Source organism: Armatimonadota bacterium (assembly GCA_025059775.1).
In the GTDB taxonomy this organism is placed as follows: domain Bacteria; phylum Sysuimicrobiota; class Sysuimicrobiia; order Sysuimicrobiales; family Sysuimicrobiaceae; genus Sysuimicrobium.
Genome location: JANXCW010000003.1, coordinates 115344 through 229580, shown reverse-complemented (window position 1 = coordinate 229580; position 114237 = coordinate 115344). Strand labels below are relative to the sequence as shown.

General features: G+C 68.8%; 120 protein-coding genes and 6 pseudogenes (2 of these 126 running past the window's edge). 24 read left to right on the top strand and 102 right to left on the bottom strand.

Going from position 1 to position 114237, the window contains the following annotated elements:
* The 42 genes and pseudogenes from groES to N0A24_03635 all read right to left on the bottom strand — a co-directional run.
* Window positions 1–22, bottom strand: the 5' end (the start) of a protein-coding gene (gene groES, locus N0A24_03840; GenBank protein ID MCS7172529.1) for a co-chaperone GroES. It extends 290 nt beyond the left edge of the window; only the first 22 of its 312 coding nucleotides appear in the window; the start codon lies at window positions 20–22; its stop codon lies off the left edge, out of view.
* A 105-nt stretch (window positions 23–127) separates the two neighbouring features.
* Window positions 128–1138, bottom strand: coding sequence for a tRNA (adenosine(37)-N6)-threonylcarbamoyltransferase complex transferase subunit TsaD (gene tsaD, locus N0A24_03835; protein MCS7172528.1), 1011 nt, complete (start codon window positions 1136–1138; stop codon window positions 128–130).
* Window positions 1138–1665: a ribosomal protein S18-alanine N-acetyltransferase gene (rimI, locus tag N0A24_03830; GenBank protein ID MCS7172527.1), complete on the bottom strand. Its 528-nt coding sequence runs from the start codon at window positions 1663–1665 to the stop codon at window positions 1138–1140. Before rimI ends, tsaD begins: the two co-directional genes overlap by 1 nt.
* Window positions 1662–2375, bottom strand: a complete 714-nt coding sequence (gene tsaB, locus N0A24_03825) for a tRNA (adenosine(37)-N6)-threonylcarbamoyltransferase complex dimerization subunit type 1 TsaB (GenBank protein ID MCS7172526.1) — start codon at window positions 2373–2375, stop codon at window positions 1662–1664. The genes rimI and tsaB overlap by 4 nt, the downstream gene beginning before the upstream one ends.
* Window positions 2376–2377: 2 nt before the next feature.
* Window positions 2378–2848 (bottom strand): tRNA (adenosine(37)-N6)-threonylcarbamoyltransferase complex ATPase subunit type 1 TsaE, encoded by a 471-nt coding sequence (gene tsaE / locus N0A24_03820; protein ID MCS7172525.1) that lies wholly within the window; start codon window positions 2846–2848, stop codon window positions 2378–2380.
* Window positions 2849–2850: 2 nt separating this feature from the next.
* Entirely contained in the window at window positions 2851–3603 is a 753-nt protein-coding gene (locus tag N0A24_03815) for a slipin family protein (GenBank protein ID MCS7172524.1), read from the bottom strand.
* Complete coding sequence (locus N0A24_03810; GenBank protein ID MCS7172523.1) at window positions 3600–4913, bottom strand: nodulation protein NfeD; 1314 nt, start codon at window positions 4911–4913, stop codon at window positions 3600–3602. The genes N0A24_03815 and N0A24_03810 overlap by 4 nt, the downstream gene beginning before the upstream one ends.
* A gap of 94 nt (window positions 4914–5007) precedes the next feature.
* Window positions 5008–6138, bottom strand: a complete 1131-nt coding sequence (gene nagA, locus N0A24_03805; protein ID MCS7172522.1) for an N-acetylglucosamine-6-phosphate deacetylase — start codon at window positions 6136–6138, stop codon at window positions 5008–5010.
* Complete coding sequence (gene nagZ / locus N0A24_03800; GenBank protein ID MCS7172521.1) at window positions 6135–7643, bottom strand: beta-N-acetylhexosaminidase; 1509 nt, start codon at window positions 7641–7643, stop codon at window positions 6135–6137. Before nagZ ends, nagA begins: the two co-directional genes overlap by 4 nt.
* Window positions 7630–9225, bottom strand: coding sequence for a 5-oxoprolinase subunit PxpB (pxpB, locus tag N0A24_03795; protein MCS7172520.1), 1596 nt, complete (start codon window positions 9223–9225; stop codon window positions 7630–7632). The genes nagZ and pxpB overlap by 14 nt, the downstream gene beginning before the upstream one ends.
* The gene (gene alr, locus N0A24_03790) at window positions 9159–10241 is read right to left on the bottom strand and encodes an alanine racemase (GenBank protein ID MCS7172519.1); all 1083 of its coding nucleotides are present in this window, start codon (window positions 10239–10241) and stop codon (window positions 9159–9161) included. Before alr ends, pxpB begins: the two co-directional genes overlap by 67 nt.
* On the bottom strand, window positions 10222–11811 hold the full coding sequence (locus tag N0A24_03785) for an NAD(P)H-hydrate dehydratase (protein MCS7172518.1): 1590 nt from the start codon (window positions 11809–11811) through the stop codon (window positions 10222–10224). The genes alr and N0A24_03785 overlap by 20 nt, the downstream gene beginning before the upstream one ends.
* Complete coding sequence (locus tag N0A24_03780; protein ID MCS7172517.1) at window positions 11808–12209, bottom strand: holo-ACP synthase; 402 nt, start codon at window positions 12207–12209, stop codon at window positions 11808–11810. Before N0A24_03780 ends, N0A24_03785 begins: the two co-directional genes overlap by 4 nt.
* Window positions 12206–12373, bottom strand: a complete 168-nt coding sequence (locus tag N0A24_03775; protein MCS7172516.1) for a Trm112 family protein — start codon at window positions 12371–12373, stop codon at window positions 12206–12208. Before N0A24_03775 ends, N0A24_03780 begins: the two co-directional genes overlap by 4 nt.
* A gap of 46 nt (window positions 12374–12419) precedes the next feature.
* Window positions 12420–14246, bottom strand: a complete 1827-nt coding sequence (glmS, locus tag N0A24_03770) for a glutamine--fructose-6-phosphate transaminase (isomerizing) (GenBank protein ID MCS7172515.1) — start codon at window positions 14244–14246, stop codon at window positions 12420–12422.
* A 65-nt stretch (window positions 14247–14311) separates the two neighbouring features.
* Window positions 14312–15439 (bottom strand): fructose-1,6-bisphosphatase, encoded by a 1128-nt coding sequence (locus N0A24_03765; protein MCS7172514.1) that lies wholly within the window; start codon window positions 15437–15439, stop codon window positions 14312–14314.
* Window positions 15440–15914: 475 nt separating this feature from the next.
* Window positions 15915–17150, bottom strand: coding sequence for an NAD(P)/FAD-dependent oxidoreductase (locus N0A24_03760; protein ID MCS7172513.1), 1236 nt, complete (start codon window positions 17148–17150; stop codon window positions 15915–15917).
* Complete coding sequence (locus tag N0A24_03755) at window positions 17147–17437, bottom strand: VanZ family protein (GenBank protein ID MCS7172512.1); 291 nt, start codon at window positions 17435–17437, stop codon at window positions 17147–17149. The genes N0A24_03760 and N0A24_03755 overlap by 4 nt, the downstream gene beginning before the upstream one ends.
* 40 nt (window positions 17438–17477) lie before the next feature.
* Entirely contained in the window at window positions 17478–18806 is a 1329-nt protein-coding gene (glmM, locus tag N0A24_03750) for a phosphoglucosamine mutase (protein ID MCS7172511.1), read from the bottom strand.
* Window positions 18807–18821: 15 nt separating this feature from the next.
* Window positions 18822–20012, bottom strand: coding sequence for a CdaR family protein (locus N0A24_03745; protein ID MCS7172510.1), 1191 nt, complete (start codon window positions 20010–20012; stop codon window positions 18822–18824).
* Between the two features lie 48 nt (window positions 20013–20060).
* The gene (gene cdaA / locus N0A24_03740) at window positions 20061–20867 is read right to left on the bottom strand and encodes a diadenylate cyclase CdaA (protein MCS7172509.1); all 807 of its coding nucleotides are present in this window, start codon (window positions 20865–20867) and stop codon (window positions 20061–20063) included.
* Entirely contained in the window at window positions 20864–21799 is a 936-nt protein-coding gene (gene argF / locus N0A24_03735) for an ornithine carbamoyltransferase (protein ID MCS7172508.1), read from the bottom strand. Before argF ends, cdaA begins: the two co-directional genes overlap by 4 nt.
* A 2-nt stretch (window positions 21800–21801) precedes the next feature.
* Complete coding sequence (locus tag N0A24_03730) at window positions 21802–23151, bottom strand: cyclic 2,3-diphosphoglycerate synthase (protein ID MCS7172507.1); 1350 nt, start codon at window positions 23149–23151, stop codon at window positions 21802–21804.
* A 126-nt stretch (window positions 23152–23277) separates the two neighbouring features.
* Window positions 23278–23679, bottom strand: a complete 402-nt coding sequence (gene rpsI, locus N0A24_03725; GenBank protein MCS7172506.1) for a 30S ribosomal protein S9 — start codon at window positions 23677–23679, stop codon at window positions 23278–23280.
* Entirely contained in the window at window positions 23676–24110 is a 435-nt protein-coding gene (gene rplM, locus N0A24_03720; protein ID MCS7172505.1) for a 50S ribosomal protein L13, read from the bottom strand. The genes rpsI and rplM overlap by 4 nt, the downstream gene beginning before the upstream one ends.
* Window positions 24111–24226: 116 nt before the next feature.
* Window positions 24227–25063: an urease accessory protein UreD gene (locus tag N0A24_03715; protein ID MCS7172504.1), complete on the bottom strand. Its 837-nt coding sequence runs from the start codon at window positions 25061–25063 to the stop codon at window positions 24227–24229.
* Window positions 25060–25686 (bottom strand): urease accessory protein UreG, encoded by a 627-nt coding sequence (gene ureG, locus N0A24_03710; protein MCS7172503.1) that lies wholly within the window; start codon window positions 25684–25686, stop codon window positions 25060–25062. The genes N0A24_03715 and ureG overlap by 4 nt, the downstream gene beginning before the upstream one ends.
* A gap of 27 nt (window positions 25687–25713) precedes the next feature.
* Complete coding sequence (locus tag N0A24_03705) at window positions 25714–26364, bottom strand: hypothetical protein (protein ID MCS7172502.1); 651 nt, start codon at window positions 26362–26364, stop codon at window positions 25714–25716.
* Window positions 26364–26798 (bottom strand): urease accessory protein UreE, encoded by a 435-nt coding sequence (locus N0A24_03700; GenBank protein MCS7172501.1) that lies wholly within the window; start codon window positions 26796–26798, stop codon window positions 26364–26366. Before N0A24_03700 ends, N0A24_03705 begins: the two co-directional genes overlap by 1 nt.
* Window positions 26799–26882: 84 nt before the next feature.
* Entirely contained in the window at window positions 26883–28589 is a 1707-nt protein-coding gene (locus N0A24_03695; protein MCS7172500.1) for an urease subunit alpha, read from the bottom strand.
* A complete protein-coding gene (locus N0A24_03690) occupies window positions 28586–28921 on the bottom strand; it encodes an urease subunit beta (protein ID MCS7172499.1) in 336 nt (111 codons plus the stop codon). The genes N0A24_03695 and N0A24_03690 overlap by 4 nt, the downstream gene beginning before the upstream one ends.
* Before the next feature lie 17 nt (window positions 28922–28938).
* Window positions 28939–29529 (bottom strand): HupE/UreJ family protein, encoded by a 591-nt coding sequence (locus N0A24_03685; protein ID MCS7172498.1) that lies wholly within the window; start codon window positions 29527–29529, stop codon window positions 28939–28941.
* Between the two features lie 17 nt (window positions 29530–29546).
* Window positions 29547–29849 carry an urease subunit gamma gene (locus N0A24_03680; GenBank protein MCS7172497.1) on the bottom strand — a complete coding sequence of 101 codons (303 nt, stop codon included), beginning with the start codon at window positions 29847–29849 and terminating at the stop codon, window positions 29547–29549.
* A 14-nt stretch (window positions 29850–29863) separates the two neighbouring features.
* The gene (urtE, locus tag N0A24_03675) at window positions 29864–30562 is read right to left on the bottom strand and encodes an urea ABC transporter ATP-binding subunit UrtE (GenBank protein ID MCS7172496.1); all 699 of its coding nucleotides are present in this window, start codon (window positions 30560–30562) and stop codon (window positions 29864–29866) included.
* Window positions 30556–31305: an urea ABC transporter ATP-binding protein UrtD gene (gene urtD, locus N0A24_03670; GenBank protein ID MCS7172495.1), complete on the bottom strand. Its 750-nt coding sequence runs from the start codon at window positions 31303–31305 to the stop codon at window positions 30556–30558. The genes urtE and urtD overlap by 7 nt, the downstream gene beginning before the upstream one ends.
* Window positions 31295–32338 carry an urea ABC transporter permease subunit UrtC gene (gene urtC / locus N0A24_03665; GenBank protein ID MCS7172494.1) on the bottom strand — a complete coding sequence of 348 codons (1044 nt, stop codon included), beginning with the start codon at window positions 32336–32338 and terminating at the stop codon, window positions 31295–31297. Before urtC ends, urtD begins: the two co-directional genes overlap by 11 nt.
* Complete coding sequence (gene urtB, locus N0A24_03660) at window positions 32331–33251, bottom strand: urea ABC transporter permease subunit UrtB (GenBank protein MCS7172493.1); 921 nt, start codon at window positions 33249–33251, stop codon at window positions 32331–32333. Before urtB ends, urtC begins: the two co-directional genes overlap by 8 nt.
* A 12-nt stretch (window positions 33252–33263) precedes the next feature.
* Window positions 33264–34457 carry an urea ABC transporter substrate-binding protein gene (urtA, locus tag N0A24_03655; GenBank protein ID MCS7172492.1) on the bottom strand — a complete coding sequence of 398 codons (1194 nt, stop codon included), beginning with the start codon at window positions 34455–34457 and terminating at the stop codon, window positions 33264–33266.
* Between the two features lie 153 nt (window positions 34458–34610).
* Entirely contained in the window at window positions 34611–35594 is a 984-nt protein-coding gene (locus N0A24_03650) for a sugar phosphate nucleotidyltransferase (protein ID MCS7172491.1), read from the bottom strand.
* Window positions 35595–35634: 40 nt separating this feature from the next.
* Window positions 35635–36624 (bottom strand): electron transfer flavoprotein subunit alpha/FixB family protein, encoded by a 990-nt coding sequence (locus tag N0A24_03645; protein ID MCS7172490.1) that lies wholly within the window; start codon window positions 36622–36624, stop codon window positions 35635–35637.
* A gap of 15 nt (window positions 36625–36639) precedes the next feature.
* On the bottom strand, window positions 36640–37428 hold the full coding sequence (locus N0A24_03640; GenBank protein ID MCS7172489.1) for an electron transfer flavoprotein subunit beta/FixA family protein: 789 nt from the start codon (window positions 37426–37428) through the stop codon (window positions 36640–36642).
* Window positions 37425–38538, bottom strand: a pseudogene (locus tag N0A24_03635) (acyl-CoA dehydrogenase). Before N0A24_03635 ends, N0A24_03640 begins: the two are co-directional and overlap by 4 nt.
* Before the next feature lie 82 nt (window positions 38539–38620).
* Between N0A24_03635 and N0A24_03630 the strand changes: the two are divergent.
* From N0A24_03630 to N0A24_03585, 10 genes and pseudogenes are all read left to right on the top strand, one after another.
* Window positions 38621–40169, top strand: a pseudogene (locus N0A24_03630) (methylcrotonoyl-CoA carboxylase).
* Window positions 40170–40184: 15 nt separating this feature from the next.
* The gene (locus N0A24_03625; protein ID MCS7172488.1) at window positions 40185–40727 is read left to right on the top strand and encodes an enoyl-CoA hydratase-related protein; all 543 of its coding nucleotides are present in this window, start codon (window positions 40185–40187) and stop codon (window positions 40725–40727) included.
* Window positions 40706–40957: an enoyl-CoA hydratase-related protein gene (locus N0A24_03620; protein ID MCS7172487.1), complete on the top strand. Its 252-nt coding sequence runs from the start codon at window positions 40706–40708 to the stop codon at window positions 40955–40957. Before N0A24_03625 ends, N0A24_03620 begins: the two co-directional genes overlap by 22 nt.
* A complete protein-coding gene (locus tag N0A24_03615; GenBank protein ID MCS7172486.1) occupies window positions 40957–42030 on the top strand; it encodes an ATP-grasp domain-containing protein in 1074 nt (357 codons plus the stop codon). The genes N0A24_03620 and N0A24_03615 overlap by 1 nt, the downstream gene beginning before the upstream one ends.
* Window positions 42031–42181: 151 nt before the next feature.
* Window positions 42182–42433: a hypothetical protein gene (locus tag N0A24_03610; protein MCS7172485.1), complete on the top strand. Its 252-nt coding sequence runs from the start codon at window positions 42182–42184 to the stop codon at window positions 42431–42433.
* Entirely contained in the window at window positions 42430–42768 is a 339-nt protein-coding gene (locus N0A24_03605) for a hypothetical protein (protein ID MCS7172484.1), read from the top strand. Before N0A24_03610 ends, N0A24_03605 begins: the two co-directional genes overlap by 4 nt.
* Window positions 42769–42927 carry a hypothetical protein gene (locus N0A24_03600; GenBank protein ID MCS7172483.1) on the top strand — a complete coding sequence of 53 codons (159 nt, stop codon included), beginning with the start codon at window positions 42769–42771 and terminating at the stop codon, window positions 42925–42927.
* A pseudogene (locus N0A24_03595) lies at window positions 42924–43718 on the top strand (hypothetical protein). Before N0A24_03600 ends, N0A24_03595 begins: the two are co-directional and overlap by 4 nt.
* 565 nt (window positions 43719–44283) lie before the next feature.
* Window positions 44284–45129 (top strand): hypothetical protein, encoded by an 846-nt coding sequence (locus N0A24_03590; GenBank protein ID MCS7172482.1) that lies wholly within the window; start codon window positions 44284–44286, stop codon window positions 45127–45129.
* 22 nt (window positions 45130–45151) lie between these two features.
* Window positions 45152–45577 carry a hypothetical protein gene (locus N0A24_03585; GenBank protein ID MCS7172481.1) on the top strand — a complete coding sequence of 142 codons (426 nt, stop codon included), beginning with the start codon at window positions 45152–45154 and terminating at the stop codon, window positions 45575–45577.
* Window positions 45578–45579: 2 nt separating this feature from the next.
* On the opposite strand, the gene N0A24_03580 is transcribed toward N0A24_03585, so the two are convergent.
* The gene (locus N0A24_03580) at window positions 45580–46749 is read right to left on the bottom strand and encodes an FAD-binding oxidoreductase (protein ID MCS7172480.1); all 1170 of its coding nucleotides are present in this window, start codon (window positions 46747–46749) and stop codon (window positions 45580–45582) included.
* A 203-nt stretch (window positions 46750–46952) separates the two neighbouring features.
* On the opposite strand from N0A24_03580, the gene N0A24_03575 reads away from it, so the two are divergent.
* The 10 genes from N0A24_03575 (at window position 46953) to N0A24_03530 (ending at window position 58163) form a co-directional block, all read left to right on the top strand.
* Window positions 46953–47225 carry a sulfurtransferase TusA family protein gene (locus N0A24_03575; protein MCS7172479.1) on the top strand — a complete coding sequence of 91 codons (273 nt, stop codon included), beginning with the start codon at window positions 46953–46955 and terminating at the stop codon, window positions 47223–47225.
* Between the two features lie 18 nt (window positions 47226–47243).
* Window positions 47244–48029, top strand: a complete 786-nt coding sequence (locus tag N0A24_03570; protein MCS7172478.1) for a hypothetical protein — start codon at window positions 47244–47246, stop codon at window positions 48027–48029.
* Between the two features lie 11 nt (window positions 48030–48040).
* The gene (locus N0A24_03565; protein ID MCS7172477.1) at window positions 48041–49306 is read left to right on the top strand and encodes an NAD(P)/FAD-dependent oxidoreductase; all 1266 of its coding nucleotides are present in this window, start codon (window positions 48041–48043) and stop codon (window positions 49304–49306) included.
* Window positions 49270–49707: a plastocyanin/azurin family copper-binding protein gene (locus tag N0A24_03560; protein MCS7172476.1), complete on the top strand. Its 438-nt coding sequence runs from the start codon at window positions 49270–49272 to the stop codon at window positions 49705–49707. The genes N0A24_03565 and N0A24_03560 overlap by 37 nt, the downstream gene beginning before the upstream one ends.
* Before the next feature lie 4 nt (window positions 49708–49711).
* Window positions 49712–50815: a YeeE/YedE family protein gene (locus N0A24_03555; protein ID MCS7172475.1), complete on the top strand. Its 1104-nt coding sequence runs from the start codon at window positions 49712–49714 to the stop codon at window positions 50813–50815.
* A gap of 178 nt (window positions 50816–50993) precedes the next feature.
* Window positions 50994–54482, top strand: a complete 3489-nt coding sequence (locus N0A24_03550; GenBank protein ID MCS7172474.1) for a molybdopterin-dependent oxidoreductase — start codon at window positions 50994–50996, stop codon at window positions 54480–54482.
* Between the two features lie 2 nt (window positions 54483–54484).
* The gene (locus tag N0A24_03545) at window positions 54485–55624 is read left to right on the top strand and encodes a dehydrogenase (protein MCS7172473.1); all 1140 of its coding nucleotides are present in this window, start codon (window positions 54485–54487) and stop codon (window positions 55622–55624) included.
* A 9-nt stretch (window positions 55625–55633) separates the two neighbouring features.
* Window positions 55634–56536, top strand: a complete 903-nt coding sequence (locus tag N0A24_03540; GenBank protein ID MCS7172472.1) for an ethylbenzene dehydrogenase-related protein — start codon at window positions 55634–55636, stop codon at window positions 56534–56536.
* Entirely contained in the window at window positions 56533–57165 is a 633-nt protein-coding gene (locus N0A24_03535; GenBank protein MCS7172471.1) for a molecular chaperone TorD family protein, read from the top strand. The genes N0A24_03540 and N0A24_03535 overlap by 4 nt, the downstream gene beginning before the upstream one ends.
* Window positions 57166–57245: 80 nt before the next feature.
* A complete protein-coding gene (locus tag N0A24_03530) occupies window positions 57246–58163 on the top strand; it encodes an aldo/keto reductase (protein MCS7172470.1) in 918 nt (305 codons plus the stop codon).
* A gap of 53 nt (window positions 58164–58216) precedes the next feature.
* Here N0A24_03530 and N0A24_03525 read toward each other — a convergent pair whose 3' ends face one another.
* From N0A24_03525 to N0A24_03390, 28 genes and pseudogenes are all read right to left on the bottom strand, one after another.
* Entirely contained in the window at window positions 58217–59071 is an 855-nt protein-coding gene (locus tag N0A24_03525; GenBank protein ID MCS7172469.1) for a 3-hydroxyacyl-CoA dehydrogenase family protein, read from the bottom strand.
* 174 nt (window positions 59072–59245) lie between these two features.
* A pseudogene (locus tag N0A24_03520) lies at window positions 59246–59596 on the bottom strand (AAA family ATPase).
* Between the two features lie 29 nt (window positions 59597–59625).
* Window positions 59626–60930, bottom strand: a complete 1305-nt coding sequence (locus N0A24_03515; GenBank protein MCS7172468.1) for a pyrimidine-nucleoside phosphorylase — start codon at window positions 60928–60930, stop codon at window positions 59626–59628.
* A 112-nt stretch (window positions 60931–61042) separates the two neighbouring features.
* Window positions 61043–61870: a purine-nucleoside phosphorylase gene (locus tag N0A24_03510; GenBank protein MCS7172467.1), complete on the bottom strand. Its 828-nt coding sequence runs from the start codon at window positions 61868–61870 to the stop codon at window positions 61043–61045.
* Window positions 61867–62793, bottom strand: a complete 927-nt coding sequence (xerD, locus tag N0A24_03505) for a site-specific tyrosine recombinase XerD (protein ID MCS7172466.1) — start codon at window positions 62791–62793, stop codon at window positions 61867–61869. Before xerD ends, N0A24_03510 begins: the two co-directional genes overlap by 4 nt.
* A complete protein-coding gene (locus N0A24_03500; protein ID MCS7172465.1) occupies window positions 62783–63328 on the bottom strand; it encodes an NUDIX hydrolase in 546 nt (181 codons plus the stop codon). The genes xerD and N0A24_03500 overlap by 11 nt, the downstream gene beginning before the upstream one ends.
* A 9-nt stretch (window positions 63329–63337) precedes the next feature.
* Window positions 63338–64999: a CTP synthase gene (locus N0A24_03495; protein ID MCS7172464.1), complete on the bottom strand. Its 1662-nt coding sequence runs from the start codon at window positions 64997–64999 to the stop codon at window positions 63338–63340.
* Window positions 65000–65063: 64 nt separating this feature from the next.
* Window positions 65064–66791 carry a DNA repair protein RecN gene (gene recN / locus N0A24_03490; protein ID MCS7172463.1) on the bottom strand — a complete coding sequence of 576 codons (1728 nt, stop codon included), beginning with the start codon at window positions 66789–66791 and terminating at the stop codon, window positions 65064–65066.
* The gene (locus N0A24_03485) at window positions 66791–67660 is read right to left on the bottom strand and encodes an NAD(+)/NADH kinase (protein MCS7172462.1); all 870 of its coding nucleotides are present in this window, start codon (window positions 67658–67660) and stop codon (window positions 66791–66793) included. Before N0A24_03485 ends, recN begins: the two co-directional genes overlap by 1 nt.
* Window positions 67657–68463, bottom strand: a complete 807-nt coding sequence (locus N0A24_03480; protein ID MCS7172461.1) for a TlyA family RNA methyltransferase — start codon at window positions 68461–68463, stop codon at window positions 67657–67659. Before N0A24_03480 ends, N0A24_03485 begins: the two co-directional genes overlap by 4 nt.
* Complete coding sequence (locus tag N0A24_03475) at window positions 68460–69293, bottom strand: polyprenyl synthetase family protein (protein ID MCS7172460.1); 834 nt, start codon at window positions 69291–69293, stop codon at window positions 68460–68462. Before N0A24_03475 ends, N0A24_03480 begins: the two co-directional genes overlap by 4 nt.
* A gap of 19 nt (window positions 69294–69312) precedes the next feature.
* Window positions 69313–69591, bottom strand: coding sequence for an acylphosphatase (locus N0A24_03470; protein ID MCS7172459.1), 279 nt, complete (start codon window positions 69589–69591; stop codon window positions 69313–69315).
* On the bottom strand, window positions 69584–70039 hold the full coding sequence (gene nusB, locus N0A24_03465; GenBank protein MCS7172458.1) for a transcription antitermination factor NusB: 456 nt from the start codon (window positions 70037–70039) through the stop codon (window positions 69584–69586). Before nusB ends, N0A24_03470 begins: the two co-directional genes overlap by 8 nt.
* 6 nt (window positions 70040–70045) lie before the next feature.
* Complete coding sequence (efp, locus tag N0A24_03460) at window positions 70046–70606, bottom strand: elongation factor P (protein ID MCS7172457.1); 561 nt, start codon at window positions 70604–70606, stop codon at window positions 70046–70048.
* 163 nt (window positions 70607–70769) lie between these two features.
* Entirely contained in the window at window positions 70770–71636 is an 867-nt protein-coding gene (locus N0A24_03455) for a GGDEF domain-containing protein (protein ID MCS7172456.1), read from the bottom strand.
* Between the two features lie 10 nt (window positions 71637–71646).
* Window positions 71647–72396, bottom strand: a complete 750-nt coding sequence (locus tag N0A24_03450) for a prepilin peptidase (protein ID MCS7172455.1) — start codon at window positions 72394–72396, stop codon at window positions 71647–71649.
* Window positions 72397–72402: 6 nt separating this feature from the next.
* Window positions 72403–72870 (bottom strand): hypothetical protein, encoded by a 468-nt coding sequence (locus N0A24_03445; protein ID MCS7172454.1) that lies wholly within the window; start codon window positions 72868–72870, stop codon window positions 72403–72405.
* 14 nt (window positions 72871–72884) lie between these two features.
* On the bottom strand, window positions 72885–74132 hold the full coding sequence (locus N0A24_03440; protein ID MCS7172453.1) for a hypothetical protein: 1248 nt from the start codon (window positions 74130–74132) through the stop codon (window positions 72885–72887).
* Between the two features lie 48 nt (window positions 74133–74180).
* Entirely contained in the window at window positions 74181–76601 is a 2421-nt protein-coding gene (locus N0A24_03435; protein MCS7172452.1) for an AMIN domain-containing protein, read from the bottom strand.
* Window positions 76598–77224, bottom strand: a complete 627-nt coding sequence (locus N0A24_03430; protein MCS7172451.1) for a hypothetical protein — start codon at window positions 77222–77224, stop codon at window positions 76598–76600. The genes N0A24_03435 and N0A24_03430 overlap by 4 nt, the downstream gene beginning before the upstream one ends.
* Window positions 77221–77838, bottom strand: coding sequence for a type 4a pilus biogenesis protein PilO (gene pilO / locus N0A24_03425; GenBank protein MCS7172450.1), 618 nt, complete (start codon window positions 77836–77838; stop codon window positions 77221–77223). The genes N0A24_03430 and pilO overlap by 4 nt, the downstream gene beginning before the upstream one ends.
* A complete protein-coding gene (locus N0A24_03420; GenBank protein ID MCS7172449.1) occupies window positions 77835–78410 on the bottom strand; it encodes a PilN domain-containing protein in 576 nt (191 codons plus the stop codon). Before N0A24_03420 ends, pilO begins: the two co-directional genes overlap by 4 nt.
* Entirely contained in the window at window positions 78407–79450 is a 1044-nt protein-coding gene (pilM, locus tag N0A24_03415) for a type IV pilus assembly protein PilM (protein ID MCS7172448.1), read from the bottom strand. Before pilM ends, N0A24_03420 begins: the two co-directional genes overlap by 4 nt.
* A gap of 138 nt (window positions 79451–79588) precedes the next feature.
* A complete protein-coding gene (locus N0A24_03410; protein MCS7172447.1) occupies window positions 79589–80560 on the bottom strand; it encodes a hypothetical protein in 972 nt (323 codons plus the stop codon).
* The gene (locus tag N0A24_03405; protein MCS7172446.1) at window positions 80532–81446 is read right to left on the bottom strand and encodes a hypothetical protein; all 915 of its coding nucleotides are present in this window, start codon (window positions 81444–81446) and stop codon (window positions 80532–80534) included. The genes N0A24_03410 and N0A24_03405 overlap by 29 nt, the downstream gene beginning before the upstream one ends.
* Window positions 81443–82093, bottom strand: a complete 651-nt coding sequence (locus N0A24_03400; GenBank protein MCS7172445.1) for a prepilin-type N-terminal cleavage/methylation domain-containing protein — start codon at window positions 82091–82093, stop codon at window positions 81443–81445. Before N0A24_03400 ends, N0A24_03405 begins: the two co-directional genes overlap by 4 nt.
* Window positions 82090–82587 (bottom strand): hypothetical protein, encoded by a 498-nt coding sequence (locus N0A24_03395; protein ID MCS7172444.1) that lies wholly within the window; start codon window positions 82585–82587, stop codon window positions 82090–82092. Before N0A24_03395 ends, N0A24_03400 begins: the two co-directional genes overlap by 4 nt.
* 9 nt (window positions 82588–82596) lie before the next feature.
* A complete protein-coding gene (locus N0A24_03390) occupies window positions 82597–83145 on the bottom strand; it encodes a hypothetical protein (GenBank protein MCS7172443.1) in 549 nt (182 codons plus the stop codon).
* Between the two features lie 636 nt (window positions 83146–83781).
* Here N0A24_03390 and N0A24_03385 point away from each other — a divergent pair.
* Window positions 83782–83961 (top strand): annotated as a pseudogene (locus N0A24_03385) (GGDEF domain-containing protein).
* A gap of 110 nt (window positions 83962–84071) precedes the next feature.
* On the top strand, window positions 84072–84251 hold the full coding sequence (locus N0A24_03380) for a diguanylate cyclase (GenBank protein ID MCS7172442.1): 180 nt from the start codon (window positions 84072–84074) through the stop codon (window positions 84249–84251).
* On the opposite strand, the gene N0A24_03375 is transcribed toward N0A24_03380, so the two are convergent.
* From N0A24_03375 to N0A24_03365, 3 genes are all read right to left on the bottom strand, one after another.
* Window positions 84248–84880 carry an HD-GYP domain-containing protein gene (locus tag N0A24_03375; GenBank protein ID MCS7172441.1) on the bottom strand — a complete coding sequence of 211 codons (633 nt, stop codon included), beginning with the start codon at window positions 84878–84880 and terminating at the stop codon, window positions 84248–84250. The genes N0A24_03380 and N0A24_03375 overlap by 4 nt on opposite strands.
* Window positions 84881–84899: 19 nt before the next feature.
* The gene (locus N0A24_03370) at window positions 84900–85382 is read right to left on the bottom strand and encodes a hypothetical protein (GenBank protein MCS7172440.1); all 483 of its coding nucleotides are present in this window, start codon (window positions 85380–85382) and stop codon (window positions 84900–84902) included.
* 200 nt (window positions 85383–85582) lie between these two features.
* Window positions 85583–87091 (bottom strand): SagB family peptide dehydrogenase, encoded by a 1509-nt coding sequence (locus tag N0A24_03365; GenBank protein MCS7172439.1) that lies wholly within the window; start codon window positions 87089–87091, stop codon window positions 85583–85585.
* Between the two features lie 69 nt (window positions 87092–87160).
* Here N0A24_03365 and guaB point away from each other — a divergent pair, with 69 nt between their 5' ends.
* Together guaB and N0A24_03355 are read left to right on the top strand one after the other, a co-directional pair.
* Entirely contained in the window at window positions 87161–88603 is a 1443-nt protein-coding gene (gene guaB / locus N0A24_03360) for an IMP dehydrogenase (protein MCS7172438.1), read from the top strand.
* Between the two features lie 3 nt (window positions 88604–88606).
* Window positions 88607–89119 (top strand): thermonuclease family protein, encoded by a 513-nt coding sequence (locus N0A24_03355; GenBank protein MCS7172437.1) that lies wholly within the window; start codon window positions 88607–88609, stop codon window positions 89117–89119.
* A 1-nt stretch (window position 89120) separates the two neighbouring features.
* On the opposite strand, the gene N0A24_03350 is transcribed toward N0A24_03355, so the two are convergent.
* From N0A24_03350 to N0A24_03215, 28 genes and pseudogenes are all read right to left on the bottom strand, one after another.
* Window positions 89121–90098, bottom strand: coding sequence for a VWA domain-containing protein (locus tag N0A24_03350; protein ID MCS7172436.1), 978 nt, complete (start codon window positions 90096–90098; stop codon window positions 89121–89123).
* Complete coding sequence (locus N0A24_03345; protein MCS7172435.1) at window positions 90095–91108, bottom strand: VWA domain-containing protein; 1014 nt, start codon at window positions 91106–91108, stop codon at window positions 90095–90097. The genes N0A24_03350 and N0A24_03345 overlap by 4 nt, the downstream gene beginning before the upstream one ends.
* On the bottom strand, window positions 91087–91956 hold the full coding sequence (locus tag N0A24_03340) for a DUF58 domain-containing protein (GenBank protein ID MCS7172434.1): 870 nt from the start codon (window positions 91954–91956) through the stop codon (window positions 91087–91089). Before N0A24_03340 ends, N0A24_03345 begins: the two co-directional genes overlap by 22 nt.
* A complete protein-coding gene (locus N0A24_03335) occupies window positions 91937–92974 on the bottom strand; it encodes an AAA family ATPase (GenBank protein MCS7172433.1) in 1038 nt (345 codons plus the stop codon). Before N0A24_03335 ends, N0A24_03340 begins: the two co-directional genes overlap by 20 nt.
* A 90-nt stretch (window positions 92975–93064) precedes the next feature.
* Entirely contained in the window at window positions 93065–93886 is an 822-nt protein-coding gene (locus N0A24_03330) for a carbohydrate ABC transporter permease (GenBank protein ID MCS7172432.1), read from the bottom strand.
* Between the two features lie 38 nt (window positions 93887–93924).
* Window positions 93925–94869: a sugar ABC transporter permease gene (locus tag N0A24_03325; protein MCS7172431.1), complete on the bottom strand. Its 945-nt coding sequence runs from the start codon at window positions 94867–94869 to the stop codon at window positions 93925–93927.
* Window positions 94870–94877: 8 nt separating this feature from the next.
* A complete protein-coding gene (locus tag N0A24_03320) occupies window positions 94878–95936 on the bottom strand; it encodes an ATP-binding cassette domain-containing protein (protein MCS7172430.1) in 1059 nt (352 codons plus the stop codon).
* A 31-nt stretch (window positions 95937–95967) separates the two neighbouring features.
* Window positions 95968–97320: an extracellular solute-binding protein gene (locus tag N0A24_03315; protein ID MCS7172429.1), complete on the bottom strand. Its 1353-nt coding sequence runs from the start codon at window positions 97318–97320 to the stop codon at window positions 95968–95970.
* 168 nt (window positions 97321–97488) lie between these two features.
* Window positions 97489–98589 carry a zinc-binding dehydrogenase gene (locus N0A24_03310; GenBank protein ID MCS7172428.1) on the bottom strand — a complete coding sequence of 367 codons (1101 nt, stop codon included), beginning with the start codon at window positions 98587–98589 and terminating at the stop codon, window positions 97489–97491.
* A complete protein-coding gene (locus tag N0A24_03305; protein ID MCS7172427.1) occupies window positions 98586–99371 on the bottom strand; it encodes an alpha/beta fold hydrolase in 786 nt (261 codons plus the stop codon). Before N0A24_03305 ends, N0A24_03310 begins: the two co-directional genes overlap by 4 nt.
* A gap of 18 nt (window positions 99372–99389) precedes the next feature.
* The gene (locus N0A24_03300) at window positions 99390–100154 is read right to left on the bottom strand and encodes an SDR family oxidoreductase (GenBank protein MCS7172426.1); all 765 of its coding nucleotides are present in this window, start codon (window positions 100152–100154) and stop codon (window positions 99390–99392) included.
* Window positions 100151–100963: an SDR family oxidoreductase gene (locus N0A24_03295; GenBank protein MCS7172425.1), complete on the bottom strand. Its 813-nt coding sequence runs from the start codon at window positions 100961–100963 to the stop codon at window positions 100151–100153. Before N0A24_03295 ends, N0A24_03300 begins: the two co-directional genes overlap by 4 nt.
* Window positions 100964–100970: 7 nt before the next feature.
* On the bottom strand, window positions 100971–101921 hold the full coding sequence (locus N0A24_03290; protein ID MCS7172424.1) for an ABC transporter permease: 951 nt from the start codon (window positions 101919–101921) through the stop codon (window positions 100971–100973).
* Window positions 101922–101929: 8 nt separating this feature from the next.
* Window positions 101930–102535: an ABC transporter permease gene (locus N0A24_03285; protein ID MCS7172423.1), complete on the bottom strand. Its 606-nt coding sequence runs from the start codon at window positions 102533–102535 to the stop codon at window positions 101930–101932.
* A 168-nt stretch (window positions 102536–102703) separates the two neighbouring features.
* Window positions 102704–102862, bottom strand: a pseudogene (locus N0A24_03280) (glutathione ABC transporter permease GsiC).
* A 6-nt stretch (window positions 102863–102868) separates the two neighbouring features.
* Window positions 102869–104392, bottom strand: a complete 1524-nt coding sequence (locus N0A24_03275) for an ABC transporter substrate-binding protein (GenBank protein MCS7172422.1) — start codon at window positions 104390–104392, stop codon at window positions 102869–102871.
* 27 nt (window positions 104393–104419) lie between these two features.
* The gene (locus N0A24_03270) at window positions 104420–105643 is read right to left on the bottom strand and encodes an LLM class flavin-dependent oxidoreductase (GenBank protein ID MCS7172421.1); all 1224 of its coding nucleotides are present in this window, start codon (window positions 105641–105643) and stop codon (window positions 104420–104422) included.
* Window positions 105640–106134, bottom strand: coding sequence for a flavin reductase family protein (locus N0A24_03265; protein ID MCS7172420.1), 495 nt, complete (start codon window positions 106132–106134; stop codon window positions 105640–105642). The genes N0A24_03270 and N0A24_03265 overlap by 4 nt, the downstream gene beginning before the upstream one ends.
* A gap of 69 nt (window positions 106135–106203) precedes the next feature.
* Window positions 106204–107037: a VOC family protein gene (locus N0A24_03260; protein MCS7172419.1), complete on the bottom strand. Its 834-nt coding sequence runs from the start codon at window positions 107035–107037 to the stop codon at window positions 106204–106206.
* Window positions 107034–108263 (bottom strand): hypothetical protein, encoded by a 1230-nt coding sequence (locus tag N0A24_03255; GenBank protein MCS7172418.1) that lies wholly within the window; start codon window positions 108261–108263, stop codon window positions 107034–107036. The genes N0A24_03260 and N0A24_03255 overlap by 4 nt, the downstream gene beginning before the upstream one ends.
* A 5-nt stretch (window positions 108264–108268) precedes the next feature.
* The gene (locus N0A24_03250; protein ID MCS7172417.1) at window positions 108269–108709 is read right to left on the bottom strand and encodes a VOC family protein; all 441 of its coding nucleotides are present in this window, start codon (window positions 108707–108709) and stop codon (window positions 108269–108271) included.
* A gap of 27 nt (window positions 108710–108736) precedes the next feature.
* Entirely contained in the window at window positions 108737–110014 is a 1278-nt protein-coding gene (gene hisD / locus N0A24_03245) for a histidinol dehydrogenase (GenBank protein MCS7172416.1), read from the bottom strand.
* 10 nt (window positions 110015–110024) lie between these two features.
* On the bottom strand, window positions 110025–110798 hold the full coding sequence (locus N0A24_03240) for a glucose 1-dehydrogenase (GenBank protein MCS7172415.1): 774 nt from the start codon (window positions 110796–110798) through the stop codon (window positions 110025–110027).
* An 18-nt stretch (window positions 110799–110816) separates the two neighbouring features.
* Entirely contained in the window at window positions 110817–110999 is a 183-nt protein-coding gene (locus tag N0A24_03235) for a 4-oxalocrotonate tautomerase family protein (GenBank protein MCS7172414.1), read from the bottom strand.
* Between the two features lie 24 nt (window positions 111000–111023).
* On the bottom strand, window positions 111024–111779 hold the full coding sequence (locus N0A24_03230) for a cyclase family protein (protein ID MCS7172413.1): 756 nt from the start codon (window positions 111777–111779) through the stop codon (window positions 111024–111026).
* A gap of 16 nt (window positions 111780–111795) precedes the next feature.
* Window positions 111796–112524 (bottom strand): ABC transporter ATP-binding protein, encoded by a 729-nt coding sequence (locus N0A24_03225; protein ID MCS7172412.1) that lies wholly within the window; start codon window positions 112522–112524, stop codon window positions 111796–111798.
* Entirely contained in the window at window positions 112521–113270 is a 750-nt protein-coding gene (locus tag N0A24_03220; protein ID MCS7172411.1) for an ABC transporter ATP-binding protein, read from the bottom strand. The genes N0A24_03225 and N0A24_03220 overlap by 4 nt, the downstream gene beginning before the upstream one ends.
* On the bottom strand, window positions 113267–114237 hold the 3' portion of the coding sequence (locus tag N0A24_03215) for a branched-chain amino acid ABC transporter permease (GenBank protein ID MCS7172410.1). Its footprint extends 46 nt past the window's final position; 971 of the gene's 1017 nt are visible here — the last part of the coding sequence; the start codon falls outside the window, past its right edge; it ends in the stop codon at window positions 113267–113269. Before N0A24_03215 ends, N0A24_03220 begins: the two co-directional genes overlap by 4 nt.

Below are 114237 nucleotides of genomic sequence, written 5' to 3'. Positions count from 1 at the left end.
CTCCCAGGGGCTTCAGCCTCACGGCGCATCCCTCCTTTCCTGGTTTTGGGAATCCATCGGGGTGTTAGCACTCGAGAGCCTCGAGTGCTAAGTCCGGTACCCATACTACCCGCTTCGGGTCCCGGTTTCAAGGGTGTGGGAAAGCCTCCAACGGGAGGTCGGGGTGGGCGTCGAGGGTCCAGGGGGCGTGCTGGCCCCGCTGAAGGCGCCGCAGGCCCGCGTAGGCGATCATGGCGGCGTTGTCCGTGCACAGCTCGGGTGGCGGAACGAGGAGGGGGATCCCGAGCGCCTGTGTTTCCTCCCTCAGCCGCCTCCGGAGGAGGCGGTTGGCGGCCACTCCGCCCGTGAGGATCACGGAGGCGGGTGAGCGGTCCCGGACGGCCCGCAGGGTACGCGAGACAAGGTGCTCTGTGGCGGCCCGCTGGAAGGAAGCGGCCACGTCCGCGGGGTTCGGGGGCGGGACCTTCCGCAGGGCCAGCACCACCGCGGTCTTGAGCCCGCTGAAGCTGAAGTCATAGCCCGGTTCCGCCTCAAGGGGCACGGGTAGCGGCACGGCCTCCGCATCCCCCTCCTGGCTCAGGCGGTCGATCTCTGGCCCTCCGGGGTACCCCAGACCCAGGGCCCGGGCCACCTTGTCGAAGGCCTCGCCCGCGGCGTCGTCCCGGGTCCTTCCGAGGAGTTCGTACCGGCCCTCCTCCGGGATCCACACGAGGTCCGTATGGGCCCCTGAGACGATGAGGGCGAGGGCGGGCAGGAGAGCGGGTCCGTGGGCGAGGAAGGCGGCGTAGAGGTGTCCTTCCAGGTGGTTTATGCCCGCGAGGGGAAGCCCTGCCGCGAAGGCCAGGGCTTTGGCATAAGCCACCCCCACCGCGAGGGCGCCCACAAGTCCCGGGCCGCAGGTGACGGCTACTCCCGCGAGGTCCCGGATCTGGACCCCCGCCCGCTCGAGTGCCTCTGCCACCACGGGAATCAACCGCTCCAGGTGCCGGCGGGAAGCCAACTCGGGCACCACGCCCCCGTAGCGGGCGTGGAGGTCCGCTTGGGAGGCCACCACGCTGGAGAGGATGGTGCGGTCCCGGACCACCGCGGCCGCGGTCTCGTCGCACGAGGTCTCGATGCCGAGAACCGGTCCTTCGATCACGGTTCAGGGATCTGTTGCGCGAGCCGGGCTTTGAGGGCCTCTAGCCGGGAGCGGAAGGGCTCTTCTAGGATGTTGCCGGTCCACATGATGAGGGCGTCCTCGCCGTTGTCCGTGTAGTAGCCCTTCCGTACGTGGACCTCCCGGAACCCGTACTTCCGGTACAGGTTCTGGGCGATGCGGTTGGACTTCCGGACCTCCAGGGTGACCCACCTGGCCCCCCGGTTGCGGGCCTCCTCGATGAGGGCCACCAGCAGCCGCTCCCCGATCTTCCGGCCGCGCCAGGCGGGATCCACGGCGATGGTGGTGATGTGGGCCTCCTCCAGGATGATCCACATCCCCGCATAGCCCACCACCTCCTCCCCTACCCGGGCCACGATGTAGTACGCGGTGCGGTTCTCCCGGATCTCCCGGCGGTACGCATTCGGAGGCCACGGGGTAGGAAAGGAAGCCCGCTCGATCTGCAGGATCCTCGGGATGTCCTGCTCCCGCATGCGCTCGATCCGTACGGGCAGAAGGGTCTTCATTCCCCAGCTCCGCGCGGCGCCACCAGCCACACGGGAGGTCGGAAGGAGCCGGCCCGGCCATACCGGGGCTGGATGGCCTGCAGCGGTTCGCCCCCCGTCCGCAGCAGCCGCTCCCGACCCAGCTCGGCCACGGCGGCCGCCCGCGGGCCCCACAGGGCCCGGGGCGCCGTGTGCGCCCGGGGAAAGGCCTGCCGCAGAAGGTGCCCGTAACGGTGGAGTCCGTCTCCCACGAAGGTGAGCTCTTCCACGCCGAACTCCCGCAGCCGGCCGAGGACGATTTCCGGTGTCGCCGTGAGCTCCTCCATAAGGACGCGGTAGCTCTCCCCTTCCCGGACGAACAGCGCCGCGGAGATCTCCCCGCGCCTGGCATCCAGCACGGGGACCACGAAGGGAGCTGGTGAGCATCCCACGGCCAGGGCGTGCAGGGTGGAGACCCCGCAGGCGGGAACCCCCCGGGCGTGGGCCCATCCCACCGCGGTGGCGATCCCTACTCGCAGGCCCGTAAAGGACCCAGGGCCCGTGGAGACCGCCACGCCCCTTACGTCCTCCGGGGCGAGATCGGCATCACGCAGCATCCCCTGGATAGCGGGCACCAGCCATTCCAGGGCCCGCCGCCAGGCCCGTCGCGTGCGTTCTGCCCGCAGTCCGGTCTCGTCCACCAGGGCTACGCTGACGGTCTCGGTGGCGGTCTCGATCCCGAGCACCAGCACGGTCAGCCCTTCGTGGAGGAGGTGGCTTCCACCATGGCCTCCGCGAGTCGGCGGCTGCGCACGCCCCGGGGCTCGAGGTGGACGATCCGGGTGGACTCGTCCGCGATCTCCAGGCGGATCCACAGGGCATCCGGCGGGAGGAGGTGTTCTGCTCGCTCCGCCCACTCCACGAGCACCACTCCGCCCTCGTCGAACAGCTCCTCCAGTCCAAGGGGCTCCAGTTCCTCCGGGCGCAGCCGGAACAGGTCCACGTGGTAGATGGGGAGTCGGCCCCGGTACTCGTGCACGATGAGGAAGGAAGGGCTCGCCACCCGACCCCGGGCCTCCAGGGCCTGGGCCACACCCTGCACCAGGGTGGTCTTGCCGGAGCCCAGCTCGCCCACCAGGGCCACCACATCTCCCGGTCGCAGCGCCGCGCCCAGTCGGCGGCCCAGCTGCCGGGTTTCCTCCGCGCTGCGGGTCGTCCGCTGCATGGTTACCCTCCCCGGGCGTCGCGACCCAGGAACGGCCGCACGAGGTCAATGGGCAACGGGAAGATGGTGGTGCTGTTCTGCTCGCTGGCGATCTCCGCCAGGGTCTGGAGGTAGCGGAGCTGGAGTGCGATGGGCTGCTCCGCCATCTTCCGGGCAGCCTCCACCAGACGCTCCGCGGCCTGGTATTCGCCTTCCGCGTTGATGATCTTGGCCCGCCGTTCCCGCTCCGTCTCCGCCTGCCGGGCCATGGCCCGCTTCATGCCCTCCGGCAGCACCACGTCCCGCACCTCCACCGCGGTCACCTTGATTCCCCAGGGTTCTGTGGCCTCATCGATGATGCGCTGCAGCTGCGCGTTCACCTGATCCCTCCGGGAGAGGAGGTCATCGAGCTCGTGTTGGCCCACCACGCTGCGCAGGGTGGTCTGGGCATACAGGGCTGTGGCCCGCACGAAGTCCTCCACCTTCACGATGGCGTCCTCCGGATTCACCACCCGGAAGTACACCACCGCGTCCACGGTGACGGGGACGTTATCGCGGGTCATCATCTCCTGGCGCGGCACGTCCATGGTGACCACCCGGAGGTCCACCTTCACCATGCGGTCGATGAAGGGGATGAGGAGGATCAAGCCGGGGCCCCTTGCGCCCACCAGCCGGCCGAGACGGAAGACCACACCCCGCTCGTACTCCCGCACGATCCGCACCATGCTCGGCAGAACCAGGAGGAGGAAGATGGCCAGGGCGATGAGCGCCGTCATGCGGTTCCCTCCTTCCGGACTTTGAGTCGCAACCCCTCCACCTCCACCACGCGGACCCGGCTTCCCTCCGGGATCCGGCCGTCCACGGACTCCGCGGTCCACAGCTCCCCCTGTACGAACACCACGCCCTGCGGCGTCAGCTCCGATCGGGCCTCCCCTACGGCCCCCAACAGGGCCTCCCTCCCCGTGGTGGGCCGGCGGCGCTGGGCCCGCAGGCCCGCACCGACCGCGAACAGGAAGAAGGCGGCGCTCACCAGGGCGATGGCCACCGCGAGCTCGATGCTCATGCGCAGGTACGGCTCCTGGTTGCTGGTGAGGAGGATGGCCCCGAGGATGAAGGAGATCACCCCGCCCACGGAGAGGATGCCGTGGCCGGGGATGAACAGGTCCGCGAGGAACAGGAGCACCGCGAGCCCGATGAGGGCCAGTCCCGCGTAGTTCACCTGGAGGATGGCGAGGGAGGTCAACCCCAGCACGAGGGCGATGGCGCCCACGATACCGGGGAGGATGGCCCCAGGGTTGTTGAGCTCGAAGATGATCCCGTAGACCCCGATGGTGAGCAGGATGAGGCCGATGTTGGGATCCGCCAGGAGATCCAGCATCCGCTCCCGGAGATCCATCCCCAGAGCTACCAGCTCCGCGCCCCGGGTGGTGAGGGCGATCCGCTCCCCCCGCACCTCCACCCACCGACCGTCCACCCGATTCAGCAGATCCCGCACGTCCCGGGCCAGGAGATCCGCCACCCGCAACCGCACCGCCTCCTCCGCGGGGATGCTGGCCGCCTCCCGCACGGCCCGCTCTCCCCACTCCGCGTTCCGGCCCCGCCGGTGGGCCAGGGTGCGGATGCGGGCCACCGCATCCTCCGTGACCTTGCGTTGCAGGGCCCGCTGGTTTTCGGTCTCCTGTTGATCTCCGCCGCCCGCGAACACAGGGGTGGCGGCCCCCACGTTGGTGGTGGGCGCCATGGCGGCCACGTGAGCCGCATAGAGGATGAACACGCCCGCGCTGCCGGCCCGGGCACCCGGAGGGGAGACGTATACGATGACGGGAACCGGGGAGGCCAGGATAGCCTTCGTGATCTGATCCATGGAGGTCATGAGACCTCCGGGCGTATCCAGCTCCACCACCAAGGCCTCCGCGCCCGCCCGCTCTGCCTCCCGGATGCCCCGCTGGATGTAGATGGCGGTGGCCGGGGAGATGATGCCCTCCACCCGCAGCACGTACACCCGGGGCCGTGGCGCGGCTGCCCAAAGCAGCCCCCACGCCATCAGGACAACCAGGGGAAAAAGCCACCTGATCCGCTGCACCATGACCCCCTGCCCTAACGGTACCCTACTCCGGGGCCCCCGAAAAGCGGCCTTGTTGAACCCGGTAAGGGGGCGGAGGTGCCGCCACATGGCCCTCTCACGCCCCGGCAGGAAAGGCGATCTCCCCCGCTACCAGGGTAAAGACCGCCCGGAATTCCTCGTCTAGGACGCACAGGTCCGCCCGCATCCCCGGGAGGAGGATCCCCCGATCCGTAAGGCCCAGGAGTCGGGCAGGGGTGGTGGAGGCGCCGCGTACCGCGTCCGCGAGGGGAATCCCCCACCGCACGAGGTTGGCGATCCCCTGGTCCATCCGCAGGCTGCTTCCGGCCAGTCTTCCGTCCGGCAGGCGACAGGTGCCGTCAGGCCCCATGGAGATCTTCCGGCCGCCGAGGGTGTACGTACCCGGCGGCATGCCCGCGGCCGCACAGGCATCCGTGGTGAGGACGACGCGGTCCGGTCCCACCAGCCGGTACACCAACCGGACCACCGCGGGGTGGAGGTGCACGCCATCCGGGATGAGGCCCACCAGGCAGCGGAGATCCTCCACGACGGCTCCCACGACTCCCGGTTCCCGGTGGTGCAATCCCCGCATGGCGTTGAAGAGGTGCGTGGCCATTCGGGCATGCTGCAGGGCCCGCCGGGTCTCCTCATAGGTGGCATCCGTGTGGCCGATGGCCACCACAACCCCCTCCTCCCGGAGCCGCCGGATCAGGGCCTCCGCGCCCGCAAGCTCTGGGGCCAGGGTGCACATTCGCAGGTCCGGGAGCGCGTCCGCGATCAACCGCCACACCTCCGGATCGTCCGGGGCCCGCAGATGACGGGGGTCATGGGCTCCGGCGCGGGCGGGGTTGAGGACCGGGCCTTCCAGGTGGACACCCAGAAGCGCGGCCCCCAAAGGCCGCGCGCGGCGCAGCACCCGCAGGGCGTGGCGCAACCGATCCACCGGGGCGCTCACCAGGGTCGCGAGGAACCCCGTGGTTCCCGTGGTGGCCAGGCGGCGGGATAGCTCGTCCACCTGCGCTTCATCCGCGGTGAGAAGATCCACGCCGAAGCCGCCGGCCACCTGGAGATCCACAAACCCGGGGACGAGATGGCCTGTGGGGAAGACCCAGTCCGCGTCCCGGGGAATCCCCTCCCCCACCGCCGCGATGCGTCCGGACCGTACCACCACGTGGCCGGGAGCGAACTCCCGGGTGGCCCCGAGGACGCGACCCGCGGCCAGAATCACGGCAGAGCTCCGGGGATGGTGACCGGAAGCCGTCCGGTGGGCTTCAGGTGCCCCGCAAGCGCCCGCGCCGCAGCCCTCAGGCTCGCGGGATCCGGCCCGTAGGCCACGAGGTAGCTCCGGACTTCGGGGAAGGCCGCGAGCTCGTACGGGGCCCCGGCCCCCACCACCACGAGCCGCTCCCGGTAGCGTGCCCAGAGTTCCCGCACGAGGCCCGTGTGCGTCCCCTTGCGCCATCCCGAACTCAGTACCACCACGTTCTCCCACGCCCCCCGCGCCAAGTCCTCCAAGGAGGGCACGGCCTCCACCTGGGGAAAGACACTCCGGAGCTCCCGGATGAAGACGCTCCCTTCCTCGAGCCCCAAGCAGAGGACCGCGGTGCGGCCTGGAGGAAGGGGAATACGGGCCTGCCGAACCAGGGTGAGCCCGCGCCGGGCGAGCTCCTGGACCTTCTGCTCGAGCGCCGCGAGAGGCGGGGAAGCCTCCTCGGCGGGCAGTAGGGCATGGCCGCGCTTGAGGCGCTCGATGCGCCGCACACCTTCCCGGAGCTCTGACCACGAGAGGCAACCCTGCAGGACGGCTTCCCGAGCCGCCTGGATCCCGATCCACTGCTCCTCCGGGCTTCCCAGATTCAGGAGCACATCCGCACCAGCCCGGAGGCTCTGCACCACCGCCTCCGCCCGGCTCCACCGCCCGCGCACGGCCCCCATGCCCAAGGCGTCCGTGAACACAACGCCCTCAAACCCCATCTCCCCCCGCAGCAGATCCCGCAGGATGCGCCTGGAGAAGGTGGCGGGGAGATCCGGATCGAGGGCGGGGTAGAGGACGTGGGCGGTCATGAGGGCTTCTGCCCCGGCCTCCAGGGAAGCCCGGAAGGGCAGGAGATCCACCTGTTCAAGCTCCCCTCTCCTTTTGGGAACTACGGGGAGGTCGAGGTGGGAGTCCACCGCGGTGTCGCCGTGCCCTGGGAAATGCTTGGCGATCCCGAGGATGCCGCACGATTGAAGACCCCGTAGGTAGGCGCACCCCAGGCGTGCCACCGTGCGGGGGTCTTGCCCGAAGGACCGGGGACCGATGATGGGATTTTGCGGATTCGTGTTCACGTCCAGCACAGGGGCATGGTTGGCGTTGATCCCCAGCCACCGGAGCACGGCTCCCGTGACGCGCCCTGCTTCGTATGCATCGGCTTCCTCCCCGGAGGCGCCGAGCGCCATGGGGGAGGGACAAAGGGGAACGTCCCGGAGGGTGTTCACCCACCCCCCCTCCTGATCCACGGTGATCCACAGGGGCGGGAGGGAAGCCTCGCGGGCAAGCCGCTGTAGGTCCGCCACCAGGCTTCTCACCTGCTCGGGGGAGGCCACGTTCTTGGGGAAGAGGATCACCCCACCCACCCGCCCCTCCCGCACGAGGCGCTCGACCGTGGGGTCTAGTTCCGTCCCTGCGAAGTCCACCACGAACCGCTGGCCCACCAGGTCGTGGAGGTGGTCCATGGTTCTAGCCCGCCGCAAACCGCACCGCTTGCCCGGGCCCGTACTGCGCGAACCGTCCCAGCTCCTCCTCCGGGATTACCGCGAGCACGGGGTATCCGCCCGTGGTGGGGCCGTCCCGCATCAGGACGATGGGCTGCCCATCCGGAGGGATCTGCACGGCGCCCGGGATCATGCCCTGGGAGAGGATCTCGCCGGAGCCTGCGTGGGGAATGCGGGGGCCTTCGAGGCGGTATCCGGAACGGTCGCTCTGCGCGCTCACCATGTAGGCGGAGGCCACGAACCGCTCGAAGGCACCGGGCGCAAAGGCTCCGAGGTGCGGACCCGGAAGGACCCGGATGGGGCCTGCTTTTGGCTCGGGGGAGGGAGGCCTCCCTCCTCCCATCCCACGGCCCACGGAGAGCACGTCCCCGGTCCGGAGAGGCCTGCCTTCCAGCCCTCCCAGGCGGGCCCGGACATGGGTGCTGTGGCTTTCAAGGACCGGGGGGACCTGTATCCCACCGCCAACCGCGAGGTAGGCCCACATACCGTGCCGGCGGCCCCGAAACCGGACCACCTCTCCCCGCCGCCACCGCACGGGTTGGTAAAGGGGGACAGGTCTTCCGGACAACTCCGGGGCGAAGTCCGCACCCGCCAGTGCCATCACCAGGTCCACGAGCGCCTCCAGGGCGGGTGCGGGCCAGGTGAATTCCAGGCCCGCGGCCTCCGGCGGGTTCCCCACACATTCGTTGGCGAGCCTCAGGGACTCCGGATCCATGGCACCGGAAGGTGGTACCCCGTAGCGCCGGTACCCCGAGCGCCCCAGGTCCTGGACCGTGGTACACAGTCCTCCCCTGAGCACCGCGATGGCCGGCCTCCCCTCCCGCGGGGGCGCGGGGGGAGGAGGGGGCTCCTGGAACTCCTCCGGAGGAACCGGGAAAAATCGCACCCGGTCTCCCACCTCTAGGAGCGCGGGAGGGGACCGGGTGGGGTCGAAGACTAAAAGGGAGGTGCGCCCGAGGAGGTTCCACCCTCCCGCCGTGGGCGCGGGGTAGATGCCCGTGAGGCGGCCTGCGACCCCTACGGATCCAGGGGGGACCGCGGTCCGGGGTCGGGGGAGGCGGGGTGCCGCAATCCGATCGGGCACGGTGGCCATGTACGGGAACCCGGGAGCGAACCCCAGCATGTACACCAAGTACTCCGTGCCGGAGTGGAGCGCCACCACCTCTTCGGGGGACACGCCCGCCCATGCGGCAACCCGATCGAGATCCGGCCCGTGGACTCCCCCGTACGCGACGGGGATCTCGTGGGTTCTGCTGCGGGTGAGGGGTTCCGGTTCTCCCGACCGCTCTGCGAGGGCTTGCTCGACGGCCCGTACGTCCGCGGGGCCTTCCAGCAGGGCCAGGACCGAGCCGTAGGCGGGCACGGTCTCCCTCACCCCCGGGATCTGGCGGAGGGCTCGGTCCACGCTCAGCACCCGCGACAGCATCCGGGGCGAGATCTCCTCTCCCAGCTCCACCAGTACCGCGCACCGGCCGAAGGGAACCAGACGCACGGCTACCGATAGACCCTGGGCAGGCGCGGGGAGAGGCGGGAGACGATCTCGTGCGGGATGGTACCGCACGTCCTCGCCACCTCCTCCACGGGCACGTGAGGTCCCAGCAGCTCCACCTCGTCCCCCTCCTCCGCGGGGAGATCACCCACGTCCAGCATGAGGGCGTCCATGCACACCCGCCCCGCGTACGGCACCCGGGTTTCCCGGAAGAAGGCCATCCCGCCCTCGGACAGTGCCCGGGGAAGCCCGTCCGCATACCCTACGGGCACCGTAACGAGGGTGGTCTCCCGCGAGGTGCGGTAGATCCCCCCGTACCCGACCCGGGTACCCTGCGGAACCCGTCGCACCTGCGCCACCCGGGCAACCAGGCGCAGGGCGGGCTGCAGCGTGGGGGTCGGCACGCCGGGGGAGAGGCCGTACAGGGCGATTCCCACCCGCACCAGGTCGTAGTGGGCGTCCCGCAGGGTGAAGGTGGCGGCACTGTTCGCCGCGTGCCGGAAGGGCACCCGATGCCCTCTCGCTTCCAGGACAGCCAGGACCTCCTGGAACCGCTGCAGCTGGCTCCGGGCAAAGGCGAGGTCCTCATCCGCGGTGGCGAAGTGGGTATAGACTCCCTCCAGGTGCAGGCCGGGCGTGGAGGTGATGGCGTCCGCCACGGGCAGAACCTCCTCAGGGGGGAATCCGAACCGCCGCATCCCCGTGTCCACCTCGAGGTGGATCGCGAGGCCGAAGGCGGAGCGGACCGCGGCCCGCCGCGCAGCCTCCAGACTCCCGGGCGAGAAAACCGTGAACGAAACCTGATGGGGCGCGAGTTCCAGCATCTCCTCCGGCTCCGCGGGGCCCAGCACCAGTATGGGGGCGGAGACCCCGGCTTCCCGCAGGACCCTAGCCTCCGAGGGAAAGGCTACCCCCAGCCATGCCGCTCCGGCCTCCACCGCGGCTTTTGCGACGGGCACCATGCCGTGCCCGTAGGCGTCCGCCTTCACCACCGCCAGGAGCTGCGTGGATCGGCCCAGCACACGGCCTACCGTCCCCACGTTGTGGCGGATGGCGCCGAGATCCACCTCAACTTGGACGGGCCGCATGGAGGTAGGTCACGGGTTCAGGCATCGTCCCTTCCTGGATGCGGCGGATGACCAGGGGGATGGCGTCCGCCACCTCCCGGGCCAGCAGGCCCCGATCGCCGAGGGAGGCCGCCACGAGGTCGCCTGCAGCCCCGTGCAGGAAGGCACCCACCCAGGCGGCGTCGAAGGGACCCAGGCCTTGGCCGATGAGGGCTGCGATGGCACCCGTTAGCACGTCGCCCATGCCGCCCGTAGCCATCCCGGGGTTTCCGGTGGGGATCACGACCAGCCGGCCGTTTGGGTCCGCCACCACCGTCCGGGCACCTTTGAGCACCGTCACAGCACCGGTGATCCGGGAGGTGGATTGGGCCGCGTGGATCCGTCCCCGCTGGATCTCCGCGGTGGAGACTCCCAGGAGACGGCCGAGCTCCCCCGGATGCGGGGTGATGATCACGGGAGAACGGGCCTCCCGCAGGACCTCCGGATGCCCCGCCAGCACGTTGATCCCATCCGCATCCAGGACCACGGGACGGGGACTGGTCCGGATCACTTCCCGAACGAGGTGGGGGACATCTCCCCGGGTTGTCAGGCCCGGGCCGATTCCCACCACATCCGCCTCCTGCACCAGTTCCAGGATTGCCTCCAGGGAAGCGGCGCAGAGGACTCCTCCCTCGTCCGGAAGCCCAAGTGGCATCGCCTCCACCACGGAGCTGGCCACCGCCGGGTAGATGGATTCCGGTACCGCAAGTCGCACCAGACCCGCGCCCGTACGCAGGGCTCCCAGGGCCATGAGCCGCGGAGCTCCACTGAACCAGCTGCTCCCCCCTACCAGCAACACCCGGCCATAGGTCCCCTTGTGGGTGTCGGGGGCCCGGGGAGGGAGGAGGGTGCGGACCTGCGCCACGGTGCTGAGCTCCGTGCGAATCCCGAGATCCTCCACCAGGGTCCGGGGAATTCCGAGATCCGCCACCACCACCTGTCCGCAGAACTCCGCGCCCGGATAGACCACCATCCCCACCTTCGGGAATCCCATGGTGACCGTGATCGTGGCCCGCACGCAGGGTCCCTCCACCCGGCCGGTGTCCGCTTCCAGGCCGGAGGGTACGTCCACGGACAGGATGGGGATCCGGGCATCGTTGAGGATCTCGATGGCCCGGGCCGTCAGTCCCACCGCGGGCCCGCGGAACCCCGTGCCGAAGATGGCATCCACCACCAGCTGGTAGCCGCGCGCCGCGGCCCGAAGGGCGGTGTCCACGGGGCCCACCACGTTGTCCACCTCGATCCCGGCCGCCCGGGCTGCCCGGAGGTTTGCCGCCGCGTCTCCGGAGAGATCCTGGTCCCGGGCCAACAGCATCCCACGCACGGGTACGCCCGCGTTCTGCAGGTGCCGGGCCGCGCACAATCCGTCCCCCCCGTTGTTGCCTTTGCCGCACACCACCAGCACCCGACCCCCGCCCCGCTCCTCCAGGAACTTGCAGGCCACCTGGGCCACCGCACGGCCCGCGTGCTCCATGAGGATCGTGGTGGGGATTCCGATCTCCGCGGCGCGGCGCTCAATCGTGCGCATCTGCTCCGAGGTTACTAGCTTCATCGCTCCTCCTCCCCCGGTTCCTCCCCCTCCGCGACCGCGAAGGCCGCGGCGTACTCGTGCCCGTGCGTGAGGGAGACATGGACCTCTCGGATCCCCCTCCGCCGCGCCACCCGGGCGGCCCGCCCCCAAAGCCGCACCCGGGGTCGACCCGTGGGGTCGTTGGTAATCTCCACCTCCCGCCAGCCCACCCCCTTGCGGCCGGTCCCCAGGGCCTTCATCACCGCCTCCTTCGCTGCGAACCGGGCGGCGAGCCGCAAGACCCGGTTGGGGCCCCCGCCCGCCCGCAGCCGCTCGGACTCGGTGAAGATGCGCGCCACAAATCGCCCCCCCCACCGCGCCAGGGCCCGCTGGATGCGGGGGACCTCCACCAGGTCCACGCCGATGCCGAGAATCCTCACGCCTCCTCGGGTCCCTCCGCCTCCTCCACCAGCATCACGGGAATGCCTTCCCGCACCGGATAGCGCCGGCCGCAGCGGGTACACACCAGACAATCCCCTTCCGGGCGAACCGGGGTCCTGCACACAGGACAGACGAGCAACGCGAGGAGCTCCGGGTCCACCATCCCGGATTGGAGTTCGCGATGGGACCCGAAGGCTCCTCGGGAATTTTTACTCCACGGTGACGCTCTTGGCGAGGTTGCGGGGTTGATCGATGTCGTGCCCCCGCTCCCGGGCCACGTGATAGGCCAGCAGCTGCAGGGGCAGAATGGCCAGGATGGGGCTCAGGAGGTCGTGGGTGCGGGGAATGCGGAGGACCGCGTCTGCGTGCCTGCCTACCTCTACGTCGTCCGCGTAGGCCACGGCGATCACGTACCCGCCCCGGGCCTTTACTTCCTGGAGGCTGCTGATGGTCTTCTCGTACACCTCCCGCTGGGTGAGCACCACCACCACGGGGGTGCCATGGGTGACCAGGGCCAGGGTTCCGTGCTTCAGCTCTCCCGCGGGCATGGCCTCGGAGTGGAGGTAGCTGATCTCCTTGAGCTTGAGGGAACCCTCCAGGGCCACCGCGTAGTCCAGACCCCGGCCGATGAAGTACAGGTGCTCCGCCTCGCAGATCCGGCGTGCCAGGTGGAGGATGTCCTCCTGGTCGTTCAGGACTTCCTGTATCTTGCAGGGCAGGTGCTGCAGCTCCTGCAGCAGGGTCTGGTGGAGGCGCACATCCAGCCCCATCCGGCGCTCCCGGAGGAAGAGGGCCAGGAGCACCTGGGCCACCAGCATGGCCAGATAGGCTTTCGTGCTGGCCACCGCGATCTCCGGGCCCGCCCGGATGTAGAGGACGTCGTGGGCCTCCCGGCTCAGGGTGCTGCCCACCACGTTGGTGATAGCCAGGATCCGGGAACCCCGGGCCCGGCACAGGCGGGCGGCCGCCAAGGTGTCCGCGGTCTCCCCAGACTGGCTGATAGCCACGGTGAGGGTGTCCGGGCCCAACAGGGGATCTCGGTAGCGGAGCTCGTGCGCGTAATCCACCTCCACCGGAATTCGAAGCAGGCGCTCCAGCACCATCCGACCGTACAGCCCCGCGTGGAAGGCGGTGCCGCACGCGGTGATCCAGATCTCCCCGAGCCCCTCCACGAACCCCTCAGGGAAACGCACATCCTCCAGGTAGACCCTCCCCTCGGGGGTGATGCGGCCCATCAGGGTCTCCGCAAGAACCTGAGGTTGCTCGAAGATCTCCTTCAGCATGAAGTGCGGGTAGCCCGCGCGCTCCGCCTGCTCCGCGTTCCAGGTCACGTGTACCCTGTCCCGCCTCACGGGGGTACCGTCCAGACGGAACAGGCGCGCCCCGTCCTTTGTGACCACCACCATCTCCCCGTCCTCCACCACCAGCACGTCCCTGGTGTACGGAAGGAGGGCTGGGATGTCGGAGGCGAGGAGCATCTCGCCCTGACCGAAGCCCACCACGAGCGGGCTGATCATCCGCACGGCCACCAGGCGGTCAGGCTCCTGCGCGCACATGGCCACGAGGGCATATGCCCCCCGGGCCCGCCGCACCGCACGGCGGACGGCCTCTGCAAGATCCCCCTGGTATTCCTCCTCGATGAGGTGGGCGAGGATCTCCGTGTCCGTGTCCGACCGGAAGACGTGCCCGCGATGCAGAAGCTCCTCCCGCAGGGGGAGGAAGTTCTCGATGATGCCGTTGTGGATCACCGCGAACCGCCCGGACTCATCCGCATGCGGGTGGGCGTTGGTGTCCGTGGGCTGCCCGTGGGTGGCCCAACGGGTGTGTCCAATGCCCGGGCTGCCCTCCACGGGCTCCCGTTCCAGGAGCTCCACCAGGCGCCCCAGCTTCCCCGCGGTCTTCCGCACCGCGATGGTGCCGTCCCGGACCACCGCGATCCCCGCGGAGTCATACCCCCGGTACTCCAGGCGCCGCAGGCCGTCCAGGAGGACTTCCACCGCGTTGCGCTCCCCGATGTACCCCATGATGCCGCACATGGCCCACCTCCATACGGAGAGGGGGCGGACACCTGGGTCGGTGTCCGCCCCGCACCCTCCACGGCTCAGCTCGTAGCCGCGGGAGCCTCCTGCCGTACCACGTGGAACTCCTTCTCAAGCCGCTCCAGGCGTGCCACGATGCCGCCGTACTCCAGCTCAGAGTAAGGGAGCATGGCGGGCTCGAAGAAGCCCTGCTTGCGCATCTCCAGGGCCTTGTCCACAATGCGTTCCCGCACGGGCGCCCACACGGGGTCGCTGAAGAGGTCCACGGGCCCTGTGAGCCTGCCCTCGTGGAGGGCAAACCCCAGGGCGCACACCATGGGGATGCAGAAGAAGGTGCTCGCGGGGGTGTTTGCGGGCACGGGGAGGAGCGGCAGGTTGTGGCTGCCGCGGGTATCCCCCGCCACAAAGGCGCCCAGGGCAAACGGCGGACCGAACTCCTCCGTGGCCGGGAAGATCTTCTGCACCCGCACAATGGCCACGGGATCGTCCTTGCCCACGTACCGGCCCGCAATGTTCCGCAGGCGCGTGGTGGAGACGGCCGCCGCCTGCTCCGTGGGGTACTTCCGGGACCAGATGGACTCGATCACGTACCGGTGCGTGTCCCGAAGCAGGGCCGCGATGTCGTACAGGCGTTCCGGCGCATCCAGCTCGATGATCCGATCCCCCTCCGTGTACTCCACGTCCATGATGCGGAACCGGAACCCGTCATGGAGCTCCGTGCTCAAGAGCAGCCCCGGGGAGTACATGGGATCCGCGAAGGCCAGATAGAGGGGCAGGTTGAAGGCCCCGGGCTCGGTCTTGTCCGCCGCGAGGATCATGAGGGCCTCGTTGGGACGCTCCTCGAAGGTCATCTCCGCCACTTGAGGCCCCATGCCCCGCACGTTGCCGCTGAAGGCGTCCACCAGGAGGTCCTGCCCGGCTCCGTACAGGCCCTGCGCCTTTGCCACCGTGGTAGCCGCCCGGAAGGCCTCCCACGCCAGGGCGTGCACCCGCTCGTTGCTAGTCCCGTGGGTGTGGGTCATCACGATGGAGATGTCGTCCCCGCAGTGGAAAACGAAGGCATCCAGCAGGAGCTTGCCGCGCTCGGGAAACACCCGGTCCCGTACCGTCTGTAGGAGCTCCGCGCTGGGCAGGGTGTGCCCGCCGATGCTCCCGATGTCCGCCTTGATGATGCTCACGGTCACACGCATCCAAATCCCTCCTTTCGGAGATGTACCTGCTCCAGGAGCACGGAGACCCTCCCCGCGCATCCCGGGCTACCTCGGTTGTCCGCTCTGGGTACGGGCGCGAAGGGGGCAGCATCGCGCCCGGATATGCAGGCTGTTCCGGCCAGGAGCCCTTTGTCCCGGGGTTGCCCCCGCGGCTTTGTCAGCTCCCTTTTGCACCACCGGATGGGTTTCCGGAGGCCCGCCGGTATGGGCCTGGGGTCACCCGCCGATCCGGAGTTTCCGCTCCGGTCGAGATCCCCCACCTCGTCAACCCACGGGAAATTCCTCCCGTGGGTCCTGGCGCTTCTCCCAACCGCTCCCCTCTCCCCTCCTTTCCGAAACCTGTTCTTTAACCTGTTCTTTAACCTGTTCTTTTCTTCTCCGGCCGTCCCCTCGGTCCTCCCCTGCTCCTCCAGTATACCGTGGGAAATCCTTCGAACGGAGGAGCCCGCGCAACCTACAGGGCCGCGAGCAGGAACAGGAGCGTACGGGCCATCGCGCGGCCCAGAGCGTGGTGGCGCAGGCCCGTCCGCAGGGCGGTGGCCAGGAAGGGGTAGAACAGGCGGGACTGGTACTGGGTGTCCCCGTACTCCCCGATCACCCGCTGGAGCTCCGGGGCCTGGGCGATCCCGATGAGGAGGCGGGAGACATCCTCGTCCGGGATGCGGTCCAGGGCACGGCGCATCCACGCGGTGAAAGCCACCTCCCGCCCGAACCGTGCGCGCCAGGCCCGCTCGTACCACCGCAGGGCCCCGCGCGCCCCCGACAGCCAGTGGGCCGCCGCTTGGGCGGCGAGCTGTCCTGCCACCAGGGAGTAGTAGATCCCTCCTCCGGAGGTTGCCTTCACGTGTCCCGCCGCGTCCCCCACCACCAGGAAGCCCGGTGCATACGTGGGACGGGCGTGAAGGAGGAGCGGGATCCAGCCGCCCAATCGGCGCACCACCCGGATCCTCCGGGTCCGAGGTGCCAGGGCAGGATGGTTGCGGAGGAGGTCCTCGAGGTAGACGGCGGGTGGGTAGCGGGCAAGGTCTGGGTCCACGCATACCCCGATCCGGGCTTCCCGCTCCCCCAACGGCATGAGCCAGGCAAAGAACCCGGGCGCCCACCGCTGTCCCAGGTACACCTCTACGGTGTCTGCCTCCTGGAGCGGGATGCCCGTGACCTGATACTGGAGCCCTCGGAGCATCCGCCGGGGAGACCCGAGTCCCACAAGGGTTGCAAGCCGGGCCCGCGCCCCTTCCGCGTCCACCACCACCCGGGCCCGGAACCGCAGGGGGGCTTGATCCCGCACGGCTTCCAGCACCACCCCCTCCCCGTCCCGGGCCACCGCGCACGCCCGGGTCCGCAGGAGGAGGGCAGCCCCCGCGTGCAGGGCCTGCTGGACGAGCCACCGATCGAAGACGTCCCGGTCCACCACGTAGGAATCCGGGACCTGGCGCCGCAGCGTGACCGGTTCTCCCCCGGGGGAATACACGGTGGCCGCACGGAGGGCGGTGCGGGCCAGGTCTTGGGGGATTCCGAACTCCGCGAAGGCGTGCACGGAGAGCTTCCCCGCGCAGTGGGCAGGATCCCCCACCACGGGGTGCTCCTCCAGAATGAGGACCCGCAGGCCCATCCGGGCTGCGGTCCAAGCGGCCATGCCGCCCGCAGGACCCGCCCCCACCACGAGGACATCCCAGGACGACTCCTTCATCTCCGCCCGCCGACCACGAGGGAATCCAGCAGTAGACCCAGGAGGATGCCCGCGGTGTTCGCGGCGACATCCTCCCACTCCATGGTCCGCCCCCCCACCAGACCCTGCATCCCCTCCAACCCGATCCCGTACATCCACGCGGCCGCCGCCGTGGCGCGGGTAGAGAGAGGCCACCGCCGCAGGAGGAGGGCCAGGACCAGGAACGCGGTGAGATGGGAGGGGGCACCGCTCACGGGAAGTCCGGGATGGACTTCCGGGAGGACTCCCACAGCCCCCACCAGAGCCATCCACGCCACGGCGCCCGCGCGCTCAACTCCGGCCCAAAGCCTACGTGCCTCCGGTCCGGGATCGGATGAGGTCCTCGAGTTCCTGTGCGACTTCCTCCGCAGCCTGAGCATCCTCGTGCTCCACCATGATCCGGACCACGGGCTCCGTACCGCTGGGGCGTACCAGGAGCCGACCGGCCCTGCCTAGGGCTTTCGCGGCGTGGGTGATGGCCGCCTGCACGGCTTCGTCCCGCAGCGCCGCCCGCGGGTCCTCCACCCGGACGTTCCGCAGAACCTGGGGCAGCCGCTCCACGTCCGAGACGAGCTCCTGGAGGGGTTTGTCCGCGTCCACCATGGCGTTGACCAGCTGCACCGAGGTGAGCAGCCCGTCCCCTGTGGTGGCGAGGCGGCGGAAGATGATGTGTCCGCTCTGCTCCCCGCCCAGCACCGCCCCGGTTTTGAGCATGTGCTCGAGAACATAGCGATCCCCCACGGGGGCCCGCACCACCCGGACGCCCTCCCGCTCCAGGGCGCGTTCCACGCCCAGGTTCGTCATCACGGTGACCACCACCACGCGGGGCTCCAGCTCTTGCCGGCGCAGCAGGTACCGGGCGCAGGCCACGAGGATGAGATCACCATCCACCACTTCCCCGCGCCCATCCACGGCGATCACTCGGTCCGCGTCCCCGTCGTGGGCGAACCCCACTTCCGCCCCATGGGATCGAACCGCGGAGGAGAGGATCTCCGGGTGGGTGGAGCCGCAGCCCACGTTGATCCGGGCTCCATCCGGTTCCTCGTGGAGAGCCACCACCTCCGCACCCAGCAGCTCCCAAAGCCGGGGAGCCAGGCGGTAGGCGGCCCCGAAGGCGCAATCCACCACCACCCGCAGGCCGCGGGCAGGAAGCGCATGCGCCACGAGGTACCGGAGGTAGCGCTCCTCCGCGTCCACGAGTTCCTGGACCCTCCCGATGCGGGTGCCCGTAGGCCTCGGACCGGCCTCGGGAAGGGCACGCTCGATCTCGTCCTCCACTTCGTCGGGGAGCTTGTAGCCCGTGCGATCGAAGAACTTGATGCCGTTGTCCTCGATGGGATTGTGGGAGGCGGAGAGCACCACCCCCGCGTCACACCCCAGGGCTCTGGTGAGGTAGGCCACCGCGGCGGTGGGGAGGACACCGCCGCGCATCACGGAGACCCCAGCGGAGCACAACCCGGCCACCACCGCGCCCTCCAGCATGGGGCCGCTCAATCGGGTATCCCGACCGAGAAGGAATACCCCACCGTTGGGCGCGAGGATCCGAGCCGCAGCCCGGGCCACCTGAAAGGCCAGCTCGGGCGGAAGCGTGTCGTTGGCCACGCCCCGGATCCCATCGGTTCCAAACAGCCGTGCCATCCCCACCCGCTTATTCTACGGCCGCCGCCGGATCCGCAGGGTGATCTCCGAGGGGGTGGAGGCCACCACCCAGATGCCCTGCGGTACCCGGACCTGCACGGGCCTTCGCGCGCTCCCGGGGCCCAGTCCGGTGGCATCCACCACGGCCCGCACCTCCCCCTCCGGGAGGTTAATCACGGTCTCCTCCGAGCCCACCACCCGGACCTGTACCCGATCGGGCTCCCACGTGGCCTCCAGGCCTGCGCCCAATCCCTCCACCACCACGGGCACGTCCCGGACCTCACGGAGCACGGGCGAGGGGAGGACTACGATCCGCACGGAGACCTCGGAAGGGCCCTCCGGCCGCACGCGGTTTGGGAGCTGTACCCGCACGGTGTACCGGGCCTCCCCGTGGAGGTCCCGGACCTCCAGGGGCTCCGTGGAGAGGGCAACCAGGCGCGCCACCGCCTCCTCCGGACCCCATACCCGCAGCAGCGGAGGCTGCACCTCCACCAGGGCGATCCTCGTACCCGCGGGTAGGTTTCCCCTGATCTCGGGAACCACGGGCACCAGGCGCGTGAGCAGAGCCTCCTGGACAACCAGACGCACCTGGACCTGTGAAGGGCGTACCTCCACCCCCTGGATTTCCTCCCCACCGTCTCCCAGGATCCGCACGCGGATGGTTACGGTCTGGGTATTCTGTACCCCGCTGAGGTCCACGGACGCCACCGCGCGCCGGGCCCGCTGCACCACGGATCTGGGTCCGCTCACCGTCACCCGCGCGGGCCGGACCTCCGGCCGCTCCACCCTCATGCCCTGGGGAGCCCTGCCATGGAGGGCCACTTCCACGGGGAGCTGGCGCTGGGTGAGGGCGTCCACCACGACCGTGGCCTGCTCCGGCACCACCTCCACCACCCGTACCCGGGCCGGGGTGTCCACCCGGACCGGGAGGCGGTACTCCCCCGGCTCCGAGTCCGCCAGGTTCACCCAGGCCACCACGGAACGGGGACCGAGTTCGGCCAGGGTCGCCCGCGGGGCGCGCACCCGAACATCCACCCGGCGGGGCGCACGCACCACTGCCAGATCAGGGGGGAGGTTCCGGAGGGTGAGCTCGGTGCCGATCACCCGCTCCATCTCCGGATTCTGGGAGGCGGTCACCAGGTACCACAGGATCACCGCGATCCCCACGGAGAGGATTCGATACAGGGTACGCTCCCGCCGACGCATGTCGTGGCCTCACGGGGCCGCTACCGGCCCACCTGCTCCCTTCAGGGTTCACGCGGGCCGGCTCCGCCACCAGGGCACCGGGTGGCGGGGGGCGGCAACCACGAACAGGTTCAGCAACGTGGCCTTCAACTCTTCCTCGGACAGCCCCCGACGCAGGGACCCCTCCTGGGCGAGGGAGACGGTTCCCGTCTCCTCCGAGACCACGATGGCCACCGCATCCGTCCCCTCCGTGATCCCCACCGCGGCCCGGTGCCGGGTTCCCAGGGCCCGGCTGAGAAGGGGACTCTCGCTGAGGGGCAACAAACAGCCCGCCGCCACCACCCGGTTGCCCCGGACGATCACCGCACCGTCGTGGAGAGGGGTATTGGGATAGAAGATGTTCAGCAGGAGGGGGACGGAGACCAGAGCGTCCAGGCGGATGCCCGTCTCGATGAAGTCGTTGAGGCCAGTTCGCCGTTCGATGACCATCAGGGCTCCGATGCGCCGCTGCCCCAGGATCCGGGCCGCTCTGGCGAGATCGTTCGCCAGCCGGAGCGCCACGTCCCGCTCCAGGGGAGCCGCGGCACTCCACAGGAGGCGGCCGCGACCGATCTGCTCGAGTAGACGCCGCAGCTCAGGCTGGAACAGCACCAGCAGGGCTACAGGGATGATCCCGCCCAGGTAGCCGAGGATGGCCTGAAGGGTGTAGAGCTGCAGGAAGGAGGCCAGGAGATAGCCCGCCGCGAGGACCGCGATCCCCTGGACCAGCTGCACCGCCCGGGTGCCCCGGATGAGCACCATCACCTGGTAGACGACAAAGGAGACGATGGCGATGTCCACCAGGTCGGTGATGCGGAGGGGAAGCGGCCAGCTCATCCTCCGAGCACCAGGGCCAGCAGGGCTTTCTGCGCGTGGAGCCGGTTCTCCGCCTGGTCCAGGACCACGGACCGGGGCCCGTCGAGCACCTCATCCGTGATCTCCTCCCCCCGGTGCGCCGGGAGGCAGTGCATCACCAGGGCCTCCGGGCTGTGTGCGAGGAGGGCTTCGTTCACCTGGAAGCCCGCAAAGACCTGACGCCGCTTCTCCTGCTCCGCCTCCTGCCCCATGCTGGTCCACACATCCGTGTAGACCATCTGGGCGCCCCGCACCGCTTCCTCCGGTCGGTGGGTGAGACGGATGCGGGCTCCCGTACGGGCCGCATGCCGCTGTGCGGACTCCAGGATGGTCCGGTCGGGCTCATAGCCCTCCGGGGTGGCCACATGCACGGAAAGACCTACCTTGGCGGCCCCCAGGAGCAGCGAGTGGCACACGTTGTTTCCATCCCCCACCCACGCCACCACAGCTCCCTGAAACGTCCCCAGCTTCTCCCGGATGGTCAGCAGGTCCGCGAGGGTCTGACACGGGTGTTCTCGGTCGCTGAGGGCGTTGAGCACGGGGACATTCGCGGCCCCTGCGAGCTCTTCCACCGTGCGATGGTGGAAGACCCGGGCCACGATCCCGTCCACCCACCGACTGAGATTGCGGGCCACATCTCCCACCGTCTCCCGCACCCCCAATCCGACGTCCTGCTGGGTGAGGTAGACGGTATGGCCCCCGAGCTGCCGCATGGCCACCTCAAAGGTGACCCGGGTCCGGAGAGAGGGCTTCTCGAACAGGAGGACGAGGGTCCGGTCCGGGAGTATCCGGTGGGGGCGTTGTAGGCGTTGCTCCCGTTTGAGCGCGCTCGCCAGATCCAGGATCTCCAGGATTTCCTCCCGGCTCAGGTCCTCCATGGACAGAAGGTCGCGACCGCGGAGTCCCGATCCCATCGCTACCTCGCCGCCTCCGTGCGGCTGAGCCGGCCCATCCGCACCAGCCACTCCTCCAGGATCTCCCGAAGCTGCGGAGTTCCCTCCTCGATCTCGTAGGTGACCCGCACCGCGGGCTTGTTGAGGTGGGGCAGGATCCGTACCAGGTCCACCGGGGTCCCGAACACCACCACGTCCGCCTCCGCCCGGTTGATGGTCTCCTCCAGCTCCTGGAGCTGCTGGGGCGTGTATCCGAGGGCGGGCAACACGTGCTGGAGGTGAGGGTAGGCCGCGTAGGCCTCCCGGAGGGAACCCACCGCCGCGGGCCGGGGATCCACGATCTCCGCCCCGTACGCACGGGCCGCGATGTACCCCGCGCCGTAGCCCATACCCCCGTGGGTGGTGGTGGGTCCATCCTCCACCACCAGGGCCCGCCGACCCCGCAGGAGGTCCGGCCGATCCACGGCCAGTACGCTGTCCACCTCCACCACGCGAGCGCGCGGGTTGACCGCGGCCACACTCCGGCGCACCGCCTCCACATGCTCCCGGCGGGCGGTGGAGACCTTGTTGATCACCACCACGTCCGCCATCCGCAGGTTGGCCTCTCCGGGGTGGTAGCGCAGCTCGTGGCCGGGCCGCAGGGGATCGCACACCACCAGGTGCAGATCGGGGACAAAGAAAGGAAGGTCGTTGTTCCCGCCCTCCCACTGGATCACGTCCGCCTCCTGCTCCGCCGCGGCCAGCACCTGCTCGTAGTCCACCCCGGAGAACACCACCTGTCCCTGCCGCAGGTGCGGCTCGTACTCCTCCCGCTCCTCCAGGGTGAGGGGAACCCGCTCCAGATCCTCCAGGCTCGCGAACCGCTGCACCACCTGCTCGCGTAGATCCCCGTAGGGCATGGGATGGCGGACCACCACCACCCGCTGACCCATCTCCCGCAGGAGGGCCGCGAGGTAGCGGCTCGTGGGGCTCTTACCTGCTCCCGTGCGCACCGCACACACGCTCAGGACCGGCCGGTCGCTGCGCAGCATGGTCTCGCGGGACCCCAGGATCCGAAACCCCGCGCCCGCGGCGAGAGCCCGGCTGGCCAGGTGCATGACGTGCTCGTGGCTGACGTCGCTGTAGGCGAAGACCACCTCGTCCACCTGGTGGGTGCGGACCAGCTCCTCCAGGCGTTCCTCCGGCTCGATGGGAATTCCCTCGGGATAATGGGGGCCGCTCAGCTCCGGTGGGTAGCGGCGGCCCGCGATGGCGGGCAGCTGGGCCGCGGTGAAGGCCACCACCTGGTAGTGGGGCCGGTGCCGGTAGTACACGTTGAAGTTGTGGAAGTCCCGTCCTGCCGCCCCCAGGATCAACACCCGCGTCCTCGCCACAGATCCTCCCTCCGCGGAGATCTGCCCTTCCTCCACTTTAGCACCTCACCCCGAGGAGGGGCTCCTAAGCTGCGGAAGCGGGAAAGGGGCGGCGTGGGACCGCCCCTTTCCGGGGGTAGCAGACGGTTAGCGCTTGGAGTACTGGAATCCGCGCCGGGCCCGCTTGCGACCGTACTTCTTCCGCTCCTTCACCCGGGGATCCCGGGTCAACAGCCCGTGCTGCCGCAGGAGGCTCCGCAGGGAGGGATCCACCTCCGCCAGGGCCCGGGCGATGCCGTGGCGCACCGCGTCGCTCTGCCCCGTCTGGCCTCCGCCCGCCACCGTGGCGTAGACGTCGAACCGCTCCAGGGTATTGGTGAGGAGGAGGGGTTCTACCACCCGCGCCCGCCGGGCCATGCCCACGAAGTACTCGTCGTAGGGTCTGCCGTTCACCAGGATCCGACCGGGGCCGGGCCGCAGGAACACCCGGGCGCTTGCTTCCTTGCGTCGTCCCGTAGCCTGGATCTGCGGGGCCACCGCGGTGCTCATCCCTCCACCTCCAGCTTCCGGGGTTGCTGGGCCGCGTGCGGATGATTCGGACCGCGGTAGACCTTTAGCTTACGGAGCATCTGTCGGCCGAGCCGTGTCTTGGGAAGCATGCGCTGGACCGCAAGCCGGAAGAGCTCCTCAGGTTTGGTCCGCAGGAGTTCTCCCGCGGTGGCGGACTTCAGCCCTCCCGGGTAGCCCGAGTGCCAGTAGTACACCTTCCGATCCGCCTTGCGCCCCGTGAGCCGCACCTTCTCCGCGTTCACCACGATCACGAAGTCCCCACTGTCCACATGCGGGGTGAAGGTGGGCTTGTGCTTGCCCCGGAGGAGGCTTGCCACTTGACTCGCCAGCCGGCCCAGGACCTTGCCCTGAGCGTCCACGAGCCACCAGCTGCGCTGGACCTCCGAGGGTTTCTGCTGATAGGTCCTCACGCGTTCTCACCTCGCCCGCGAATGCACCACCCGACAGGGTACACGAGGAGCCCCGGAGGCGTCAAACCGGAGGCCGTCTTGCAGTCCACGGGACTCCCGGCCGCCCCCGCTCCTCCCTACCCCCACCCACTCCCGTACCGGAACCACGGAACTTCGCCAAGGCCCCACCGTGCGCGCCAAGCTCCCAGCACGGCCAGGAGATCCTTCTGAAGGGAAAGTTTGTCCCAGGCAAGGGCCCTGAGGTAGAGGTCCCCGAAGCCGGTCCGTCCCGCCACGAGCACGGAGCCATCGCCCTCCCGGAACTCCGGATCCGCATCCCCCCACCGCCAGAACCCACTGGCCACGTACCGCGCCCCTTCCAGCAGGCCTGGGGCATCCACGAGATCCCTCCGCGGGACCAGGAGCAACAGGTCCCGGTAGATCGGATCTTCGCCCACGTAGATGCCCGTCTCCACCCGGAGCGTACGAAACTCCAGATGTTCCCCCTTCGCACTCCGCCCCGTGGTCCAGATCTCGAACCAGCCGAAGCGTGAGCCAGGGGAGAGGAACACCTCGGTGCACTGGTGGAGTTCCGCTTCAGGGTACGGAATTCCGAGGCCCGGGTAGTACTCCAGTTCCCCGGCCTCCTCCACGGCGATCCGCACGTGCTGGGTAGCCCTTCGGCCCGGAGCCATCCGGTGCACCTTGGCCGCGGATGGGTGTACCACCACGGCCTTAGCGCCCTCTCCGACCCGGATCTCCACCCGGTACCGATCCCCTGCAAGGAGGCCCGGGCCCACGGTGAGGAGCTGGAGGAGGATCCGATCCTCTTCGAGGGGGAAGGGCCGGACCACGCGCAGCGGGCCGCTACCTTCCAGGTCCGCGATCACGGTTCGTCTTCCCCGACGGATCAGGGACACCCGGAGCCGGCCGTCTACCCCCGCGGAATCCCACTTCTGGTCCTCCAGGGTCACAGGACCGATGGGGGCACCTCTCCTTCGAACAGGACCTCCTCCCGGATCCACCGGAGGACGTGCTCAAGGCCCTCCCCTGTTTTCAGGTTGGTGAACACGAAGGGGCGATCCCCCCGCTGACGACGGGCGTCCCGTTCCATCACCTGGAGATCCGCCCCCACCAGCGGCGCCAGGTCGATCTTGTTGATCACCAGCAGATCGCTCCGGGTGATCCCGGGACCGCCCTTTCGGGGAATCTTGTCTCCCGCTGCCACGTCGATCACGTAGATGAACACGTCCACCAGCTCCGGGCTGAAACTGGCGGCCAGGTTGTCCCCTCCGGATTCCAGGAACAGGAGATCCAGATCGGGGAACCGGCGCAGCATCTCCTCCACGGCCTCCTGATTGATGGAGGGGTCCTCCCGGATGGCGGTGTGCGGGCACCCGCCTGTCTGAACCCCCAGGATCCGGTCCGCGGGGAGCGCCCCGGACCGCACCAGGAACTCCGCATCCTCGTAGGTGTAGATGTCATTGGTGATCACCGCGATCCGGTAGTGATCGCGCATGGCCTTGCACAAGGCATCCAGGAGTGCGGTCTTCCCGGATCCCACGGGACCCGCCACTCCGATCCGGGCCGGTCGCACCGCGCACACCTCCTTTCCTGTGCGGAGCTAGCTCTGAAACAGGCGCGTCGGCAGCAGCGCCTGCTCATGGGCACGGATGTCCCAGGCAGGGGTGCAGCTCCAGAGGTGGCGGGACGGATCCTCCACCACCTCCCCCACCCGCGCCACAAGCCCTTCCTGGAGGTCCCGAAGCATTTCCTGCACCTGCTCTGGACTCACAGGCATGCACCGGGTTGCGGCGTAGAGGAGGGCGGTGAGGGCGCTGTGCCCGTAGGCGAGCAGGAGCGCCCGCTCCGGAATCCCCACGAGCCGCGCCCAGCATCCCACCACCACCGCATGGTGGGGGTGCCGGAGGGCAGGGAGCTCCAGGGAAGGGTACAGACGCCGCACCATGCGGAGCCACCGACGGCCCATCTTCAGGCTGGACTCCCGCGCGCCGGGAATGGCCCGCCAGGCGGTCAACTCCGAGGCGAGCCGGTCCAGGGCCACTCCGTCCGGCGCCGTCCGCCAGGCCAGGGCGCAGGCGGCGAGATCCAGCCGGAGCGCGCCGAACTCCACAAACACCTCCGCGAGCCGCCGTACCTCCCTCGGCCCTGCTCCGCGCTGTGCGTAGGCCTCCAGGCCTCCCGAGTGGGCATAGGCCCCCACGGGGAACTGGGAGTCGAACCACTGGAACAGGGTGAGAAGGTCCCGGGGCATCATGGGTGTCGGTGGCCTCCCTGCATCTGTCCGTGAAACGGGCGGCGGTCGCGTTCCGCCCGCCATCCCGCCTGTTGGACGCGCGCAAAGAGGGCTTCGTCCCAGAGGACGACCACCTCCCCGCCCTGTACCTCAAGCGCCCGGTGCAGGTTCCCGAAGAAGTGCCCGATCCGCACGGCTTCCTCCAGATCCCGCGGGCGCACCACCAGAACGTCCTCCTCCGCCGCGGCCACCCGGTAGGCCACGCTCCCCCGTACCGCCAGGATCTGCCCGGGCCGGAGCACGGTTCCCGTGGGGAGAGCAAGCAGCAGCACCGTACCATCCGGCGCCACCACCCGGCGTCGGATGTGGCATCGCTCCTCCGCGGTCATGGGGATCTCCACCACCCGCAGCCCCGGGGGCTCCGATCCGGAGGGCAGTTCCGTGATCATCATGGCTAGACCAATCCCAAAACCGCTGGCGCGATTTTGGGGGACCCCGGTCCCTCGCCGCACGTTCTGCGTTTCATAGACAGCCTCCTAGAACAGGAAGTAGCGCTGGGCGAGCGGCAGGACCCGGGCCGCCTCGCTCGTCACCCGGACTCCGTCCACCCGCACCTCGTAGCTGTCCGGATCCACCTCCACCCGGGGTAGGGCGTCGTTGAGCTTCATGTCCCGTTTCGTCACCGTCCTCGTGCCCCGAACCGGGAGCACCTGCCGCCGCAGCCGGGAGGAGAGGGTGCCGCGCTCCAGGGAGACCGAGGAGACGAAGGTGAACGCCACCGCTTCCCGGCACCGCCCCAGGGCGCCGAACATCGGCCGGTAGCGGACCGGCTCCGGAGTGGGGATGGAAGCGTTCGGGTCCCCCATGAGGGAGGCGACGATGACGCCCCCCTTGATCACCACGTCCGGCTTGACCCCGAAGAAGGCAGGCCGCCAGAGGACCAGATCCGCGATCTTCCCTACCTCCACAGACCCCACGTACTCCGCGATCCCGTGGGCGATGGAGGGGTTGATGGTGTACTTCGCCAGGTAGCGCCGGATCCGGAAGTTGTCGTTGCGTTGGGAGTCCTCCGGCAGCGGGCCGCGCTCACGCTTCATCTTGTGCGCGGTCTGCCATGTCCGGAGGATGACTTCTCCCACCCGCCCCATGGCCTGGGAGTCGCTGCTCATCATGCTGATGGCTCCCAGGTCGTGCAGGACGTCCTCCGCAGCCATGGTCTCCGGCCGGATCCGCGACTCCGCAAACGCCACGTCCTCAGGGACCTGAGGGTTCAGGTGGTGGCAGACCATGAGCATGTCCAGGTGCTCCTCCAGGGTGTTGACCGTGTAGGGCATGGTGGGGTTCGTGCTGCTAGGCAGAACGTTCGGATAGCCGACCACCCGGAGGATATCCGGGGCGTGGCCTCCGCCTGCTCCCTCCGAGTGGTAGGTGTGGATGGTGCGGCCGCGGAAGGCGGCCAGAGTGTCCTCCACGAAACCGCTCTCGTTCAGGGTGTCCGTGTGGATCGCAATCTGCACGTCGTAATCCTCGGCCACGGAGAGGGCGGCGTCGATCGCCGCAGGCGTGCATCCCCAGTCCTCGTGGAGTTTGAGCCCCACAGCTCCTGCCAGGATCTGCTCTTCCAGAGGGGCCCGTGTGGAGGCGTTCCCCTTTCCGAGGAATCCGAAGTTCAAAGGCAGGGCCTCCACCGCCTCCATCATCCGGGCGAGGTACCAGGGGCCTGGGGTACAGGTGGTGGCCTTAGTTCCCTCCGCGGGGCCCGTGCCGCCTCCGATCATGGTGGTGATCCCGCTGCAGAGGGCCTCCCACGCCTGTTGTGGACAGATGAAGTGGACATGGGCGTCGATCCCCCCCGCCGTGAGGATCTTCCCCTCCCCGCTGAGGATCTCGGTGCCAGGCCCGATCTCCAGGCCGGGGGTCACACCGTCCTGGATCTCGGGGTTTCCCGCCTTCCCGATGGCCACGATGCGGCCGTCCCGGATGCCCACATCCGCTTTCACCACGCCCCAGTAGTCCAGCACCACCACGTTGGTGATGACCAGATCCGGGCTCCCCTCGGCCCGGGACCTCTGAGACTGGCCCATTCCGTCCCGGACCACCTTGCCGCCTCCGAAGACCACCTCTTCCCCCGGAACCCTCCAGTCCTCCTCGACTTCCAGCACGAGGTCCGTGTCCGCCAGGCGGATCCGGTCGCCCTTGGTCGGCCCGTACAGGTCCGCATACGCGCGCCGGGAAATCCTCATAGAAACCCCCTCTCCCGGGCTCTTTCGAAAGCCTGCTCTCGATAAAGCTCCAGGGATCCCATCACGAGTCCATTCATCCCGTACACCTTTCTCTCTCCGGCCAGTTCCACCAGTTCCACCTCCCGAACCTGACCGGGCTCGAACCGGACCGCGGTGCCGGCAGGGATGTCCAACCGGAATCCATACGCCTGCGTGCGATCGAACCGAAGGGCGCGGTTCACCTCAAAGAAGTGCGCGTGGGAACCCACCTGGATGGGCCGGTCCCCGGTGTTCTCCACGCGCAGGCGTACCTTCCTGCGGCCCTCATTGAGCACGATTTCTCCTTCCTGCACCCAAATCTCTCCCGGGATCACGCCCGCATCCCTCCCACGGCCAGCACCAGCACACCGAGCCCCGCCAGGCGAACCAGAAGATCGCGGCGCCGCAAGCGGTCACCGCCCCGCAACAGTCCCTCGCCGAGGAGGATCCCGAGGAGGTGGAGGAGGGCCGTGGCGGCCACGAACCCCAAAACGTAGGACCACCCCATCGCGCCCGGCGGGACTTCCGTGCCATGGGCGTGGCCATGGAAGAAGGCGAACAGGGCGACGAGTGTCGAGCCAAGCCAAACCGGAAGGCTCACGGCCGCCAACAGGAGGCCCCCGAAGAAGACGAGGGATGCGAGGATCCCGGTCTCCGCAAAGAGGACGGCACGGCCCTGCATTCCGACCAGGCTGCCCAGGATCATGCTGGCGAGGAACCCGAGCGGTACCATGAGGGTCCCACGTCCTCCCAGAAACCGCGCCCAGATTCCCACCGCCACCATAGCCACCCAGTGGTCCACTCCCCCCAAGGGGTGGAGTGCCCCGGAGGAGAACCCGGACGTGGGGCCGACCCCCACGTGCGCCCAGGCGGGCGTGGCCAGCAGGCTGCCTAGGATTCCCAACATCGCGCAGATCCTCATTCGCACGGAACACCTCCTTAAGGGATCGGATCGTGAATGGTCACGAGTTTGGTACCGTCGGGAAATGTCCCCTCTACCTGGATCTCCCGGATCATCTCGGGCACCCCCTCTAGGACGTCCTCCCGCGTGAGGACCTTGCGTCCGAGCTGCATGAGCTCCGGAACGCTCCTTCCATCTCGGATTCCCTCCAGGACCTCCGCGGTGATGAGCGCCACAGCCTCCGGGTAGTTCAGCTTGAGGCCGCGGGCCCGGCGGCGCCGGGCCACCTCCGCCGCCACGAAGATGAGGAGCTTGTCGATCTCCCGCTCCGTGAGTCGCATCCGCTTCCTCCTCCCTACATGCTGAGCAGGTGCGCCACCTCCCCCGGAGCGGTCCGGTGGGTGATCCCTTCCCTTACCACGCGACCTTTCTGCAGCACGTAGAACCGGTCCGTGAGCGACCACGCAAACTCCAGGTACTGCTCCACGAGCAGGAGCCCGATCCCCTCCCGCTCCCGGATCCGCCGGAGGATTTCGCCGATCTCGTCGACCAGGGATGGCTGGATGCCCTCCGTGGGTTCGTCCAACAGCAGGAATCGAGGCCGCATCACGAGGGCCCGGGCGATGGCCAGGAGCTGCTGCTCGCCACCCGAGAGGAGCCCGCCCTTTCGTCGCCACAGGTGCCGCAGGACCGGGAAACGGTCCGCGGCTTCCTCCAGACGGGCCTCCGCTTCTCCGCCCGCGCAGGCGGCCGCGGCCACCCGCAGGTTCTCCTCCACCGTGAGGTGCGGGAGGATGCCCCTCCCCTGCGGCACGTATGCCAACCCACGGCGCGCGCGCTGGTAGGGCGGCAGGAGGGAAACTTCCTCTTCATCAAGCCAGATGGCGCCCCGTCGGACTGGGTGCAGCCCCACGATCGCGCGCAGCAGGGTCGTTTTGCCGACTCCGTTCCGGCCGAGGAGGCACACCGCCTCCCCCCGCCCCACCTCGAGGTGTACGTCCCACAGGACGGGGCTCTCCCCGTACGCGGCCGACACCCCGACCACTCTCAGCATCTTGCTTCCACCCTCCCCAGGTAGACGGCACGGACCTCCGGATCCGACCGGATCTCTTCCAGGCTTCCCTCCCGCAGGACCTGACCCATGTGCAGGACGGTCACGGGAGCCCGCAGCATCCCCACGAATTCCATGTCGTGCTCGACTACGAGCACCGTGTAGCGCTCCCCGAGTGCGCGTACCAGCTCCGCGGTCTGCTCGGTTTCGCCGCGGGTCATGCCCGCGGTGGGCTCGTCCAACAGGAGGAGGCGAGGCCCCGCAGCGGTCACCATGGCGATCTCAAGCCACTGCTTCTCGCCGTGGGAAAGGGCCCCGGCCCGCAGATGACGTTTGGAATCGAGTCCGACGGTCCGCAGGACCGACTCCACGACACCCCCCACTTCGGGCGCAGGGCGGGCGACGAGGCGCGTCCAGCCCTCTGCCGCCCGTATCGCGAGTCGCACGTTCTCCTCTACGGTGAGCTCTTCCAGTACGCTTGGCGTCTGGAACTTTCGCTGGATCCCCAACCGCGCCCGTTCCCGCTCGCTGCACCGCGTGATGTCCCTCCCGTCCAGGAGGATCCGCCCAGAGGCGGGCCGGACCCGTCCCGCGATGACGTCCAGCAGGGTAGATTTTCCTGCCCCGTTGGGGCCGACCAGCACGCGTACCTCCCCGGGGTGCAACCGGAGATGGACCTCGTTCAGGGCCCGAAACCCTTCGTAGAGGACCGTGATCCCCTGCACCGAGAGGAACTCACGGGACATAGACCACTTCCCCCTCCACGCGTCGAGAAGACATTCTGGCGCGGAGCCCTCCCCACCACCGGCTCGCCACGGGGCCAACGAGAACGGTGGCGACAAACAGCAACCCCGCGAGATACAACCAGGCATCCGGGAACGCGCTGCTGATCCGATCCTTCACCAGGTTGATGGCCACCGCGGCGGCCACGGCGCCTACAGGGTTCGTTCTTCCGCCCACCGCGGCCCAGATCACCATCTCGATGGAGGGTACGACCCCCACCATGGCAGGGGAGATCACTCCCAGGTGGAGCGTGAAGAGGGCGCCCCCCACCCCGGCCAGAAGGGCGGAGAGAGCAAAGGCGACCACCTTGGGTGGGGTGGGATCGTAGCCCAGGAAGCGAACCCGGTTTTCCGCATCGCGGACCGCCAAAAGCAAGCGCCCGAAGTCCGTCCTGAGCAACCCGCGTGTGCCCGCCACCGCGGCGAGCACCACAAGGACCGTCACCCAGTAGAGAATCCGGAGGAACTCGGGAGACGTCACATCCCGGCCCAGGAAGGTGCGGAAGTTCGTGAGCCCGTTGAACCCTCCGGTAAGCCCCTGCTGGCTGATCAAAAGCGTGGAGAAGGCCAGGGCGAGGGCCTGTGTGATGAGGGAGATATAGACCCCGGTGACGCGCCTGCGGAATAGGAGCGCTCCCAACGCGGCCGCAGCGGCCGTGGGCAGGCAGAGCACCGCGAGCAGGCTGAAGGCGGGCGAGCGGAACGGTGCCCACCACCAGGGCAATGCAGGCACCCCGTTCCATACCATGAAGTCGGGGAGCTCTCCAGGCGACAGCGCCGCCAGCTTGAGGTGCATGGCGAGCGCATATCCTCCGAGCCCGAAGAACACGCCCTGGCCCAGGTTCAGCACCCCGGCGTACCCCCAGGTCCAGACGATCCCGAGGGCCGGTAGCGCGAGGGCCAGGAACCGGCCCAGCAGCGCGAGGTCGTAGCCGGACAGAAACCAGGGAGCCGCCAGCAGTGCGCAAGCGACCACGACTTTCGTCAACCTACCCATACACCGCCTCCTCCAACGAACGGGAACGCGCCGAAACCAGACCTCTGGGGCGGAGTTGCAAGAAGGCAACGACGGCCAGGAGGAGCAGCACCTTGGCAAAGCTCACGCTGGTGAACACCTGGAGCGCGGAGGAGATCGTCCCAACCAGCGCGGAGGCTAGAGCGGTGCCCGTGAGGCTCCCCACCCCTCCTACGATGACCACGAGGAAGGCATCCACGATGTAGCTCTGCCCCACGGTAGGGGTCACGGGCGCGATGAGGGCGAGGGCAGCCCCTGCCAGGCCCGCCAGCCCGGCGCCCAGGGCGAAGACCGTCCGATCCACCATCGGCGTGGGTACACCGATGGCGCTGCACACCTCCCGGTTCTGGTTGACCGCGCGGACGTAGAGCCCGAGCCGTGTCCTGTGCAGCATCTGCCACAGGCCCCACAGAACGACCACGCTGAGGGCCAGCACGAAGAAGCGCACGTGCGGCAGCGACATCCCCCTGAGAACCCCGTGCTCCACGGTGAGCGCCCCCTGGAGCCACGCGGGCGCGGTCACCTCCACGCCCGTGGGCCCGAACAGGTTCCGAGCCGCCTGCTGGAGGCCAAGGCTGATCCCCCACGTGGCCAGGAGGGTCTCCAGGGGTCGACCGTACAGGTGCCGGATCACCGTCCACTCGAGCACCACCCCCAGCAACGCGGCTCCGAAAAACCCCAGGGGCAGGGCCACCAGGAAAGAGAGGGATCCCGGGACCCACAGGTGCGCGAGGTAGGCCAGGTAGCCCCCCACCATGAGGAGCTCCCCATGGGCCATGTTGATGACCCGCATGAGCCCGAAGGTCAGTGCTAGTCCCAGCGAGGCCAGCAGCAGGATGGATCCCACGCTGAGCCCGTTGAAGAGCTGGCCGAGCACCAGGGCCCCTTCCCGCATCGCCGTTCCTCCCTAGTGGAGCCGACAGGTCTTCCCGGGGAAGACCAGGGGGTCATAGGGCTCCGGCTTGATGGGCTCCCGGGACTGCCACAGGATCCGGAACTGGCCGGTGCGGTCCAGCTGCCCCACGTAGGCCACCTGGTACAGGCTCTGGTTCCGGTCGAAGCGGACCTTCCCCATGGGGGTCTCCAGCCAGGGCAGTTGAACAGCCGCCTTTCGCACCGCGTCCGGGTCGAAGCTCCTGGCGCGCTCCACCGAGGCCTTCCACACGAGGACGTCCACATACCCGTGGACCATGGGATCCGTCACGGCCGCGTCCCGTCCGTACCGTGCCTGGTAGGCGGCCACGAAGCGTCGGTTGGCCGCAAGCGGGAGGCTCTGGAAATAGTTCCAGGCCGCGTAGCTCCCGGCGAGCAGGCCGGGCCCGATGGCCTTCGCCTCCTGTTCCGCAATGCTGAAGGACATCACGGGCAATTTGTCCGGAGTGAGGCCCGCGGCGGCCATCTGCTTGAAGAACGCCACGTTGGAGTCGCCGTTGATGGTATTGAACACCACCTGTGCCTGGGAGGCCCGGATCTTGTTCACCACGGAGCTGAAGTCGGTTCCCCCGAGGGGGACGTACTCCTCTCCAGCCACCACGCCGCCCCGCTGGACGATGTGCTTCTTGAGGATCAGGTTGGCGGTGCGGGGGAACACGTAGTCCGACCCCACGAGGAACACACGCCGGTAGCCTCTCTGGAACGCCCAATCGAGCGCGGGCAGGAGCTGCTGGTTGGGCTGCGCGCCCGAATACATGATGTTGGGGGAGCACTCGTTCCCCTCGAACTGCACGGGGTACCACAGGAGGTGTCGGAACCGTTCGAACACGGGGAGCATGGCCTTCCGGCTCGCCGACGTCCAGCCTCCGAACACGGTGACCACGCGATCCTGCTGGATCAGCTTCTGGGCCTTCTGGGCAAACGTGGCGGGCTCCGAGGCACCGTCCTCGACCACGGCCTGGATCCGACGCCCCAACACCCCTCCTGCGGCGTTGATCTCGTCAACGGCCAGAAGGGTCGCGTTCCTGACCGTGACCTCGCTGATGGCCATGGTGCCCGAGAGGGAGTGCAGCACGCCGACCTTTACCACGGACTCGGCCGCCAGACCACCGGAGTACGCGGAGAGGATGCTCAGGGTCCCCAAAATGGCCAGTGCGATAGGGCGCATGCATTCACCTCCTCGCCGAGATTCAAAAAGAAAAAGGGCGCCGAATCGGCGCCCTGGCCACTGGAGACCCAACGTCGTGGTTGAGCCTCGCTTGGTAATGCTAACTACCAAGAAGGGACGAGAATGTCAAGTCCTTTTTGTCCAGCCGTTCCTTCACCCTCCCATCTCGATCTCGCTCTGATCCCCCAGGTTCACCCGAGCGGGGCGGCCCGAGAGGTATGCCCGCTCCCCGATGAGGGATCCTTCGAGAACCACGTGCTCCACGGTGGCGTTCCGGTTCACGACGGAGTTGCTTACCACGGACCGCACGATCCGGGCTCCCTCCGCCACGGACACATAGGGGCCGATTACGGAGGCCTCGATCACGGCTCCCGGCGCGATGGCCACGGGAGGTTGCACCAGAGCCCCCGTGAGGTTCGGCGGCGGTGGGCTCAGAACGTCCAGCAGAGCCCGGTTGGCGCTCAACACCGCCTCCACGGTCCCACAGTCGTACCACTCCTCCACGGGATAGACCCGGACGACCTCCCCGGCATCCACATAGAACTGCAGGGCGTCCACAAGCCAGTACTCCCCCGCCACCCGGTGGTCCTCCTCCACCAGCCGCTCCAGGCAGCGGCGCAGCAGGCGCGTGTTCGTGAGGTAATAGAGGCCCACGATGGCCAGGTTGGAGGGGGGAAGCTGGGGTTTTTCCACGAATCGCCGTACGCGGCCATCCGGATCCACCTCCACCACCCCGAACCGCCGAGGATCCGCCACCTCCCGCACTCCGATGAGGGAGGTGGGGCTCCGCACCACGGAGCGCAGATCCCCGCGTAGGATGGTATCCCCGAGGAGGATGAGGACGGGTTCGCCCGTGAGGAACTCCCGGGCCACATAGATGGCGTGGCCGTTCCCGAGAGGCTGCTCCTGCCGCACGAAGTGGGCGGTGAGCGCATAGTGCTCCCGCACGTATGCCTCGATCTTCTCCCCGAGATACCCCACCACCAGCACCACCTCCCGGATCCCCAGATCCAGCAGGGTATCCAGGATGTGGCCCAGGATGGGTTTGCCGGCCACGGGGATGAGGGCCTTGGGAAGGGTATAGGTATGCGGCCGCAGCCGCGTGCCGAACCCTGCCACGGGGACGATGGCGCGCACGGTATGCCTCCCTTCTGCCCCGAGGGACGTCTTCGGGCGCTTACGAAGCCGTCTTCGCGCGCCGCACCGCCGCCACGAGACGCGGAACGATCTCAAACAGGTCCCCCACCACCCCCAGGGTCGCCACCTGGAAGATGGGGGCATTGGGATCCTTGTTGACGGCAATGATGTACTTCGAGCCCGACATGCCCGCCAGGTGTTGCGGAGCGCCGGAGATCCCCACCGCGATGTACACGGTCGGGCTCACGGTCTTGCCCGTCTGCCCGATCTCGTAGTCGTGGGGCACCCAGCCGCTGTCCACGGGCGGACGGCTGGAGCCCACCGCGGCTCCCAGCTCCGCGGCCAGCTCCTCCAGCAGGGCGAAGTTCTCCGGACCCCGCAGCCCACGACCCCCGCTCACCACGATCTCCGCCTCCGTGAGCGAAACCCGCTCCCGTCGCACCTCCCGGCGCTCCACAATCCGGGTTCGCACGGGTACCGCCTCCGGATCCACCTCCAGACGCCGGACCTCCGCGGTCCTCCCCTGCTGCCGGCCCGCGGGGGGGAACACCTTGGGCAGCACCACCGCGATCCGCGGTCCATCTCCCACGAAGGCCACGGTTCCCACCACCTTTCGGGTGAACATGGGCCGCCGGGCTACGAGCCGATCCCCCTCCACCCACAGGTCCTCCACGTCCGTCACGATCCCCGTCCCCAGGCGTGCGGCCACACGGGGCGCCAGGTCCCGCCCGTCCGCGGTGGAGGGTACGAGCACCGCCCACGGGCGGTGCTCCTGGATGGCTTCGCCCATCACGTGGGCATACGCCTCCACCCGGTACGACGCAAGCGCGGGATGGTCGGCCAGGAGAACTCCATCCGCCCCGTGTTCTGCAAGCGGCCCGGCGAGATGCTCAACTCCATGCCCCAGAACCAGGGCCACCAACCGACCGCCGCGGGCGTCCGCGAGCGCCCGGCCCTTGCCCAGTAGCTCCAGGGTGATCCGCCGCAGCTGTCCCGCGGCGTGATCCACAAGGACCCAGATCTCCTCCATGGCCTTCCCTCCCATCTACAGCACCTTCGCCACGTCCCGCAGGAACGCCGCGATCCGCTCCGCCGCCTCCTCCGGACTCTCCGGCCGGATCACCTCCCCCGCTTCCCGCCGGGGCGGCGGATCAAAGCGCATGTACCGCACCCGGGCTGCCTCCCCCCCCGCCTCGGAGCCTGCAAGACCCAGATCCGCCAGGGTTAGGGTTCGGATCTCCTGGCGCTTGGCCCGCATGATGCCCGGAAGCGTGGGATATCGGGGTTCGTTGATGGTGCGCTCCACGCTGAACACGGCCGGGAGCTGTACCTCCAGCACCTCCACGCCCCCCTCCACCTCCCGCTCCACGCGGGCCATGCCGTCTGTGATCTCCAGCTTGGTGATGGCGGTGGCCTGCGGGACACCCAGGAATTCCGCCAGGGCGGGGCCCACCACCGCCGCGTTATCGTCCGTGGCAAGCCGGCCGCACAGCACCACGTCCCAGCTGAGGCGCTGGATGGTCCGTGCCAGGGCCCGCGCCAGGCCCAGGTGGTCCGCCTCCTCCAGGAGCGGGTCGCTCACGAGGATTCCTTCATCTGCGCCCATGGCGAGCGCGGTGCGGATGGCCTCCGTGGCCCGGGCGGGGCCTGCGCACACCACGGTCACACGCCCCCCATGCCTTTCCCGCAGACGGAGCGCTTCTTCCACCGCGTGCTCGTCGTAGTAGTTGAGGATCCAGTTGATGCCCTGCTCCTCGATGCCGCTCCCATCCGACCTCACCCGGATGGGCTGTTCGGTATCCGGCACCTGCTTGATGCACACCACCACGTTCATGGGTTCCCTCCCTCCAGGAGTCTGCGGGCAATGATGAGCCGCTGGATCTCGCTGGTGCCCTCGTAGATCTCCGTCACCCGGGCGTCCCGGAAGTGGCGCTCTGCGGGGTAGTCCGGGAGGTACCCGTAGCCCCCGAAGATCTGCATGCCTTGATGGGCGGCCCACATGGCGGTCTCGCTGGCGAAGAGCTTGGCCACGGACGCCTCCAGGGTGTGCGGGCGGCCGCGCGGCCTCGATGCGGGTGCCCATATCCGCGAACTTCCACCGGATGGCCTGGAAGTCTACGAGCCTGCGGCCGAACTGCACCCGCTCCCGGGCATAGGCCAGGGCATCCTCCAGGGCGGCCCGGGCGATCCCCACCGCCTGGGCCGCGATGCCGATCCGGCCTCCATCGAGGGTATGCATGGCGATGCGGAAGCCCTCTCCCCGGCCACCCAGCAGGTTCTCCTTGGGAATGCGGCAGTCCTCCAGCCGGATCTCGCAGGTGCTGGAGGCGTTGATCCCCAACTTCCGTTCCTCTCGCCCCACGATCACCCCCCGCCGATCCTTTTCTACCAGGAAGGCGGAGATCCCTCGGGCTCCTTGTACGGGCTCGCTGCGGGCGAACACGATGCACAGCCATGCCTCCGCGCCGTTCGTGACGAAGCTCTTGGTGCCGTCGAGAACCCAGTACGACCCGTCCTCCCGGGCGGTGGTGCGTAGGCTCGCTGCATCCGAGCCCGCACCGGGCTCCGTGAGGCAGTAGCAACCGATCTCCCGACCCGAAGCCAGGATCGGCAGGTAACGGCGCTTCTGCTCCTCCGTCCCAAACCGCAGGAGGGGGTCGCAGACCAAGGAGTTGTTCACCGCCATGATGGTCCCCGTGCCCGCACAGGCCCGGGAGATCTCCTCCAGGGCGATCACGAAGGCCAGGGTGTCCATGCCGGCCCCGCCGTATGCCTCGGGGACCGTGATCCCCATGAGGCCGAGTTCTCCCAGCTTGCGGACGATCTCGGTGGGAAACCGGTGCTCTTCATCCAGGCGGGCAGCGTGCGGGAGGATCTCCGCGGCCGCAAACTCCCGGGCGGTCCGCTGCAGGAGCCGGTGCTCTTCCGCAAGGGAGAACTCCATGCCGGTTCGATGGTATCCCCCCGGGAGGATCTTGGACAACTGCGCAGAGTGGAGAGTTGGTGTATCCTGCCCGTGGGGCCCTATGGAGCGGATCCCGTCCCGGGTGCACACGGACACGGAGGAGTTCCGGCAGAACCGGGCCCACCACCTGCGGCTCGTCGAGGAGCTCCGGGAGCGGCTCCGATGGGTCCGCCAAGGGGGAGGAGAGCGGGCCCTGCGCCGACAGCGGCAGCTCGGCAAGCTCACCGCCCGAGAGCGCATCGAACACCTCCTGGATCCCGGCTCCCCTTTCCTCGAACTCTCGCCCCTGGCGGCCTGGGGGATGTACGACAACGAGGCGCCGGGGGCGAGCCTGGTCACAGGGATCGGCCGGGTGGGTGGAGTGCATGATCGTGGCCAACGACGCCACCGTCAAGGGCGGCACGTACTTCCCCCTGACGGTGAAAAAGCACCTGCGGGCCCAGGAGATCGCTCTCCAGAACTGCCTCCCCTGCATCTACCTGGTGGACTCCGGCGGCGTCTATCTGCCCTTGCAGGCGGAGGTGTTCCCGGATCGGGACCACTTCGGCCGCATCTTCTACAACCAGGCCCGCATGAGCGCTCTGGGGATCTCCCAGATCGCGGCGGTGCTGGGGATGTGCACCGCGGGTGGCGCCTACGTCCCTGCCATGAGCGACGAGGCGGTGATCGTGCGGGGGAGCGGCACCATCTTCCTCGCGGGTCCGCCGCTGGCCAAGGCCGCCACCGGAGAGGACGTCACCGCGGAAGAGCTAGGCGGCGCGGACGTGCACGCCCGCCGCTCCGGGGTGGTGGAGCACTATGCGGAAAGCGAGTGGGAGGCGCTGCGCATCGTGCGTGCCATCGTGACTACCCTGAATCGCCGCAAGCCCCGCCGGAGGTGGACGTGGCCCCGCCCGAGGATCCCTACTACGACCCCGAGGAGATCTACGGGATCCTGCCCCGGGGACCTGCGGCAGCCCTACGACGTCCGGGAGATTATCGCCCTGGTGTGCGGCTTCGCTCGCCTCCATGGGATCCTGGTGGGGATCGTAGCGAACAACGGGGTGCTGTTCGTGGAGAGCGCCGAGAAAGGCGCCCACTTCATCGAGCTGTGCGGCCAGCGCCGGATTCCTCTCGTGTTTTTGCAGAACATCACGGGGTTCATCGTGGGCCGGCAGTATGAGGCCGCGGGCATCGCCCGAGCGGGAGCCAAGATGGTGCACGCAGTGGCCACCTGCCAGGTGCCGAAGTTCACGGTGATCATCGGAGGATCCTACGGGGCCGGGAACTACGCCATGCGCGGCCGGGCCTATGAGCCGCGCTTTCTGTGGATGTGGCCCAACGCCCGCATCACCGTCATGGGGCCGGAGCAGGCCGCGGAGGTCCTGGCCACGGTGAAGCGGGAGCAGCTCCGGCGGGAAGGCAAGGCCCTCTCTCCGGAGGAGGAGGCCATCGCGCGTCCCATCCTGGAGAAGTACGAGCGGGAAGGAAGTCCTTATTACAGCACCGCCCGGCTGTGGGACGATGGGATCCTGGAGCCGACCGCAACCCGCGATGCCCTCGGCCTGGCCCTGTCGGTGGCGCTGAACGCGCCCATCGAGGGGATGAAGCCCGGGGTGTTCCGCATGTGACCACGGAGGAAGCGGATGCCACCGATTCGCGTGCAGGAGGAGGGGCCGCGCACGGTGATCACCCTGACGCGGTCGGAGGTCCACAACGCTCTTTCCCCGGAGCTCATGGATGCTCTCACACAAGCGTTCCGGGAGATCGGGAAGAAAGAAAAAGAACATGTGCGGTACATCGTGCTGGCGGCGGAAGGCCCCTCCTTCTGCGCGGGTGCGGATATTCGCAGGATGCTGACCTCCTGGCATGCTCCACCGGATGAAAACCGCCGGGACGCGGAGCGTCTGTTCATCATGCTGGAGGCCATCGCGGACTGCCCCAAGCCCGTGATCGCCCGGGTGCACGGGCCGACCCTGGGCGGCGGGGTGGGGCTGGGGGCGGCCTGCGATCTCGCTGTGGCCCACCCGGGTGCGGTGTTCGGCTTGCCGGAGGTGCGCCTGGGACTTGCCCCCGCCATGATCCTTCCCTTCCCCTTGCGCCGGGTGAACCGCTCCTGGGGGCGGCCCTTCTGGGACAGCGGTTCGCTGCGGAGCAGGCACAGGCGATGGGCCTCGTGCACGAGGTGAGCCCGGACGTGGACGAGGTGATCGAGGGCTGGGGAAACGCGCTGCTGGCCGCGGGTCCGCGGGCCCTGGCCGCGGTGAAGCAGTTGTTCGGAGCGGTCCCTTCCCTGCCGTGGGAGGAGGCGCGGCGGTTTGCGGTGGAGCTCCTCGCAGAACTGCGGGCGGGCCCGGAGGCACAGGAAGGGATGCGGGCGTTTTTGGAGAAGCGGCCGCCCGCCTGGATGGACCGGTGATGTTCCGGAAGGTCCTGGTGGCCAATCGGGGCGAGATCGCGGTCCGCATCCTCCGGGCCTGCCGGGAGCTGGGGATCCGCACGGTGGCCGTGTACTCGGAGGCAGACGAAGATAGCCTCCACGTGTGGCTGGCGGAGGAGGCGGTGCCGATCGGCCCCGCGGAGCCGGAGCAGTCCTACCTCCACATCGGGCGGATCCTGGACGCGGCCAGGGCCACGGGCGCGGAGGCCATCCACCCCGGATACGGGTTTCTGGCGGAGAACCCGGAGTTCGCCGCGGCCTGTCGGGAAGCGGGGATCGCTTTCATCGGCCCACCTCCTGAGGTTCTGGAGGCTGTGGCAGACAAGGCCGCGGTCCGGCGGTTGGCGGCACGGTTGGGAGTGCCTGTACTTGCGGGCACCGACCGCCCCGTGCGGGACGAGGAGGCCCTTCGCCAGGCGCAGCGGGTCGGATTTCCGCCCCTGCTCAAAGCCGCAGCAGGAGGAGGCGGAAGGGGCATGCGGGTGGTGCACAACCCCGAGGAGCTCCGAGAAGCCCTCCCCGGCGCCCGACGGGAGGCTCTGGCTGCCTTCGGCACCGACGCACTCCTGCTGGAACGGTACCTGGAGCGGCCACGGCACATCGAGGTGCAGGTTCTCCTGGACCGGTACGGGAACGCGGTGCATCTGGGGGAGCGGGAGTGCTCCGTGCAGCGCCGGTACCAGAAGGTGCTGGAGGAGGCACCCTCCGTGGCGCTCGATCCGGAGCTCCGCGGGCGGCTTGCGCGGGCGGCCCTGCGGCTGATGCGGGAAGCGGGGTACGTGAACGCGGGAACCGTGGAGTTCCTGGTGGACGGGGAGGAGAACTTCGCCTTCCTCGAGGTGAACGCCCGGCTCCAGGTAGAGCATCCCGTAACAGAACTCGTGACGGGTGTGGACTTGGTGCACCAGCAGCTGCGGATCGCCGCAGAAGAGGCCCTGACGCTGCGGCAAGAGGGGGTGGTCCTGCGGGGATGGGCCATGGAGGCGCGGGTGTACGCGGAGGATCCAGAGCGGGGCTTCGCACCTTCCGCGGGAACCATCCTGCACCTGTAGAACCACATCTCCCGGGAGTGCGCATCGATTCCGGGATCCGAACGGGCCAGAGGGTTTCCGTCTCCTACGATCCCCTGCTCTCCAAGGTCATCGCCTGGGCCCGGACCGTCCCGCCGCCATCGCGCGCCTCCGACAGGCCCTTGCCTCCTACGTGATCCTCGGGCCCACCACGAACCTCGCGTTCCTGCGGGACGTGCTGGATCATCCCGCCTTTCAGTCCGGCGACCTCCCCACCGCGTTCCTCACGGACCACTTCGCAGATTGGCACCCACATCCTCCCACGGAGGCGCTCTTCGCCCTGGCCGCCGTCCTCTCCGGTTACGGCCTGGCAAAGACCGCCCCGCGGCTACCGCAGGGGTTTGTGGATCCCTGGGATCGACTGCGGAGCTGGAGGCTCGGATGAGGCAGGAACGGTTCGTGCTCCGGTGGCGCGAGCGGGTGGTGGAGGTGGAGGTCCTGGAGGAATCCCCTACGATCCGGGTATTTGCGGACGGCCGGGAGTTCTCGTTTCGGATCCGGCCGGTGGGGCCGAACGCCTACGCGGTCGTCGCGGGTGAGAGGCGGTGGCTTGTACACTTCGCCTCCGAAGGCGACCGCCACAACCTGCACCTGGATGGCGAGACCCACACGTTTGTCCACGAGGTCTCGGTGCGCAGCCCGGAACCCGAGTCCTTCCGTCCGAACTTAGGGGCGCCCATGCCCGGAGTGGTGACCCGCATCCTCGTGCAGGCCGGGTAGGTGGTGGAGCATGGTGAACCGCTGTATGTCCTGGAGGCCATGAAGATGGAGACCGTCATGCGGGCTCCGGTGAGGGCCCGGGTGGTGGCCATCCGGGTGGAGCCCGGATCGCAGGTGGCGGGCGGAGCCGCGGTGGTGGAGCTGGAACTGCTCCCATGACCGTTCCCCTCGATTCCCTTCCCTCTACCGTCCGGGTGGTGGAGGTGGGCCCCCGGGACGGCCTCCAGAACGAGCCCGAGATCCTCCCCACGGACGTCAAGGTGGCCTTCATCGAGGCCCTGGCGGAGGCAGGGCTGCGGTGGATCGAGGTGGGGTCGTTCGTGCGGCCAGATCGGGTACCTCAGATGGCGGACACGGAGGAGGTGGTGCACCGCCTGCGGCCGCGGGAAGGAGTCCACCACATCGCGCTGGTTCCAAACCTGCGGGGATTGCAACGGGCCGTCGCCTGCGGGGTCCGGACCATTGCGGTGTTCACCGCGGCCACGGACGCCTTCGCCCAGGCCAATCTGGGGATGACGGTGGAGGCGTCTTTGCGGACCTTCCGGGAGGTGGTACGGGAAGCGCACCGAGAAGGGATGTCGGTGCGCGGCTACATCAGCGTGGCGTGGTGGTGCCCCTACAGCGGCCGGGCGGATCCGCGGACCGTCCGGAGGATCGCCCTGGAGTTGCTGGAGATGGGGTGCGAGGACGTGAGCGTGGCGGATACCGTGGGCGCGGTGCTGGCGGTGGCCACCCTGCTGGTGGGCGCGCTGGTCTTCGTACCTGCCTTGCCGTGGTCCGCGGGGCTGCTGGCGCACCTGGATCCATTCCTCTGGAAGCTGGTGTACTGGGGTTTTGCCCATCCGTCCCAGCAAATCAACCTGGCTGCCACGGTAGCGGTGTGGTACCTGCTGGCGCAGCTCACCGTGGGCGGCCGCACGCCGAGCGAGAAGGTGTCTCGCGCGGCTTTCGTCCTGTACCTGGTCGCCATCAACCTGGGGAGCGCCCACCACCTGCAAACAGAGCCCAGCGGGGCGCTGTCCGTGGGGTGGAAGTGGATCAACCGCCGTGTGGTGGGGGAGCGTTGGGCCCGGTGGCAGCCGTGGCTGTTCGGGGTCGGCGTCGGCCTCCTGGTTCTGGCCTACCTGCAGCTGGGCGTCCGGTACGGACTTCCCCGCAAGCAGCCGGACATCTTCCGGTTCCGGGGGTTGCCCTTGGCCTTCGCATGGCCGGACGAGGTCTACCGACTCCTGGCGGTGGCCGGGGTCGGGGGGATACTGGCCCTGCTGGGCGGTGCCCCGTTCGTGGTCCTGGTGGTGGCCACGGTCCTGCTCGGAAAGCGGCTTACCGACGACGAACTGCGCCGGCAGTACGCGCTGCCGCTCGGCGGCAACCCAGGACACGGGGCAAGGGAAGTTCCCGCGGTCCCCGGCACCTTCGTCCTGTGTCTGCTGTTCGCGGCTTTCTTCGTCTTCATGTACCTGGGCAACTACTGGAACCTGTCCCGCTCGTGGCCCATCGGGCACTGAGGGACGCATGGATGCCAACGGCCGCGGCGTGGTGGAGTGGGTGAGGCTCAGTCTTGCCGCCGCGGCCACGGCGGGCGTGCTGGCCGTTCTCATCACCGGAGGAAGGCTACCGCTGTTTGCACACGGGATTCCTCCTGAGGCCTTCTACAAGACCCTGGTGGGGCACGTCACCTTCTCCCTGGTGGTGTGGCTGCTGGGGTGCAGCACCGCGGTGGCCCTCCATCTGTCGTGCCTCCGACCGCCCACATCGGGTCTGCGTCTGGCCGCCCTGGGCTTCGGGTGCCTGCTCGCGGGACTTGCGCTCCCCGGTCGGCCCGTGGTGGTGGACTACCTGCCGTTCGTGGCTTCCCCCCTGTATTGGGCGGGATACCTCTTCCTGGCCTTCGGAGTCCTCCTGGCGCTTGCGCCGCTTGCACGGGCGGCGTGCCCGGAGACTCCCCGATGGGGTGCCAGATGCCTGGCCCTGGCGTATGGGGCCACGCTCTTGGGGGCCGTAGTAGGTCTTCTGAGAGTGGGAGGGGACCACCCGCAGGCGGCCCTGTGGGGAGCGGGGCACGCCTTGCAGTTCGTGTACGTGACGGCCCTGGCCCTCGCCTGGCATGCCCTGGCAGAGGCCGGATGGAGGATCGCGCCTACGCACAGATCCCCGGTGCGCACCGCCTACGCCCTCTCCGGCCTCCTCGCCTTTCTCCCCTCCCTGCTGTACTTGGCACCCGACCCATCCGGCATGCCGGATTGGAGCCTGAAAAACGCGGCTTTGGGCCTTGGCCTGAGTGTCCCCACCCTGGTGCACCTTTGGGTGCTTGTACAGCGTATCCGCAGCGCTCCCCCCGCGGCCCGGTGGCCTTCTTGAGCGGTCGGCCTTGGAGTGGTCCGTGGGGCTGTACCTGCTGGGCGGGATCCTCGCACCGATCGGTGCTGCCCAGACCCTCCGGATCACCGCCCACTACCATGCCATGCTGGTAGGCGGGGTCACCACCGCCTTCGTGGGCATGGTGTACCGGATTCTGGAGGAAAACGGGTGCGAGGTCCTGCCGCGCGCAGGCAGGGCTCAGCTGCACCTTTTCGGAAGCGGAGCCGTACTCACGGTGGCCGCGCTGCTGGTGGCCGCGGGATCCGGGATGCCCCGCAAGGCCTACCTGTCGGGCCCGCACCCGTGGACCCTTCCCCTCACCCTCCTGGCCATCTCCGGTGTGCTCGCCGCCTGCGGGGGCGGATGGTTCCTGATCTCGGCCTGGCGGTCCCTGCGGGGTGGGGTGGGCTCACCCGCCCCGACCCCGATCCTCCTGCAGGAACCATAGGCCTACCCGAGAAGCCCCTTCCGGTGTCTTCCCCGCAGGAGCTTCCCCTCCCGGAACCGGCGGAGGGAGAAAGCTGCGAGGTCCACGGTGGGCTCTTCCCCCACCAACCACCGGCTCAGCTCCTCGCCAAGCGCTGGGCTGAGCTTAAACCCGTGCCCGCTAAAACCCGCGGCCAGGTAAAGCCCCTCGATTCCCTCCACCGGGCCCAGGATGGGCTGCCAATCGGGGGTGACATCGTACAGGCTGGCATATCCCCCCAGGAAATGGGATTCCCGGGCTTGCGGAAAGCGTGCGCTCCACACCCGAGCTACCCGCTCCACGAAGTGCAAGTCCACGCCTGGGTGAAATCCGTCGGGGTTCACGATCTCCTCCGGCTCCTCCTCCAGCACCCCCGCCAACACCGTCCCTCCGGTCTCAGGCCGCGCATAAAAGCCCAGGGCGAGGTCCTCCAGGACCACCCGCAGAGGCCCGAAGGCCTGGGGAGGTGCCAGGTGCACCACCTGCTCCCGGGCCGCCACGATGGGGAGCTCGATGCCGAGGGGCCGCAGGAGATCCACGCTCCATGGCCCCGCGGCCACGAGAACCCTTTCGGTGCCCACCGCTCCCCGGGAGGTCTGCACGCCCACGATCCTTCCGTTCCGCACCTCGAGGGATTCCGCCCGGACCCCCTCTTCGATCTCCACGCCCCGTTCCCGGGCTGCGGCCGCAAAGCCCGTCGCGGTTGCGTATCCGTCCGCGAACCCGCTCTCCGGCTCGTACGCTCCGCCCGCGATCCCCTCCGGGCTCAGCCTGGGGTCCATCCGGACCACTTCCTCCGCGGTGAGGAGCTCCACCCGGGCTCCCAGGCGTCGCTGCAACGCTACGTTGGCCAGTAGCCCCTCCCACTCCCCCTCCGGAACCAGCAGCAAAAATCCCGTGCGGGTGAAGTCCGCGCTGCGACCCGTGAGGATCCCGAAGTGTGCAAACGCGTCCAGGCTGCGCAGGGCAAGCGCGATGAGGGGTTCGTGGGAGTAGTGCAGCCGGATGATCCCCACCGTGCGGCCGGTGGGCCCCATCCCTACCCGGTCCCGCTCGAGGAGAAGGACCTTGCCCTGCAGGCGACGTGCCAGGTGGAAGGCCACGCTGGCTCCCATGCACCCGCCGCCGATGATGACCACGTCCGCAGGCGCCATGCACCCCCATTGTACTTCCGCCTTGCCCTTCCCCGGGGGCCCCCGGTAAACTTAGGATCGTGAGCCGGCGACAGGTGACGGTCTTCTTCGCGCCCCGCCAGTGTATCTGTCCTGTGCGGGGGCAGGGGCTTCGCGCCTAGCCTCACCCCCGCTTTCCCGGATATCCCGTACGAAACACCGAGGTTTCCCTGGAGGGTTGCCCCATGCGCACGGACATCCCGGAAAAGGCCGCACCCGAGGCGGAAAGGCCCGCGGACGCGGTCCTGGACTGTCGGGGGCTGCTGTGCCCCCTGCCGCTTTTGAAGACCCAGGAAGCTCTCCGCGGCCTTCACGTTGGGCAGGTGCTGGAGGTGCTCGCAACGGATCCCCAGGCCGAAGCCGACCTCCGGAACTGGGCCCACCTGGCAGGCCACGAGGTCGAGCCCCTGGGGAGGCAGGACGGGATCTACCGGTTCCGGATCCGCCGGATGCGCTAAGGCTAAGGAGGGAGGACCATGGTGCGGTGGCCCGCTTTTCTCCTGGCGCTGCTGCTCAACGGGTTCCTCGCGTCCCAGATGCTCCTCTCCGGGGGAGAGGGTTCAGGGGGGGAGGCCCGGGCGCAGACCCTGGTCTTCCGGGAAGATACCGTGCAAGAGCGGGTGGTGCGACCGGGGGAGCGCACAGTGCTGGAGGTGCACACCCAGGGACTCGTGGAGGTGGTGATCTACGAGCACACGGGAGACGCGAACGAGCTCGCGCAGTTCCGATCTGGGCAGATCCCCCGCACCGCCCGGGTGTTCACCCACATGAAAGCCCTCCGCTACCCGCTCGCGAGCGACTCGGGGAGTACGTTCTATGTACGCCTCCGTCACCTGCAGCCCGGGGAGACCGTCCTCCGGTACGAGCCCGGCACCGTCGAGGAGTCCATGGCCCGATTGCGCAGGGGCCAGAACCTTGTGCGCAACCAGGGCACGGTTCAGATACGGGGCACGCGGCTGTTGCTTCCCGTCTACCAGCTCGTGCCCGGCACCATCCTCCGGGTGGAGGTGCGTGCTGGGAAGGGAACCGTGGGCGTGTTGAGGACCCGGGACTACCTGGAGGTGCGGGACGGACGGGCCTCCCTAGAGAGCCGGTGCAGACCCGAAAGCTGCCTGGTGACCTCCTCCGACCGCACTGCCTTGGAACTGCACCTCACGGACTACGAGGACCGATACCTGGTGGCGGAAGGGCAGGATCTTGTCTTCTCCTATCAGGTCATCGCCACACCCGAAGTCCTGAACTACATCGCCACGTGTACCTAAGGGGGTGAAGCATGGATCGGCTCACGCGAAGGCAGGTCCTCAAGGTCCTGGGTGGGGCCACCCTGGCCGCGGCCACGGGAAGCTTTGGGGAGGAGTTCTTGGGCTGGGCCGTGGCGCAGGAGCCCAGCCGGCCCATCCTCCCTCGCCCCACCCGCCGGGTGGTGATCGTGGGGGCAGGAATCAGCGGCGCCATGTGCGCCCGGACCCTGCGCAAGCTGGCCCCGGACGTGGAGGTGGTGGTGCTGGAGCGCAATCCCAGCTATGTGTCCGGGCCCTCCCACGTGGACTACATCGTGGGACTGGAGGATCCCCGAAAGGTCACGGTGACCTTCGAGGGGCTCCAGCGGGACGGGATCCAGGTCATCCGGGCACCCGTTACAGGGCTGCGCCTGCGGGACAACCGGGTGATCACGCCCCAGGGCTTTATCGAGTACACGGTGCTCGCGGTGGCCACGGGTCTGGTGCCCGCGGAGGACGAGATCCGCAACCTCCTGGAGAACCGCAGGCTGAGCCCGCATGCGTGGACCTGGGCGGGAACCCTGGAGCTCCGCCGGGCCGTGGAAGCGTTCCGGGGCGGCACGTTCGTCATCGCGGTACCTCCTCCGCCCTACAAGTGCCCACCCGGCCCCTACGAGATCGCGTGCCTGGTGCAGGAATACTGGAGGAACAAGGGGATCCGGGCGGAGGTGGTGGTGCTCGACAGCAGCGACCGGCCCCAACCGCCGGCCCTCGCGGACCTGTGGCGCCGGGTGCTCTCCGAGAAGGGCATCGTCTACAAGCCCAGTTTCAAGGTGGTGGAGCTGGACCCCGCCACCCGAACCCTGATCTCCGACCGGGGCGAGCGGCAGCGGTTCGACCTCGCGAGCGTGATCCCGTCCCAGCGGGCGCCGCTCTTTGTGGAGGAGGCGGGGCTGGGAGCGCCCTTCATCCCCATCGACCCCGCCACCTGGCGCAGCCGCAGCCACGAGAACGTGTACGCCATGGGCGACGTGGCCGCCTCCCCGTACACCAAGAGCGCGTTCACGGCTTTCCTGCAGGGCCGCAACGCCGCCTACGCCATCGCCCGGGCCCTGGGCCGCGACCGGGGAGAGCCCGACCCTGTGTTCAACCAGTGCTGGCCGTACGTCTCGCGCCGGGAGGCCCTCTTCGTGGAGGCCGCGTGGGACCGGGAGGGACGGCCCGTGGGAGCTCGCAGCCGAACCGCACCCGCCAGCCCCAAGCACGTGGAGGATCGGAAACGGTGGGAGTACGGGATCCTGCGGGCCGCCTACGGCTGATCGGGAACGCCTGTGTGATCCTCCTCGCGGCTCTCCTCACGGGCTGCCAGGTTCGGAGCCGCGCATCGGTAGGGGAACAGGTTCTCGTGGTGACCGCAGATCCGGGGATGCGGTTCGGAGGCCGCATCCCCGGCCCCCTTCTCCGGGTCAGAGTGGGACGGCCGGTGCGGCTGATGCTGGAGAACCGGGATAGCCTGCAGCACGACCTCTGGGTGGTGGGCCCGCGGGAGCGGGCCCCGTATCTGGAGCCGGTCTTCTCCGGCGCGAGGACCCGGGTGCTGGGCCCGGGGGAGCGGGAGGAGATCCGGTTCGTACCGGATCGGCCGGGCCGGTACCGGTATGTGTGCACGGTACCGGGGCACGACGCCACCATGTACGGGGAGTTCATCGTGGAGGAGTGACCGGATGAACCTGGGTGCCGCCGCGGCGGTGGTGGCCCTAACCGCGGTCACGGCGGGACTGGCCTGGACGCAGGGCCTGCAGGCCGCGGCGGTGCTGCTCCTCCTGGGGCTGGGCTACGGCTTCGTGCTGCAGCGTACCAGGCTGTGCTTTGCCTCCGCTTTCTACGGAAACCGGGAACTCCTGCGGGGCATCCTCCTGGGCCTGGCCGTGGCGTCCGCGGGCTCCGCGCTGGTGATGGCACTGGGGTGGAATCGTCCCCCCCGCATCCCCTTCGGCCTGCACACCCTGGTGGGATCTGCCCTCTTCGGGTTCTCCATGCCCTTCGCAGGCGGATGTATGACGGGAACCCTGTACCGCCTGGGCACGGGACAGTCCAAGAGCCTCGCGGCTTTTCTGGGAATCCTCGTAGGGAACGGCCTCGGTGCCGCCTATACGTGGCCCCTCACGGAACGGCTCCTGGATCAGGGGTGGCGGATCTTCCTTCCGGACCTCATCGGCCTGGGGCCTGCCACTGTCCTCAACCTGGCCGCCCTGAGCGTTCTGTACCTGCGCCTCGGGCCACGGCCCAGCCCCGTGCCTTCTGCCGCCAACCCGGGAACCTTCCTGGAACGGGTCTTCGAGCACCCCTGGCCCGCATGGGTGGGCGGGACCGCGTTTGCCCTCCTCTTCGTGATCCAGTTCGCGTACCACTCCGCCCTGGGCGTGCAGCTGCCCCTGGCGCGGTTCGTGCTGTGGGCAGCCGGAACCGTGGATCCCGGGGTCCGGGACCTTCCGTGGGCCCGGTACTGGGGGATGCGCATCCCGGCCCTCGATCCGGGATTCCACCTGGACGTGGGCCTCATCCTGGGGGCCCTCACCGGAGCCCTGCTGGCCGGGGAATTCGCGGGGTTCCGGGCGTGGCGGATGCGGGAGGCGCTCACGGGATTCCTGGGCGGGGTGGGCATGGGCGTGGCGGTGTGGGTAGCCATCGGCTGCAACGTCTCCGGCTTCTGGAGCGCGGTGGCCACCCTCCGGGTGGACGGCTGGATCTACGCCCTGGGCCTGTACCTGGGGGCCCGGGCAGGGCTGAGGGCAACTACTTTCCTCGTAGGCCGGAGATTTCTCTGAAGTTCGGGCCTACACCCGATACCCCATCGGGTCGAGAACCGATGGATCTACACCTCCCGATGGGGTATCAAGCAGGTACGGACAGAAAAAGTCCGCAGGATCGGTCGGGTAGTGTGCCTGCACGGTGCGGCACGCTGCCTATCGTGCTTTCGAGGCCTCGCGGAAGGAGGTGGGTCCGTTGGGTCCGACGTTTCGCCTGACCCGCCGGGAGTTCCTGGCCAGCCTTCCGGCCGCTGCGGCAGCCCTTGCGGGACTCGAGCTTCCGGACGAACTGCTCAGCTTCTCCGTGCTGCAGCCCCTCGAGCCCGGCACGAACCCCTTGCAGAAGTACCCCAACCGGGACTGGGAGAAGGTCTACCGGGAGCTGTACACCCCCGAACTGACCTTCCACTACCTGTGCGCGCCCAACGACACCCACGGGTGCCTGCTGCGGGCCAGCGTGAAAAACGGCGTGGTGGTGTACGCGGACCCCAGCTTCGGCTACGGCAAAGCCACGGACCTGTACGGCAACCAGGCTTCCGCCCGGTGGGACCCGCGCATCTGCATCAGCGGGCTCGCGTACGTGCGGCGGTTCTACTCCGACCGCCGCGTCAAGGGCCCCATGGTCCGCAAGGGCTTCAAGGAGTGGGTGGACGCAGGGTTCCCCCGTGACCCCGAAACAGGCGCGCCGCCCGCGGGCTACTTCGAGGGACGCGGCAAGGAGGAGTTCGTCCGGGTGAGCTGGGACGAGGCGTTCACGTACGTGGCGAAGGCACTGCTGAACATCGCGCAGACGTACTCCGGGGAGGTCGGCAGACAGCGGCTCCTGCGACAGGGCTACGACCCCGACATGGTGGAGGCCATGGAAGGGGCCGGCACCCGCACGCTCAAGTTCCGAGGTGGGATGCCCTTCATCGCGCCGTTCCGCACTGGGGGATTGTACCGCATGGCCAATATGGTCGCCCTGCTGGACGCCTACGTCCGCAAGGTGGGGCCGGAGGAGGCCAAGGGCGGCCGCGGCTGGGACAACTACGCTTGGCACACCGACCTACCCCCTGGACACCCCATGGTCACGGGGCAGCAGACCCTGGACTTCGACCTGTATACCGCGGAGAACGCGCGCCTGATTCTTCTGTGGGGCAAGAACTGGATCGCCACCAAGATGCCGGACGGCCACTGGCTCACGGAGGCCAAGCTGCACGGCGCCCGCGTGGTCACCATCGCCCCCGAGTACCAGTCCAGCAGCTCCAAGGCGGACGAGGTGATCGTGATCCGGCCGGGCACCGACCCCGCCTTCGCCCTGGGCCTAGCACAGGTCCTCCTTCGCGAGCGGCTGTACGACGAGGACTTCGTCAAGCAGTTCACGGACCTGCCGCTCCTGGTCCGCATGGACACACTCAAGGAGCTGCGGGCCCGGGACGTGTTCTCGGACCACCGGCCCGCACCCTTACGGAACGGCACCCGGGTCCTGCAGCCCGGCGAACCCATCCCCCCGCCCGCGGAGCAAGAGGCGCAGCTCATTCCTCAAGCCCTGCGGGAGGAGTGGGACGACTTCGTGGTGTGGGACCGCAGGACCAACTCCCCGAAACCGGTCACCCGCGACCAGGTGGGCCGTCACTTCGCAGCCACGGGGCTCGACCCGGCCCTCGAAGGAGAGTTCCAGGTAACGCTCCGGGACGGGAGGCGGGTGGCCGTGCGGCCTGTGTTCGACCTCCTGAAGCAGTACCTCCTGGACACGTGGACACCGGAGAACGCCAGCCGGATCACCGGAGCCCCGCCACAGGCCGTGGTGAACCTGGCACGCCAGATCGCCCAGAACAAGGCGAAGACCCTGTTCGTGACCGGCATGGGCCCCAACCACTTCTTCAACGCCGATCTGAAGGACCGCGCCATCATCCTGGTGGCGGCTCTCAGCAACAACGTCGGCCACTTCGGGGGCACGGTGGGGAGCTACGCGGGCAACTACCGCTTGGCCTTACTTCCCGGCATCGTCCAGTACATCCACGAGGACCCCTTCCATCCGGAGCTCGACCCTGACCGGGCAGCCCGCGTCCGGGCGTACTGGAGGGGCGAGTCGGCGCACTTCTTCAACTACGACGACCGGCCGCTGCGGGTGGGCCGCAAGCAATTTACCGGGAAGACCCACATGCCGACCCCGACGAAGGCTGCCCTGTGGGCCAACACGAACTCCATCCTCGGCAACGCCAAGTGGGCGTACAACCTCGTGGTGAACACCCTCCCGAAGGTGGAAATGGTGGTGGTGGCGGACTGGTTCTGGACCGCCACCTGCGAGTACGCCGACGTGGTGTTCGCGGTCGACTCCTGGGTCGAACGCAAGCTCCACGACGTGTATGCCGCCGTGACCAATCCCTTCCTTCAGGCCTGGCCTCCCTCCCCTCTCCCGCGCCTGTTCGACACCCGGGATGACCTCGAGTGCTGGGCCGGGGTGGCAGGGAAGCTCGCCGAGCTCACGGGGGACCGCCGGTTCCGCGACTACTGGCACTTCGTGCTCACGGGCAAGCCGGAGGTGTACATCGACCGCGTCTTCCGGGCAGGCAACACCACCCGTGGCTATACCTACCGGCAGCTCCTCGAAAGCTGCCGCAATGGCACACCCCTGTACCTGCTCACCCGGACCAGCCCCAGGGTGGTGGGCTGGGAGCAGACCCAGGAGAGCAAGCCCTGGTACACGAAGACAGGCCGCCTGGAGTTCTACCGGGAGGAGGACGAATTCCTCGAGCACGGGGAGAACCTACCCGTCCACCGGGAGCCCGTGGACGGGACCCACCATGAGCCCAACGTCATCGTGGCCAAGCCACACCCCGCCTTGCGGCCGGCTCCCCCGGAGGCGTACGGCTTGCGAACGGAAGACCTCCGCACCGAAGTCCGGCAGGTCCGCAACGTGATCCGCAGCCCCGAGGAGGTCGTGGCGAGCCGCCACCCCCTGCGCAAGATCGGCTATACGCACGTCTTGATCACCCCCAAGTACCGCCACGCCTGCCACTCCACGGGAGCCAGCACGGACCTGGACGTGGTTTTCTGGGGGCCTTTCGGAGACTTCTACCGGCACGACCGCCGCAAGCCCTGGGTCAGCGAGGGCTACATCGACCTGAACCCCGAGGACGCGCGACGCTTGGGGATCGCGGACGGAGACTACGTGTGGTGCGAGGCTGACCCACAGGACCGCCCGTTCGTAGGCTACGAGCGCAGGCCGGAGGAGCGGCGCATCTTCCGTTGGCTCGTCCGGGCCCGCTACTACCCGAGCATCATGCAGGGGACCGGCCGCGCCTGGTTCCACTTTTACGTAGCCACCCACGGGAGCGTGGAGGGGCACGAGAAGCGCCGGGACGGATTGGCCAAGAACCCTCGGACCAACTACCAGGCCGCCTACCGGTATGGCAGTCATCAGTCCGTGACCCGCGCGTGGCTCCGGCCCACGCTGTTGACGGACAGCCTCGTTCGCAAAGAAACCATTGGCCAGGTCCTGGCCACTGGCTTTTCCCTCGACGTCCACGGGGCTATCGGTGCGCCGAAGGAGAGTTACGTACGGATCCGTCGCGCCGAGTCCGGTGGGGAGGACGGCAAGGGCCTGTGGGCGCCCGCGGCGCAAGGCTTCCGACCCCGCTTCGAGTCGGAGGCGGTGCGCCGGTACCTGGCTGGGGAGTTCATCGTCTTGAAGCGGAGGTAGTTATGCCGAAGGTGTACAACTGGCAGATCGGCCGGGAGATGGACTACCCCTTCGAGGGCCAACGGCCCCGTCGGCAGGCGGCGGCGGTGTTCGACACCAACAAGTGCATCGCCTGCCAGACCTGCACCATGGCCTGCAAGACCACGTGGACGTCCGGTAAGGGCCAGGAGTACATGTTCTGGAACAACGTGGAGACCAAGCCCTGGGGCTCCTACCCCCTGGCGTGGGACGTGCGGATTCTGGAAAGGCTCGGTCCGCAGACCTGGGAGGGCGGCGTCTACCGGGGCAAGACCGTCTTCGAGGCGGCGCCAGCGGGCGAGCGCGCCCTGGGCTACCTCCCCGAGGACCTGGACTACGCGTATCCGAACCGGGGAGAGGACGAGACGAACGCGCCCCTCACGGAGGAGCGTTTCTACCTGCGCTTGCCCCACGACCTGTGGTTCTTCTACCTACCCCGCATCTGCAACCACTGCACGTACCCTGCGTGCCTGGCCAGCTGCCCCCGCACGGCCATCTACAAGCGGCCCGAGGACGGCATCGTGCTTCTGGACCAGCAGCGGTGCCGCGGGTACCGTGAGTGCCTGAAGGAGTGCCCGTTCAAGAAGGTCTTCTACAACCACACCACCCGGGTGTCGGAGAAGTGCGTGCTCTGCTTCCCCGCGGTGGAACGGGGGATCCAGCCCCGCTGCATGCGTACCTGTATCGGGAAGATCCGGACCTTCGGGTTCGTGAGCACCCCAGACCGGGCACGCCCCGACAACCCCGTGGACTTCCTCGTCCACGTGCGCAAGGTGGCCCTGCCGCTACTTCCGCAGCTGGGTCTGGAGGCGAACGTGTACTACATCCCGCCCGTGCACGTGGGCAACCTCCGGTTCCTCCAGATGCTCTTCGGACCCGGCGTGGAGCAGGCCGCGGCCACCTACCGACGGGCCATGGAGGGGAAGGATGAGGAGCTGCGGGGCGTGCTCCTGCTGGCGGTGTCCACGGACCGGATCGTGCACCGTTTCCGGGTCGCCCGGGGGCTCGTGTATGGGTACGACGACCGCGGGGAGGAGGTGGTGCGCGTACCCCTCAAGGAGCCCACCATGGTCCGGCCCGCCTACGACCCGGACCACCGGGCCTACCGGTACAACGTCACCTGAGGTGCTCCCATGGCGGTCCAAAAGATCACCCGACGTCAGGCCCTGGCCGGACTCGCAGCTCTGGGCACAGTTGCCCTGCCCTCCTCGGCGCCGGCACAGCCCTCCGCCCAGCCCGACCTGCGGGCGCTGCGTGTCCCCGCACCCCTGGCAGTGGATCCCGAGGCGGAGGTCTGGCGCAGCGTGCCGCCCACAGAGGTCGGTCTGGTGGGCCAGGCCATGGCGCTGCCCACCAAGATACGTCCGTCCGTGGCCTCGTTGCGGGTCCGCGCCGCCCACGACGGCCAACGGGTGGCGTTCCTCCTGGAGTGGCAGGACCCCCGTCCGGATCGGAGGACGGTCAAAAGCCGGGAGTTCAAAGACGGATGCGGGGTCATGCTCTTGCCCGCGGGTGCGGGCGCCACCGAGTGGATGATGGGGACGCCGAAGACGCCGGCGACGGTGCTGCACTGGCGCGCAGACTGGCAGCTGGACGTGGACGCAGGCTTCCAGGACCTCGAGACGGCGTTTCCCAACGTGGCCTTCGACTTCTACCCGCCTCTGGTGGGTGCGCAGCACCCGCCGAAACTCCCGGACGCCTATCCCCCTGAAGCCCGCCGGTGGCTGCCCGGGTGGCACGTGGGCAACCCCCTCTCCCAGCCCCGCAAGGCCAGCCCCGTGGAGAAGTTGGTAGCGCAGGGAGCCGGGACGTTGGAACAGCTACCGACCCAGAACGCCGCGGGACGAGGTACCTGGAAGGAGGGGCGGTGGCGGGTGGTGCTCGGCAAGCCCCTTCGCGCCGCTGATCCCAAGGAGATCACGCTCCGTCCGGGTGGCACGTACGCGGTGGCCTTCGGGGTGTGGCAGGGGGCCCACGGCGACCGGGGAGCCCGCAAGTCCATCACCCTCCTGGGCCAGCTGCGGGTGGAACCGTGAGCACAGATTGCGGAGCTCCCCGGCGCCTGCTGGCCAGGGCGGTAGCATACGGAGCCTGCGCGAGGCTGCTGGCACCGTGGAGCGGCGGCGCGGTCCCGCGGGACTCGGTGGAGTGGCTGGACCGGAGCCTGGCACAGCTGGAGCTCACCGAGGGCCGAGCCCGCTTCCGCGCCTTCCTCGAGCAGGTGGAACAAGACCCGGAGGCCTACCGCACGGAGTACGCACGCGTCTTCGAGCGCGGCTCGGTCCCGCCGTACGCGGCCAGCTACGCCGCCCAGGCCTCGCCTGCCCTGGGCGGGCCGAATCTGCAGCAGATTGCGGACATCGCTGGGTTCTACCGGGCGTTTGGCTTCGAGGCCCGCGGCGACCGTCCAGACCACCTGGCCGCTCAGCTGGAGTTTTTGGCCTTCGTGTGCACGCAGGAGGCGTGCGCGTGCCTCGTAGGCCGTGAAGAAGACGCGGAGGTGTGCAGCCAGGCTCGGCGGTCCTTCCTGCGGGAACACGTGAGCAGCTGGTTACCCGCCCTGGCCACCAGGGTCCGCCAGGCCAGCTCCCACCCCGGGCTGCACCAACTGGTCGCCCTGGTGGACCTCCTCTGCAAATCCGACGAGGCCGAACCCACCTCCTGAACCGTTGAGGGTCTGGGCAACCCGGCCGGAGGGAAACCGCCCCGGGGGCTTCCTGCGGTAATCTTGGGCGTGTGGAGAGCGTGCAGGGCGTGTGGCTCGGGGGCCGCTGGGTCCCCGCTCTGGGCCTCGGTACCTGGCAGTGGGGCGACCGGTGGGTGTGGGGATTTGGGCGCGGCTACGGGGAGGAAGACCTGCGGGGGGCGTTCGGCGCCGCGGTCCGGGCCGGCCTGCGGCTCGTGGACACCGCGGAGGTGTACGGAGGTGGGTACGCGGAGCGGCTGCTGGGACGCCTGGTACGGGAAACCGAGGCGCCGGTGCTGGTGGCCACCAAGTTCATGCCTTTCCCCTGGCGCCTGACCCGCCGGAGCCTAGTGAGGGCGCTACGCGCGAGCCTGCGCCGGTTGAACCTGGACCGCGTGTTCCTGTACCAGGTGCACTGGCCATTCCTGCCCCGGTCCGTGGAGTTCTGGGCCGAGGCACTGGCGGACGCGGTCGAAGAGGGCCTGGCCGAGCAGGTGGGCGTCTCCAACTTCCGCGCGGACCAGATCCGCCGGGCCGCGGATCGCCTCGGCCGGAGGGGTGTGCGGCTTGCGACGGTGCAGGTCTCCTACAGCCTCCTCGACCGCAGGCCGGAGCGCAACGGCGTGGTGGACGCGTGCCGCGAGCTGCAGGCGGTGCTGCTCGCGTACAGCCCTCTCGGGATGGGCCTGCTGGCGGGCAGGTACGGGCCAGACCGCCTGCCGGGTGGGGTGCGGAGGGCCCGGTTCGCCCGGCTCGTGCACCAGCGGGCCGACCTGCTGCGCGCGCTCCGGGAGGTCGCCCAGGCGCGGGGGAAAACACCGGCGCAGGTGGCCCTGAACTGGCTGGTCTGCCGAGGCGCCGTGCCCATCCCCGGGGCGAAGAACGCCCGTCAGGTGGAGGAGAACGCCGGAGCCCTGGGCTGGTCTCTCACCCCGGAGGAGGTGGCATACCTGGAATCGGCCGCACCCTCTCCGTGAGTCCGCCCTCCCCACCGGATTCCCTGGCTCCTGCAGGGTGTGCCGCGGGGAGGCTATCCGCCGTACTCGTAGAACCCCTTCCCTGTTTTGCGTCCGTGCAGGCCTGCCAGGGCCATCTGCTTGAGCAGCACGGGCGGAGCGTACTTGGGATCCTTCAGCTCTGCGAACATGGCCTCCGCGATGTAGTACGTGGTGTCGATCCCCACCAGGTCCAGGAACTCGAACGGCCCCATGGGATGGTTGAGACCGAGGCGCACCGCGGTATCGATGTCCTCCTTCGTGGCAAGCCCCCGCTCCAGGGCCCGGACCGCTTCGAGCAGGTAGGGCAGAGAGAGGGAGTTCACGATGAAGCCGGGGTAGTCCTTTGCCACCACCACGGTCTTGCCCAGGGACTCCGCAAAGGACCGGCAGGTCTGGACGGTCTGCTCGCTGGTGAGCGCTCCCCGCACCAGCTCCACCAGACGCATCACGGGCACCGGGTTGAAGAAGTGCAGGCCGCAGAACCGGTCTGCCCGGCCGGTCACGGAGGCCATCTCCGTGATGGACAGCGAACTTGTGTTGCTGGCGAAGATGGTGTGGTTCGGGCAGATCCCGTGCAGGGCCCGCCACAGCTCCTTTTTAAGGTCCATGTTCTCCGTAATGGCCTCGATCACGAGATCGCACTCCCCCAGCTCCTCCAGCCGCGTGGTTCCGTGGATCCGGGTCCACGCCGCGTCCCGCTCCTCCGGGGTCATCTTCTGCCGTTCCACGGCCCGGGCCATGGACTGCTCCACCCGGCGCAGGCCTCGCCGCAGGAGGTCCTCGTTTACCTCCCGCACCACCACCTGATACCCGGCCCGGGCGCACACCTCCACAATACCGGACCCCATCAGACCACACCCCACCACCCCCACGCGGCTGATGGCCATCTCCCTCACCTCCTTCCGATTGGATGGAGTCTCCGCACGTGGTCTAGAGGGGGCGGCGATCTCGATGGCGATCTCATCCTGCCCGCGCTCGTCCAACACGTACCAGGCGTCGTAGCCCTCCCGGGGGATCTGCTCCAGGGCGGCCTGCAGCATCCGGTGGTGTCGCTCGATCACCTCCGGTCCCACCCGACGTTCCCGGGCTCCGTCCCGGGCAAGACACATCTCCCGCGAGGTGAGAAATACGAGAACCACCACGGGAACCCCTGCCCGGCGGGCCAGGCCCCGAAGCTCCCGCCGGACCCGGGGCGAGAGGGCAGTGCTGTCCGCCACGGTGAGCCGCCCCAGGGCGAGGCGGTGGCGGATGAGCTCGTAGAAGAGCTGGAAAGCCCGCCCGCTCACCGCCAGGTTCGATTCCTCATCGCTGATCATGGCCCGACATCGGTCGCTGCTCACGATCTGCGTGGGAGAAAACCACTTCTGCGCAAAGGTGCTCTTGCCGCTTCCCGCGGGGCCTACCAGAACCACGAGGGCATTACCAGGGATCGCAATCCGCCTTACGCCACCAGGGTGTGGATCAGCGACCGCCCCCGGGGGGCTTCCGGCCCGATCCGGTAGGCCATCCGGACGCACCGGGCGACCACCGCCCCGGTTTCCGCATCCCGGCAGAGGAGTCGCGCGAGCGGCTGGCCTCTGTCCACGCTCGAGCCCACCTTCTCTTCCACCCATAGCCCTACCCCGTGGTCGATCCGATCTTCCCTGCGGAACCGGCCTGCACCCAGAGCCACCGCGGCCCGGCCGATGGCCTCCGTGTCCATGGCTTGCACGTACCCGCTTTCGGCAGCCGTCACCTCCACCGTCACGGAGGCCCGTGGGAGCCGTCCAGGATCGTCCACCACGGCGGGGTCTCCCCCCTGAGCCGCGACCATCTCCGCGAGCTTCTGGAGCCCCGCCCCACTGTGCAGTTGAGCGCGCAGAAGCCGTCGTCCCTCCTCTTCCGTTTGCACGTGTCCGGCCACCAGAAGCATCTGGGTGCCCAGCACGAGACACAGCTCCACCAAGTCCTCCGGCCCCTCCCCGCGCAGGGCCCCGATGGCCTCTCTCACCTCCAGGGCATTCCCCACCGCCCGTCCCAGGGGCTGGTCCATGTCGCTCACCACCGCCACCGTCCGCCTTCCCAACTGTCGCCCAATCTCCACCATGCTCCGGGCCAGGCGCACGGCATCCTCCACCCGCTTCATGAAGGCCCCGCTCCCCGTCTTCACGTCCAGCACAATGGCATCCGCCCCCGCCGCCAGCTTCTTGCTCATGATGCTGCTGGCAATCAGGGGGATGCTGTCCACGGTGGCGGTCACGTCCCGGAGAGCATACATCTTCTTATCCGCGGGCGCGAGATCCTCGGACTGCGCCACGATGGCACATCCCACCCGCCGCACCTGCTCCAGGAATCGGTCTATGGGAATCTCCGTGCGCAGCCCGGGGATGGATTCCAGCTTGTCGATGGTCCCACCCGTGTGCCCCAGGCCGCGTCCCGACATCTTGGGCACCTTCACCCCGCAGGAGGCCACGAGCGGTACCACCACTAAGGAGGTCTTGTCCCCCACCCCGCCGCTGCTGTGCTTGTCCACCTTCGGCCCCGGGATCCCGCTCAGGTCCAGCATCCAGCCGGAGCGGGCCATGGCCAGGGTGAGGTCCGCGGTCTCCCGGTCCGTCATCCCACGGAAGTACACGCTCATGAGCCACGCGCTCACCTGGTAGTCCGCCACCTCGCCCCGCACGAACCCGTCCACCAGGAAGGTAAGTTCCTCCGCGGTGAGCTCCCCTCCGTCCCGCTTCTTGCGGATGAGATCATACGGCCTCATGCGATCCTCCATCCGGAACGCCGCAACTCCCCCCTTTTTCTCCGCCACCTCCCGAAGGCGGCCCCGTCCGCTGGAAGCTCCCGCGGTCCCCCGTGCGTTGCACGGGCTCCCCCTACAGGGGCAGCTCCCGCACGATGCATCGCACCAGCCGTACGAACCGGGGCTCCAGCTCCCTGGCCACCCGGAGCACCTCCTCGTGGGTCACGGGCTGCACCACCTCGCCCGTGGCCATGTCCGTGATGGCGCTGATCCCCAGCACCCGCATCCCCAGGTGCCGAGCCGCGATCACCTCCGGGACCGTGGACATGCCGACCGCATCCGCGCCCAGCAGCCGCAGCATCCGGAGCTCCGCGGGCGTCTCGTAGGAAGGACCTAAGACCGCCACGTAGACCCCCTTGCGCAGGGGAATGCGCTCCAGTAGGGCGCACCGCTCCGCGAGGGCCACGAGTTCCGGATCGTACGCCCGGGACATGTCCGGAAACCGAGGGCCCAGGCGCTCGTCGTTGGGACCGAGGAGAGGATTGGTGCCCTGGAGGTTGATGTGGTCGGAGATCACCATCAGATCCCCCGCCCGCCACTCCCGGTTGAGTCCGCCCGCGGCATTGGTCACCAGGAGCAGGCGACAGCCCAGTCCGTGCAGTACCCGCACCGGGAAGACCACCTCCTGCGGGGAGTAGCCCTCGTAGAGGTGAACCCGGCCCCGCAGGACCGCCACGGACTTCCCCTCCAGATGCCCCAGGACGAGCTCCTGCGCGTGCCCCTCCACCGTGGGCCGGGGAAAGTGTGGAATCTCCGCATAGGGCACCGTACCCACCCGCTCCACGTGGTCCACCAGGGCTCCCAGCCCTGTCCCCAGGACGACGCCGATTTCGGGCCGGATTCGCACCCGGGCCTGGATGGCCGAAACTGCCTCTTGCACGCGCTCCCAGATCCCCCTCATGGCACGGGTATCCGATCCCGGGGATGGGCGCGGTCGAAGACCCGGCGGAGGTGCTCCCGGGTGACATGGGTGTAGATCTGGGTGGTGGCGATGCTGGCGTGGCCCAGGAGCTCCTGGACCGCCCGCAGGTCCGCCCCGCCCTCTAACAGGTGCGTGGCGAAGGAGTGGCGCAGCACGTGCGGGCTTACAGGAGAGCGGATTCCTGCGAGGTGTGCGTACCGGCGCAGCATTCCCCAGATCCACTGCCGGCTCAGCGACCTTCCCCTCCGGCTCACGAACAGCGCGCGGGCCTGTCGTCCGCGCAACAACGCGGGCCGCCCCAGGGTCAGGTAGGCCTCCAGGGCTCGAACGGCGTAGCTCCCCACGGGCACCACCCGCTGCCGGCGGCCCTTTCCCGTGACCCGCACGAGCTCCGCCTCCAGATCCACATCCCCCACCTCCAGCCCCACCAGTTCCGCCACCCGCAGCCCGCTGGCGTAGAGCAGCTCCAGGATGGCGCGGTCCCGCAGCCCCTCCGGGGTCTGCGCAGGGGGAGCGTTCAGCAGGCGCGCCACCTCTTCCCGGGAGAGTACCCTCGGAAGCGGACGCCGTCGCCTTGGACCCGTGACGTCCTCCGTGGGGTCCGCCCTCGTCTCGCCCTCCTGCACGAGGAACCGGTACAGGGCCCGGAGGGCCGCGAGCCGCCGCGCCACCGTGGCCGGAGCCATGCCCCGGTGTCGGAGGCTGAACAGGTAGAGGGTCACCTCCGCCCGGGACACCCTTCGGAGATCCGTTACCCCCCGCGCCCGTACGAACCGGGCGAAGTCCACCAGGTCCGTCCGGTAGGCGGCGCAGGTGTGCGGGCTACACCCCGCTTCCAGCCGCAGGTGCTCCAGGAAGGCGTCCACGGGCCCGAGGAGCGCCCTCAGCTCCTCACGCTCCATGGGTTCCACCCCGTCTCGCGGCCAGCAGGATCCCCAGGATGCTCTTCGCATCCTGGATCTCCCGACCGATCATGTCCAAGGCCTCCGGGAGAGGAACCCACACGGCCTGTAGGACCTCCTCATCTCCCTGAGGCCTGGGCCTTGGCCGGAGCCCGGTGCACAGGTACAGGTGGACCCGCTCCGTGAGGAACCCGGGAGAGGGGAAGAACGTGAGGAGTGGCTCCACCCGATCTGCCTCCATGCCCAGTTCCTCCGCGAGTTCCCGGTGCAGGCACGCCTCCACCGTCTCCCCCGGCTCGAGGGTGCCTGCAGGGATCTCCAGGGTCCATTGATCCAGGGCCCGGCGGTACTGCCGCACGAGCAGCACCTCGTTCCCCTCCGTCACCGGGACCATGGCCACGGCACCCCGGTGCTCCACGATCTCCCGGGTGGCGGTCCGTCCGCTGGGAAGCCGTACCTCTTCGACCCGCACCCGCACCAGTCTTCCCTCGAAGGGGTACCGGAACGAGAGGACTTCCTCCGGCCGGTCCTCCACCTCGGCCTCCTAATGGCTCGGGGTCAGGCCGCGCACGTCCGCGGGGAGAACTTCCCGGTGGCGCTCCGCATACTCCAGGGCCGCGGCCACGAAGGCCCGGTACAGGGGGTGCGGACGGGTGGGCCGCGATTTGTACTCCGCGTGGAACTGGGTGCCCAGGAACCACGGGTGGTCCTGGAGCTCCACGATCTCCACCAGGTTCTTGTCGGGGTAGATGCCGCTCACCCGGAGCCCCCGTTCCACCAGGCGGGGCAGCAGCTCATTGTTGACCTCGTAGCGGTGGCGGTGCCGCTCCCACACCACCGGCTGCCCGTAGGCCCGGTACGCGAGGGTCTCCGGAACCAGGTGGCAGGGGTAGCTGCCCAGCCGCATGGTTCCGCCCTTTTCGCGCACCGCCTTCTGCTCGGGCAGCAGGTCGATCACGGGGTACGGGCTATGGGGATCCACCTCCGTGGTGTTCGCCCCCTCCAGGCCGCACACGTTCCGGGCGAACTCCACCACCGCCCACTGCATCCCGTAGCACACCCCGAAGAACGGGACCTTCTTCTCCCGGGCGTAGCGGATGGCCCTGACCTTCCCCTCCACCCCCCGGCTCCCGAACCCTGGACATACCAGGATGCCGTCGAAGGGATGGAGGCGGGCTTCCACTTCCTCCTGAGGGAGGGCCTCCAGGTCCTCCGCGTCCACCTTCACGATCTCCACGTGGGCATTGTTCGCGATGCCGCCGTGCCGCAGGGCCTCCACGATGCTCACGTAGGAGTCCTCCACCCCCAGGTACTTCCCCACCAGGGCGATGCGCACCCGGTGGCGGGGGTGCCTGAGGCGATCCACCATCTCCCGCCACTCCTCCAGGTCCGGCTCCGTATCCGGGAGCCCCAGGGCTCGCACCACGAGCCTGCCCAGACCCTCCCGCTCCAGGATGAGGGGCACTTCGTAGATGGTCTCCGCGTCCCGCGCCTCGATTACCGCCTCCGGTTCCACGTCGCAGAACAGCGCGATCTTCTCCCGCACGGAGGGCGTGAGGGGTTGCGGCGTGCGACAGACGATGATGTCCGGCTGAATCCCGATGCTCCGCAGCTCCCGGACGGAGTGCTGGGTGGGCTTCGTTTTCAGTTCTCCCGATCCCGGGAGGTAGGGAACCAGGGAGACGTGCACGTACAGGCAGTTCTGCTCGCCCACCTGTCGACGGAACTGCCGGATGGCCTCCAGGAACGGCAGGCTCTCGATGTCGCCCACGGTCCCCCCTACCTCCACGATCACCACGTCCGCGCCGCTTTGCTCCGCCACCCGCCGGATCTCGTCCTTGATCTCGTTGGTGACGTGCGGGATGATCTGCACCGTGGCCCCCAGGTACTCCCCCAGACGCTCCCGCTGGATCACGGCCCCATAGATGCGGCCCGTGGTGGTGTTGTTGTCCCGGCCGAGATCGCTGTCGAGGAATCGCTCGTAGTGGCCCAGGTCCATGTCCGTCTCCGCCCCGTCCTCTGTGACGAAGACCTCCCCGTGCTGATGCGGATTCATGGTGCCCGCGTCCACGTTCACGTACGGATCGAACTTCAGCATGGTGACCCGTTGGCCGCGCGCCACCAGCAGTCGCCCCAAGGACGCGGCGGTGATGCCCTTCCCCAACCCGGAAACCACTCCGCCGGTGATGAAGATGTACTTAGTCAAAGCGGGACCTCCTACCCCTGTGGATTCTATCCGCGCGCTCTGCCCCGCACAAGCAACGAGGTGGCTATCGGGAACGGGCGGTCCGGTGGCGCAGGAGCAGTTCCTGCGCATGCCTCCGGCTCAGCTCCGTGGGCGGATCCCCGGCGAGCATCCGGGCGATCTCCTCCACCCGCGCATCGCCCTCCACCCGGTGGACCTCCGTGCGGGTGCGGCCGCCGGAGGTGACTTTTCGGATGGCGTGGTGCACGTCCGCCCGCGCCGCGATCTGGGCCAGGTGGGTGACGCACAGGACCTGAGCCCCGCGGGCCAGGGAGGCGAGCTTGGTGCCCACCACGTGGGCGGCGTGTCCACCGACCCCCGCGTCCACCTCGTCGAAGACCATCACGGGGGTGGGGTGCGCCTCCGCAAGAGCGCTGCGCAGCGCCAGCATGAGGCGCGCCAGCTCCCCGCCGGAGGCCACCCGGTGAAGCGGTCGGGGAGGCTCCCCGGGGTTGGCGGAGAAGAGGAACTCCACGCGATCCACGCCCCGAGGGGTCACCTGGAGGCGCCGGTGCTCCTCCTCCGGGAGGAGCACCCGCACCCCCTCCGGATCCTCCCGGATCTCGAAGCCCACCCAGAACCGCGCCTCGGGCATTCCCAGCTCCCGGAGGTGCGCCTCCACGGACCGCTCGAGCCTGCGGGCGGCCTCGCGGCGGGCGGCACTCAGCGCGGCCACCGCGTGGCCCAACGCCCCCTCCGCTTCCCGGAGGGCCCCTTCCACCTCCGCGCGGTGCAGCTCCAGGTTCTCCAGGTGTGCGATCTCCTGCAGGGCCCGCTCCCGGTACGCGAGGATCTCCTCCACCGTGTCCCCGTACTTGCGCTGCAGGGCGCGCAGGGCATGGAGGCGCACTTCCACTTCCTCCAGCCGGCGGGGATCCGCCTGCACCTCCTCCGCATACCGCCGCAGCTCCAGGCCCACCTCGTCCAGCTGGACCCGCGCTGCCTCCAGAGCCTGCAGCAGGGGGTAAAGCCCTGGGTCCCACTGAGAGGCCTGACGCAGGAGCGCCGCCGCCTTGCCCACGAACCGGATCGCGCCTTCCTCCCCGCACAGGGCCTCGTACGCGCCGCCCGTGGCCTCCGCGAGGCGGCCCGCGTGCACGAGGCGCGTGCGGGCGGCCTCGAGCTCCGCGAGCTCCTCGGGCCGCGGGTGGACCGCTTCGATCTCCTGCACCTGCCACCGGAGGAGGTCCAGGCGCCTGGCCCGCTCCCGCTCCGTGCGCTCCAGCTCCGCGAGCGCGCTGCGCAGCCCGGACCAGCGCGCGAAGGCCTCCTCCACCTCCACCCGCAGCCTCCGCACCGTCTCGTCCCCCGAGGCGTCCAGGAGTTCCAGATGCGTCCGCGGCTCCAGCAGCCGCTGCCCCTCGTGCTGTCCGTGGATCTCCACAAAAAAACTCCCGATCTCCCGCAGGGTGCCCACGGTGACGGGAGTCCCGTTCGCGTACGCCCGGCCCCGGCCCCCGATCTCCCGCACGAGAATGAGGACCTCGTCCTCCAGGGGGATACCCGCCGCATCCAGGGCTGCCCGGGCCTCCGGGGCCCGGGCGAGCTCGAAGACCGCCTCCACCCGGGCTTCCGTGGCACCTGTCCGAATCACATCCGAACCCACCCGGTGCCCCAGACACGCCCCCAGGGCGTCCAGCAGGATGGACTTGCCTGCTCCCGTCTCGCCCGTGAGGACGTTGAGGCCTGGCCCGAACTCCACCCGCACGTCCTCCAGGAGGGCAAAGTTGCGCACGTGGAGTTCCCGGAGCACTACCGCCCTCCCCAACCGAACTTCCTTCGGAGAAGATCGTAGAACGAGGGCGGCCGCAGGCGCACGAGCCGGGCACGCTCGTCCGCTTCCCGCACCTCCACGCGGTCTCCCGGCCGCAGGGGGAGGCCGATCTGGCCGTCCACCGTGAGCCACACGTCCTCCACGTCCTCCACCACCTCCAGGATTGCCACGTCCGAGGCATCTAGGATCACAGAGCGGGCGTTGAGGGTGTGGGGGCAGATGGGGGTGACCACCAAGGCCCGGACCGTGGGGCTGAGGATGGGGCCGCCCGCGGAGAGGGAGTACGCGGTGGAACCCGTGGGCGTAGCCACGATGAGCCCGTCCGCGAGGTAGGTGGCCAGGTGCTCGTGGTTCACGTACGCCCGGATGGGCATGAGGCGCGCGTACCCGCCCTTGGTGATCACCACGTCGTTGAGGGCAAGGGTCCGGTGGACCGCCTCACCTCCCCGCCGCACCCAGGAGGCGAGCATCATGCGCTCCTCCACCGTGTACGTCCGCTCCAGCAGCCGCGGCATGGCTGCGGGGAGATCCTCGGGTTGCAGTTCCGCGAGGAATCCGAATCCCCCCAGGTTTACCCCGAGGACAGGCAGTCCCCGGGGTGCGGTGAGGCGGGCAGCCCGAAGGATGGTGCCGTCTCCGCCCGCGGCCACCAGAGCGTCCGCGGCCTCCACGATCCGCTCCTCCTCCTCCCCAAGCTGCTCTGCACCGAGGAGCCGGGCGCTTTCCGCGTTCACCCACACGCCCACACCCCGCGCCCGCAACGCCTCCACGGCCTCCCGCAGGAACCCCGCAGCCTGCGGAACCTCCCTGAGCTTCTCGGGGTTTATGAAGAACCCAATGATGCTCACGGAAGCCTCTGGGCCTCCTCCACGGAGGCCTCGATCTCTTCCTCGGAGAGGGAAGCGTGCTCTCCCTTTCGGAGCAGCACCAGGAACTCCACGTTCCCCGCATCCCCCCGGATCGGAGACGGGATCACGGCCCGGGCGCCAAGCCCGTGCCTCGAGAGCTCCTCCACCACCTTGCGGATCACGGCCCGGTGCACCTGGGGATCCCGCACCACGCCCTCCCTTACCATCCCCCGGCCTGCCTCGAACTGCGGTTTCACCAGGGCCACCACGGGCGCCCCTTCCCGCAGGAGGGGAACCACGGGCGGCAGGGCCCGGGTGAGGGAGATGAAGGAGACGTCCGCGCATGCGAAATCCAGGGGCTCCGGGATGAGCTGGGGGGAGAGATCCTTTGCGTGGGTCCTCTCCAGCACCACCACCCGGGGATCCTGCCGGAGCTTCGGGTGGAGCTGGCCCCAGCCCACGTCTACCGCGTACACCCGCCTTGCCCCGTGCTGCAGCAGACAATCCGTGAACCCGCCCGCGCTCGCTCCCAGGTCCAGGGCAACCGCGCCCCGCACGTCCAGGTGGAAATCCTGCAGGGCCCGCTCCAATTTCACGCCCCCCCGGCTCACATACGGGTGATCTGGGCCTCGGACCTCCAGGACCGCCTCCTCCGGTACCGGGGTCCCGGGTTTGTCCACCCGCCGCCCGTCCACGAACACCCGGCCCGCCAGCACGTACGCCTGGGCCCGCTCCCGGCTGGGCGCAAGCCCCCGGCGCACCAGGAGCGTGTCCAGCCGCTCCTTCTTTCGGGCCGCGCTCACCACGCCCGCTCTACCGCGAACCGAGCCAGGGCTCGCAGCACCTCCGCCCGCTCGCCCAGTGGCTCCAGGGCCTGCACCGCCTGCTCCATCTCTAACCGGCTCAACCGCTGGGACTCCTCCAGACCGAACACCCGGGGATAGGTGGCCTTCGGGAGCCAGGATTCCTCCTCCGCGTCGAGGACGTCGTCCGCGATCTGAAACGCGAGCCCCAGGTGTTCCCCGTACGCGGTGAGGGGATCCAGGTCCTGGGAGGAACCGCTCAGAATGGGGCCCAGGCGCGCGCAGGTCCGGATGAGGGCGCCGGTTTTCCGGCGGTGGATCTCACCGACCCGACTCGCTGGGAAATGTCCCTTCTCGGCCAGTAGATCCAGGACTTGGCCGCCCACCATGCCCCAGGGGCCGATGGCCTCCGATACCTCCCGGATGGCCCACGCGACCCGATCCGGTGGGATCCCGTCCTCCCCAAGCCGCGTGAGCCAGCAGAAGGCGAGGGCATGGAGGGCGTCTCCCGCGAGGATGGCCATGGCCTCTCCGAAGGCCACATGACAGGTGGGCCGCCCCCGGCGGAGGTCCGCGTTGTCCATGCTCGGGAGGTCGTCGTGGATGAGGGAGTAGGTATGGATGGCCTCCACCGCGCACGCGGCCCGCAGGGCCCGCTCCGGTGCGAGCCCGCATGTCTCGCTGGCAGCGAGCACCAGGAGCGGCCGGAAGCGCTTTCCCGAGCCGAAGACGCTGTGCCGGATGGCACGGTGTAGAACACTCGGCTCCTCCTCCTCCGGGGGGAGCCAGCGGTCCAGGGCCTCCTCGATGCGCGGGCTCCACGTGCGCACAAACCCTTCGAGGGCCGCCTCAGTACCGGATGGAAAAGCCATGCTCCCCCCGCGGCGCCTCCCAACGCACCTGCATGTCCTCTACCCGCGCGGCCCGGGGGCCCCGGCGCATGGCCTCTAGAAAGCTTCTCACGGCCTCCGGGTCTCCCTCCGCCACCACCTCCAGGGCGCCGTCCGGCAGGTTCCGGGCGTAGCCGCATACCCCTAGCCGCTCTGCCCAGTCCACCGCGAAGAACCGGAACCCTACACCCTGCACCCGGCCCCGGAGGATGGCGTGCGCGCGCACCCGCTCACCCACGGCCCGAACTGCCCATAAGCGCAAGCCGCTCCCGGTAGATGCGGCCCAGGATCCCGTTGATGAACCGGTGGGAATCCTCCGTGCCGTACCTGTGCGCCAACTCCACGGCCTCGTTGATGGCCACCGCGGGCGGCGTGTCCGTGTGGAGGAGTTCGTAGAGGGCCAACCGCAGAATCGCGAGGTCCACCCGGGCAAGGCGATCCACAGGCCAGCCCTCCGCGTACTGACCGATGAGGGCATCCGCCTCCACCCGATGCTCCCACGCTCCCCTGGCGGTCCGCACGATGAACTGCCAGGTGTCCTCGTCCCAAGCCGCACCCGGTGTCCCCTCGTTGGTGACCGGTCCCTCCACGTAATCCGCCATCACCTGCTCGAGGGGCCTGCGGCCCACCTCCGCCTCGTAAAGGATCTGGAGGATGGCTTCCCGGGCCCTGCGGCGGCCGCCCATGGCTTCTTACCGCACCCGCTCCAGGTACTGCCCGGTCCGGGTGTCCACCCGGATCCGGTCGCCCACCTCCACAAAGAGGGGCACCTGCACCACGGCTCCCGTCTCCAACCGAGCGGGCTTGCTTCCGCCCTGGGCGGTATCGCCCCGCACCCCGGGTGGGGTTTCCACCACCAGGAGCTCCACGCTGGTCGGTAGCTCCACCTCGATGGGGGTTCCCTCGTGGAAAACCACCTCCACCTCCATGCCCTCCTTCAAAAACCGTGCGGCTTCGCCCACCACGGAGGTGGGGATGGCGAGCTGCTCGTAGGTTTCCGTGTCCATGAAGGTGAAGTTCGCCTCATCCCGGTACAGGTACTGCATGGTCCGGCTCTCCAGGACCGCGAGGGGCACCCGTTCTCCTGCGTTGAACTTCCGCTCGATGGTCGCCCCCGTGCGGAGGTTTCGGATCTTGGCCCGCACGTACGCGGACCCTCGGCCGAGCTTCACATGCTGAGCCTCCAGCACCGTGTAGAGCTCCCCCTCCAGGACGATGTGCACGCCGTACCGGAGATCGTTCGTGGAGATCAACCCTGCTCCCTCCCGTGCTTCCCAGCTTCCGTCCGTATGGTACCAGAAGGGACGTGCGGACAAAACGCGGGCTAGGACCACTCCCGAACTGACAGGGCAGAGCGGGCTAGGGGTGCAACCGCTGCCTCGGGATCCAGGCGGAGCAAAAAGGCAGGAGGGCACATCAGGGCCGGTACACGAGGCTCAGGTTCCCGCCCATGCGCCGGGCGGCCTCCAGGGCCTGCTCTGCCCGCCGCAGCATGGTCTCGGCATCCGAACCGTGCTCGGGGCAGGAGGCGATGCCAATGGTCACGGTAAGGCTGCGGGCCTCCTCGGCCACCAGGGCCGTGCCCGCGGAGGCCGCCTGCTCCCGTACCCGTTCCGCGGCCACCAGGGCATCCTCGGGTCCGGTCTCGGGGAGGAGCACCGCGATCCGGTCCGGGCCCACGCGGTAGCGGGTGTCGGTGGCCCGGAGCTTGCGGGCTAAAAGCCCTGCAAGTTCCTCCATGGCCCGATCCGCCACCTCCGGGCCGTAGAGGGCAGCGAGATCGTCGTATGCGTCCAGCGCGATCAGCATGAGGCTCAGGGACCGTCCGTACCGCAGGGAGCGCTGGATCTCCAGGGGAAGGACCAAGTGAAAACTCGAGAGGTCGAACCCCTCGGGCTCTGGCACACGCAGGACCGGTCCGGGCTCCGGGCGGGGATGCTTTCCATCATGCCAGGCGGCCAGCACGAGCGCGGCCCGGTCGAAAGCCTCCTCTAGGGCCTCCCGCATCGGTGGAGGAAGCCCCACCAGGGTCCGGAGCGCCGCCCGCCGGAACAGGAGCACCAGTTCCAGGGGCTCCGCCACGGGGCCCACAGGGGCTCCCTTCACCAGATCGAGGACAGCCTCCTCCACGGCAGAGGTCCGGCCCACCAGGAAGTGCTCCGTGGCTTCCAGGAGAACCTGGCCCCACTCCCGCAGCGCCTGCTCCGACCGAGCCCGGCCGGAGCCCCTCCGCACGAGCTCCCGCCAAGCCTCCAGGATCTGCGCACGATCTGAGGCCCGCACTAGCGCCTCCTCACGGCCCGAACAGGCGCAGGTAGGTGGAGAGAAGCTGCGACCCCCATTCCATCCCGACAAACCCTCCCAGAGCCAGGGCTGGGCCAAAGGGGATGAGGTCCTTGCGGCCCTTGCGGCCGCTGAGGAGCAGAACCAGGGCCGCGAGTCCCCCGAGCAGCACCCCCAAAAACATCCCCACCACGATCCCGGGCCATCCCAGAAAACAGCCCAGCATGGCTGCGAGCTTGATGTCCCCCCCACCCATGCCGCCGGGGCTTACCAGGGCCACCACCAGCAGAGCCCCGCCCGCGCCGGCACCCGAGAGGAGGGCCTCGGTAAACCCCTCCAGTCCTCCCCGGGCCAGCGAGAGCACGAGCCCCAGTACCATGCCGGGGAGGGTAATCCGGTCCGGGACGATGTGATGCTCCAAGTCGATGAAGAACACCGCCACGAGCAGCATCCCGAGAGCCGCGGTGCCCAGGGCATCCCAGCCCGGACCATGGCGGACCCAGGCGTAGGTGAAGAGGAGGGCCACCAGGAGCTCTACCAGAGGGTACCGCCAGGAAATGGGCGCCGAACACGCCGCGCACCGGCCCCGCAGGATCGCAAAGCTCAGGAGCGGCACGTTCTCCCACCACCGCAGCCGGTGCCCGCAGGATGGGCACCGCGACGGCGGCCAAACCACCGACTCTCCCCGGGGAATCCGGTGGATGAGGACGTTGGTAAAAGAACCGAAGACAGCCCCCATGACGAAGGCCAGGACGGACATGCCGAACTACGGGGAGGGTGGGGGTTGCGGGGGGGGACCGGGGGCTGGACGGATCCCGCGGGAGAGCACGTCCACGTCCCGGCTCAGTTCCAGCAGCCGCGGCAACAGCCGCTCCGCCGCCTTCCAGTCGTCCCGGGACTGGTAGAGTCCGTACAGCAGGAGGTGGGCCCCGAAGTGCCTGGGGTCGGCCTCGATGGCGGCCCGGAACTCCCCCTCTGCGAGCCGGTCGTACCCCGCCCCGTACGGAATAAGGCCGCCCCGCCACAGCCGCCAGGCCACGTGGTACGCGTAGCCCAGCCGGAACCGGGCCTCCGCACTCCGGGGCTGTTGCTCTGCGGCCCGGCTGAGGGAGGCGGTGGCCTCGCGGAAGGCCTGCTCCGTGGGGTACAGCAGGACGGGGGCGTAGTCCTGGGCGGAAAGAGGGGCCGTGAGGAGGAGGACTCCCGCGGCCAGGTAGATCCAAACTCTCCTCACGGCCCCTCCCCGCATCAGGGCACGATCTGGAAGCTCCACATGTCACTGGTCACGGGCGGATTGGGCGCCTGCTTAATGGCCGTGACTCTCCAAGTGTAGATGCCTGGCGTCATGGGTAGGCCAACGCAGGCGGAGGTTGTCGTGGCCCCCGTTACCACCGTGGAGCCGACCAAGGCACCACTCGAGTTGAACACGTCCACCCGGTACGAGGTAGCGTTCAGGACCACGGTCCACGTGAACAGAACTCCCGGATTACCGTTGCACGTCGAGCTGCTGGGAATCGTGGCCCCATTCGGCGGGCTCACCAGGAACGGCTTCTCCACGGTCATGGTGAATGTGGAGAAGCTGCTCCAGAACACCTGGGAGTTCATGTGTGCCCCCACCCGCCACCGGTACTGGAGGGCGAGCTCCGGCCGGCACACCACGGTCTCCGTGGTCTGGCTCGCGGTGAGCGTCCGGCTCAGGAACAGGGCGCCGTCCGAGGCCCGGTACACCTCCAACGTGTAGTTCGTGGCGTTCGGGACGTCCGTCCAGTCGAAGTTCACCCGCCCGTTGTCCGGCGCCAGACACTCGATCGTCGCCCCGTCCGGCGGGGACAGGAGCTGCAGTGGAGTGACCCCGGGTGCGCCCGTAATGCTGAAGGTCCACACCGGGCTCTGGACCGGAGGACTTGGGAAGTTCTTCACGGCCGTAACCTGCCACCGATACGTATCGCCGCAAAAGAGCTCTACCTCCGTACTGGTGCCGGTCAAGTTCGCCGTACCCGCCACCTCACCCCGCCCGTTCCAAACCACCAAGTTGTAGGAGGCTGCGTCCCGCACCACTGTCCAAGCAAAGCGCACTTTGGTCTTGGGTGCCGTGATGCAGTTCACCGCGTCCCCGTTCGCAGGCGTGATCAAGCTAAAGGTCTCCGCCCCGAGCGTGAACTGGCGCCTGGGAGTCCAGTAGCTGGTTCCACCCGGATTCGCCGCCACCTGCCAGGAATACGAGGCCCCGCAGGGAAGCTGCAGGTCAATGGTTGTGGTCGCAACAGTTCGGGTGAGGAACTGATTGCCCGACCCGTCGTAAATCACAATCGTGTAGCTACGGGCGGCCGCCACGGGAGTCCAGCTGAACCGTACCAGGCCCGCGTCCGCGGACGAGCAGCTGATGACCGCGTTGTCCTCCGGGGCCAGCAGCCGCAGTCCCAGGGACTGCTCGCAGGCCGCGAGCACCAACACGGCCACCACCACCAGGCTTATCCCCTGCAGGATCTTCCGCATCGTCCACCACTCCCTCACTCAGCGCTCCATCCGCTCATCGTCCGTCCGCTATGGCGCCGGCTGAGGCGAGGGGCTGGGAGCCGGCGTCGGCGGGGCCAGCACCCTCGGCAGTCGCCGGGGGGTGATGATGAACACGATCTCCGTGTTGACCTGCTCGGTCCGCTCACTCCGGAAGAGCGACCCGATCACCGGGATGTCTCCCAGCACGGGTACTTTCACCACCCGCCGCCGCTCCTCGTTCTGGATGAGGCCCGCGAGCACAACGGGACTCCCTTCCTGCACCCGCAGGGTGGTGGCCGCCTGTCGGGTACGGATGTGCACCAGTTGCGGGGTGGGCGGAGCGGCGAGCGAGCTCACATCCGTGAGGATCCGCAGCGTGATGTCCCCTTCCGGATTGATCTTCGGGGTGATGTTGAGACGGACGCCTACTTCAATGGTGCGGGTAACCGCGATGGCCTGGCCTTGAGGGCCCGTGCCGGGCAGGGTGATCTCGATCCGATCGCCCACCAGAACCGTGGCTGGCTGCCCGTCCCGGGTCACCACCCGGGGGTTCGCCATCACCCGGGCCCGGTTCTGCTCCAGGAGGAGCCGGAGAACGGCCTGGAAGTTCAGAGGGCCTCGGGTGATGGGGTTGAAGAGGATCTGGCCTGGGTTGGGCTCAAGCTCGGCGAAGGGCAAGGTCAGGATGTTGCTCCACTCCACCCCCAGGTCCTTGAGGTCGCTCAGGTTGATGTCCAGCACGCTGGCCTCGATGAGGAGCTGGTCCCCCGGCACGTCAATCTGGGCCAGGAGATCTTGAATGAGCCGGTGCTGCTCCTCCGTCGCGGTCACCACGATGGCGTTCTGTCGGTAGTCGAAAGTCACGTCCTCCGCCCGGAGGCCCGCGTGCTGGCGGACCATGGCCACCAGCGCGGCGCCGGGATCCGGTGGTCCGATGGGGACTAGAATCCGCTCCGCCTCCGCCCCTGCCCGCGGCCGCTCGTCCACGAAGATCCACTGAAGCCGGTACACCCGGGTGACCCGGGTTGGGGGTGGGGGGCTCGGCGGCGGCGGGGTCGGCTGCGCTTCCGGGATGTCCAGCCGCCGGATGATCTCCCACACCCGGGCCTGGTCCGACCGGGAGGCCACCACGAGGAGGCTATTGGTGGCCCGATCCACCGTCACCTGCGTGCGGACAACGACCGGCGTGGGCGCGGGCGTAGGTGTGGGCGGAGGCGTGGGACCCACCTGCACAATGGTGGGCGCGGGCGGGGCCAGCCGTTCTCCGAACAGAAGCGGGGTAACGACCCGCGCCACATCCTCCGCGCGCGCGTATCGCAACCGGTAGTGGCACACCACCGCCGCCTCCGGCGGCACCTGGTCGGCGGGCACTACGAGCACGTTCCGGTCCACGAGGACGTACGCTAATCCCAGGGGCCGGGTGACGAGATCCAAGGCCTCCCGCAGGGTTACGTTCAGCAGCCGGATGGTCAACCGCCGCTCCCCGGCCTCCGGGCTCACCACGATGTTCACACCCGTGAGGCGGGCAATGGCGGTGAGGATCACCGCCAGCCGTTCATTGAGGAAGGAGAGGGTAAAGCGCCGCTGGTTCGGGACCTGAGGCCCCGGCCTCGGCTGGAGGTCGTCGAAGCACTCCCGGGTAGGACCGGGCGGTGGCGTGGGGGCCGGAGCGGAGGGAGCCTGCGCCCGGCGCGGAGCCTGGGCTTGAGGACTTCCGGTGGTGCCCGTCAGGGTTGCGCCGGGGAGCACCACCGCAAGCCTTCTCCCTCCCGATTCCCGCACCAGCTGAACCGGCCTATGCTCCCGGAGGTCCACCACGAGCCGCACCACGCCGCTTCCCTGTTCTCCCAGCCGAACCTCTCGGATCGCGCCATCTCCCGGGATCCGGCGGGAACCGCCGGCCAGCTGCACGCCCACGAGGTCCACGACCACCAGGGTCGCGGGCTTTCCGGCCCACGAGACCTCCCGAAAGGTGAAGGGGCCGTCCGCAATCACCTCCACCCGCACCGCGCCATTTGTCTGGCCAATCCGCACGCCCCGGATGACGTGCAGGACGGGCTGGCGGACAGGTTCCCCGAAGGCCACCACCACCCCCTTCCGATCCTGTGCGAGCCGCACCTGTACCACCCGGGGCTCCCGGAGCTCGATGGCAAGGCGCACCGTGGTAGCGTCCTGCTGGTTGATGCGGGCTCGGACGATGGACGGATGCCGGAGCGGCAGATCGCCCGCCGGAACCGCCAGGGTGGCCTCCTGGATGTCCAGAACCACAAGTCCCGCGGGTTTGCCTGCCCAGTCCACCAGCCGGTACTGCACGGGCCCGCTGGCCCGGATCGTCAGTTCCAGGCTCCCCTCCGTTCCCTTCAGGGATACCTCCGTCACCTGCACGGGCGGAGCAGCAGGGATCACGGTTCCCGCAAGCCCCAGGACCAGGGTAAGCGTGAGCGCGAGGGCGGATGTGCGTTGCGTCATGGTGCTTCGACCTCCCTCAGGTGGAACACGTGCTCGAAGGTGCCGCGCTGGACCCGCACGAACTCCGGTTCGACCGCCACGATTCGAAATCCTTCGACGACGTCACCCACCCGCGCGAAGTAGATCCGATCCCTCGCCTGCAGAACCGCAAGCCGCACGCCGCCCTGGATGACCGTGCCCGTGGCCCGGAAGGGGACCTGAGGCTGCGGGGTGGGTACAGGACCCAGCGGGGGAGCCTGCCCCGGCCTCGGTCCCTCCCCCGGGAAGAAGGGCGGCGGCGCAGGAGGAAGCGGAGGGGGCGCGGGCCGCGTGGCCGTCCTCGGCGCGGGCGTGGCAACCTGGGGGACGATCAGGGGGTTGAAGGGGTTGGGGCGGCCCACGGGCCGTGCGGGGAGCGCCACCCGGATGGAAGACGGGGTAGGAGAGGGACTCGGGGCCGCGGTGGGAGTGGCCTCTGGCGCGGGGGTAGCGGCCACGGGAGGCGGGGTGAAGGGCGGAAGGGCCTGCGGCCGCTGCCGGGCCGAAATCCTTGTGTACGCCACGTAGCCCAGCAGGACCACCAGGACCGCCGCGAGATAGGGCAACAGACGGCTCTGCTGCTCTCCCTGGCCGGGCGCGATCACGGCTTCGCCTCCGTCTCGGGGAGGACGTAGGTAGTGGCGCGCACGGAGAGCTGCAGAACAGGAGCCTGCCCGGGCCGCGGCTGCTCCGCGGGGCTCAGGCGCACCTCGGAGAGCACCAGGAGCCGCGGGAAGTTCTGCAGCCGCTGTAGGAAATCCACCAGGGCCTCGTAGTCCCCTCGGGCGCCCAGCTCCACGGAGAACTGTTGGTAGGAGGGTGCCTGGGGTTCCTGCGGGCGCTGCCCTCCGGGCCGCGGGCCGGGCGGTGGCGTCGGCGCCGCGAGCGGTCCGGGGCGGATCAGGGTAATCCGGGCCCGGGACTGCCGCACGGTCTGCTCCAGCTGCACCAGCAGCGTCGGGATCTCCCGGGCAGGCGGGAGCTTCGCCTCCAACTCTGCGAGCCTCCCCCGCACCTCGTTGAACTCCCGCTCCACCTCCGGCCGGGAAGCTACGAGGGCGCTCAGGCGCTGCTGCTCCGCGGTGACCTTTTGGACCTCTCCCTCCAGCCGCCGCAGCTCAGCGCTCCGGGGCAGGTACACGAGGTAGTAGAACCCCACGAGGATCCCAAGCGACGCCGCCACCAGGAGAAGAACCTGCTCCCGAGGCCGCAGGGTCACTGCGTCTCTCCTCCCGGCAGCGTGGGCGGCGGGCCTCCTGAGAGGGCGCCCGTGAGGGTGAACCGCAGCACGTCCTGCGTGCCGATGCGCTGGAGCTCGCTCACCTGGAGGTCCATGTTCTCGAAGTGTGGGGTCCGCTCCAGGTTCACCAGGAAGAGGGCGATGGACTCGTTGTCCCGGGCCGTGACCCCCTCGATCTGCACCGCCCGGCCTCCCTGAACCGCGAACAGGGTGATCCAGGAATCCTGCGGGATGGAGAGGCTGAGGTCCAGGATGGCCTCCGCGGCGGGAATCTGGGAGGCGAAGAACTGCCGGACGAGGGCTTCCCGCCGGCGCAGCCCCTCCACCACCCGGCGCATCCGCTCCACCTCCTGCGCTTCAGGCCGCAGCCGGTCCACTTCCGCCCGCAGCCGCGCCAGCTGTGCCCGGCCCGAGGCCACCCGCATCTGCATCACCACCGCCACCACCGCTCCGACCAGCACCAGGGCCGCGAGAACCCCGACGCCTACCATCACGGGCGTGACGCGCCGCCGCCTCCGCTCGGGAGCCAGCAGGTTGATGCGGATGCTCATTCCTCCAACCCCCTCAGGGCAAGCCCTGTAGCCGCCGCGAAGGCCGGACCCGTATCCTGGATCGGCCGCTCCGTGGGGTAGTACCGGAACACATCCCCCACCTCTACCGGGAGACCCAGTTCATCCGCGAAGAAGGTCGCAAGGTTCGGGATCCGGGCGGTCCCGCCCGCCAGCAACACCTTCCGGATCTCCCGGCCGCCCGACCGCGTCAGGAAGAACTCCGCGCTCCGCCGCAGCTCCGTCACGATGTCCGCGAGAACCGGGGAGATGGCCTCGCTCACCCGCGCAGCGGTGGGGTCCTCCATGGGCAGGGCCCCCACAGGTGCTACGGCCTTCTCCTCCTTCACGATCTCCGCGGCATCCGGCTCCAGGTCCAGGGCTGCGGCGACGGCCCGGGTGAGGGTGTTGCCCCCCGTCACCAGGGTGCGGGAGAGGTGGAGGCGATCGCCCTGGACGATGACGATCTCCGTGGTGTCCGCGCCGATGTCCGCCACAAGAACCGGCCCCTCCTTCGCCTCCTGCCGGAAGACCCGGGCCAGGGCGAAGGTGGTGACCTCCAACACCTCTGCTCCCAAGCCCGCCAGCTGCAGGGCCCGTACAAGGCCGTCCACCACGCCGGCCCGGGCAGCCGCGAAGAGCACGCTGAGTTGCTTGCGGGTACCCTCCTCAATCTCCTCCACCACCTGGTGGTCCACCCGCAGGTCTTCCCCGGCCACGGGCAGGTAGCGCTCCGCCTCGAACCGGACCGCGCTGCGGAGCTCTTCCTCCGGCATCTGGGGAACCTGGATCTCCCGAACCACCGCGGCCCGGCTCCCGAGGGCCGTAACCACCCGGCGGTGGCGGATTCCGGCCTCCTCGAGAGCTGTGCGGACGGCCGCGCCCAACTTCTGGGGGTCCACCACCGCCCCCTCCAGCAGCGACCCCACGGGAGTGCGGACACTGCCGAGGCGCGCGATCCGGTAGCCGTCCCGCCCCCGCATCAGCTCCACCACCTTGATGGCGGCGGCCCCGATGTCCAGCCCTACGGGAGTGCGTGCCATAGCTCCCCTGATCTGCCGCGGCGCATGCTACGTCCTTGCCCCTTCCCTGCGCGGACGGCCCCGTGTACCTGAGGGGTTCGGTTCGACGGGTTCCAAAAAATTCCTGCAGGGTCTGAGGCCCGATTCCCGGGACATCCCTCAGAACCCGATCTCCCGCCACTGGGTAACCACCACCGCGGACCCGCCCGGCGCGGCCAGGAAGCGATCGAGGGTGATGGGCAGGTAGCGCCGCAGGTCCGGGACCTGGTAGAGGTCCACGTTCTGCTCGAACACCAGCAGCCTGGAGATCACCGAGCCATAGAGCTGCAGGTTCTTCTGCATGGTGAGATCGCACCGCTCGGGCGGCAGGTTCGCAGTGCAGCCGCTGACCACCACCAGGTTGATCTCCTGGTTTGCGAGGTTTCCACTGAGCCCGAACCGCACCCGGCCATGAACCAGCACCCCGAGAAGGTCCCGGGACGGGAAGGTGGTATCCGGGTAGAAGAGGCCGCGGGCGGCTGGCCTCTGTGCCCGCATCATTTCCTGCACGTCGAAGCCGTAGGCAGGTGACCCATTGCCAGGATGGCAGGATGTGCCGGCCTCACAGGCGATCACGAGCAGGGAGGCATCATCGGGGCGACAGGGATCTGAATCCCTTCTAGTTGGATCACAGGACTGGGTCGGATCGTTGTCCACCCGATAGTCCACGTCCCGGAGTACCGAGACGCTTCCCGGAACGTAGATCACCTGTCGGGCGCCCAGATAGAGCCTCGAGGAACCATCGTAGTACGCCGCGCAGTCCTGCAGGACCACGTTGAGGGAAGCGGTCTGTGGGTGTGCCCGGCACGCCGTGTCCCGGTCACGCTTCGGGATCCGCCACGCGGTCGAGCCCAACCGAAGATCGGCAGACAGGGTTTCCGTCCACGAGCCGCCGGTCCAGGTATACAGGCGCATCCGGGCCCACCCCCCGGAAATGTCCAGGGAGTTCGTGTAAGCCTGCCATAGGCCGGGGAAGTTCTGATCGCATCCGGCTTGGTCGCCAGCACCTTTCACGCACGCGATCGCCTGCTGTACGTTCGCCAGCCGGATGTCCGGTACCACCTTATCCTGCAACAGCTTGTACACCTCCATGGCTCCGCCCCGGTTGATGCGCTCCCCCCGATATATGCACGCCCAGCATGGGCCTATTGGCGGTCCCGATCTGAGCGTTGCCCTGGAGGATCAGGTTGCCGCACACGAAGGTCTGGTTGTCGTACACGGGGTCGTTCTCCCGATCACCATCGGATACCGGCCGGTCGTTCAGCTGCTGGGAGTTTCCTTTGAACTCCCAGTCCCCGCGCACGTACACGGACCCGTGGATCCGGAAGGTCCCGTTCCCGACACGGGTGGCGTCTACCCGGAGGGCGGAGTACGAGACGAAGTCCGCGGGCGTCACGCGGCTCACGGTGAACGCAAACCCTCGGGTGGCCCGGCCCACCCGGCCCACCGCCCGCAGCCGGATCTGGTTTGAGCCCGGGACCTCCAGCACAGCAACCGTGTATCGGCCAAAGCTCTCCTCTGGCGGCAGAGGTACAGGCGAGGCTGCAGGTCCCGTCACCGTCCGGGCCGCGCACACGGGTTCGGAGATCCCGCCCGGAGGGCTCGTGGCGCTCACCGCCACCGCTCCGTACCTCGGATAGGGGACGTCCCGCATGCACTCGCCCGCCAGTAGGTCGAAGAGCGCTCCGTCCGGGCACCGCCCCACCGCGTCCTGACCGCCCGGGTCTGCTGCGGCCCAGTCCCCGTCCAGGCGCAAGGAAGCCAGGGCCCGGGCCGCGGCCGCGTCCGCCACGAGGAACGCCCGGGCGGAGTCCTCCGCGGTCTGCGCGGTGAAGGTCTCCGTGATGGCCGCGGTCACCAGGGCCGCGGTGAGCAGCAGCAGCACCAAGATGGTGAGGAGGGCGACGACGAGGGCCATGCCGTGCTCCGTCCGCACCTGTCTGGCAAGCCTTTCCCCCAGGGGCCCATCTCCCCTCACGGCAGCACCTCCAGCCTCCGCGTGGCCTGACTCGCCACCACCAGCCTCTCTCCCAGCCGCGGGCTCCACACCCGCACCTGAACCTTCACGCGGAAGATGTCCGCCAGCTTATCGGACCGAACCGAACCGGAGCAGGTTTCCTGGCCGGCGATCACGGTGAGGGTCTGGTCCGGGGCCAGCTGATCGTCCAGATCGTAATAGCAGAAATTGAGGTCGGTGACCGTGACCTCCCCCACCTCCTCCGCGGGGGTGAGGGCCCGCAACACGTCGCCATCGCTTCCCGTCATACGCTCCACGAGGCGGTTGCCGTCCAGGGTGTACTCCAGGCGCTCGAAGGGGCCACACACCCCGCCCGGGAGTACGTCCGCGAGGAAGGCGAATTTCGTGGGCGTGGCCTCCTTGTAAAAGGGAAGGCAGGTCGCGTGCTGGCGGTCGTATCCCTGGCCCGCCAGGCGGATCCGCCGGATCATCCAGTCCAAGGACGCCCGCCCCGCCTGCTGGATCCCTACCCGGTGCTGGCCCACGGTCCAGGTCCGGGCCATCCCGCTCGTGGCCGTGAAGAGGGTACCCAGCACCACCGCCAGCGTCACCACCGCCAACAGGAGCTCCACCAGTGTTAAGCCCCGCTCGTCCCTGCAGATCCTCATCGCCGCACCACGCTCGTCGCCCCCTCCACGAAGGGGACGGCATCCCCCTCTTCCCGGTACAGCCGCACCCGGGCCCGCATCACCGCGATCATGCAGTTGCCCGGGCACCCCTCCAACCCCTCCACCTCCAGGATCACCTCGGCCTTCTCAAAACCCACGGGCAGAACGCTCTCCCCCGGTTCCTTCCTGGCTCGGGTGATGGTGCGCTGGACCGATGCGCCCGACCGAACCCAGTCCCCGGTCGGGCTCAGATAGTTTTGCACGAGATACCCGTAGCCGCGGGAGCGCAGGTAATCGAGTTCTCCCTGCAGCCACTGCAGGGCCACCGTCTTCGCCCGTGCGGGCCGTTCCGCCTGCTCGGTGCGGGCCGAGCCGATCTGGGCCACGGCCCGGGTCACCAGCTGCACGCTCGCCAGCATCACCACCGCCACGAGCGTGAGGGCCACCACCACCTCCAACAGAGAAAGGCCACCTTCACCAGTTACCTTTCGCATCTTCCTCCTTCACGGACACGCCTCTCCCGGAGACGGCACCGTCACCAGTCCCGCCGTGTTCACGCACACAGACCGGGTGTGCCCCCCGCCCCGTACCGTAACCTGGAAGGCGGTGCAGCTCTGCCCCGCACAGGTGGGGTACACGAGACCGGAGGGCACAAAGGCCAGGGCATCGCGCGGGCGGTGGTCCACGGTCACCCCCGCGGGATACTCCTGGGAATTCAAGAGGACCCCATAGGCCCGGAGCCCCGCGGCATCGGGGTTGGTGCAGTCGAAGGAGGCATCCTGAGGCACCACGTACACCCCCACCCGGCGTTCCTCGAACGCCACGCCCACGCACCGAGCCTCCGCACTCTTGGCCACCGCGGCCTGCTGGGCCACCCGCACGTCCGCGGCGATCTCCCGGACGGTGTTCTGCACTCGACGCTCCATCAGCACCCGCTGGTAGGCGGGAAACGCCAGACCCAGGAGGGCCGCCAGGATCACCACCACGAAGACCACCTCGAGGGTGGTGAACCCGGCTTGCCTGTCCCTCCGCCGTACCACACCCCCCCTCATTCTCCGCCCTCCACCCGCACGTGGAGCAAAACATGTGCCACCTTTTCAACCGGTGGATGTCCAAATCATCATAACCATTATTGAAACCATGGTGCCAAGTTTGATCCTCCTGGTGTTCCGGGCCACGGGCCAAGCGCATTTCACCTGGCGGGATTTTTGGGTTACCGCGGCCTGGACCGCGCAAGCCCACGGGTTTCTCCTCCTCTCTCAGTACACCGGGGATATGATCGCCTGGTCCGCTCCTGGGACCCGCACTTCGTCTACGTTCCCCTCCTGTTTGCCGTGGCCCTGCTCGGCCGGTACATCGCCCTGGTCCCGGAGACCCGAACCACCCTGATGGTGGGCTGGTTCATCGCCCTGGCTTTCGCCGCGGGGTACGGATCCTTCTGGCCCCTGCTGGGCCTCACGGGGCTGATGGGGGTCGCCTACCTCGCGGCCGTGGTGGGGCCCCCGCCCTGGGAGGGGCTACGCGGGACCGGGATCCAGCCAGCGGCGGAAGTGATGCAGGCGCTGATGCTCGTGGCCGCGGGTGGGATCATGAGCGCCACCCTGGACCGGATGCGTCGACAGCGAGAGCGGAACCGGGCCCTACGCCAGGAGCTCGGCCGGCTCAACCGGGTCCTGGCAGAGATGGCCATGACGGACCCCCTCACAGGCCTTTACAACCGCCGCTACCTGGAGGCGGTAATGGTCCAGGAGTGCGCCCGGGCTGCCCGATCGGGACACCGGTTCGCCGTGGCCCTGGTGGACCTCGACAATTTCAAGGCCTACAACGGCGCCTACGGACATCCCGCGGGGGACGACCTGCTCCGGGAAGTGGCCCGGGCCATGCGGGCAGGCCTGCGGGCCGGGGACGTGGTGGCCCGGTACGGGGGGAGGAGTTCGCGGTGGTGCTCTACGACATGGACCTGGTCCAGGCGCGCCGGGTGCTGGAGGGGCTGCGGCGGCGCATCGAGCAGGCCACGGCAGAACCCCTCACCGCCAGCGTAGGGGTTGCCCTGTGCCCGGACCACGGCACGGATCCCAAGGTGCTCTTACAGCTCGCGGACGAGGCCCTTTACCGGGCCAAGGCCCTGGGGAAGAACCGGATGGAACTGGTGGGTTAGGGGTCCGCCGTCCCGGGGTCCGGAGCCTGCCGCGCCCGCCACCGATCCGCCACCCGGAGGAAGGCCTCCACGCAGCGGGGATCGAACTGGGAGCCGGCCATGGCCCGGATGTGCGCCACCGCTGCCTCGTGGGTCCAAGCTCTCCGGTACGGACGCTCGGAGGTGAGGGCGTCGTAGACGTCCGCCACCGCGAGGACGCGGGCCGAAAGGGGGATCCGCTCGCCCGCCAGGTCCGCGGGATATCCGCGGCCATCGTACCACTCGTGGTGGTGCAGGATGGCAGGGAGTTCACCCCAGAGCGAGGGAATCCGACGTACGATGTCGTAGCCGATCTGGGGATGCTGTCGCACCAGGGTGTACTCCTCTTCCGTAAGCGGTCCCGGCTTGTAGAGGATGCGATCGGGGATGGCGATCTTGCCGATGTCGTGGATCCGACCCGCCCTGGTCAAAGAGCGGATCTCTTCCGGAGGAAGACGCATGGCCTCTCCAAGGAGCACCGCGAGTTGAGCCACCCGTGCGGAGTGGCCGTGCGTGTAGGGATCCCGGGCCTCCAGGGCAGCCACCAGGGCAAACACCGCCTCGCTGTAGCCGGACTCGATGCGGTCGATGAGGTCCCCCGCGAACAGCACCTCCAGAGGAACACGAGGCCTACTGCGAGGGCCCCGTGGGCAGGTAACCCCGCGGTCCGGTAGTCCCGGTAGTACCGCCACGCGGCGGCCCCGAACAGCAGGACCACGAGACCGCCCAGGAAATCGAACCGCGGGCTAGGGGAGGGCGCGGAGGCGTAGGGCATCCCGTAGCCCCCGTACGCCTCCGGAGCTGCATGGGAGTGGCCAGCCAAGGACGCAGCTCCGCCAGCAACGGCCCCGCCCCGAAGGCCAGGATCCCCACCCCGAAGAGGGCGAGCACCACCCGCCGGCTCCGGGGGAGGCGGGCGCTCCAGGTACTCCCCCAGGGGACCGCGCTCAGGGCGAAGGTGAGGGCGCCACCGAACAGGCTGAGGCGCGCGGCCCTCCCTACGGTGGCGTTGGGTCCCACGAGCACGTGCGGGGTGGCAAGGGCGTGGACCAGGAAAAATCCAGAGATGCTCAGAAACGCCAACCCCAACCACAGGGCCCGCACATCCGCCACCCTCCGGGACATCCCAGGCGGGGTGCGCGGCCAGGGCGAGGACGGCTGCCAGGGGACCTCCAAGCAGGACCACCACGAGCCCCCTCCGGGCGACCCCCCGGAAGTCCTCCCCGGACACCGAAACCCGGTCCAGCCACGCCTCCACGGCACATCCGCCTTCCCACCTGCAGGGGGGGACGGCAAGAAGCGTGCCAGGATCCCTACGCCCTAGGGCCGAACACCACCAGGAACATGGGGCTGTAGCCGGAAGCGGCCGGCAGGAGGAATTCCGTGACCTCGTCGTCGTAGAAGGTGAGAGCCGTGGCCCGCAGGCCCAGGGCGTGGGCCAGGAGGTAAACCTTCCCTCCCCGGACCCCGCCCTCCAGCTGCGCAGCCCGATATCCCCTGGCTCCCAGGGACCCCAGGACCTGATCCAGCCGCGTCATCCAGAACACCGCCACCGCCGCCGACCCCGCCGCGGGCTGCTCCAGGGCCAGGTAGCTGGCCTCCTCCCGGAACTCCCCTGCCCGAAGGAGCTCTAAGGCCCCTCGATCCCGATGGAACACGTACGTACCCTGTGGGAGTGCTTCCACTGCGTGCACGATCAGGAAGGGAACGACAAGGGAGGTATCGTCCGAGACGAAATCCGCGGGAATGGCTCCCGTAGCCCGCAGGAGGATCTCCGAGAAAGCCTCGAAGGGAATCGCCGTCCTCCCGAACCGACGGGTGGATCGCCTCCGGAGGATCACGTCTTCCACGGGGATCCTCGGCAGCTGGTCCGGAGGCATGCGGCGAAGGGGGTAGAGGGTTCCGGACACCTCTCCGCGCCGGACGTCAACCTGGAAGTCGCGCCAGGTCCGCACTTCCTCCGGACTCCTGAACGAGGAGGCCGCGTGGGCGGCGAGGAGGAGGGGCTCTCTGATCTCCCGGCGCAGGATGGGCTCTGTGGCGTAGTCCAGGGGTCCTACGGGGGGCGACGGCGAAGGGGGATCTCCGCTCCCCAGGGCCACCAGGGCCACGGGGAGCTCCCGGTCCGGATCCAGATCCAAAAGCCGCGCGACCTCCCGATCCACGAACCCAACAAGCACCCGCGCGGGGATTTCATGGGCGGCCGACATCGCGAGGAGGTTGCTGAGCAGGGTGCCCGCGTCCCAGAAGACGTGCCGGTAGGCCCGGGCCCGGTACTTCCAGGCATTCCGCTGCCACATGCTGGTCACGATCAGCGCCGCCGCACACCGCTCCACCCTCTCCTCCCCTCCCGCGGCCCGGGCCAGGAGGGCTCGGTAGTCCCCCGTGCGCAGTCGGTGCAGCCCGTGGTCGTGCGGCCCGTAGTGGTACACGCCCGCGGGAAGCCCCACCAGGTCCGCGCACACCACATAGACCTCGAGGTGGTAGAGGGCCCCGGTACAGGGAGCGGCCCGGAAGGCGATCTCGCCGCCCGGGTAGCGGCGGGTGCGCAGGATCCCCGCAGAGTAATGCAGCAGGGCCGTCAGGGTGCGGAGATCGAGGCTCCCCCTCCCCTCGCTCCCGGGCGAGGCCACTGCCTCCACCGCGGCAAGGCCGCCCCTTGGGAGGTCCCGGGGAAGCGGAAGCAGGTCCGGTCCCCGGTAGCGCTTCCGCAGGCGGGGCTCGTTGGACCAGTCCAACCCTCCCGGAGCGCTCCGCACGCTCCAGTAGGAGTGCTTGGTGGCCTCGTGGTAGGCCAGCAGCTCCTTGGCCCCGTTGCGCATGATCCCTTCTTCCTTCATTCTGCGTAAGGGGTAACTCTTCCCCCGAAGTCGGCCACCAGGAGGCGGATCATGCCTCAGGACACGTTCCGGTTGGGACTCACATTTGACGACGTGCTGTTGGTGCCCAAGCGCAGCGGCGTGGCCTCCCGCGCGGAGGTGAGCACCCGCACCCGCCTGTGCCGGGGGATCGAGATGGAGATCCCCATCGTGAGCGCCAACATGGACTCCGTCACGGAGAGCGAGATGGCCATCGCCATGGCCCGGGTGGGTGGGATCGGTATCATCCACCGGTTCCTGCCCATCGAGCAGCAGGCCGCGGAGGTGCGGCGGGTGAAACGGGCCGAAAGCGTGGTCATCGACCGCCCCTATACCTTCCGGCCACACCAGACCCTGCGGGAGGCGGTGGCCTTCATGGAGGAGCACGGGTCCGCGGGACTGCTGGTGGTGGACGAGGAGGGAAGGCTCCTGGGGCTCGTGACCGCCCGCGACCTCCTCTTCGAAGAGGACCTGGACCAGCCCATCACCCGCGTGATGACTCCGCGGGAGCGGCTGGTGACCGCGCCACCTGAGGTGACGATTGAGGAGGCCAAGGAGATCCTGCACCGGCACCGGGTGGAGAAGCTGCCGCTCGTGGACAGGCAGGGCAGGCTCCGGGGCCTCATCACCCAGCGGGACATCCAGAGCCGGATGCGCTACCCCCAGGCCACGAAGGACAATAAGGGCCGTCTGCGGGTGGGTGCAGCGGTGGGCATCCGGGGGGATTACCTCGAGCGGGCCGCGGCCCTGGCGGCCGAGGACGTCGATGTGCTCGTGGTAGACGTGGCCCACGGACACAGCGAGGGCGTGCTCCGGGCCCTGGAGCGGCTCCGGGAGGAGTTTCCGGGGATCCCCCTCATCGCGGGCAACGTGGCCACCGCGGAAGGAGCCCGGGACCTCATCCTGGCAGGCGCGGATGCGGTGAAAGTAGGGGTGGGGCCCGGCAGCACCTGCACCACCCGCATCGTCACGGGCGCGGGCGTACCGCAGCTCACCGCCATCCTGGACGCGGCCCGGGTGGCCCGGGAGTACGACGTGCCCGTGATCGCGGACGGCGGCATCCGGAACTCCGGGGACATCACCAAGGCCCTGGCCGCGGGTGCGCATACCGTAATGCTCGGCAACCTCCTCGCGGGCACGGAGGAGAGCCCCGGGGCGCTGGTGGTGCAGGGAGGGCAACAGTACAAGCTCTTCCGCGGGATGGCGAGCCTGTGGGCCACGGCCCGTAGGCGATCCCTGGACCACCCCGTGGAGGAGGAGGAGCTGAGCCAGATCGTGGCGGAGGGGATCGAAGCCCGGGTGCCCTACCGGGGCAAGGTGGCGGACGTGGTCGCGCAGCTCCTCGGCGGGCTGCGCGGCGGGATGAGCTATTGCGGGGCCCGGACCATCGAGGAGCTGCAGCGAAACGCGGAGTTCATCCGGATCACCCCCGCGGGTCTGCGGGAGAGCTACCCGCACGACGTGGAGCCCATGTAGCCCATGCGACGGCGCGGTGCCCTGGGCCTCGGTTCCCTCGCCCTTCTCCTCGCGGCATTCTTCCTGTGGCAGCAGCGCCCCTCCACCTCCCTCTGCCCCCACCCGCCGCGTCCGGAGGCGGTCCTGGAAGCCACCGTGCGGCACGCGGTGGACGGGGATACGGTGGAGGTGGAGGTCCACGGGAATCTGGAGCGCATCCGGCTCATCGGGGTGGACACCCCGGAGATGCGGGATCCCCGCCCGTCCATCCGGGAGGTGGCGCGTCTCGCGGCCCAGTTCACCCGCGGTCGGCTCGTGGGGCGTCGGGTGGGTTTGGAGCTGGACGTGGAGCCACGGGACCGCTACAGGAGACTCCTGGGCTATGTGTGGCTCGGGGGGCGTCTGTTCAACCTGGAGCTGCTGGAATCCGGGTACGCGCGGCTGTACACCGTACCGCCCAACGTCCGGTACGTGGAGTGGTTCCGAACCTGCCAGCGCCTGGCGCGGGAGGCCCGGAGGGGCCTGTGGGCGCAGTAGGTCAGGGCAGGCGGTGGAGCTGGAGCATGGAGATGGCCACGGAGCCTGCGAGGAGGACGGCGGCCGCGGCCGCCGCGAGGGCGGTGACCTCTGTGGGTCGCTTCTCCCACCCGATCACCCGGCCCAGGGTACGGTAAACGCGCCGCAGCTCCGAGGCGGTGGAAGCGTGGTGATAGGTGCCGTCCGTGATGGCCGCGATCTCCTTGAGCGTCTCCTCATCGAGGCGCACCCAGATCATGCGGCCGCCGAGGTTCAGGAAGGTGCCCTCGGGAGTCCCTACCCCCACCGTGAACACCTTTACCTGGAGATCCCGGGCGATGCGGGCCGCGTCCAGGGGCGGGACGCCCCGGTTGCTCTGTCCGTCGCTCATGAGCACCACGGTACCGGGGGGGAGCTTGCCCTGAGGGGCTCGGGGGGGAGTGGAGAGGTCCTGGGGTCGCTCCCGCCCCGGGAGGGCGTAGACGGCCTCCAACAGCCCGTCCCCGATAGCGGTGGCGAACTCCGCCACGAGCCCCTCGATGGCGCGGATCACCCGCTCGTGGTCCGTGGTGGGCGGCACCAGGAGGGAGGCGTACGAGCTGAAGGTCACAAGCCCCACCCGGGCGTCCCGGGGCATGGCCCGCACGAACTCCACCGCCGCCCGCTTGGTGGCCTCCAGGCGGTTCGGCGGGATGTCCTCCGCCAGCATGCTGCGGCTCACGTCCAGGGAGAGCACCACGTACACGTTGCTGGCGGGGACCGGAAGCGGCGCCACGGGCCGGGCAAGCGCCATCAGGGCCGCCGCGAGGGCGCTGCCGAACAGGATCGCGCCCAGGTGCTGCCACCAGCGCCTTCCCCGGGCCGCGGCGGTCAGGAGGGTCGCGGCGTCCGGATGCATGACCGCCCGAGCGCTTCGCCGCCGCAGTAGCCCCCGGTATCCCCAGGTCAAGAGGGGAAGCAGAAACAGGCTCACCAGGGCCGCGGGCCACTGGAAGCTCACGGGAGCCTCCGATGCCACGCGAGGGAGAGCGCTCCCCCTGCCATCATGGCGAGCGCTCCGGCCGCGGCGAAGAGGACCGAAAGCTCCATACGCTGCCGCTCCCATCCGAAGGACCGGCCCAGCTCCCGGTACACCCGCCGCAGGTCCTCACTGGTGGGAGGGTAGAAGTACCGGCCGCCCGTGATCGCCGCGATCTGCTGCAGCCCCGTGGGGTCGAAGGGGATGAAGACCAGCTGGCCGTCCACCGTCTGAACACTGCCCTGCGGGGTTCCTACCCCCACCGTGTAGATCTTCACCTCGAACCGCCGGGCCACCTGGGCCGCCTGGAAGGGATCCACACCGAGGTTGCTCACACCGTCTGAGATCAGAAGGATGGCGCCGGGCGGAAGAGGCTCCTGGGTGGGCGCGGGCGTGGGAGGCGGAATCGGGAGCATCCCCGGCTGCCCTGTGAGGAGCTCCTGCCCCGCCTGTTCCCGGCCAGGGAGGGCTCGCACCGCGGTGAGGATGGCTGAGCCGATGGAGGTGGCCTGGGTGGGCTGCAGGCGTTCTAAGGCCTCCAGCACGTCCTGATGCTGGGTGGTGGGCCGCACCAGCACCTGTGCGTAGTCGCTGAAGGACACGAGTCCCACCTTGGCGCTGCGGGGTACAGTCCGCAGGAATTCCCGGGCCACCTGCTTGGCGACTTCCAGGCGGCTGGGCGGGAGGTCGGTGGCCACCATGCTCTTGCTCATGTCCACCGCGAGCACCACCGCGGCCCGGTTCGCGGGGAGGAGGATGGCTCCCACGGGACGGGCGGAGGCCAGGACGAACAGCACGATGGCCCCGAGGTACAGGTAGAGCGGCAGGTGCGGTGCCCGCACCCTCCGTCCCCGGCGCAGCAGGGGCAGCAGGTGGGGGTCCGCGAATGCGGTGGCGGCTCTGGCCTGGTAGCGGCGCAGGGCCCACCACCCCGCCACCAGCAGAGGCACACCCGCCAACCCCACCAGCATCACCGGCCACGTGAACTCCACCGCCGCCTCCTCCGGAACGCCACGAACCGCACCAGGGGCTCCACGATGCTGGTGTGGGTGGAGAGGGTAAGCACGTCCACGCCCGCACTCCGGAAGACCCTCCGCAGCCGCTCCTCCCGCGCGGCCACGAGCTCCCGGTAGGCCTTGCGCACCGCGGGATCTGAGGTGTCCACCCGCACCTGCTCCGCGGTCTCTGGATCCTCGAAGGTCACCACGCCCACGTCTGGCAGTTCCCGTTCCGCGGGGTCCGTGATGTGCACCGCGATCACGTCATGCCGGTGGGCCAGGTGCCGCAACGGTCCCTCCCACCCGTCCGGGGCCAGAAAATCGGAGACCAGAAACAACAGCGACCGCCGCCGCAGCATTCGGTGCAGGGAGCGGAGGGCCTCCGCGAGGTCCGTGCGGCCTCCGTTTGGAACCTTCTCCGTCCGGGTGAGGGCGTGCACCAGCCGCAGGACGTGTCGCCGGCCAGTCCGGGGTGGGAGCAGGATCCGGTTCGGGAAGAGCAAAGCCCCCACCTTGTCCCCGTGCCGTGCCACGATGTAGGCGGCGGCCCCGCAGAACTCCGCGGCCAACTCCCGCTTGAGGACCCTCCGGGTGCCGAAGCCCATGGAGGGGGAGAGGTCCACGAGGAACCACGCGGTGAGCTCCTTCTCCTCCAGGTACTGGCGGACATGCAGGCGGGCGGTGCGGGCGGTGACGTTCCAGTCGATGCGCCGGACTTCGTCCCCCGGGATGTACTCCCGGACCTCCGCGAGGTCGAGGCTGGGGCCGTAGAAGATTCCCGTGTAGTCGCCGAACAGGAACCCGTCCAGCCGCCGGACGACCTTAAACTCGAGGCGCCTCAAGATCTGCTCGGGTGTCTCCATACGGATCCCCGATGTGCACCTTGGGAAGGGGCACCCGCTCCAGGATGCGGGTGATGATCTGGTCGGGGCTCACCTCCTCCGCCAGGGCCTCGTAGGAGAGCACCATACGGTGCCGCAGGACCTCAAAGCTCAGATCCCGCACGTCCTCGGGCAGCACGTACTCCCGCCCCCGCAGGACTGCCAGGGCCTTCCCACCCAGCACCAGGTTCAGGGGGGCCCGGGGGCTTGCCCCGAAGGAGATGTACCGGCGCAGCTCCGGCAGCCCCACGCCGCCCGGGTCCCGGGTAGCCACCGCCAGGGAGACCGCGTACTCCATCACCCGCGGGGGCACGTACACGGTGTCCGTAATCCGCTGCAGCTCCCGCAGCTGCTCCGTGTCGATCACCTGGTTCGCCTCCGGAGGGCGCTCTCCGGTGCCCCGCTCCACCACCTCGATCTCCTCGTGCACGGAGGGATACCCGATCACCACCTTGAACATGAACCGGTCCAGCTGCGCCTCCGGCAGGGGGTACGTTCCCTCGCTCTCGATGGGGTTCTGGGTCGCCATGACGAGGAAGGGATCCGGAAGCTTAAACGTCTGCTTGCCGATGGTGACCTGCCGCTCCTGCATGGCCTCCAGAAGCGCCGACTGCACCTTGGCGGGAGCCCGGTTGATCTCGTCTGCCAGCACCAGGTTGGCAAAGATGGGTCCCAGCTCCGTCTCGAAGGTCCCCCGGGCTTGGTTGTAGATGCGGGTGCCGATGAGGTCCGCGGGCACGAGGTCCGGGGTGAACTGGATCCGCTTGAACTCTCCACCGATGACCCGGGCCAGGGTCTTCACCGTGAGGGTCTTCGCGAGCCCCGGGACCCCCTCGATGAGCACATGGCCTCGGGCAAGGAGGGCCACCAGGAGCCGCTCCAGCATGAGGTCCTGGCCCACGATGACCTTCTTGACCTCAAAGAGCACGTTGCGCAGGGTGCTGGCCGCCTGCCCATAGACTTCCGTGGCAAGGGGCATCCCGACCTCCCGGGGCTCTGTTTGATCCGATGGTACCGCCGGCCACGGGAGGGGTCAACGCGGGAGCTTCATACCCCCGTGACAGACCTCCTACCCTTTCACGGCCCCCGCGGTGAGGCCCGCGATGAACCGGTCCATGAAGGCAGAGTAGACCACGGCAATGGGGACGCTGGTCAGAAAGCAGGCAGCCATGAGGGATCCCCAGTAGAACACATCCCCCCGGACCAGGGCCACGGGAACCCCCAGGCTGATGGTCATGCGATCTACCTGGCTGATGAAGGTGAGGGCGTAGACGAATTCCTGCAGGACCAGGGTGAAGGCGAAGATGACCACGGTGAGCATTCCGGGCACCGCCAGGGGGAGCACCACCCTCCCGATCACCGCGAGCCGGCTGTAGCCGTCCACGAGTCCCTGCTCCTCCAGCTCCCGGGGCACGGATCGGAAGAAGCCCATCATGAGCCAAGTGCAGAACGGGACGGTGAAGGTGGGATAGACGAGCACCAGGGCCCAAGGAGAGTTCTGGAGTCCGAGCCACGAGACCACCCGGGCGAAGGGAAGGAAGAGCAGGGTGGGCGGGACGAGGTAGGTGAGGAAGATCCCGATCCCTAGCCGCTCCCCCCACCGGCCCGCGAGGCGAGCGAGGCTGTAGCCCGCGGGGACCGCCACCAGCAGGGTGATGAGGACCACCAGGGCGCCCACCAGGGCGGTGTTCCGAAGCCACAGGAGGTAGGGGGTGTTGAGGAACAGGAGCCGCACGTGGTGCAGGGTGGGCGGTTCGTTGAAGATCCAGGGGATGTGCTGCAGGTTCGTGGCCCCCACGTACAGATCCCGGTTCTGTTTGAAGGCGGTGATGAGCATCCAGTAGAAAGGGAAGACGGCGAACAGGGTGAAGGCCAGGGCCGCGGCGTACAGGAGCGCCCGCCGAAGGAACTTGGCGAGCCTGCGGGCTTTCAAGTCCCCACCTCCGCCCTCCGGGCCACCCGCAGCAGGAGCACCGCCACCACCAGAAGGATGGGCAGGAGGAAGATGGCCACCGCGGCCCCCTGGCCCAGGCTCGCGCCCAGGATTCCCCTCTGGAAGGCGAGGGTGCTGAGCACGTGGGTGCTGTTGTAGGGCCCTCCCCGGGTCAGGAGCCACACCACGCTGAAGTCCGTGGCGGTGAACACAAGGCCGAAGAGCACCGCCACCGCCACCACCGGGAGCAGCATGGGCAGGTTCACGTGAAACAGCCTGCGCCAGAACCCTGCTCCGTCCATCAGGGCCGCCTCCCGGATCTCCTGGGGAATGGCGGCCATGCCTGCCAGGATCACCACGGTGGCGAAGGGGAAGGTGCGCCACACGTGCACGGTGGTGATGGCAACGGTGGCGAGCCCGGGGTCTCCGAACCAGTACCACCACCCCTGCAGGAGGCCCAGCTTCTTCGCGGTCCAGTTGATCACGCTGAAGGTGGAGTCGAAGATCCACACCCAGGCCATGGAGGACAGCGCCACGGGAGCCGCCCAGGGCAGGAGGAGCAGGGAGCGCACCAGTCGCTTGCCCACAAAGGCAGCATCCAGTACGTGGGCCGCCACGGTGGCGAGCACCATCACCAGCAGCTGCGAGACGACCATGAACCGCAGGGTGTTCTGCAGGGCCCGGTGGAACTGGCTGTCGGAGAGCAGTACCTGGAAGTTCCGGAATCCCACCCAGGAGAACTCCAGCCCTCCCGCCACCGCGGAGGAGAAGCTGAGGAGGATGGCGAGGACGAAGGGGACCCCCACCAGAAGGATCACGTAGAGCAGGGCCGGTGCGAGCAGAAGGGGACCGAGGACGGATTCCCGGTCCGCCAGGGTACGGCGTCGGGCCTGCGCCACGGGGGCAGGAACCGGGAACTCCGCGGAGCGCCGCAGGGCCATGGGCCCGCCTAGGGGGTGGAGAGGCGCACCGCTCCCGCCCGCTCCAGCCGGCGGCCCGTGTTCCGATCGAAAAACCGGAGGGCCCGTCGGGGAACCGCGAACGCGTACACCTCCCCCTCCGCGATGGGCACGGTGATGGTGGCGGGGACCGCGGCGATCACGGGCTGGTCCGTGCGCTGTTCCTCCTCCAGGTACCCGTACACCAAGCGGTCCGAGCCCAGGTACTCCACCTCCCGCACCCGAAGGGAGTAGGTGACCACGTCCTCCCCGGGATCGAACACGCTGCGGGGCAAAAACGCCTCCGGCCGGAACCCCACGAGGGTATGGGAATCCTGCTCGATGAGGTTCATGGGCGGAGAGCCGAGGAAGGTGGCCACAAAGGTGTCCGCGGGATCGTCGTAGACTTCCTGGGGCTTCCCGATCTGGCGGATCCGGCCCGCGTCCATAACCGCGATGCGATCTCCGAGTCCCATGGCCTCCACCTGATCGTGGGTTACGTAGATGGTGGTGGTCCCCAGGTGTCGCTGCAGCTGCTTCAGCTCGAACCGTGCCACCGCCCGCAGCTTCGCATCAAGGTTGCTGAGGGGCTCGTCGAGCAGAAAGAGCTTCGGGTCCCGCACCACGGCCCGGGCCAGGGCCACCCGCTGCCGCTCCCCACCCGACAGCTGCCGCGGCCTGCGGCCCAGCAGCCGCTCGATTCCGAACATCTGGGCGCTGCGAACCACCCGCTCCCGGATGCTCTCCCGGGCCAGGCGCATGGCCTCCAGGGGAAACGCGATGTTCTCGAACGCGGTCTTGTGGGGATAGAGGGCGTAGCTCTGGAAGACCATGGCGATGCCCCGGGCCCGGGGCGGCACGTTCTCGTCCACCAGCTGCCCGCCGATGTAGATCTCACCGCGGGTGGGCACCTCCAGGCCCGCAATCATGCGCATGAGGGTAGTCTTGCCGCAACCGGAGGGGCCGAGGAGGACGAGCAGCTCACCCTCCTCGACCGACAGGTTCACCCCGTTCACGGCCCGGACGTCCCCGAAGTGCTTATGGAGGTCTCGGATCTCCACATACCCCATGGCCACCGCTCCCACACATCGCCATTTTCGCTCACCGCCGGTCCCGGTCACCACCCCCCACGAATCCCTGGCGCCGCCACTTCTGGAAGATCTCCAGACACCAGCGGTGGGTCTGCGCCACGGCCTCCCGCACGGAGAGACGGCCCGTGGCCGCCTGCGCGAACATGTCGGGGATGAGGTAGGTGTCGAAGATCTCACCCTCCGCGGGGTTCGCAGGGCCGGGGTGGCCGATGTTCGTGGACCATTGCTCCGCATCCGCGAGCACCGCGAGCTTGTTGAGGGGCCTGGACCCGAAGGGATCCCGCAGGCAGGCAGCCCGGATCCACTTCCGCCCCTCGTCGGGCTTCTGGGCCACGGGCACCCGCCGATCCGCCACGGAGCCCACGAAGGAGGGGAAGTTGTAGAGCTTGCTCGCCAGCACCGCATCCCGGTAGTTCTCCAACAGGTGCAGCAGGAACTCCTTGGCGTTGTCGGGGTTGCGGCTGAACCGCCAGATCACCCACACGCCCATCACGTGCTCGCTGGCCCACCGCCCTCCCGGTCCCCGCAGGGCGGGCACGAAGAAGATGTCGTCCGCCACGGGAAGCCGGTTGTCCTGAGCCGTACGGTACGCGGAGATGGAGTTCAGGATGTAGGCGGTCTGGCGGGCGTTGAGGGCCTGGTTGTTGCTGGCCGCGTTCCAGCTCAGGACCGCGGGGTTCATGCACTCCCGAAAGAGCCGCACCCCGTACTCCACCGCCCGGATGGTCTGCTCGCTGTTGAGGACAACGTTCTCGTTCGCATCCTGGATGCTGGCCCCGAAGGACCACAGGATGGCCCGGCAGGCCATGTTGGAGTCGATGTCCTGGCTGAAGCCGATGCCGATGGGAATCTGGATCTCCGGAAACCGGCGCTTGATCTCGTTCCCGGCCCGGATCAGGTCGTCCCAGGTCGTTGGCCCGTTGGGGTAGCCCACCGCGGTCCACACGCTCTGCAGGTAGTCGCCTGGATCCGGCACCCAGTTGTCGGAGAACCCATAGAACTTCCGGGTGTTGGGGTTGTACACGCTCTTGCGCACGAGCGGCACCATGGGGCCGTACCGCCGTTCCGCCTCCTGGTTGATGTCCCGCAGGTCCAGGACGTGCGGCTCGAAGGCGCTGGGCGGAGCCAGGAAGAAGAACAGGTCGTGGCCCTGCTGAGCGGCCACCTCCGCGTTGGCCCGCGGGACGATGTCCGCAAACGAAATGTGGTCCACGGTGACCCGGATCCCCCGCTCGCGTCCCCACCGCTCCGCGAAGGGGTCGAACCACTCGTCGAAGGCGGGCACGAAGTGGCTCCAGGTCATGATCCGGAGCTCCCGCTGCTGGGCCGCGGCGTAGTTCCGCACGAACACGTACGGAGCCACAGCACCGCGGTGCCTACCGCGGCCCGCCTGAGGAACTCCCGTCGGGAGATCCGCTCCCCGCCTTCGTTCCCTACTTTCCGCCCTTCTGCCATCTCCACCCACCTCCTCCCTCAGCCTCGAGGAACGGTTACGCCCCGACGGCAGGCTTTTCCTGCGGGCCCTCGGGGATCAATCCGGAACCACCACCGCCCGTCCCACGATCTCTCCCCGGTCCAGGGCCCGATAGGCGGCGTCCGCCTCCTCCAGGGGGTAGGTGCGGGAGATCAGCTGGGAAAGCGGGAACGCGCCGCGGGCCACCAACTCCACCAGGAGCGGCATATCCGAGCGGGCCCGGCCCCCGTAGGACCCCACGACCTGGAGCTTCCGCCGCACCAGACGGGTGACCTCCACGGGAGCTGTCACCCCCGCAGGCGCGATCCCCACCATCACCGCCCGCCCGCCGTCCCGCACGGACTCCACCGCCTGCACGAAGGTCTCGGGCCGCCCGAGGGCCTCGAAGGCCACGTCCACCCCCCGCTCCCCCGTGAGCTCCCGGATGGCCTCCTGCGGGCTTTGCCGCCTGGCGTCCACGGTGTGGGTAGCTCCCAGACGCCGCGCGGCCTCCAGTTTCTCCTCCCGCACATCCACCGCGATGACGGGGTAGGCTCCAAACAGCCGCGCCAGGGTCACGAGGGCGGATCCCACTCCGCCCACCGCGAACACCGCCACGGACTCCCCGAAGCGCAGCCGGGCCGCGTGGCGCACCGCGCCGAAGGCGGTGAACACCGCGCACCCCAGCACCGCGGCGGGCTCCAGGGGGATGGCGGGGGGCAGCGGGAAGACGGCGGTGGCCGGGACCACCGCGTACTCCGCGAGGCCTCCCATGGAGTACATCCACACGGGGGACCCGTCGGGACGAAACAGACGCGTCTCGCCATCGTAGAGGGTTCCCCGCAGGCGGTTGTACTGGAAGAACCGCTCGCACAGGTCCTCCTCCCCCCGCACGCAGTACGTGCATCGCCCGCAGGGAAGGATGAAGGTGCACACCACGGGCTGGCCCCGCCGGAGCTCCTCCACCCCGCTTGCTACCTCCTCCACGATCCCGCTGATCTCGTGGCCCAGCACGCACGGCGTGGGAAAGACCACCTCCCCCTTGAGCACGTGGAGGTCCGTGTGGCACACGCCGCAGGCCTTCACGCGGACCAGGACCTCCCCGGCCTTCGGGCGAGGGTCCCGCAGGATCTCCGTACGCAGGGGCTGGCCCACTTCGGGAAGGACTGCCGCCCTCACCGCGGACCTCCCACCCCCACCACGGCGTCCAGGAACTCCGTGATGGCCCGCGCGAAGGCCTCCGGCTGTTCCACCTGCGGAACGTGCCCGCAGGCATCGAGGGTCACAAGCTGGGCGTGCGGGATCCGGTCCAGGAACATCTGCGCGCTGCTGGCGGGGATGAGCTCGTCCTGCCGGCCCCACAGGATCAGGGTGGGGATGCGGATCCGGAACAACCGCGCCGCGAGCTTCGGAGCCGTCGGCGCGGAGGCCCAGGAGAGGCGGGCGGAGGTGGCCCGGTTTCGGTACAGGATCCGCACCTCCTCTCGCCCCAAGGGGGGCCGGGCCGCGGCCAGGGACTTGTCATAGTATGCCAGGGGGGCGAGCTCATCGGGCGGGGTAGCGAAGATGTCCACCTGCGCCGCTCCCAGGTTGATCCCGACGGGGGCCACCAGGATGAGAGCCCGAAGCGGGTGCGTGCACACGCTCGCGAGCTCTGAGGCAATCCAACCGCCCAGGGAGTGGCCCACGAGTACCGCATCCCGCAGGCCCTGCGCCTCCAGGAACTCCAGGTAGAAGATGCCCAAGTCGTGCACCGTCTCCACCCACCCCGGCCGCCCGCTCTCCCCGTATCCCGGGTGCTCCGGGTAGAGGACGGTGTACCGACGGGCCAAAAGATCCATGCCCGGACTCCATGCAGGGCCCCCGGCCCCGTGGAGGAACACCAGGGGTGGCCCCTCCCCGACCTGCCACATCCGGATTTCTACCCCTGCCACGGAGACGCGTTCCCAGGTCGGTTCCACTTCCCCCACCTCCTTTCCTCAGGGTGCGAGGTACAGGCCTCCGTTCACGTCCAGGGTGGCTCCCGTGATGTAGTTGCCCGCCTCCGAACACAGCATCAGGACCGCCGCGGCCATCTCCTCCGGGGTTCCCGGACGTCCAAGCGGAATCCTCTGGACCAAGGCCTCCAGATCTCCCCGGACCTCCCCGTGCGGGACGAAGCCCGGGGCCAGGGCATTGACGGTGATGCCGTGGGGCGCAAGTTCCAGGGCGAGGGTCTTCACGAGACCGAGGATCCCTCCTTTCGCGGCGGCGTAGTGCGCCCCCACCCGCACGCTCCCCTGCCGGGCCGCGATGGAGGAGAAGAGGACGATGCGGCCGAACCGCTGCCGCCGCATCACGGGCACGAAGGCCCGGCAGCACAGGAACGCGGTGGTGAGGTTGGCGTCCAGCACGAACCGCCATCGGGCCAGATCTATGGTCTCAAACGGCTCGAATCCCCGCTCCATCCACGGTTGGCCCGGGATCCCGCCCGCGAGCCCCGCGAGGAAGTCCACCCGATCCCAGGCCTCCACCACCCGCTCCGCCAATCCAGCCACGTGCGCCTCGCAGGTGAGATCCGCCGGGTAGACCTTCAGATGCGGGTGGGAAAGCGCCTCCTCCAAGCTCTGCAGGCCCCTTTCATCGAGATCCACCGCGGCCACCGCGGCTCCCTCCTCCAGGAACCGGCGCACCACGGCCTGGCCGATCACACCCGCGGCGCCCGTGACCACCGCCACTCGCCCCGCGATTCCTGTAAACCTCACGCGCGGTAGATCCCTCCGTTTGCGTCCACCACCACGCCCGTGAGATACCCCATCTCCTCGGCGCACAGGGCGGCTACCAGCTCCGCCATCTCCTCCGGCGTTCCAGGCCGGCGCAGGGGAATCTGGGCGATCAGCGCTTCCCGATGGCCCTCCGGGAGGGCCTCCATCCCCCGCCTTCCCCGCCAGCTGGCCACGAGCCCGGGGGCGATGGCGTTCACGGTGATGCCGTAGGGTGCGAGCTCCAGAGCGAGCTGCTTGGTGAGGCCGATGACCCCCGCCTTCGCCACCGCGTAGGGTCCGCTGCTGAAGACCTCCGCGGGCCTCGTGCCCGCCCGTCCCGTCACGGAAGCGAAGTTCACGATCCGGCCCCATCCCTGCCGCATCATCCACGGGGCAAAAGTCCTGCAGGCGAAAAAGGTCCCCTCCAGGTTCACGCCCAGAATCCGGCGCCAGGCTTCCCTTGAACAGTTCGTGATCCCCAGGAAGGCAGAGGGGGGTCCCCCCTCCAGATCCTCCGGTCCGATGGCCCAGCTCCCGCCCGCGGCGTTCACGAGGATGTCGACCCGCCCGAACCGGCGCGCCACCGTCTCCGCTACCGCCTCCACCTCCTCCAGACGGCTGACGTCCGCCCGCACGCACGCGCACGGCACACCGAAGGCCTCCACCGCGGACCGGAGCGCTCCGAACCCGGCCTCGTAGAGATCCGCGACCACCACGCAGGCGCCTTCCTGAGCAAGCCGCACGGCCGCGGCGAACCCGATGCTCCTGGGCTTGGCGGCTCCGGTGAAGACGGCCACCCTCCCCTTCATTATCTCCCTAGCCCGCGGGGATCCTGCGGGAGGCAAGCCGGGCGGGCTCCGTCTCCAGTTCCGCCCGCTCCGCCCGCCGCATCCAAACACCCCGGGAGGTGGTGGGGTCCAGGGCGTCCCGCACCGCGTCTCCCAGCAGGTTGAAGGAGAGCACCGTGCACAGCAGCGCGAGGCTCGGGCAGAGCACGACCCAGGGCGCTTCCCGGAGCACCATCTGCCCCATGCTGGCGATGTTGCCCCAGGTGGGAGTGGGTTCCACGATGCCGATCCCCAAGAAGCTCAGGAGGGCCTCCGTGAGGATGGCGGTGGGGATGGTGAGGGTTCCCAGCACGATGAGGGAGTCCAGGGTGTTGGGCAGGATGTGGCGCAGGAGGATGCGGGGTGAGGAGGCTCCGATGGCGCGGGCCGCCTCCACGTAACTCTGCACACGGATCGCCAGGACCACGGCCCTCGCCACCCGCGCGAACCGGGGCGCCACTCCGAAGCTCAGGGCCACCACCACGGGGAGAACACCGTTTCCGAGCAGGGTGACCACCACCATGGCGAGGATCAGGGGAGGAAAGGCCAAGAAGACATCCACCAGCCTGGAGAGAACCTCCTGGGCGAAGGGGCCGGAGAAGCCCGCGGCCATGCCCCACACCGTTCCCACGGCGCCCCCTACCACCACGGTCCCGATCCCCACCACCAGGGCGTACCGGGTGGCCCACACCGTACGGCTGAGCACGTCCCGACCCAGCCGATCCGTCCCGAAGGGGTGCTCCGGAGTCGGAGGAGCCAGACGCTCCAGGCTCTGCGCGAAGGGATCCGCCAAACGCAGGTAGGGGACGAGAATCGCCACCCCCACCAGGAGGACCACGAACCCGGAGGCCAGCCAGAGGATCCAGCTTCCCTGGATGGTGCGCCGGAGCCGCCGTACCGCCGAGGTCTCCCAGCCTCCGGAGTACCCGCCTTGCGCCATCTCCCCCCTCAAGCCGTCACCCTGGGGTCCAGGATGGTGTAGAGGAGATCCACGAGTTGGTTGAGGAGGATGGTGAGGAGGACGGAGACCAGCACGATCCCCTGGATCAGGGGATAGTCCCGGGCATAGATGGCGTCCAGCAGCAGCCGTCCCAGGCCCGGCCGAGCAAAGATCCCCTCCACCACCACCACGCCGCCCAGGAGGGTCCCCATGTTCAGGCCCACCACGGTCACCACGGGGATGAGCGCGTTCCGCAGGACGTGCCTCCGGAACACGTGGAAGGGCTCGAGGCCCTTGGCCCAGGCGGTGCGCACGTAGTCCTGGCTCAGGACGCCCAGCACGCTGGACCGGGTGATCCGGCTCACCAAGCCCGCAAGGAACATCCCCGTGGCCAGGGAGGGAAGCACCAGGGCCTTCAGGGTTCCCCCGATCCCCTCCCCCAACCCCGAAGCTGGGAAGATCCGCCAGTGGAGGGTGAAGGCCACGAGGAGCACCACCCCCCACACGAACACGGGAAGGGACACGCCCACGAGGGCGAGGATGCTCACCAGCTGGTCCACGGGCTTGCCCCGGTTCAAGGCCGCCACAACCCCCGTGGGGACACCGATGAGCACGCTCACCACAGTCCCTCCCAGGGCCAGCAGCAGGGTCGGGCCCAGGGCCTGGGCCAGGAGGTGGGCCACGGGGGTCCGGAACGCGAGAGAGGTGCCCAGGTCTAGCCGGACCAGCCCGCCCAGGTACTCCAGGAACTGCCGCCACAGGGGCCGATCCAGGCCCAGCTGGGCCCGCAGGGCCTGCACGGATTCAGGGGTCGCGCTCACGCCCAGCATGGCCGCCGCGGGATCCCCGGGGACCACCCGCAGGAGAACGAAAGCGATGACCACCGCCCCAAGGACCGTGGGCAGGATCTGCACGATCCGGCGGAGGAGGCGCCTGGCCATCCTCGGTCACTCGAAGAACAGCCGCGAGAGATCCAGGCCCCACAGGGCCTCCACCCTGCGCGGTAGGCCCCGGAGATTGGGCACGTGCACGTTGCGGTCGAACTCCATCACGAGCGGGATCATCCACACGTTCTCCATGATCTTCCGTTGGAGGGCCACGTACATCTGCCGCCGCTTCTCCACGTTCGTCTCCCGCCGCGCGGCCGCCAGCTCCGGCTCCAGATCCAGGCCGCTGATGTAGATGGCGCCGCCCTTGGACCGGCTGAAGACGTCCGAGAGGTAGAAGTCCGGATCCGGCTGGCGCACGCAGCAGTGCACCGCGAAGGAGATGCTGCCGTCCCGCCGCAGGACCCGCTGGATGAAGGTGGGCTGATCCAGGACCTCCTGCTGGACCCGGATGCCCACCCGCCGCAGCTGCTCCGCGATCACATCCGAGGTCACCTTCATGACGTCGAAGACCTGCATGGGGAGATCCAGGCCGTCCCGGTAGCCGGCCTCCGCCAACAGCTGCCGGGCCTTGTCCGGGCTGTACTCATACCGCGGCACCTGCGTGGTGGCTGCGAAGTACCCCTCCGGAACGGGCGAGTACCACGGCCGGCCGTAGCCCGCCATGCTGAGGGCGATGATCTGCTGCCGGTTGATGGCGTGGGCGATGGCCCGTCGTACCCGTAGGTCGTCCAGGGGCTTTTTTGTGACGTTCATGAGGATCACCCGGGGGAGGTTCCGGCTGTAGTAGGTCACCGCGAACCCCCGCTCCCGCAGGCGCTTGATCACCGTCTCGTCCAGGGCCTGGATGCTGTACAGCATGTGGTACTGCCCGTTCTCCAGCCCCACCACCATGGCGTTCAGATCCGGGACCGTTCGGGTGATGATGCGTCGGATGCGGGGGCGTCCGCCGAAGTGCTGGTCGAAGGCCCGGAGGACCACCTCCGTGCGGGGGACAGCTCGCTCCACCTCATACGGTCCGGTGCCCACGGGATCCCACGCGAAGGCCGTGCCCCGCTCCCGGGCCGCCCGGGCGTTCACCACGGGACCCACCCGGTAATTGGTCAGTAGGTGCAGGAATGGGGCATACGGCTCGCTCAGCACGAACCGGACGGTATAGGGGTCGAGGATCCGGATCTCCCGCACCATGGAAAGCAGCCCCGCGAAGGGGGATCGGGTCTCCGGATCCCGCAGCCGGTCGAAGGAGGCCTTCACATCCTGCGCGGTCAGGCGTCCGTACCCCTTCTGCCAGGTCACGTTCCGCCGCAGCCGGAAGGTGTACACAAGCCCGTCCGGGGAGACCTCCCACCGCTCCGCCAGATCCCCCGTAAGCTCCGTGCTATCCGGCTTGTACTTCAGGAGGGCGTTGTACACGTTGCGGACCACCAGCATGTCCTGGGTGGTGACCGCGAAGTGGCCGTCCAGGGTGGTCTGATGGGAAGGAAAGACGATCACGAGGGTGTCCGGCTCCGCCGGACCCCCGAAACTGACCGCCCCCAACGCGAGCGGGAGCAGGACGGCAATGGCCATTATTCGCTTCCGCATCCCCCTCACCCCCTATGGGTTTGTTCGCTATTCCCTTCGTGAGGCCGGTACTTCTTCTTCCTCCAACGGCACCTTCTGTACCTCATGGGCGTGGAGGGCGGGCAGCACCTCCCGGGCGAAACGCCGGAGCTGGTTTAAGAACATCTCGTGGGGCATGGCCCCCCGGTTCATGTGCACGAGGACGGTGTTCGCCCCCAGGGCCTCCGCCTCCTCGAGGATCCGTTCCCGCACCTCCTCCGGACTTCCCCAGGGGAGGTGCTCCACATGCTGCCGGAGCCGCTCGGGGGTCATCCCCCGGTACCACTCCCGCTCCATGAGGGCCGCTGTCCGGTTCTCGGGCCGGATGTAGTCGTGGGCATGTTTGCTCACGTACCCCATCTCCCGCTGCACCCGGGTGTCCGTCACGTTCCCGTGGCTGAAGAGCGTCCGGTAGAAGTACAGGGCGTACGGTGCCGCCTCCCGGAAGGCCTGTTCCTTGCTGTCGGCTACGTACACGTCCACGCTAATGACCAGGTGCTCCGGGGTGATCCGACGCCCGTGGACCGCCAGTTGGGCCGCGTAGTACCGGATGATGTCCTGTTGTAGCCCCCGACTCCCGCGGCCCCCAAGCCCCGGGGTAATGGGCAGGTTGTACTTGGCCGCGAATTCGATGGTCTCCTTGCTGGTGGTCACGGGCACCCACACGGGAGGGTGAGGCTGCTGGACCGGCCTCGGCCAGATGGCCACATCCTTGAAGGTCCAGTACTTCCCCTCGTAGCTGAAGATCTCCTCCGTCCACAGGCCCCGCAGGATCTCCCACGCCTCCTCGAACCGCTCCCGGGACTCCGCATAGGGGATGTTGTACACCCGGTACTCCCGGGGAATACCTCGGGCGATCCCCGCGATGATCCGGCCGTTTGTGAGGCAATCGAGCATGGCGATCTCCTCCGCGAGCCGGAGGGGGTTGTGGAGGGGCAGGAGGTTCGCGTAGATCAGCATGCGTAGGCGCTTGGTGCGCTGGCTCAGGGCCGCGGCCATGAGGTTGGGAGAGTTCATGAGGCCGTACGGGGAGGTGTGGTGCTCGTTGAACCCCACCCCGTCGTAGCCCAGCCGCTCCATCTCCTCCCACGCCTCCAGGTGCTCCTCGTACGTGCGGACCGCCACTTCAGGCTTAAAGTACCTCCTCGGCAGCGGCCACGGCAGCTCGTCTCCTCTCTTCAGATGGTCCAGGTGCTCCGCATAGGGCAGGAGATCGAAGACGAACACCTTCATGCTTCCCCCCTCCCGTTCAGGATCCCGTAGTCCCCGCGAAAGAAGACGAGGGGCGCTCCCTCCGGCCGGACGACCTCCCCCCGCTCCACCTCCCCCAGGTACACGGTGTGGTCACCGGCCTCGTAGGTGGCCACGACCCGGGACTCCAGGTAGGCGAGACAATCCTCGATGATAGGGGCCCCGCTCTGCCCTGCCCGCCACCGCACCCGGGCGAAGCGCTGCGTTCCGTCCAGGTCCGGGTTCGAGAAGATCCGCGCCACCTCCCCCTGGTCACCGGCCAGAATGCTTACCGCAAACCAGCCCGCCCTGTCCAGCACCTGCTTTGTCCGGGAGGCGTTCGCCACGCACACGAGCACGAGAGGGGGATGGAGGGACACGGAGGTAAAGGCATTGGCGGTCATGCCGTGTATCACGTTCCCCGCTCTCGCCGCGAGGATGGTCACCCCCGTGGCGAACTGCCCCATGATCCGACGGAAGGTGGGAGCATCCATCGACCGTTCCCCGTTTACTCCTGTCATCCTACCACGCTAGGTCGACGTCCTCGTTACGCTCCGATGCTCCTACTCCACCGGGCCTCCCTCCGGCCTTCGCCAATCCGGCTGCGGGCCCCACTGGTTGGCGGCCCAGCGGCTATCAGGCCACTCCCGGGGCGGGTAGTGGGCCCGCTCGTCGTAGAACCGCTCCAGCTCCGCGGACAGCTCCACCCGGTTCCGGTCCGCGTCGTGGAAGAACAGGAAGAGGTTGTTACCGGGCCCGTGGCGGCCCGGTCCCCAGATGAGGGGAATCCCACGGGTCGCCAGGTGGTCCGCCCACCGCTTCATGTCCTCCCAACTAGCCACCTCGAGGGCATAGTGGTCCAGGCCCACCTCCGGTCCACGTACCGCGGCCATCACGTGGTGCGGGGGGCCGCAGCGGAGCCACACGAAGTTGCGACCCTGCCAGTCGGACACCCGGAACCCCAAAGCCCGCTCGTACCACTCCGCCACCCCCACGGGGTTCCGGGTGGTGTAGGTCACGTGCTGTAGATATGGCCCCGGATAGGCCAGCGGGGTAGGATCCGGAACCTCCTGCGGGGGCTGCAGTACCAACCGACGCCCCTCCACGTCCTCCAGGGCCAGGCCCTCCGGTCTCTCCTCGTAGGGAACCCCCGCGGCCTCTAGGTGCCCGCGGGCCTCCCGCAGATCCTCCACCTCATACACCGTGCACAGGAGGGCGGGCTCCGGAGCGGGCTGGAACTCCAGAAAGCAGGGTGCAGGGCCGGCCGCTACCCGGTTCGGTCCGAGGGCGGCGAAGCCCATCACGGTGCGGTAGAACCGCACCTGTCTGGCAGGATCCGGGCTTGCGAACACCAGACCCACCAGCCGCGTCACTGGGGAGAACCGCCGTGCGCTCATGCTCCCCTCCCCTGCCGGATCCCGGACTCCCCCCCGTCCTGGAACTCGCTATCCCCCGGCTCGTACAGACCATAAGGCAGGGGGGCCCCCACGGGCCACGTGCCCTCCACCTGCATCCGCTGGCCCACCTCCCGGGAGCGGGCCACCACACGCGCACCCAGGTCCCGCTGTCGGGGCTCCCAGAGCTCTAAGGCCGCCTCCACATCCCCCCGGCACTGGCTCAGGAACTGGCTGAGCTGCCACGCGTCCTCCGCGGCCTTCGCGGTGCCCGCGGCGATGTGCGGTCGGGCCACGAAGGCCGCGTCTCCGATCAGGCAGGTCCGTCTGTCGGCCATGCGCCCGACCTCCACGTCGCCGATGAGCTGAAGGAACGGCCGGACAGTCCCGACAACCACCTCCGCCAGCTGCGGCGGGAGCTCCAAACGCGCCCGCTCCCGCAGCTGCTCCACCAAGTTCTCCCGAACGCTTCCCGGAGGAACCGAGACGGGCTGCCGATTGCCCGCCCGATCCGTCATGAACGCGTCCAGATGGGCAGCCTCCACGTTCCAGTACCATACCCAGTTGATCCGGCTGCCCGCTCCCCGGGCCTCATCCGCCTGCACGATGGGGTAAGCCAGGGCGTGGCCGGGCTGCAGGAGGAAGTACGTGATGGACTCCGACAGCCACGCGAAGGTCTGGGGAGAAACCTCTCCCGGCCCCACGGTTCCCCGCCAGGCCAGGTATCCCGCATAACGGAAGGAAGTTCCGGGCGCGATCCACCCACGGCCTGTGGATCGGACGCCGTCCGCCCACACGAGAAGATCCGCGCTTTTCTCGGTCCCGTCCGCCAGCCGCACCCGGACTCCGTCCCTCCGTTCCTCGTAAGCCAAGACCTCACAGCCCAGGCGGTACCGCTCCCGCCCGAAAAACCCAAGGAACGCACGGTACAGGGAGGAGTACGAGGCGAACCAGTAGCGGCAGGGACTCTCGTGGACCACCGTACCCGCGCGGTCCAGATACCGTAGCTTACCTACCGCTGCCGCAAACGAGGGAAGCGCCATCCCGTGGCGCACCAGGTACCGGACGGTGGCAGGATGCAGGACGATCCCAACTCCTCGACCCTCCAGGAGGTGCAAGGAGCGCTCGTAAACGGTGACCGCACAGCCGATGGAGCGGAGCCACAGCCCCGCGTTGAGTCCCCCCAGGGATCCCCCCGCGACCGCGACCCGCAGAGGCCTCCGGAGCACGGCCCCTATCCTCGTACCGCCCCCCGCTCCGGGCCTCCCACCCCTTCGGGGGTACGCTGGAAGAGCTCAATTAGGTAGCCGTCCGGGTCCTCCACGTACATCTGCATCACCCCATCGCCCCGCGGCATGGGACCTCCCACGATGGGGATCCCGGCCCGGCTGAGCTCCGCGCGGGCCGCCTCAAGGTCCGCCACCTCGAAGGCGAAATGGGTGGCAAGACCCGTGCGCTTCGCGCTCCCCGCGTCCGGAAAGCCCGGCGGAGCCGTGGTGTCCTCCGCCAGGATGAGGTGTACTTCCGCACCCCCTCGCCGGAACCATGCCCCCCGGAAGGTGAAGGTGGAGGGCCGCGGGATCTCCTCGAGCCCCAGGACGGTTCCGTAGAACCACCGGGAGCGTTCCAGGTCCCGCACCACGAGGCTGCAGTGTTGCAGCGACCGGATGTCCACCGCTCTCCCTCCTTCCCGATGCAGCCTTCAGGGCACAGGTTCCGTGTACCGATCGATCCGCAAGCGCGCGGTGTAGGCGTGGGCCATCATCCCCTCCGCCTCCGAGATGCCCGCGGCCCGCCGGGCGATCTCCACGCTGGCCTCCCGGCTCAGGCGCTGGTAGGTCACCGTCTTCAGGAACTTCCCCACCCACAGCCCTCCCGTGAAGCGGGCCGCGCGACCCGTGGGCAGGATGTGGTTGGTGCCGATGGCCTTGTCGGAGTACACCACCGTGGACTCCTCACCCAAAAAGAGCGTCCCGTAGTTCCGGAGCCGCTCCAGGTACCAGGAGGGGTCGCGGGTCTGAACCTCCAGGTGCTCCGGTGCGTACTCGTCCGCCACCGCCACCGCCTCCTCTCTGGAGTCCACCCAGATCACCTCTCCGCGGTCCCGCCACGAGACCTGGACAATCTCGCGAGTGGGCAGTTGAGGAATGAGCCGCTCCACCTCCTCCAGCACCTGCACGCCGAGAGGGCGATCCGTGGTCACCAGCACCGCCGGGGAGTCCGGACCGTGCTCCGCCTGGCCCAGGAGATCCGCGGCCACCACGTGGGGGTCCGCGCTATCGTCCGCGATGACGAGAATCTCCGTGGGGCCCGCCAGGAGATCCACGCCTACGGTCCCGAACAGCTGTCGCTTCGCCTCCACCACGTACGCGTTACCGGGGCCCACGATCATGTCCACGGGTTCGATCTCCGGGATCCCGTAGGCCATGGCCGCAAGGGCCTGTACGCCGCCCAGGCAGTAGATCTCATCCGCTCCCGCCACCGCCATGGCCACCAGGGTGGCGGGGTAGATGCCCTCCCCCCGTGGGGGGGCACATGCCACGACCCGTTCCACCCCCGCCACCTTGGGAGTGATGATGCTCATGAGGGCGGAGGCGATGAGGGGGTACCGTCCCCCTGGCACGTAGCACCCCACGGAAGCGACGGGAATGTGTCGGTGTCCCAGGATCACTCCAGGCCGTATCTCGGTCTCCAAGGGCTGCAGGGTCTCCCGTTGGAGGCGGGCAAACGCCCGGACCTGCTCCGCGGCGAACTCGATGTCTTCCAGAAGTTGGCCCGGCAGGATCCGACGGGCCCGCTGGACCTCCTCCTCCGTCACCCGGAATCGCGGAGGATCCCACCCATCGAACCGGCGGGAGTACTCCCGCACCGCCTCTTCCCCCCGCCGCCGCACGTCCTCCAGGATCCCGCGCACCGTCTCCTCCACCGTGCGTCGGTCCCCTTCCACCTTCGGCAGAGCGCGCTTCAGGTATTCCCGCACGGCCTCCTCCTCACCAAGCGACCCAGCCTCCATCCACCAGGAGCGTGTGCCCCGTAATCATGGCGGCGGCATCCGAGGCGAGATACAGGACCGCGGCCACCACGTCCTGAGGGTCCGCCAAACGGCCCAGGGGAATCCGGCGCAGCACCTCCTCCCGGAACCAGGGATCCTCTAGCATGCCCCGGGTCATGGGGGTCTCCACAAAGGTCGGCGCCACTGCGTTCACCGTCACACCATACGGCGCCCACTCTACGGCGAGCACCCGCGTGAGGTTCACGACCCCCGCCTTGCTGGCGCAGTACGCAGCCCGGAAGTAGAATCCCACGAACCCCATCTGCGAGGCCATGTTCACGATGCGGCCGTAGCGCCGTTCCACCATCCGCCGGCCCGCGGCCTGCGCCGCGAAGAACAGGCCCTTGAGGTTCGTATCCAGGACCAGGTCCCACTCCTCCTCCGTGACCTCCAGGGCGGGCCGCGGGAGGTTGATCCCCGCGTTGTTCACCAGGATGTGCAGAGGACCCAGTCGCTCCTCCGCCTCCGCCACCATACGCTGGACGTCCTGGACCCTGGTGACGTCCGCCTGCACCACCACCGCTCGTCGTCCCACCTCCTGGATCCGCCGGGCGACCCGTTCCAGGTCCGCCCCACTCCGCCCCGCTACCGCGACGTGGGCTCCCGCCTCCGCGAGGCCCACCGCGATGGCCTCCCCGAGTCCCCGGCTCGCCCCCGTCACCAGGGCCCGTTTGCCCTCCAGGGAGAACCGCGCGGTCCCTTTCGGATCCACCTTCGCGGCGCAGTCCGCTTACTGCTCCGAGATCAGGCGACCCGCCACCGCCCAGTTCTCCTGAGGGACGGGATCGAAGATCACCCAGATGTACTCCCTGGGAACCTGGGTGTGGCGGTGCACTACCTCCGTGATCTCCTCCGCCAGGGCCTTGCGGGTCTCCTTGGACTGCGGGAACGAGCTCACGCGGATAACAGGCATCTCCACCCCCTCCTTTCGTTGATTTTACTCTTCCCAGAGGGCCAAAGCGCGCACCGGGGAGCCCGACAGCCCCACGAACCGTAGGGGCAGGAACATGACGTAGAACCCCTCGTGTCGGGGGATGCGCTCGATGTTGTGCACGATCTCCGTGTGGATCACCTCCCGCTCCCCGTGCACCCTGTGGTTGGGATAGCTCAGGTCCGCGGGGTTGTCCGTGCTGGGAGCGTCCGTGCACACGTTGACCACTCCCTGATCCAGGATCCAGCGGCTGGCCTCCTCGTCGAGGCCCGGGTACTCTGTCAGGAACCGATAGGGATCTTCCCAGTACCGTGCGGCTCCCGTGTAGTACAGGAGGGTGACGCCCGGGCGGAGCTCCACCTGCGCTTCCCTCAGAGCTCGCTGCACGTCCGCAAGCCGGATGTGCTGACGGGGAGGCACCCAGCTCACATCGATCCACACTCCGGGTGTGATGAGCTGCGACAGGGGGATTCGGTCCACGGTCTTCTCCGGGCGTTGGGGGTTGAAGTGGTAGACCGCGTCCACGTGCGTGGATATGTGGTCGCACATGGCGATCCCGAACACCCCGTATCCTCCGAAGGGGGAATCCGCCGGCAGACGCAGCCTCCGGACGTCCTCGTGGGTCAGGTGCCACCACGTGGCCACCCGCATGTGGCCGGGATAGACAGGGATGTGTGGCCCGATCTCCCGGGAAAGGTCCAGCACGTGAATGCGTTTTCCGAAGAGCTCCACCACCACGTGATCCCGGTATTCCTGGTGCATGCGCTCCCTCCTGTTCCTAGACCCCCGAGACCCCCAGCAGGGACTGCACGAGCTGTGGATCCCGCTGGATGTCCTGGGGAGTGGCACACAGTCGCACCCTTCCCTGATCCACGATGTACAGCCGTTGCGCCAGCTCCATGGCCACCGTGACCATTTGCTCCACCAGCACCACCGTCACCCCGCGGGCGTGGATCTCCCGCAGGACATCCGCCAGGGCGCTCACCAGACGGGGCATCAACCCTTGGGTGGGCTCGTCCACCAGCATGACCTTGGGACGCACCACCAGGGCCCGGGCGATGGCGAGCATCTGCTGCTCCCCGCCGGAGAGGGTCCGGCCTTTCTGATGGAGCCGCTCCCGAAGTCTGGGGAACAGGGAGAAGGCATCCTCCAGCCGCGCGCTGGCCTCCCTCCCCCTTATGCCCGCGGCGTGCAGGGCGAGCCACAGGTTCTCCTCCACGGTGAGCTCCGGGAGCACCCGGCGCTCTTCGGGTACCCACGCGATCCCGCGTCGGGAGACCTCGTGTGGGGCGAACCCGGTGATCTCCTGCCCTCCCAGCAGCACCCGGCCCGTGCGTGGTGGCACGATGCCCATGATGCTCTTGAGGATGGTGGACTTGCCCGCTCCGTTGCGCCCGACTAGGGCCACGAACTCCCCCTCCGCCACCTCCAGGGAGACGCCCTGGAGCACATGGCTCTTCCCGTAGTACGCGTGAACGTCCTCCAGCCGCAGTGCCTCCCGGCTCATCCCCGGGCCCTCCCCAGGTACACCGCCTGAACCTCCTCGGACGCCTGGATCTCCTCCGGAGTCCCCTCCGCCAGGATGCGCCCGAAGTGCAGCACGGTGATCCGTTGACAGAGGTTCATGATGACGGGCATCTTGTGCTCCACGATGACGATGGTCCGCTCCCGTGCCACGTCCTGCAGGAGCTTCATGGTGCTCTGGATCTCCTCCGCGCTCATCCCTGCGGTCGGCTCGTCCAGGAGCAGAACCACCGGATCCATGGCGAGGGCCATGGCGATCTCCAGGTGCCGCTGTTCCCCGTGGGACAGCGCATAGGCGGGGAGGTCCCGCTTCCCGTACAGCCCCACCCGGGCCAGCAGGGCTTCCGCCCGCTCCAGGGTGGTCCGATCCAGATCCACCCGCTGCCAGAAGTTCCACGCCCGACCGGGTCCCTGGACCACCACCCGGACGTTCTCCAGGCAGGTGAGGTTCGGGAACACCTGCGTGATCTGAAAGGACTTCACAATACCGCTTCGCGCCAGCTGGTACATGGACCGGCCCGTTATGTCCTGGCCCCGGTAGAGGATCCTCCCCGCGCTCGGCCGGATCTCTCCCGCCATCAAGCGGAGGAGGGTACTCTTGCCGGCCCCGTTCGGTCCGATGATCCCCCGGATCTCCCCGGGCCACAAGGCTAGGCTCACCTCGTCCACCGCGGCCAGGGATCCGAACCGCCGGGTCAGCCGCTCCGTTGCGAGCACCGGTGCCGTCATCCCTCCACCCCTCCTGGAACCGCACGCCACCGCAGCCGGGCCTGCAGCCGCTCCACAGTCCCCCAGATCCCGTGCGGGAACACCAGGACGCACACAATGAACAGCAGCCCCACAAAAAAGGGCCATCGGTCCACGATGGCGGGAATGGCGCTGAGGACGTCCTGCAGCCCCACGAAGGCTAGGGCTCCCACGAGGGGTCCCAGCAGCGTCCCCGCTCCTCCCAGGATGGTGATCAGAACCGCGTAACCGGAAGTGGTCCAGTGCAGGCTGTTGAGGCCCACGAACTTCAGGAGGTACACGTTCAGGGCCCCCGCGGCGCTGCTCAGGGCCGCGGAGAGCACAAAGGCCCACAGCTTCAGACGAAAGGTGTCGTAGCCCACGGCCTCCGCCCGGAGCTCGTTCTCCCGGATGGCCTGCAGGGCGCTGCCAAAGGGGGAGCGGAGCAACCTCCGGAAGCCTAGGAACCCCGCGAAGGTCAGCGTGGCGATGAGGACGTAGACGTCCCGGGAGCTCTCCAGCGGGAACGTCCACGGTCCCAGTTGCAGGTAGGCCGTGGGGATCCCACGCAGACCGTCATCACCCCCCGTCAGCTCCCGCCACTGGTGCGCGATGAAGTACAGAAGCTGCCCGAAGGCCAGGGTCATGAGGGAGAAGTAGTCCCCCCGCCGGCGGAGACAGAAAAACCCCACCACCGCTCCCGCCACCGCACCGACGACGACGGCGGCGGGGAGGGTCCACAGCACGTTCGCGGTGATCCTCCGGGCCAGCAGCCCCGCGGTGTAGCCTCCCAGTCCGAAGAAGGCCGCGTGCCCGAAGGACAGTAGCCCCGTGTACCCAAAGAGCAGGTTGTAACCCAGGCTGAACAGGGCGTATACGAGGATCTGGGCTGCCAGGGCCTCGTAGGGGAGCCCCACGGGAAGGAGGACGAGGAAGGCGACCAGGGCCGCGGGAAAGGCCAGGGCCTGCA

Coding starts and splice junctions, on each gene's coding strand:
- N0A24_03555 (MCS7172475.1), top strand. CDS start 49,712: ATGAACCTGGGTGCCGCCGCGGCGGTGGTGGCCCTAACCGCGGTCACG.
- urtB (MCS7172493.1), bottom strand. CDS start 33,251: ATGCGGGAAGGGGCCCTGGTGCTCGGCCAGCTCTTCAACGGGCTCAGC.
- N0A24_03605 (MCS7172484.1), top strand. CDS start 42,430: ATGAGGCAGGAACGGTTCGTGCTCCGGTGGCGCGAGCGGGTGGTGGAG.
- N0A24_03400 (MCS7172445.1), bottom strand. CDS start 82,093: ATGAGGATCTGCAGGGACGAGCGGGGCTTAACACTGGTGGAGCTCCTG.
- N0A24_03395 (MCS7172444.1), bottom strand. CDS start 82,587: ATGCGAAAGGTAACTGGTGAAGGTGGCCTTTCTCTGTTGGAGGTGGTG.
- N0A24_03420 (MCS7172449.1), bottom strand. CDS start 78,410: ATGAGCATCCGCATCAACCTGCTGGCTCCCGAGCGGAGGCGGCGGCGC.
- nusB (MCS7172458.1), bottom strand. CDS start 70,039: ATGGGCGGCCGCCGCAGGGCCCGGGAAGCCATCCTCCAGATCCTTTAC.
- N0A24_03580 (MCS7172480.1), bottom strand. CDS start 46,749: ATGGCGCCTGCGGACGTGGTCATCATCGGCGGCGGGTGCATGGGAGCC.
- glmM (MCS7172511.1), bottom strand. CDS start 18,806: ATGGCACGGCTGTTTGGAACCGATGGGATCCGGGGCGTGGCCAACGAC.
- N0A24_03390 (MCS7172443.1), bottom strand. CDS start 83,145: ATGAGGGGGGGTGTGGTACGGCGGAGGGACAGGCAAGCCGGGTTCACC.
- urtC (MCS7172494.1), bottom strand. CDS start 32,338: ATGGGTAGGTTGACGAAAGTCGTGGTCGCTTGCGCACTGCTGGCGGCT.
- N0A24_03775 (MCS7172516.1), bottom strand. CDS start 12,373: ATGGTGGACCCGGAGCTCCTCGCGTTGCTCGTCTGTCCTGTGTGCAGG.
- N0A24_03450 (MCS7172455.1), bottom strand. CDS start 72,396: ATGTCCGTCCTGGCCTTCGTCATGGGGGCTGTCTTCGGTTCTTTTACC.
- N0A24_03410 (MCS7172447.1), bottom strand. CDS start 80,560: ATGGAGGTGTACAAGCTGTTGCAGGATAAGGTGGTACCGGACATCCGG.
- N0A24_03365 (MCS7172439.1), bottom strand. CDS start 87,091: ATGCGCAACGGGGCCAAGGAGCTGCTGGCCTACCACGAGGCCACCAAG.
- N0A24_03680 (MCS7172497.1), bottom strand. CDS start 29,849: ATGCGACTCACGGAGCGGGAGATCGACAAGCTCCTCATCTTCGTGGCG.
- N0A24_03325 (MCS7172431.1), bottom strand. CDS start 94,869: ATGGCCCTGCGGCGCTCCGCGGAGTTCCCGGTTCCTGCCCCCGTGGCG.
- N0A24_03220 (MCS7172411.1), bottom strand. CDS start 113,270: ATGACGGCACCGGTGCTCGCAACGGAGCGGCTGACCCGGCGGTTCGGA.
- xerD (MCS7172466.1), bottom strand. CDS start 62,793: ATGGAGCGTGAGGAGCTGAGGGCGCTCCTCGGGCCCGTGGACGCCTTC.
- rpsI (MCS7172506.1), bottom strand. CDS start 23,679: ATGAGCACCGCGGTGGCCCCGCAGATCCAGGCTACGGGACGACGCAAG.
- N0A24_03540 (MCS7172472.1), top strand. CDS start 55,634: ATGGCGGTCCAAAAGATCACCCGACGTCAGGCCCTGGCCGGACTCGCA.
- N0A24_03260 (MCS7172419.1), bottom strand. CDS start 107,037: ATGAGCGCACGGCGGTTCTCCCCAGTGACGCGGCTGGTGGGTCTGGTG.
- N0A24_03335 (MCS7172433.1), bottom strand. CDS start 92,974: ATGCCCCTTGCCACGGAAGTCTATGGGCAGGCGGCCAGCACCCTGCGC.
- N0A24_03355 (MCS7172437.1), top strand. CDS start 88,607: ATGCGACGGCGCGGTGCCCTGGGCCTCGGTTCCCTCGCCCTTCTCCTC.
- N0A24_03440 (MCS7172453.1), bottom strand. CDS start 74,132: ATGCGGAAGATCCTGCAGGGGATAAGCCTGGTGGTGGTGGCCGTGTTG.
- N0A24_03510 (MCS7172467.1), bottom strand. CDS start 61,870: ATGAGGGGGATCTGGGAGCGCGTGCAAGAGGCAGTTTCGGCCATCCAG.
- N0A24_03525 (MCS7172469.1), bottom strand. CDS start 59,071: ATGGCCATCAGCCGCGTGGGGGTGGTGGGGTGTGGTCTGATGGGGTCC.
- N0A24_03700 (MCS7172501.1), bottom strand. CDS start 26,798: ATGATGATCACGGAACTGCCCTCCGGATCGGAGCCCCCGGGGCTGCGG.
- N0A24_03545 (MCS7172473.1), top strand. CDS start 54,485: ATGCCGAAGGTGTACAACTGGCAGATCGGCCGGGAGATGGACTACCCC.
- N0A24_03765 (MCS7172514.1), bottom strand. CDS start 15,439: ATGCGTGTGACCGTGAGCATCATCAAGGCGGACATCGGGAGCATCGGC.
- N0A24_03435 (MCS7172452.1), bottom strand. CDS start 76,601: ATGACGCAACGCACATCCGCCCTCGCGCTCACGCTTACCCTGGTCCTG.
- N0A24_03290 (MCS7172424.1), bottom strand. CDS start 101,921: ATGGCGCAAGGCGGGTACTCCGGAGGCTGGGAGACCTCGGCGGTACGG.
- N0A24_03225 (MCS7172412.1), bottom strand. CDS start 112,524: ATGAGCCGGGAGGCACTGCGGCTGGAGGACGTTCACGCGTACTACGGG.
- glmS (MCS7172515.1), bottom strand. CDS start 14,246: ATGTGCGGCATCATGGGGTACATCGGGGAGCGCAACGCGGTGGAAGTC.
- N0A24_03620 (MCS7172487.1), top strand. CDS start 40,706: ATGGGCCTCGTGCACGAGGTGAGCCCGGACGTGGACGAGGTGATCGAG.
- rimI (MCS7172527.1), bottom strand. CDS start 1,665: ATGAAGACCCTTCTGCCCGTACGGATCGAGCGCATGCGGGAGCAGGAC.
- N0A24_03695 (MCS7172500.1), bottom strand. CDS start 28,589: ATGAGGATTTCCCGGCGCGCGTATGCGGACCTGTACGGGCCGACCAAG.
- urtD (MCS7172495.1), bottom strand. CDS start 31,305: ATGTCCCGTGAGTTCCTCTCGGTGCAGGGGATCACGGTCCTCTACGAA.
- N0A24_03295 (MCS7172425.1), bottom strand. CDS start 100,963: ATGAAGGGGAGGGTGGCCGTCTTCACCGGAGCCGCCAAGCCCAGGAGC.
- cdaA (MCS7172509.1), bottom strand. CDS start 20,867: ATGAGCTGGCCGCTTCCCCTCCGCATCACCGACCTGGTGGACATCGCC.
- N0A24_03565 (MCS7172477.1), top strand. CDS start 48,041: ATGGATCGGCTCACGCGAAGGCAGGTCCTCAAGGTCCTGGGTGGGGCC.
- N0A24_03265 (MCS7172420.1), bottom strand. CDS start 106,134: ATGGATGCTCCCACCTTCCGTCGGATCATGGGGCAGTTCGCCACGGGG.
- N0A24_03760 (MCS7172513.1), bottom strand. CDS start 17,150: ATGAAGGAGTCGTCCTGGGATGTCCTCGTGGTGGGGGCGGGTCCTGCG.
- N0A24_03685 (MCS7172498.1), bottom strand. CDS start 29,529: ATGAGGATCTGCGCGATGTTGGGAATCCTAGGCAGCCTGCTGGCCACG.
- N0A24_03230 (MCS7172413.1), bottom strand. CDS start 111,779: ATGCACCAGGAATACCGGGATCACGTGGTGGTGGAGCTCTTCGGAAAA.
- pilM (MCS7172448.1), bottom strand. CDS start 79,450: ATGGCACGCACTCCCGTAGGGCTGGACATCGGGGCCGCCGCCATCAAG.
- N0A24_03625 (MCS7172488.1), top strand. CDS start 40,185: ATGCCACCGATTCGCGTGCAGGAGGAGGGGCCGCGCACGGTGATCACC.
- N0A24_03235 (MCS7172414.1), bottom strand. CDS start 110,999: ATGCCTGTTATCCGCGTGAGCTCGTTCCCGCAGTCCAAGGAGACCCGC.
- N0A24_03815 (MCS7172524.1), bottom strand. CDS start 3,603: ATGACGGCGCTCATCGCCCTGGCCATCTTCCTCCTCCTGGTTCTGCCG.
- N0A24_03515 (MCS7172468.1), bottom strand. CDS start 60,930: ATGAGGCCGTATGATCTCATCCGCAAGAAGCGGGACGGAGGGGAGCTC.
- N0A24_03275 (MCS7172422.1), bottom strand. CDS start 104,392: ATGCGGAAGCGAATAATGGCCATTGCCGTCCTGCTCCCGCTCGCGTTG.
- N0A24_03570 (MCS7172478.1), top strand. CDS start 47,244: ATGGTGCGGTGGCCCGCTTTTCTCCTGGCGCTGCTGCTCAACGGGTTC.
- N0A24_03755 (MCS7172512.1), bottom strand. CDS start 17,437: ATGGCTCTGGTGGGGGCTGTGGGAGTCCTCCCGGAAGTCCATCCCGGA.
- N0A24_03320 (MCS7172430.1), bottom strand. CDS start 95,936: ATGGGGTATGTGGAGATCCGAGACCTCCATAAGCACTTCGGGGACGTC.
- urtE (MCS7172496.1), bottom strand. CDS start 30,562: ATGCTGAGAGTGGTCGGGGTGTCGGCCGCGTACGGGGAGAGCCCCGTC.
- N0A24_03615 (MCS7172486.1), top strand. CDS start 40,957: ATGTTCCGGAAGGTCCTGGTGGCCAATCGGGGCGAGATCGCGGTCCGC.
- N0A24_03810 (MCS7172523.1), bottom strand. CDS start 4,913: ATGGTGCAGCGGATCAGGTGGCTTTTTCCCCTGGTTGTCCTGATGGCG.
- N0A24_03745 (MCS7172510.1), bottom strand. CDS start 20,012: ATGCGTCGGCGGGAGCGTACCCTGTATCGAATCCTCTCCGTGGGGATC.
- alr (MCS7172519.1), bottom strand. CDS start 10,241: ATGCGGCCCGTCCAAGTTGAGGTGGATCTCGGCGCCATCCGCCACAAC.
- N0A24_03785 (MCS7172518.1), bottom strand. CDS start 11,811: ATGAAGCTAGTAACCTCGGAGCAGATGCGCACGATTGAGCGCCGCGCC.
- N0A24_03590 (MCS7172482.1), top strand. CDS start 44,284: ATGGATGCCAACGGCCGCGGCGTGGTGGAGTGGGTGAGGCTCAGTCTT.
- N0A24_03705 (MCS7172502.1), bottom strand. CDS start 26,364: ATGCCCCGGGACCTTCTCACCCTGTTCCAGTGGTTCGACTCCCAGTTC.
- guaB (MCS7172438.1), top strand. CDS start 87,161: ATGCCTCAGGACACGTTCCGGTTGGGACTCACATTTGACGACGTGCTG.
- N0A24_03575 (MCS7172479.1), top strand. CDS start 46,953: ATGCGCACGGACATCCCGGAAAAGGCCGCACCCGAGGCGGAAAGGCCC.
- argF (MCS7172508.1), bottom strand. CDS start 21,799: ATGGGATCGGGACTCCGCGGTCGCGACCTTCTGTCCATGGAGGACCTG.
- tsaE (MCS7172525.1), bottom strand. CDS start 2,848: ATGCAGCGGACGACCCGCAGCGCGGAGGAAACCCGGCAGCTGGGCCGC.
- N0A24_03270 (MCS7172421.1), bottom strand. CDS start 105,643: ATGAAGGTGTTCGTCTTCGATCTCCTGCCCTATGCGGAGCACCTGGAC.
- N0A24_03645 (MCS7172490.1), bottom strand. CDS start 36,624: ATGGAGGAGATCTGGGTCCTTGTGGATCACGCCGCGGGACAGCTGCGG.
- urtA (MCS7172492.1), bottom strand. CDS start 34,457: ATGCGCCCTATCGCACTGGCCATTTTGGGGACCCTGAGCATCCTCTCC.
- N0A24_03640 (MCS7172489.1), bottom strand. CDS start 37,428: ATGAACGTGGTGGTGTGCATCAAGCAGGTGCCGGATACCGAACAGCCC.